This is a genomic window from Limnothrix sp. CMB-01, from assembly GCF_055193175.1.
Genome location: NZ_CM143720.1, coordinates 115,343 through 230,685, shown reverse-complemented (window position 1 = coordinate 230,685; position 115,343 = coordinate 115,343). Strand labels below are relative to the sequence as shown.

The following is a 115,343-nucleotide window of genomic DNA, read 5'->3' as shown; positions in this document are numbered from 1 at the left end:
CGGGCCCGAAAATGCCCAATTCCCGCTGGGAAGATTGGTATCAGGCGGCGGAGACGGCGTTCGATCGCCTGGCTCAGTCCCATGCTCAGGTGGTGGTGGTCGGATTTTCCACGGGCTGTCCCTTGGCGTTGCGGCTAGCCCTCCAGCGATCGATCGGGGGGTTGGTGCTGCTGAGTCCGTTTATGGCAATTGTTCGCCCTGCGGCCTGGTTGCCCTCGGCGGAACAGTTGTTGCCTTGGGTTTATCCGCTGCTGAAGGAAGTGCCCCGATCGGCCTTGGCCATTGCGGATCCGGAAGGACGGGCGGCGGCCGATCGAGTAGCGCCCTATCGCTCCTTCCACCTGGGTGCTGTGCAGAGTGCGTTGGCACTGATTCAACAAGTGCGGCCCCGGTTAGGGGAAATTACGGTTCCGACGCTGATTGTGCAACCGAAGCGCGATCGGGTGGTGAATCCTCAAGGCGCACTGTATCTTTTTCAATCCCTGGGTTCCTCGTCCAAGCGTCTCTGCTGGCTGGAAAAATCAGACCATATCCTGACGCTGGACTATGATCGCGATCAGGCATTTCAAGAAATTGCCACTTTCTTTGAGCAGCTTCCTGCCTAAATTTCCTGTGCTTCAAGGGCGATCGGGTTGGGAATTTGCTGAGCTTGTGCTGCATGGGGCTGAATTTGTGCCGTATCCTATGGCCCCGTTTGGAGCAGTTGTGAGCGAGGCTGTGGTGGCCCGTTGGCTGCCCGTTGAAAGCTGAAAGTTGAAAAGGCAAATCGGCCCAAAGACTGAGGCCAGGCTATTAAGAGATGGCTCGCCCTTGACCGTGCCAAAATTAACCATTCAAATTGCTTTTATGGAATTTCATGGAATTTATAATATTGTCTTTGTTGATGCCATTGATTGATTTTTCTGATATTAAATCCAATATGAAATTCCGTGATTACAATCGAAAAAACTCGATCTCAGGACTTTGCTCAGGATTTTGACTCTTGAAAAATGAGCAATGAAGCAAGCCTGAAGCGAGTGCTGATTCAAAAATTTCTGAAATAAAATTCAAATTTAAGGCCAATGGGATAATCAAAACTTCAGGAAACAATTGTTAACTGGACTACCAAATATTGAAATCACGACCAAAATTTTGAGCTGTAAGAACGGTCAGCGCCAGTATTTTTGATTGGGCAATTTAAGGAATGTGTTGTTTTTCGTCACGTTCTGTCATAATAATTTTAAAAGATTCTTAACAAAGACCGCTGAATCCAAGTAATCAACCCCAAGTGGTCTGCGAATCGGGCAGGAAACTGAAAAATGCCATGGGTGATGCGTGGTTGATGGCAGTTCCCCGGTGCAAGATCCCAACGACTGATCGCTGGCTGAAATGATGTTTGGATCGATAACTAGGTTTTCGAGTATGCCAAGTGCCGACTGGGGCGAACAGTTGCTGAGTGTTGTGGCTACTCAGGTCATCCGCCACCTGTTCACCGCGAGCGATCGGGTGGAGGTGCGGGTGGAATGTACACCTCAGATCAAGTTGCTGCAAGGCCAGGTCGATCGCTTCCAGATGTCCGGCTCGGGGCTGGTGATTCGCCATGCCTTCCGCACAGAGGCCATGGAATTCGAGACCGATGCGGTGTCGATCGACTTTGCGGGCCTGTTGCAGGGGCGGTTGTTGCTGCGTCAACCCACCCAGGCGATCGCGAAGGTGGTGTTGCTGGAAGAGGATATCAACCGGGCTTTCACGGCTCCCTTGGTGGTTCAACATTTGGAAAATTTGCCGCTCCAGGATTGGCAGGACTTGCCCGGGAGCGGGCTGACCAAGGCTGAAAGCGTTTCGTTCCAATCGATTCAGGTGCGCTTGTTGGCCAGCAATCGAATTGCCCTCAGCGCCCAGGCTTGTTTTGGGGCCGATCAACCGGTGCCGATCGCCCTGCAAGCGACCTTGGGCATTGAGCGCCGTCGGCGGTTGCGGTTTTTGAATTGCCAATTTGATCCCGATGGTTTGCCCGATCGCGCGGCTCTGGGCGAAGCAGCGATCGCCCTGGCGGCCTCAGCCAGTGAGCGGCTAGGCAAAATTTTGGATCAGTTGGTGGATCTCGATCGCTTCAATCTGGATGGGGTGACCCTGCGCATCAACACGATCGAAACCCGCGGCCAACAATTGGTATTTAGCGGTTGGGCCCAGGTGAACCATGTGCCGGAAACGACAACTCCGGGGTTGGTGGCCTAGTGGCCTAGGAGCTTTAGCCGAAGGGGTAACCCTAGGGGGCTTGGGAGTTCACCGGATAATCCGAATAATCCTCTGCAAAATCGTCTCTGTAGTCTTCACAGTCTTCGCAGTTTTCTGAATAATCTTGCCGGTAGTCGCCATAGTCCGGGTAATCTGGGGCCGCGCCAAGGCGGGAAATGGGGGGCGCGGCGATTCCTTCAACGAGGTTGAACCGATGATTCAGCAAGCTGGCCACTCCGGAACCGCTGACCGGCGGCGAAAACCAATAGCCTTGGCCATATTGGCAACCCAAGGCGCGTAGCTCACGGGCTTGGGCGGAAGTTTCAATGCCCTCGGCCACCACGTTCATATTCAGGCTCTCTGCCAGGGCCAAAATGGTGCGGGCGATCGCCACGTTGCGCCCATCGGACTCGATCGGGGCCACAAAGGCGCGATCGATCTTCAGCGTATCGATCGGCAGTTGATGCAAACGACTCAGGGACGAATAGCCTGTGCCAAAGTCATCAATGCTGAGTCGAAAGCCCAATTCCCGAAACTCGGCCAAGGTGGCGGCGATCGTATCTTCGCGATCGAGCATCATGCTTTCGGTAATCTCAAACCCAATCCAACTGGGATCAATTTCCTCTCGGACACAGATCGATCGCATGTGCTGAGCCAGGTTGGGTTGGGCCAACTGTTGCACCGACAGGTTCACCGCCACGGTGATCGGTCGCCCGGCCCGCAAGCCCGAATTCCAGTAGCGCAGGTGGCGACAGGTCATTTCCAGCACCCATTCCCCAATTTGGCTGATCACCCCGCTTTCTTCCGCGATCGGCACAAATTCCGCCGGAGAAATCAGGCCCCGTTGCGGGTGATGCCACCGAATCAGCGCCTCAAAGGCCTTCACTTCCCCGGTTGCCAAGCAAATGATCGGTTGATAGTAGGGTTCCAGTTCCCCCCGCTCGATCGCCCGCCAAAGTTGATTTTCCAGTTGCAAGCGCGCCACCGCCCGATCGCGCATACTGGGATCAAACACCACCGATTGGCTCTGGCGTAGGGTCTTTGCCCGATACATCGCAATATCCGCATCGCGCAGCAGTTCCTCCGCGTGGCGATAGGCCGGTTTGCCCGGCCCCGTGCGGCTAAACACCACCCCCACACTGGCGCTGGCAAAGATCTCCATCTCATCGATCGTGAATGGATCACTGAGCGCCGCATGAACCCGCTGGGTCACGGCCTCGGCTGTTTCCAACTGCCGTACCTGCTCCACCAGCACCACAAACTCATCCCCGCCCAACCGGGCCACCATCCCCTGCTGAGGCAAGGCCGAAACCAGCCGCCGAGCAATCATTTGCAACAGGCGATCGCCCGTGCCGTGGCCATGGCTGCTGTTCACCAGCTTGAAGCGATCCACATCCAGCAACAACAGCGCAAAATCCAATTGCTCTCGATCGAGCAATGACTGCACCCGCTCCGCCAAGGCCCGCCGATTGGGCAGCGCCGTCAATGGGTCATAAAGCGCGTGATATCGCAGCCAGCTTTCCGCCTGCTCATGGGCCGTGATGTCGTGGCAGTTCACCACCACCCCCCGCACCGACGGATCATCCAACAAATTGGTCGTGACCGCCTCCAGCAAATTCCAGTCCCCATTGCGGTGGCGCACACGGTAGCGAACGGGGGGCTGACTCAACCCCGGTTCCGCCAGGGAACGCAACAGGGTTTGCAACACCACCTGCACATCATCCTCATGGACGAAGGTGCTGAGGTGATGGTTAACTGCCTCCTGGGGGGAATATCCTAAAATCCGCTCGGCCGAAGGGCTAACGTAGCAAAACGTCCCTTGCTGATCAAGGATGACGATGATGTCACTGGCATTGGCCAGCAAAGACTCAAACCGATGGTTATTTCCTGGAGACACAGAACCATAGGAAGGTTGAAGGGAGTCAGCCACGCGAGAGCGCCCTCAGAATTTGCCACGTCAGTCGTTGTACCAAGAGCAGATGGGGATTAAAGATTAATCGCAACCCACCCAGTGAGTCCTCTGGATAATTTAGAGGTTACCGGTCGTCTATGGGGCACCGGTCGTTGCTGGTGTCGTGACCATCCGGCTGCACTCATTTCCCCACAACCGCCCCCTGGGCCCGGGTAAACCACCACAGAGAATTCCCGGGGCGATCGCCCAAGGTTTGCATTGTTAACAGCGAGTTAACAGCGAATGAATGAGAGTTCCATGAACTGGAGGCCAAGGGATGGAACTGACGCTGATTGAGCGGGAGCGATAACAGCTCCACGGCAGCACCCGATTCTGGAAACTCAGGCTAGCAGGTATGCGGGTTGTCCAGCTCACTAAGTGAATTATTCATCAGCATTTCTTAGCCAGCCTATGACAATCGGCATACCTGCTAGCCGCTGAGATACCAAACATTGCACGAACATCAAAAGACTGACACCCTGACAGTCAAACTCTAACGCAGATTCGCGCTGATTGGAAGCAGCCTCCGAGGGCTTCCGATAAGTGACCAGGGGGGCGCAAGAGCGCGATCAAGCGTCGGTAATGCGGACAGTTGCGACGATTTGGAGTGCTTTGGATCACCACGGGGTCACGATGAAGTCACTCAAAAATGGTACTGGGATCATTGCTAAATGCCCACTCATTCAGGACAAAACAGCCCCGAGATCAGCCGCCAATGGGTCTGTGATCAACCCACGATCGACTATGGGATCACTGCACGATGCTGACCTGGGCCCGATGCAGCAAACGGCCCTGATGACGAAAACCGGGCATGGTTACTTTGACGCGATCGCCCGGTTGAGCATGACCCCAGGCTAATTGATGCCATTGGGGGTCATAGACCACTTCTTCCCCGATCGGGGCAATTTGTTCAACGGCCCAATGTTCCAGCAACTGATCCAGCGGCCGCAACAGGGGCAAGAGATTGGTGGCGGGAATGTGGGGATTGTGCTGGGCGGCGGCAACGGCCTTATACCAATTCAGCAGCCAAGGTTCCAGAATTTGCAAGCTCGATCGTTGGAATTCCGCCAACAGTTGCTCTCGTTCGCTTTCCAGGCGAGTTTTCAGCCGGTGATATTCCTGCTGAAGCTGCACTAACTCGGCCGCATGAACATCAGGAGCCAACCGCTGGGCCGGGGATTGGTCGGAGGCGGGCTTGGTGTTGTCGGCATTGTTCGCCATGCCCAACAGATCGATCGGGGTGACGTTTAAGGCCTTGGCAATCCGCCCGATCGCATCGAGGCGCAAGCGATCCAAATTGCCTTGCCGCAACAATCGCACCTGATACATAGAAACCTGTGCGGCATCTGCCAAGGCTCGCCAACTGCGCACCTTGGCCGTCACCATCCAACGTTTCAGCAACCGCTCCCGATCGCTCATTAACTTCTCGTACTTTTGCTTGAGTCCTTTACTTGGGCCCCGATGGGCCGCCAATTGCTCCAAACAAGGGCCCTGTCCCTTTCGCTCTTCCCTGGCGCTGGCCCTAGCCAATGGGCTAGCTGCAAGCTCAGGAGCGGATTTCACCCATATCCTACCAGAATGAGCGAAAGCACCCCCGAAAGCCGCTGAACCACCCAACGCAAAGCGCCATCCTTTACATTGCAACTTGCAACATTGCAGCTTTCAACATTTCAGCGTTCAAATATTTCAACTTGCAATATTTCAGCTTTCAACCGGCTAGCGGCCTGAGCCGGAGATCCTCGATCGCTGGCTGCCCATCCTCAGCCCGTCCCCACGCCAAGACCGGGGATAAGCGGCTGCTCATCCTAAACCGATGCAATCCGATTCAGGCCGATTCAAACGGATTCAGCCAACGCAGCAATTCTTGGCTGAGGCGATTTAGATCGCGATAAAAAATTTCTTGCTTGGCCCATTGCCCGATCGCGTCGAGGGGGCTGAATGCGCCGCCGGTTTGCCACTGAATATCCTGGCCCAAAGGGGTGAGGTGATTTCCCGGTAACTCCTGCAAGGCTAACCAGCCGGGAAAGCGTCGTTGCAAAATGGGAGCCAATCGGCTCGACTGATCCAGATCATCAGTGGCAAAACGAATGAGCAAATTGCGACGAATCCCGTATTGGGCGGCGATCAATTGCTCCGTTTCCGTAGGCGAGGGGGTGAATTCCGCATTCAGCCGCTTATCAAACACATCAGCCGGAACAGCCCCAGGCACAGCGCGGTTAATCGACTCCAGAACGGGGCCGAAGCGATCGAACAGGGGAATTGCCCGTTGCGCCGAATAGTTATTAAAGGCCATCAGCGCATTGCCGGCCCGCTCCACCTCAAAGATGCTGCCGATTAATAGATGCAGCTTGCAGCCCATGCTGTGGCCCAGACCATAGACCGGGATCGATCGCCGCCGCAGTTGACCATGCCGATAAAGCCAATCGATGGCGCGATCGAACCGAATCAGCGTATCCTCCGCGATCGCCTCATGGTCAAACCCAGAATTGACAAAGGGCGTGGCGATCGTTCCGTAACCGCGATTGGCCAGCCGCTCCAGCAACCAGCGGTAGGTGAACTGGGGAGCTGCGCCCACAAAGGCCCCGCCCAAGAAATGAATCACCCCTAGCGGATTAGCCGGGATCAGCACCCAAGCTCCGTTTAATTCACGCCACTGTGCTGCCTGTCCCGCCATCGATCGCCCACGTTCGTTCTGTTGATCAAACCCTTGGCATTGTAGCGCTTTGCTTATGGAGCGGGGTTTCGGCGGGATTTTCTGCCCCCGATCGCCAGAAGATCCCGCCAGGGCCGTAGGCTGGTTAGACACCAAAATTCTTGGGATTTTCGCAACCCCCAGGGGCAAACCATGGCCAGAATTAACGACAACTACCTGAAGCTAAAAGCCGGTTATCTGTTTCCCGAAATCGCCCGCCGGGTGAATGCCTTCGCCGCCGAGCATCCCGATGCGCCGATTATCCGCTTGGGCATTGGCGACGTGACCGAGCCGCTGCCGGAAGCCTGCCGCACCGCCATGATCAACGCGGTGAACGATATGGGCGATCGGGGCAGCTTCAAGGGCTACGGCCCCGAGCAGGGCTACGCTTGGTTGCGCGAGGCGATCGCCCAGCACGACTTCCAAGCCCGTGGTTGTGATATTGATGCCTCGGAAATCTTCATCTCCGACGGTTCCAAGTGTGATTGCGGCAACATTCTGGACATCTTCGGTCACGACAACACGATCGCCGTCACCGATCCCGTCTATCCCGTCTATGTGGACACCAACGTGATGGCGGGTCACACGGGCGACGCGAACGATCGGGGCGAATATGGCGGCTTGGTTTACCTGCCGATTTCCGCCGAAAACGACTTCACCGCCCAAATCCCCAGCGAAAAAGTCGATCTGATCTATCTCTGTTTCCCCAACAACCCCACGGGAGCCGTCGCCACCCGCGAACACCTGCAAGCCTGGGTGGATTACGCCCGCAGCCACGGCTCGATCATCTTCTTCGATGCCGCCTACGAAGCCTTCATCACCGATCCGGCGATTCCCCACTCGATTTTTGAAATTGAAGGGGCCCGCGACTGTGCGATCGAGTTCCGTTCCTTCTCCAAAAACGCCGGCTTCACCGGAACCCGTTGCGCCTTGACCGTTGTGCCCAAAACCCTCAAGGGCCAAACCGCTGACGGCACGAGTGTGGATCTCTGGAGCCTCTGGAACCGTCGCCAATCCACCAAGTTCAACGGCGTGTCCTACATTGTCCAGCGCGGGGCCGAGGCGGTCTACTCACCCGAGGGGCAAGCCCAAACCAAAGCCCTGGTGAGCTTCTATCTGGAAAACGCCCAAATCATCCGCGAGAAGCTGACCGAGGCGGGTTTGGCGGTCTATGGCGGCATCAACGCGCCCTACGTGTGGGTGCAAACGCCGAACGGCCTGTCGAGCTGGGATTTCTTCGATAAGTTGCTGCACACCTGCAACGTGGTGGGCACGCCGGGTTCGGGCTTCGGCGCGGCGGGCGAAGGCTATTTCCGCATTTCGGCGTTCAACAGCCGGGCCAACGTGGAAGAAGCCACACGCCGGATCGTGGAAACCTTCAAGGCGTAATCGCTAAACCTGATCAGGGGCGCGGGGAAAATCGGTCTCCCGCGTACCCTGCAAAGGATTACGAATTAAGCCGCATGAGACGTGGCGGGGGTGATGGGCAACGGTGAACCGTCGGGCAGTAGAACGGGTTGTTCAAGAGCTGCTTGAAGCGATCGCGCCAAGGCTTGAAGTTCATCCAGGCTATTGGCTTTGGGTTGAATCACCGCAGTGGTATCGATCTGAAGGTTGCCCATGCCATCGTCAAAAGCTGGGCAGATTTGATAGCGATTGTCTTGGAAGACAACGCGATAGCTGTTGGTGGTGGTTGGTGACGTTGCGCTTGTTTTTTGACCGATTTGGTACAGGAATTCCGGGGCAAAATCTGCACCATTGGGCCAGGCGATCGTGTGGGTTTCTGGGTCGATTGCCACTTGCTGAAAAGCAGCCAGGGATTTGAGGGGTTCAAAAATTTCCCCGTAAAGTTCAGCTTCTAGGTCAACCCGTACCATTTCTTGATTATTGAAAATCAGTTCTAATTCATAGCCTTGCAAGTGGCGAACTTTTGTAATTGCTAGAGATTGAGGTGCTGTCAACATGGCTAGAACACTTAATGCCAGAGAAATTTTTAGGACTCGATAAACAAGAGCGGTTTGCGATCGCGGGCCCGCTGCCAATTGTCTCGAAGTTCTGCATCATGCTGATCTGCCCACTCCAGTACCATCCGCAGAGCTTGTTTATTCATTTTCCCTTGGACTAAACCGCTGTCTAGCTCAATTAAAACTTCTTGGTCTTGATAGCGGGCGTGGAAGTGGGGTGGTTGGTGATCGTTGTAGTTGATATAGATAATGATGCCTTGAAAACGGGCAATCGTGGGCATAGTCTTTTAGATCGAAATAAGACGGGATAACCCCAATTTAGTTGTGTCGTTTGGGTTGAGTCTTGCGAAACCCAACGCAATCAATGCAGCAATTACTGTTATTGGGTTTCTATCCCACAAGTTCTCCGCCGCATTCACAGCGGGAGTTGCCGTTATCGTGAACTCCGAAGGGGCGAGTGCAGCGATAACAGGTCAAGCACTTGCATTGGGTGCAAACGCTGAGGTTTTCAAGGCGATAGGTTTCAGAGCATTCCAAGCAACGTTCTCGTTGTCTGAGCATTAAATCCCATCCCTCTGCCCCGCCACCGTTATCCCTGCTGGCTTGCAGGTAGGCTGCCAAGTCCGCATTGTTATTGGTACTTTCTGTTCCGCCAATGCTTCCTGACCAGCAGAGAACCCGAAACAACTCAAGGCCTTGGGGCAGCAGGTTGGGGTCTTGTCCTGCTTCTCTCCAGGCCTGTGCTTTTGCTTCGAGTTGTAGTTGCATCGATTGATGATTCGTCATGACAGCTTTCTCATAGATTAGGACGCGATCGCAAAACCAGTGTGGGGACGAACTTTGGGGTGTCGGAACCCGAGCACGATCGCCTGTTGAACAATGCCGCGATCGAGTAAATCTCGGGCTACACCGGATTCGGTTTCATCGTTTTGAATCCAAATCAAACCATCAATGATTTCGATATGGATAGGGGTGCTGTGAAAGTAGCGATCGCCCTCCCATCCGCTATCAATTAGGGCGTAGTTGTCGCGGGTTTCATCCACAAGGATGCGCGATCGATAGGGGCTATTGGCGCTGTTGCGATAGTCGGCGTGTTCTTGCAAAACGGCTTGAATAATGGTGCGGTAGTTCAGCGGGGTGTCCATTGTTTGGGCGATCATCTTTTTGCTAAATCATTTATCCCAATCAATTTGTGGTTGTGTAGGTTGGGTTGAGTCTTGCAAAACCCAACGCGATTAATGCAGCACTTGCTGTTGTTGGGTTTCGTGCCTCAACCCAACCTACTGAGGATCGATTTTAGCGAGTTGTTCGGTTGCCCATTGGCGTAAGAGATCGTCGGGGTCATTGGCAGCGCGATCGCGTAACAAGTCAATCACCAACGGATTCTCAGGCGCAATTTCTAACAATCCATCAAGGGCTGTTCGACGCGGGTTAAATTGCCATTCGTAATCTCGCTGAAGCTGAAATGGATCTTGGGTGGCAACTTCGCACAGTAAGTTGAATGTATCAGGGTCATTTCTCCAGCCCCGAGCCAACTCCTGCACCGCTGCTTGCCGCACAAGCCAGTTCTGATCGGAGCGTGCGCGGTCTTTGAGCCAGGGCAAGGTGTCGGGATGGTCTTTCCAGCCCCGAGCCAACTCCTGCACCGCTGCTTGCCGCACATATTCGTTCTCATCGGAGCGCGCGCGGTCTTGGAGCAAGGGCAAGGTGTCGGGGTCGTCTTTCCAGCCCCGAGCTAACTCCTGCACGGCTGCTTTCCGCACACGCCAGTGCTCATCGGAGCGCGCGCGGTCTTGGAGCAAGGGCAAGGTGTCGGGGTCGTCTTTCCAGCCCCGAGCCAACTCCTGCACCGCTGCTTGCCGCACAGCCCCGCTCTGATCGGATCGCGCGCGGTCTTTGAGCCAGGGCAAGGTGTTGGGGTCGTCTTTCCAGCCCCGAGCCAACTCCTGCACCGTTGCTTTCCGCACAGAACTGTCCTGATCGGATCTTGCGCGGTCTTGGAGCAAGGGCAAGGTGTCGGGGTCGTCTTTCCAGCCCCGAGCCAACTCCTGCACCGCTGCTTGCCGCACAAGTCAGTTCTGATCGGATCGCGCGCGGTCTTTGAGCCAGGGCAAGGTGTCGGGGTCGTCTTTCCAGCCCCGAGCCAACTCCTGCACCGCTGATCGCCGCACAGCCCAGTGCTCATCGGATCGCGCGCGGTCTTTGAGCCAGGGCAAGGTGTCGGGGTCGTCTTTCCAGCCCCGAGCCAACTCCTGCACCGCTCCTCGCCGCACATCCCAGTTCTGGTCAGATCGCGCGCGGTCTTTGAGTAAGGGCAAGGTGTCGGGGTCGTCTTTCCAGCCCCGAGCCAACTCCTGCACCGCTGCTTGCCGCACAGACCCGTTCTCATCGGATCGCGCGCGGTCTTTAAGCAAGGGCAAGGTGTCGGGGTCGTCTTTCCAGCCCCGAGCCAACTCCTGCACCGCTGCTTTCCGCACAGCCCAGTGCTCATCGGAGCGCGCGCGGTCTTTGAGCCAGGGCAAGGTGTCGGGGTGGTCTTTCCAGCCCTGAGCCAACTCTTCCACCGCTGCTTCCCGCACAGCCCAGTGCTCATCGGATCGCGCGCGGTCTTTGAGCCAGGGCAAGGTGTCGGGGTCGTCTTGCCAATGTTGAGCAACACAGCGCAAGGCTCGATCTCGCACCTTCCTGATGCGTTGATTGAAGTCCCAATCTTCCTGAGAATCAACCTCACGAAGCGCTCCCCATGCAGTCAACGATCGCAGCCGTTGCAACAGATCCCGATCCAACTCAGCAATTGACGATCGCTCCGGTAACTCCGCCCAACAATCCGCTGCCAAGAAGAGATTGGCAAAGTCAGCTTTTTCACTGGTTGCACGATCCAGTTGCACCAACAAGGCGATCGCCTGTTTCGCAAACCCAATGGGCAACTGACTCGCCAACAAAATCAACACTTCTCGCCAGGCATCATCATTCCAGTGCTGCCCAAAGATAGTGTGAATCAAATTATCCGTTGAAATCGCATTTTGGCTGCCTGAATCCCGTTGATTAAACCGCTCCCAAATCTCCGTCGCGCAGAAATATTCCAAAAAGGTGCGATGCACAAAAGCGTAATAGCCCGTCCCTGCTGAACAAAGCGTGAAGTTTCGCACCCGCAAAGCATCAATCAACGCTTCAGCCCACCCTTCGGGATTGGGCAGCGACAAGGTGCGTAAATAATCCGCCACGATCGCTTGCAAATCCGATTGAGCAATTAAATTACCCTTCAAGCCGCCATCGGTATTCTGCAAAAAGAACGCCACCTGCCGCACAATTTTTTGCTTTTGATTCAGGGTGAGCTGAATGTCCTGACAGCGATCGGGCAGCTTTTTGTGCTCCACATCCCAGTCCCGCAGCAACAGATCAGTGGCTTGGCGATAGAACTCCAATCGCTCATCCGGGAGCCGCGATTTGCGATTCAAAATACACATCATCGTCAGCATCAACGGATTGCCCGCTAACTCCCGAATCGTTCGACCTCGGGCGATCGCGGCGCTCATCCGATCTCGACAGCGATCGCGATCGGCTTGTTGGCCGTCTCCAAAGGTTTCCTGATGCCAGCGATCGCAAAAATCCTTGATTTGCTGATCATCGAATTCTTCGAGCAACCAATGCCGAAACCCGTGATTCGTGAGTGATCGCGCATAGTTTTGGTAGCCATAAACCCGCGATGTCACAATAATTTTGGCCGCAGGATAGTCATGCGCTAATCGGCAAATTTCCCGAATCACTTCATCTCGCCGCGCCGGTTCAAACACCTCATCCAATCCATCAAAGAGCAGCAGCACCCGCCCAGCGCTCAACCAGTCATGCAACTGGGATTTATTCAACCGATCCAAGACATTGCCTGCATGGAAATAGTCCAAAACATCCAAGGACGCTTGGCGCGATAATTTCCGTAACTCCACAAACAAGGGCAACGGCCGCAACAGCAACTGATCCGATGGCTGGGTGTGATTAGTTTTAAATAGTTCATTTTCATAGGTCGCCCAATCCAACGCCAAATATTTGAGCAACGTGGATTTTCCTGACCCCGGATCGCCCAAAATCACGAACAAGTTCATGTCCGGACTCTTAACCAATTCCACCACGGATTGCGGCGCTTGGTTGCGATAGAGATCCCGTAATCGCTCCTGCTGGTTTTCGTCGAGTTCTTCCTTCAGCAAGCCATATTGCCGCAGCAATTCCTTGGGCGCTTTGTCCAGTTGCGGCAAATATTCCCCACATTCCCGCGCCCGTTGCGGCAAAAACACTTGCCACAGCTTCACCGAATAGGCTCCCCCATCGGTGGCCAACTGGTCGAGCGGCAAAACCTCATGGTCGGTTTGGAGCGATCGCGCATAGGCCAACAGGTCAAAATCCACGATCGGCCCCAGCGAGCCGCGAACCAAATCACGGGTTTCCGCCACCCGCTCGAACTGGGCGATCGCCCGCAATTTCTCATCCGCCCCAATCAACTCGCGGGTGTATTTCTGATAGCGCTTGGCGATTTTTTGCCAATTAAATTCTGGGGGTAAGGGCTTGAGCTTCAGGGCTAACCAGCGATCGGCCCAAACCACCGGATCGACTTGCCCCTCATCCGCGAACGCACTCCCCAACGCCCCCGCCACCGCCGGATCAGCAATCAACCGTTTCAGCGATTCGGTATAAGCCTGAACCCGCTCCAGCTCATCATCACAGCAATCTTCAAGCTCTCGCTGTATCAATTCCAAAAAGCCTTTAATCGCTTTGCCCGTCGCCATTTCCAGCGAGTCGGGCCCAAAGCGATCGACTAGTCCTTGCAACCGCCCCTTAAAAAAATCCTTGACGTAATCTTTGAGCGTGTCCTTGGCCAGGTCTTCCATCACTGCGCCAAAGACAAACCCCACCGTCTGCGTCACGCCCCAGATTACTAACCAGTCCACCATCGGAGTCTCACAAAGGATGATTGGCTACATCAATTATGCGCGATCGCCCTGCGAGGAAACAGATGCGCGCCGCAGCCGATCAACCGTCAGGCCAAAAGGTTGGGGGATGGGTGGGTTTTGCAAGATTTTTGGACAGGGCAACATCAGCCCGATCGTTCCCAGCGGAACTTGCGATCGGCCTCGGCGATCGGCACATCGTTAATGCTGGCCTCCCGGCGCTGCATCAAGCCGTTGGGTGCAAATTCCCATTGCTCGTTGCCATAGGCGCGATACCACTGCCCCGAGTCCGTGTGGTATTCATACTCGAACTTCACGGAGATTCGGTTATCGGTGAAGCTCCAGAGTTCCTTCTTGAGGCGATAGTCCAGCTCATGACTCCACTTGCGGGTCAGGAACTCGCGGATTTTGTCCCGTCCCGCAAAGAATTCCGATCGATTGCGCCAAACCGAATCTTCCGTGTAAGCCAGCGATACGCGCTCCGGGTCGCGGGTGTTCCAAGCATCTTCGGCGGCTTGCACCTTGGCGATCGCGGTTTCGCGGGTAAACGGCGGCAGGGGCGGACGACTTTCCATGGCTGGAACCCTTATGTGGTCACTTCGTAACGACAGTGGGAGCGGGTGGCGGCTCAAAAAATTCCCAAAAAAAATGCAGAGATCCGGCAGACGAATCTGCCAGGTCTCCGCAGCGGTGACACATCTCTCCACTACTCTTGCTTATATTGTTGCCTTGAAAGGGGAAAAAGTTCCAGCTTTTCTAAAAAATTTTTTTGCCCTGTCGAATTGCCCTGCCGAATTGCTCTGCCCGATCGCGCTGTGCATCACCCTTGATAGCCACTGAGAACGATTGTGCTTGGTATGATTTGCTTCATTGAGCAATCAAGCGCTTTTGACTGCTGATGCGGGAAAATGTTGTTTTAGCTTGAATTTTCCGTATTTTAGAGATTCTTTGCTGCTTCAAGCGATATGTATCTCTTGTTACTTGTGCCAGCAAAACACATTGATTGTTGCCGGATTTTTAACCGTCACATTTCCGGAATCAGAATTGAAAAATCACGCTAACGCCCTATTTCTCAGTGGAGGTTTCAGCGCAATTCTCCATGGGGTTGTTGCTAGCTGGGTGGGGCAAGATGGAGATGGGGATGAGAATTGGCCAGAATTTTGATCAAGATTGGCTCTAGCTGGTTTCCGGCCCTACGCTACGATTTGGGATCCCGGAATGGATTGCGACAGATGGGGGGGGAGCAACCATCGGGGAGCGATCGGGTGGCTTCGTTTGCAGGTTGGGTCATTTTTGGGCAACTTTAAGCGGATCGAATCCCGGATTGCTTGCAGTCTTGATTGCTTGCGGTGAAGTTTGCGGTGAAGTTTGTGGACAAGGGAAACTCTGGATTGCTATGGACAACTCAACTCGTCGATCGGATGCGTTAGGAACCAATGGGGCGGGAACGGCTCCCCTGTCGTTGCTGGAAGCCCAAAAGGTTTTGGCGGTGTTTAACTGTTTGGAAGAAGCGCCCAGTCTCTCGGAGAGTCAGCAGGCGATTATTCGATCGGCTCTGCGGACGGTGGTTCAGGAGGCGGACTGCGTGATTTTTGGAGTTTGTGCGGATTCGATCGCTCAAGGGTTGGCGGCTGTGCGGGCCTATGGGGCTGGTTTGGATCGTGAAGTGCCGCCGGAGCCGGAACGGCGGGGGGTGGCCAATCCGGAACAGCCGATTTATATCAAGTGCAACACTAACTCTCTGTTGTTTTATGCGGAACCCTACCAGGGTGAAAATCGAGGGGTTTTGGTGTCCTGTCAGTCCCATGTGGATGAGGAATTGAATGCGATGTATGGCCACCTACCCTTAGATTTGTTTGCCTAGGGCGATGGGGCGACCAAGGGGACGGTGGTTGAGCGATCGCGCCCGGGGGCTTGGCCGGTGGCAACGGATCCGGCAACTCCCGAGAATGGTGCGGGGCGGTGGCGTTTGGGGGCTGCTGTTGGTGTTGCTGGCGATCGGGGGAATGTTGGCGCTGAAAATGCCGCCCGCTTCGGGATCCGCAGCCCTGCACCCGCTTTCCCAGTGGTCGGCCCAGTTATCCGAGGGGGATGCTATGGAGCTTTTGACGGATCCGTTTTTGCAGTTGCCGGGGTCGGACTCGGTGCATGTGGTTTGGTTCACGGAATTGCCGGGCGATCGCCATTGGGTGGATTGGGGCGATCGGCTTGATCGGCAGGCCTTGGCCCAAACCCGCCGCTTGACTCGTACCCGTGAAGATGGCCAATCGCGACTGCCGGAGCGGGTGGCGGCCCAGCGGCCCGAGGGGGTGAAGGTTTGGGAGCGGCCCATTTGGCGACATGAGGCGATCGTGTCGGGGCTGTTGCCGGGCCAGTCGGTTCCCTATCGGGTGACGAGTCAAGGGGGCGATCGCGCCGTCAGTAGCGGAGTGTTTCGCCTGTCGCCCCAACCGCTGCCGGGCCAACCGCTGCAACTGCTGTTGACTTCGGATCATCAACTGAAGCCAATGGTGGCGGCCAACTTGCAACAGGTGGTGGCCACGGTGGGCCGGGTGGATGGGGTGTTGTTTGCGGGGGACTTGGTGAATGTGCCCGATCGTGCTTCGGAATGGTTTGACGATGGGGGCGGTGGGGCGTTTTTTCCCTGTTTGCAAGGACGAGCCAATCGATCGCTCCAAGGTCACACCTACCAAGGCGGGGCTATTTTGCAGGAGGCTCCCCTGTTCGCGGCCCTAGGCAACCACGAGGTGATGGGTCGGGTGGGGCGGGCCCAAGATCTCAACCGGGAATTTTATGACACCGTGCCTCGCTGGGTCGTGCGACAGGGGGCCGCGCAACAGGGGGCTGCGCAACGGGGAGCGGGCGATCGGGTCTTAGGTCCGGCTTCCGGCGAAGTTTCAGGGGCAACGTCGGGGGAAACACCAGGGGCTGCAATCGGCCCGGCCGCCTTGGCGGATCAATCGTTCAACACGCGCACCTATGAGGAAATTTGGACGTTGCCGACTAACGATCGGGGCGAGGGCAATTACTACGCCGTCAGCTTTGGGGATCTGCGGTTGGTGGTGTTGAACGTGACCCAAGCTTGGCGATCGCCCATTTTGACGGCGAAGTTCGGCGGCCGCTTCCACGAAGGCCAGCCCCAAAGTCCGATCGATTGGGGTTGGGGTCAGCATATTTTTGAATCGATCGCCCCGGGGAGTCCGCAATTTCAGTGGCTCCAAGCGGAATTGGCCGGCGAGCCATTTCGCCAAGCCAAGTATCGCGTGGTTATGTTTCACCACCCGCCCCATACCTTGGGGGATAACAGCGTGCCGCCCTTCACGGATCCCATCCAGACGATCGAGCGGGATGACCTGGGCCAGGTGATGGCGGTGAAATATGCCTATCCGCGCGATCAAGATGTGATTGCCCAATATTTGTCCCCCCTGCTGGAATCGGCGGAGGTGGATTTGGTGTTGTATGGCCACTCGCACCTGTGGAATCGGTTCCGCCGTGGCCGCACCCATTACCTGGAAACGTCGAACGTGGGCAATAGCTATGGGGCGGCCTGGGGCGATCGGGGGCGATCGGGCATTCCGCCGGAGGGTAGCGGGTTTGAGCGATCGGACTATGTGGCGATCGGGGATCCTAATGGATTGCCCCCAATTGTGCCCTCGATCGCTCCTTTGATTGATCCCTTGGATCAAACCCCTCAGCCCTACTTGGCCAGCAACGAAATCACCGCCTTCAGTATTTTGGACACGGCTGCCGGAACGGTCACTAGCTATGTTTTTGACCCCAGAAAGCCGGAGCAACCCGCTCAACCGTTCGATCGGTTCACGATTGGGGCCCCGGCTAACGAGGGAGACCGTTGAGGAGCGAGTTGCTGCTCACGGGATCAACTTGATTCGCTCAGTCTAATCAACGCAATCTGATTAATTCAACCTGATTAATTCAGTCCGGTTAGCTCAGTTTGACTGGCTCAGTTTGGTTAGCGAGTACCAAACACCCGTTGCACACAGGTACGCGCAATTTGCATCATTTCCGGCGGCAGCTCATTGCTGTTCGATTGCTGCATCCGTTGGTAGAGATTCATGGTTTGCTGCAAGGTATAGCGCGACTGGAATTCCGCCAAGGAGCATTGGCAATATTGCGTAGCCTGCTGTTGGTTAAACTGACCCGACTGTTGAGCCGATCGGGTGCAGCTTTGCAAAAAGGCGCGCGAAAATTCTGGCGGGTAAGCATTGCGCTGGCTCAGGCTCCCGATCGACTGGCGATCGGTCTCGATCGGCTCTGCGGCTTGGGCGCTCAAACCGGACGCAAGGCCCAGGGCCACAAAGCTTCCTACGATGGTCAACGATTGCAGCGCCTGGGTCGGAAAGTTACGTTTCATAGTGTCGTGGTTGTTTGAAATCAGCAGCCCACAGCCCACACCGCCAGCCCATCTCGCAAGACACACTAGCGGGCCTGAGCAAAGCTACCCTCAGTCGATTTCAACCTTTGCATAGGTCAAGCCGAACGATCGGGAAAGTTGCGGGATCGTGATTGATCGCTCAAGCTCTCCAAATCAGTTCGGCTCATAATGGGAGCGGCGATCGCCCCCATGTGTTGATTGGCCCATGCACGGGTTGAGTTAACTGATTGAATTAAAAGACTCATCCCCGCACCCTTGGGTTGCAAGCTTTGAATGATTCAAGTCCTGGATGATGGCGAAGGCCCATCTGGAATGCAGGTTGCAATTGACATCACAAACCCGCATAACCGGCCCGCACAACCAACCCGCACTCCGAACCTGCTTTTCAATTCCAATCGGGGATGATGGTCTGTTTAATTCCTAGCTCAGTTCCTTAACGCTGGCCACCAGCTCAGACACTTTTTCTTTTGCACTGCCAAACAGCATCATCGTTTTGTCTTCATAGAAGAGCGCATTATCCAAACCGGCAAATCCGGGGTTCATGCTGCGTTTAATCACGATCGTGTGTTTGGCGCGATCGACCTCCAGAATCGGCATTCCGTAGATCGGGCTTTGGGGATTGTCCCGGGCATCCGGGTTCACCACATCATTGGCCCCAATCACCAGCGCCACATCCACCCGTTCAAAGTCCGGGTTAATGTCGTCCAGGTCGCACAGTTGGGAATAGGGCACGTTGGCTTCCGCCAGCAACACGTTCATGTGGCCCGGCATCCGACCCGCCACCGGGTGAATGGCATAGCGCACATCAACACCCAACCGTTCGAGCTGATCGGCCAATTCCCGCACGGCGTGCTGGGCTTGGGCCACCGCCATGCCATAACCGGGCACAATCGCCACCGATCGGGCATAGCCCAACATCATGGCGCATTCTTCCGGGTCGATTGATCGCACCGTGTGGGAACCCGCATCGCTGCTGCCGCCGTCGCCCGTGGCCGTGCTGACGCTGCCAAAGGCCCCAAAGAGCACATTGGTCAGCGATCGGTTCATGGCCTTGCACATGATTTGGGTCAAGATCAGCCCCGAAGCGCCCACCAGCGCCCCGGCAATTACCAGCATTTCATTGCCCAACACAAAACCCGCCGCACTGGCCGCCAGCCCGGACAGGGAGTTCAGCAGCGAAATCACGACCGGCGTATCAGCACCCCCGATCGGCAACACCACCAACACCCCCTGCACCAGGGAAATGCCCGTCAGCAGCCACAAAACCGTCAAATCGCCCGGGTGAATCAGCAAATAAGCACCGCTGGCCACAAAGCCCAGCAGCAAGCCGAAATTCACCGGTTGTTGCAGGGGGAAAGTGATGGGTGCGCCGGTCACCAGTCCTTGCAACTTGGCAAAGGCCATGAAACTGCCCGTGAGGGTCACGCCCCCAATCAGCAGCCCGGCAATGACGGTCACGGCCGTGTCGGTGGGAACCGGTGCGCCCGTGTTCACAATCCGCCAATATTCCGCCGCTGCCACCAGGGCCGAGGCCGCGCCGCCCAACCCGTTCAACAAGCCCACCATCTGGGGCATGTCGGTCATGGCAACGCGCTTGGCGGCAATCAGACCAATCACCGATCCCGCCACCAGGGTGGCCAACAGTGCGCCATAGTTCACGGCGGAGCGATCGAGCAGGGTCACCCCGATCGCCATGGCCATGCCCACGGCCGCCAGCCAGTTGCCCCGGCGAGCGGTGGCGGGCGATCCCAACATTTTGATCCCCACAATGAACAGGGCCGCCGCGGCCAAGTTGCTTAGCCGGGCGATCGTTGTCCACCATTCAGCGGGCAAAACACCCGATACAAGTCCATCGATCATTCCTTATGTCCTCGCCCTTTGGTCTCAGGATGCTTCAAAATTCCAGCCTTTCATTGAGCCAAGCGTTGAATGAAGCGTTGAACGAACATTGAGTTAAGTCTTGAATTGAACCCTGGAATTCAACCCCGGAATTCAACCTTTGGTGATCCCCTGTATCAAACCCTCAATTACATCCTGAATTTGTATCGGCTGACTTCGATTGGCCTTTGCTCCCGATCGCTTGCCCATTTTGAAGATGAAAAATAGCCATTGGGCGATGGAACAGTTGGCCAATCGAGTCAGGCGATCGGTTTAGGAAAGGGTCATTGCTAGGGAATTTAGAGGTTGCTTCTCAGGTTGTCTTCAAGCCTTTTCAAGTTCAAGCCTTTTTCAGTCCTTTTCAAGTGGCTGCTTCAAGTGGCTGTCAGGCTATTTCTTAAACATTTGCAGCATTCGATCGGTCACCCAAAAGCCACCAACCACATTCACCATGGCCAGCACAATGGCCACCAAGCCCAGAATGGTGGGGCCGCTGAGTTGTGCTGCGCCGCCGGCCAAAATTGCCCCCACCACGGCAATTCCAGAAATGGCATTCGCACCGGACATCAAAGGGGTATGGAGCGTGGGAGGCACTTTGTTGATGATTTCAAACCCCACAAAGGAGGCCAAAACAAACACCACCAAACCCGTTACCAAGGTTTCACTCATGAGGCCAACACCATTGATTCAGCCGAAGGGGTTTCTGAGAGCGTGGCGACCAAATTTCGCACCCGATCGTTGCGAATTTCACCGCCGTGGGTGATGCAAACCGCATCCAAAATGTCATCGGCAAAGTTGAACACCGGTTGCCCATCTTTGATTAACCAGTCCAACAGGGCCGAACAGTTTTTGGCGTATTGCATACTGGTGTGGGTGGTGACCGTGCTGGCCAAGTGCATCGGGGCCAAAATTTGCACCCCATTCACCACATGGTCATGGCCCGGTTGACTGCATTCACAGTTACCGCCCTGTTCTGCGGCCAAGTCCACAATCACGGAACCGGGCTTCATTTGGGCCACGGTGTCGGCGGTGACCATGATCGGGGCACGGCGGCCGGGAATTTTGGCGGTGGTGATCACCACGTCAGCCCCGATCGCCCGTTCAGCCACGGTGGCTTGAATCCGAGCTTGCAAATTATCGGAAACCGCTTTGGCATAACCGTTTTGCCCGCTGGTTTCTTCCTCGATCATCATTTCCACAAACCGGGCCCCGAGGCTTTGCACCTCGTCGCGGGTTTCCGGGCGGATGTCAAAGGCTTCCACCACGGCCCCCAATCGGCGGGCGGTGGCAATCGCCTGCAACCCGGCCACACCCACACCCAACACCAGCACCTTGGCCGGCGGAATGGTTCCCGCCGCTGTGGTCAACATGGGGAAATATTTGGGCAGGGCCGCCGCCGCCAACAGCACAGCCTTGTAGCCGGCTGCGTTGGCCTGAGACGAAAGGGCATCCGCCACCTGAGCACGGGTGCTGCGGGGCACGAATTCTAGGGAAATCGCTGTGATGCCCCGTTCTGCCAGGGTTTTGATGGACTGAGGGCGATCGAGCGGCTCCAAAAAGCCCATCAACATCGATCCCGATTTCAGCCAACCCAGTTCCTCATCGGTGGGGGGCAAAACCTTCGTCACTAAATCCGACGTTTGCCACAGTTGAGCGCGATCGCTCGTCACTGTTGCGCCCGCCGCTTCATAGGCCGAATCCGTAAATCCTGCGCGTTCTCCCGCGCCGGTTTCCACGGCAATCGCTAGCCCTTTTTTGACCCAACGAGCTACCACGTCGGGAACCAGGGCCACGCGCCGTTCATCCAGCGCCACTTCTTTCACAACCGCAACTTTCATACGCGTTCGCTTCCGCGCAACTGCTTGCATCCTAGGCCGATCCCCCGGTTGCGATCGGAATTTTCAACTTGTCTTATCGATCGCGCGATCGAGTGATGACATTTATAACAACTTGCCTAAAGGAATTTGTTGTAATTTCGTGGGCTTCCTCAAGAACGCTCATCGCCTTGAGAGATAAGCTTTTCCCTTTCTTTGAAGAAAAACAATCATCGTCAAAACCACTTCATTAGAGGAAAGGATTTTGCGGTGACTTTATTCCAGCAATTCTTAAGAACATCTTTAGGGAATTGCTAGGTAAAAATAGGGATCAAATGCCCAAGGCGTTTGATTATGCTGAAACTTGATTTTGAAAAATTTAAAATGAAGACGGAGCCTCTTTTTGATCCCATAGAAAACTTGATGAAGTTTCTGGGTTTCTTCATGAAGTTCTGCAACTGGCTTGTAACGAGCCAGGGGAAGTAACCCAGCTATCAGGGAGAGAATGGGTTGCCGTCTGGCCCCCGATCGTCTCGAATTCACCCCAATTCACTCTGCCCTGATACGACTGAAGGGGAAATTTCCCCGATCGCCCCGGGATCTGCCTTTGCGCGGTGGGAACGACCCGATCGGCTGTAAATTAAGGGGAGTCAGCGTTTAGCGCCGCCTTGCCATGACCTCCAAACCCAACCCCAAAACCAGCAAAACCACCCCCGAAACTCCCGCCAAGAAAATGCCCTCACCCCTGGATTGCCTGGGGGGTTCCGGGATTTCGGCGGCGATCGCGGTGGGAGCCGGCGCACTGACCTATAAAATTGCCCAAACCTTTGCCGCCCACCCGATCACCAGCACCAACCGCCTCACCCTCAGCATTGGCGGTGCGGTGCGTACCTTGGTGGTCGGGGTGGGAACCCTGGGAACCTTTGTCTTTAGCTTTGTGGCCCTGGGGTTGTTGGCGCTGATGGTGCAGCTTTGGGTGCAGGGAAACCGGGGCGATCGGCCCACCGATGCTTAGGAGCACTTGCTTAGGCGCACAAGCAGTAGAAATCATTGACATCCTCCCCGTCCTAAAGGAGCGGGGATTCCGGCCCTAGGCAAACAACTGAAGTTGCTCGACTAGACCACGGGTTGACGCTTCATCGGCTGCTACCAGCGAACTGGATTTACGCTGGCCTCCACGTCCGTTTTGAGTCTCGGACTGCCCGCCCGCGACTTGGATATTGATGGCGGCATTCACATCGCGATCGTGAATTGCCCCGCATTGCATACACACCCACTCGCGCACGTCAAGGGTTTTCTTGCCACCCAACTGGCCACAAGATGAACAACGCTGGCTAGTCGGTTCCCATCGACTGATCACCTGGAAATCCCGCCCGTAGCGGATCGACTTGCCCTCGATCATCTGTCGGAAGCTGTACCAGCCAGCATCAGAAATCGCCCGCGCCAACTTGCGGTTTTTGACCATACCCGACACATTCAAATCTTCCAGAACGATCGCTTGGTTCTCGCGAACGATCCGGGTCGATAACTTGTGCAGGAAGTCAGTTCGTTGATCCTTGATGCGGGCGTGAATCCGGGCCACCTTGCGTCGGGCTAGATATCGACGCTTGCTGCCCTTAACCTTGCGGCTGAGGGATTTTTGAGCACGGCGCAATCGCTTGAGGGATTTAGCCAACGGCTTGGGACTTAGTACCTTTTCACCCGTGGACAGGGTGGCGAAGGTGGTCAAGCCCAGGTCGATCCCCACTCCATCATTAATAGCCTTCAGGGCGATTGGATCTACTTCACAGACAAACGATGCAAAGTAGCGATCGGCTGCATCCTTGATGATCGTCACCGATGATGGATCCGATGGCAGTTCTCTTGACCACTTGACTCGAACACAACCGAGCTTGGCTAGGTAAACCGAGTTGGGTTTAACCGAAAAACCGTTAGTTGTGAAGCGAATAGATTGAGTTGAGTGTTTCTTTTTGAACTTCGGAAACCCAATCTTGCGGCCTTTGCGCTCACCCTTCAAGCTTTTGAAGAAATTACGAAAAGCCAGATGGGCATCTTGCAAGGATTGAACTAACGGCACAGATGCAACTTCCGATAGCCATTCACGTTCAACGGTTAGCTTGGCTTGGGTAATCACCCGTTTCTGAATTTCAGTATCGCTAACTTTCTCCCCTTGCTGATAGAGGTCTTGACGCAACCGAATTGCATCGTTGTAGACCACACGAGCACAACCGAACGTCTTCGCCAGCATTAATCTTTGCAGGCGATTGGGATAAATTCGGTAGCGAAATCGTGCTTTCATAACTAACATTATAAGTGGGGTTGATCGAACAAGCCGCCCTAGAAGGGCGGGGCTTGTACCCTTTATTTTGGTCAGAAATCGGTAGGGCGTAATGGGTGCGGAACTCCAGCAATTGAGCATCCCCATGAAAACGGGGGTGTGGATTTTGGGCGATCAACTGTGGCACGAGCAGGCGGCGTTGGTGGCCTGTGCGGGCGATCGGGCAAGGGTTCCGGTAATCGCGATCGAGTCCCTGGCCCATGTGCGCCAACGGCCCTACCATGCCCAAAAGTTGGTGTTGGTTTGGTCGGCCATGCGCCACTTTGTGCGGGAGTTGCAGGATATGGGCTGGCCCGCCACCTGGGCCGAAGCAGAAGATTTCGCCACGCCCCTCCGCGCCTGGGTCGTCAAACACCAAATCGATCGGCTGCTGGTGATGGCTCCGGTCGATCGGCCCTTTCAGCAAACCCTGAATCAGCTCGATTTGCCCTGCAAACTGGAGCAAATCCCCAATAACCAATTCCTCTGGAGCGAAGAAGAGCTAGCGGACTGGTTTGGCAGTCGCAAACGCTTCCTGATGGAAGATTTCTATCGGGAAGGGCGCAAACGATTCCAAATTTTGATGGAGGGTTCCAAGCCCGTCGGCGGCCAGTGGAATTTCGACAAGGACAACCGCCAACCCCCCAAGGGGCCGCTACATCCACCCGCGCCGCTGGAGTTTGCGCCCAACGAAATTGTGCTGACGGTGATCGAAAAGGTGCGATCGCTCGATTTGCCCACCTACGGATCGATCGACTCCTTCCGCTGGGCCACCACTCGATCGCGGGCCCTCGACGTACTCGACCACTTCATCGCCCACCGGCTCCGCACCTTTGGCCCCTACCAAGACGCGATGGTGACGGGCCAGGAAACCCTGTGGCACGCCCTGCTCTCGCCCTACCTCAACATCGGGTTGCTGCACCCGCGTGAGGTAATCTTTGCCGCCGAAAAGGCCTGGCGCGATCGGGGCCTGCCGATCGCCAGCGTCGAAGGCTTCATTCGCCAAGTGCTGGGCTGGCGGGAATATATGCGCGGCATTTATCTGCAAGTGCTGAAGGCTGACGAGGAACCGCCCTACCCCGATCGCAACTGGTTTAACCACCAACATGCTCTGCCCCAGTGGTTTTGGGACGGCAACACCGATTTGAACTGTCTGCGCCAAGTGCTGCAACAGGTCGATCGCACCGGTTATGCTCACCACATTCAGCGGCTCATGGTGCTGTCGAATTTTGCCCTGATTGCCGGTCTGAATCCCCAGGAAGTTGAGAACTGGTTCCACGCGGTTTTCATCGATGCCTACGATTGGGTGATGCAAACCAATGTGATTGGCATGGGGCTATTTGCTGATGGTGGGGTGCTAGCTTCCAAGCCCTACGCCGCCTCGGCTCACTACATCAACCGCATGAGCGACTATTGCAAAGGCTGTCGCTATAGTCCGCGCGATCGCACGGGCCCGAAAGCTTGTCCGTTTAACTTTTTCTATTGGGATTTTCTGGCACGGCACGAAAGCAAATTGCGATCGCAGGGGCGCATGAGCCTGATTTTGAAACATCTGGAAAAAATCCCCGCTGAAGAAATGGCCGCAATCCGCGCTCTCTCCGTGGCCTGGCATCGTCAACAGCAATTATTGAATGAGTAGAATATCGATATTCTCAATCTCCAGAGCCGGAAACTTGAGTTGAATAAAAGGTTAATCAGTCAACCATGACCGAACCAATATCGACCTTATCCAACGGCCCTCCCGATCGCGATCGTATCCTTGCTATGCTGCGGCAACTCGCTCCCGATCTTCATCGAAAATATGGTGTAACCCGTCTTGGTATTTTTGGTTCAGTGGCCCGCAATGAAGCCAAGCCTGATAGCGATATCGATATCGTCTTGGAATTGACCGTGCCGGATCTATTCACAATGGTGGATATCAAAGCAGATTTAGAGCAAATTTTCCAACGCTCGATCGACCTAATTCGTTATCGCCCGCGCATGAATCCCTATCTGAAACGCCGGATCGATCACGATGCAATTTATATCTGAGGCTTAGGATATCAAGGCTCCAAAATCTTGACCAAAATTCGGAGCAAGCTCTCCAAATCATCAGGCACACGATACAAAATCAGGCTTTGCTCCACTTGCTTCTGTGATCGATCTAAGCGGCCAAATTGCCAAACATCACCCGTAGACACCGCACCCAACAAATAATCTTGATCGCTATCCGTCCATTGATCCAGCGCAATTAACTCCACCGCCAACTGCGTAAACCCACGCGCTAAATCAGCATTCTTCGCCTCAATCACCAGCAGCTTTTGCGCCGCATAAAGATAATAATCAAGAGAGCCTTTCAGTTGCTCATTAACCATTAGGGGATATTCAATTCGCAGTTGCGCCCGCGTGTAATGCACCACATCCAACAACAATGGTGCAATTAACAATTCCCGCCGAGCCGCTTCACTGCTGAGGCTAATGTAAGGCAAGCTCTCTTGAATACGTGTTTTCAGATCTTCCAGGCGATCGAGCGGTGCATTGCTGTGGGGCAAGACCAGGCGCGATCGCTGCAACGTATAACCAAACTCCGCCAAAATATCGTCCGGCTCATAGGCCATCTCAAAATATTGCCGAAAGCTATAGGATTGCCCCGGACGCAGAATGCTTGGTCTAGTCATCGCAATTCATCTCCAACCACAGCACTAAAAATGAAAAAGCCTTGCTCCTTCATGCAAACAAGCTGTTACCTGGGGCGAAACACCTAAATTACGCATTCGCTCCAATGAACGGTAATTGTCATGTTGGCCGGAAGCAAAGTCCAGCGAAAATGACAACTCAATGACACGACCGTTAGGGTTAATCAAAAATTGACGAGCGCTAGACATCTCGCCAGACAAAAAAGATATATCACCCCAACCCCGATAAATTGTTGGGTCAGACATGTGCTCCAAACTATCAGCAGTTGCGCCAAGATAGCGTCGAACCGCTTCTTTCATAGATGCCGCTTGAGCCGCTGAACCCACATAAGCTTGAGGATTTTGGGGACAAGCTCGCCGCAATTGTTCCCAATTAACTGTTTGCGCTGACGTGGGAGTTGCAACCAAGGCTAATCCAACTAGAGCGATCGCCGATTGACGAAGAATGAATGATCTCAGCATAAATGAATGACTTCAAAATTATTTCTAGTGTATTTCTGGAAGCGATAGGATTGCCCCAAACGCAGGCTCTAACATTAGGCTAACTCTGATCCTATTAACCATGCTCATATAGATCGAATTTGGGATCTAGCCAAATTACATGAAACACGTCCCGAATACGGTATCCCACCATCGGCGCTTTGCCAGAGAAACGCAGGGCAATGAAGAAATCCACATCTTCAGTGATGTGGTTGGGAATAGGAGCTCTGATGCTCTCTCGGGCAATTTTTTCGGCCCCTAAACCATGGCGATCGGCTGCCCAAATGTCTCGCCAAGTCATTTGACTGCGTTTCCATAAGGCTTTGGCAAAGTCCGCTTGTTCACGCCGATCGCAAGCATCCAAATCAAACCCGGCTTGTAAGTGGCGCAGGCAGAAGATGGGGTGAGCCTGATCATAATTCAGAATCTTTTCAACAGAGGGTTCAGCAATTCTCCCCCGTCCTGGTGATGATGGGATGGTGGGTGACTGGATGCGTTTTCTCTTACCCATTACCCTGCTACAAGCTGACTTTTAAAATAGTCGCGCATGAGATCGTGGGCGATCGCGCAATCTTTTTCTGTGCTTGTCCAGGGTTTTTCCTGGTGCGTTAAATTGGCCAGCACTGTTCCTGTGTACTTACCAAAAACACTATAAACTTCATCAATCAAATCACGAGTATCACTGTCAATCTTTTCAGGATTAAAGTCCTTATTTTCAGGTAGTGAATTGCGCCCAAAATCTTTGTACTGGACGTAAATTTCTGGAATCACTGGTCCATATTGCCAAGCCCTGATTTCGTCTGTGAAAAGTGGGCGATCTAACAAGGCTAGGTGAAACCCCTGTGCGTAGTAGAGTAATTTTTGGAGTTTCATATTGGTAATGTTGCCATCCTCTTCAAGGTTGGCAAGATGAATAAAATAACTTGCAATATCGGTAGCTTTATACATATGCTTACTCCAAACTCGCAACCAATTTTATTGATTACTGTTGTCAATTACAGTATAGCAAATTCAGATTGCACTGATTGCTCGGGAATAGAGCACCACCCAAAAAAATCGGGCTAGTGGGACACACTAACCCGATCGCCCTGCCGCTCAAGTAGAGCAAGCAACTCTTAGGAAGGAAACTTAGCGGTAGTCGCGATTTTGGATATCGCGCAGGCGAGCTTCGGGGCGCTTGAAGCGATCCATTTGCGCCTCGAAGAATTTGCGGTTGGCCATCAGGTGTTCCGGGTTTTCGTCATCCAGCGGATAGAGCAACGCCGCCCGCAGCGCTTGGATGACGGCGGAGGTGACGCAATACATCGATCGCTGGAAGGTAATTCCAAGCTGGATCAACATATCGTCCTCGCCCCGGCAATGTTGGTGATAGTAATCCAACAGGTATTGCGGCAGGAAATGCAACATATCTTGCATCAACTGTGTGGGCGGAATCCCAGCGGTTCCGACGGGGAATACGTCCGCGTACAGAATGCCGTAATGGAAGTCCGCTTGCTCGCTGGGCACTTGACCCGCCTGGGCGTTGTAGGACTTGGTTCCCCGGAACGGAGCTGTGCGATAAAACACCGCTTCCACGTAGGGCAATGCGGCATCATAAAGCCACATGAAGCCCTTATCTTTAGGAACCAAATCGAACCATTCGCCGCGAATATTTACCCGGTGATAGATGGGGCGACCGGAGATCGCAAAGATGCCATTAATCAGGAAGTTCATGGCATCGGGCACACCTTTGAAGCCGCCTTCATCGTAGATGTCCGACATTTCAAAGAACACCGGAGCCATGATTTCCCAGAACAGCCCCAAGTTGCTGTAGTAGGACATCATCCGGCATTGTTCAATGAAGGCTTCGGGGAAGAGTTTATACATCCCCAACATGATCGGATTGCCTTTGAAGTAGGCTTTGATGGCGCGATCGCAGTTTTGGCGATATTCCTCGGTGTTTAGAAAGTCATCAAACCGGTTTACGCCCGCATACATTTTGCGATGCCAGAGCATGGCTTGCATACAGGCTTCTGCGAATTCCATGTTCACCCGATCGTGCCACAGGTGATGGAACAGCTTCGGCATTTTCACCGTTTCACCCTTGCTCATGAATTCGAGCAATTCCGGGTGCGCTGTGGCAATGCCGCGCCAAATTCGTAGGTCGGCGGTGTCGCCCGCGTAGTGGTTCGGCAGGTCTAAATATTTCTGGGGTAGGAAATATTTAAAGAAGGGAAACGGATTCAGGAAAACTTCTTCAGCGATGTAAAGCAAGTCCCGCCAATAGAAGTCCATCGGCACCGCATAGGCCTTGTAGATCCCGATGATTTGCATCAGGTTTTCCGGCGTGTCGGGCAACATTGCGCCGCCCGCTTCGAGGCGATGGATGACTTCCGCAAATTCGTGCTGCGATGGGGGAATTTTGGGGGCGGTGTCCGGTTTGATTGGGGTCTGAACCATGATGTTGTAGAGAAAATTCCAAGGTTTCAGAGAAGTCTGGAGAGGGGCAATTACACCCGATTGATCGCTGAACGGTGGGTCAACCTGTGGGGGGCGCACGGCTGTGCGCCCCTACCCGGATCTGTCCTTAATCGATCGCGGGGGCCTTTAGGGCTGGTTTGGTTGGGGCGATCGCCACCGGTTGGTTCACGGTGGGAATCGCGGCGATCATCGCGTCCGTCGTCGGCTCGATCCACTTCACCAGCCAGGTGGGTTGAATCCCCAGCCAGACGATCAGCCCGGTCAAAATCAGACCCGGCAGGTGCTCATCAAACCGCACCGCCGGATAGTAGGCGGTGGCGTTGTCCAGGCGGCCAAAGCAGGTGCGATTCAGCAAAATCACGAAGTACACCGCCGTCAGCCCGGAAGCCAGGATGCAGAGCAGCGAAATCACGGGATAGGTGGTGAAGCTGCCTTGGAACACCATGTATTCCGCCACGAAGCCGACCATGCCGGGGATACCGGCGCTGGCCATGCCCGCCAGCACCAACAGGCCGCTGGTCAGGGGCAAGCCGCGAATCGGACTCATCAACCCGTTCAGCTTGTCCAGGTCGCGGGTGCCGACTTTCTTTTCAATCACACCCACCAGGTAGAACAGAATCGCCAGGATCAAGCCGTGGCTGACCATTTGGGCCACAGAACCCAGCAGGGACAGGGGGTTGAGGGCGGCGGCGGCGACGATGATGTAGCCCATGTGCCCGATCGAGCTGTAGGCCACCATCCGTTTGATGTCCTTTTGGGCGATCGCGGTCAATGCGCCATACATCACGCTGACCACACCCACCAGCGCCAGACCCGGGGCGATCGTCCCCCAAGCATCGGGCAACAGACCCAAGCCGTAGCGTAGCAAGCCGTAGGTGCCCAGCTTAGCCAGCACACCACCCAGCAACACCGTGGTAGCGGGCGACGATTCCACGTAGGCATCGGGCAGCCAGGTGTGCAGCGGCACTAGGGGAATCTTGATGCCGAAGCCAACGACCAACAGCAGCAGGCAAATCAGTTGAGCGTTGTCAGACAGCTTTTTGATGTCGATTTGCCCAATGTCAAAGCTGGTGGAGCCACTGAGCCAGGTCAGGGCCAGGAAGCCCGCCAGCACAAGAATCCCGGAAATGGCGGTGTAAATCAGAAATTTGGTGGCGGCGTAGCTGCGTTTTTGTTCGCTGCCCCAAATCGCAATCAATAAATAGAAGGGAATCAGCTCCAGTTCGTAGAACATTACGAACAGCAGCAGGTTTTGGGCGAGGAATGCGCCGTTAATCCCGGCGATCGCCAGCAAAATCATCGAGTAGTAGAGCCGGGGTCGCTGTAAGTCCCGATCGCTGCTACAAATGGCGATCCAGGCCAGCAGGGCGGTCAAGCCCACCAACGGCAGGGACAACCCATCCACACCCAGGCTGTAGCTCAAGCCCAGTTGCGGCACCCAGGGCAAATATTCGGTCATCTGCGCCCCGATCGCATTCACATCGACCTGGGCAAATAAATACAACGTCCACAGGGCGATCGCGCTAGCAATGGCCAGGCTCACCTTTTTCAGTAGGGCGGAGTTGGGCTGACCGGGCCACAGACCCACCAGGGCCGCCCCGATCGCCGGAATTAAAATCAATGCGCTCAACATAGGCTTTTACTGTGACATTGCTGTGATTTACGGCTGTAGTCAAACGACGCGCTAACGCTGAATCACTGGGGGAGCAAGGGGCTTAAGCCCCTTGTCTGGTCTGGGTTCCGGGTAGGGGCGCACCGCCGTGCGCCCCAACAGGTTGACCCCATGGCGATCGAAGATGATCGGAACCTAGGGAACCGTCGGAGCCAGAATCGGCCAAGCGACCAGCGCCCCAAACAGCACCACCCCCAACAGAATCGACAGGGCATAGAACTGCACTTGGCCCGTGGTGTTGTAGCGCAAGCCTTGGCCACCCACCACCGTCAGCGCCCCCACCGCATTCACAAAGCCATCGACAATGAACCGATCGATCCAGAACAGCACGCCGGACACAGCGCCCACCACCAGCACGATCGTGTTGCGATAGAGCTTCGCCGTATAGAGGTCATAGGCAAAGAAATCGCGAATCGGAGCCGGAATCGAATGTACCGGCTTAGCCACCTGCGGATTCAGGTACAGCGCCGCCGCTGAACCCAAGCCCACCAGGGACGAAGTGGCCAGGGCGATCGCCTCCGTAGTGCCCAGACTCGGCAACACCTGCCATTGGATCAGTAACAGCGGCGTATGCAACACCACCCCCACCATCACCAGCGTTGAGAAACTCATGGGCCAGAGCACTTCCGGGGCCCGCTCGGTCATGGGTGACTCGGAGCCAAAGAACACCAGCCCAAAAGTCCGCATCAGGCTAAAGCCCGTCATGGCGTTGATCAGCAGCAGGGCCGCAAAAATCAACGGCTGATTGGCTTCCAGCAAGGCACCACCCAGGGCCGACAGCGACCAGAAGCAGCCCAAGGGCGGCACGGCCACCAAGCCCAGCATCCCCACCAAGAAACCCGGGCCGGCCGCGGGCCGCTTGGGCCAGAGGCCGCCCAGTTGGGTTACATCCTGGGTGACACAGTTGGAAATCACGCAGCCAGCGCTCATGGTCAACAGCACCATGGCCACCGAGTAGGTGAAGCAGAGCAACAGGGCCAAATCCAATTGGCCAAAGCCGATCGCCACGAACACCAAGCCCATGTAGGCACTGGTGGCGTAGGACAGCACGCGCTTGATGTCGATTTGGGCGATCGCGATCGCACTGCACAGCAGGGCCGTCACCAAACCCACCGACCATTCCACCGTCACCGCCACGGGCGACAGGGCAATCACCGGCTGGAATTTCACCAACACCCAAGCCCCGATCGGGACAACCACCGCATTTCGCAAAATCGATGCGGGCAGCGGCCCTTCCATGGCTTCATCCAGCCACAGGTGCAGCGGGATTTGGGCACATTTCCCGATCGGGCCAGCCACCAGGGCCAAGCCCAGCAGAGTCGCCACGGTCGGGTCAAGTTCCGCCGTCTTGGCCCACTCGGTCAAGTCCGTAAAGTTCCAAGTCCCGGCGATCGGCAGCAGGGCCACCACGCCCATCAGCAACACCAGGTCACCAACCCGCTTGGTCAGGAACGCATCGCGTGCCCCCGTCACCACCAGCGGCTGGCTGAACCACAGCCCCACCAGTAGGTAAGTGCCCAGGGTCAGGATTTCTAGAACGATGTAGCTGAAGAATGCCGAGTCGCACAGCACCAGCAGGCACATGCCGCCTTCAAACAAGCCCAGCAAGGAATAGAACCGGGCCCAACCCCAGTCCATTTCCATGTAGCCGACGGCGAACAGTTGCGCCAGGAAGGTAATCCCGGAAATCAGGGCCATCGTGCCCACGTTCACCACGGAAGCCTTGAGGTCAAGATCCACATTCAGCCCCGCCGCATCCAGCCAGTTAAAAGAAATGGTGGCTTCCGGCTGGTTCCAAATCAGGGGCAGGGCGATCGCGCTGTGTAAAAACGCTAGGCCCGTAGACAGAATGTTGAAATAGCCCGCCGGTCGCGGGCCGGTGCGCCGAATGAAGGCCGGCGACCAAAGCAGGGCCAACAGCCCGCCAAAGAGGGCGTAGGTCGGCACCAGCCAAAGGTTATCGATAATCCAGCGATCCATAGGCGTTTTCCATGGGAATCAGGGTACGAATAGCAGGTTTCGGGCGCAGAATTTTGGGCCGCAGAGTCTGAAACAGACAATGCAGCAACGCAGTCCTGTTATGCAAGTTTAAGAATGCTTTAGTTGTTTTTAAGATTACTGGGTTCAAAAGGGAAAATCTATAAGCAAATGCTTGGAAACTCCGATGAAGGGTCTAAGTGTGGCTTATTGCTAATCCCTGACATTTAGGATCCCTGTGAGGGCCGATCGCCAGGGCCAATCAAGAGTTTTGGGTCAATGATCCGGATGACGATCGCGCTGTGGGGCTGTAAAGGACTATGAGACGGACGGCAACGGGCGATCGTGACTGATCAGAACTGATCAAAATAGTTGATCAGCAATCTGACATTGCTAAGTATTTATTACTAAGTATTGATCGCTAGACCATGATCCTGGATCTGAGCCACAGATTCGATTAATGGATTTAACTGAAGGATTCGATTTGAAGATTCGATACCCCATTCCCTCAAAATTCAATCCCCTCAAATCCCAAGTGAATCCCAAGTGATTGAATAGGCATCAACTGGGCAACGAATCTCATCAGCATTGAACAAGTCGGCAAATATGGGGATCGAATCATGGTGCACCACCCACTGGCGCAATCATCGGTAAAAACTGGTTCGCAAATGAGTTCGCAGATGAATTCGCACAATCATTCCCCAACTTGGATCCAGCAGCGAATCCAACGATCGGCCCCCGGATGGTTGGGGCTATGGCTCTTGGGGGCGATCGCTGGGATGGGAATGGTTGTTGGGGTGGGGGTTTTGCCCGCTGCGGCCCAGGCTCAGGATTGCCGGGATCCGCAAGATCAAACCACCATGAACCGCTGCGCCTATGAAAGCTGGGAACGGGTCGATCGCACCTTAAATCAAACCTACCAACGGGCGATCGTCCGGCTCAGTGCCCCCCAACAGCAACAACTGGTGAGTGCCCAGCAAGCTTGGATCACTTTCCGCGATCGGCACTGTGCTTTTGCGTCTGGCGAGTTTGAAGGTGGCTCCATGCAACCGTTGATCGAATGGAGTTGCAAGGAGATCGTGACCCAGGAGCGGCTGAACGATTTGCAGGCCTATCGCCGAGGCACAACTCCTCCCGCTGGTCGCCTCAGCCAACCCGCTGCGGATGCGGCTTTAAACCGCGCCTACCAAGCCCTGTTGCAAGCCCAGTCGGGCAGCCAGCGATCGCGCCTGATTGCGGCTGAGGAGGCCTGGATTCGGTTTCGAGATCGCGCCTGTGCCTTTGAACAAAGTCTGCAATCAACGGGCGATCGCTGTGTGATTCGCTTATCCGATCAGCGCACCGTTGCCCTGGAAGAAGCCTTGAGCAACCGTTGACCCCAGGGAACTGGTCTGGGGAATGGTGATCAAACTTGAATTGATCGAACTTGAATTGACCGAACTTGAGTTGAGTGAACTAATTTGGGCAATTTCGACTGTTTTTGTAAATTTTTTTGTATCAATTCAACTTTGTAGAGTGAGCCGCCAACCAATTGCTCCCGGCGCAGGGAGTGGCGGCGGCCCCCGATTTTTCAAATTTGGTCTATCGTAATCTTGAGGAACTCTAAAGACTCTTGCGAAATTCTTGTCTGAGAAAAATTGATTTTCTCAAGACTTGCTTTGCAGAAATCGCCAAAAACAAACCGAAATTCACAATAATTTCAAAAAAATTGCGATTTCTGAGCATAATTCACACTTTTGAAAATATTTAGACAAACAATGAATGAAAAACCTTGATCAGGGTGGATTATTCTCAAAGAAATTAGCCCACAGGAACCCCGCGATCGAGTGATTGGGGTCTGAAACCTTGATTGCTGAGTCAGTTTAGATTAATCACAAATCACTAAAATGACAGGGTTCAGATAATCGATCACTCGCGGTCAGTTCCGTTGTGCAGCAAAATTCGGTCAATCGCCAGGTGGGAATAGATAGCTATCGCTAGGGGCTGTTTTATTTGTCGTGAACCGTTGCTGGGGTTGGAATGGGATCGAGGTTGAGTTTGGTCGCTGCTTGGCAAGCCTAGATGATGCCGCAACCTCAACTGAGCAGAAATTGAGCAGAAAACCTTGATCAGAAAACAGTTTTCATGATTCAGCAGTTGCGACGTTTGCCACTCCCGATCGTGTTGGTTGTGCCATTCATGGCGCAAATCTTGGTCATCGTGAGCTTGGTGGGATATTTGTCCTATGCTGGTGGCAAATCGTCCATTTTGGGTGTGTTGACGCAAATGCAGCGGGATACGGCCGATCGCGCCGATGACCTGTTGCAGGAGGTTTTGCGCGGGCTGCAAGACGCGAACCAACGAAATGCGAATAATTTGCGCCCGATCTTGGGCCAGCAGATTCAACAAACCAACACCATGCCCCAAGGGGGGCAACTCGATCGCCACCTGTGGAATCAGGTGATTACCAGTGATGATGTGGACTTGGTGGGGTTCGCAACGGCCACCGGGGAGTTCACGGGGGTTGAGCGTAACAGTCGGGGCAAGCTGCTGATTCGCAGCACCACTGATAACGGGGAACTTTGTCGCTATCTCGTGAACCATCAGGGCGATCGCCAGGCCCAGGTTGATTGTTTGTCAAGCGTTCCCAATCCAGATTTTCGACAGCAGCCTTGGTATCGAATGGCGGTTGGGACAGGGGAACCCACTTGGAGCATTATTGATCCCCCTTTTCAGAAAATCACGACTTATTTAAGTGTGACTCAACCGTTGTGGGGCGATCGGGGCCGCCCATCGGGCGTGTTGATGGCGGGGCTGCGGCTTTCGCATCTGGGGCAACGGCTGGCCACAATGCAAGCGGGAAAACCAGGGCAACTCCTGATCTTGGAACGGAGTGGCCATCTAATTGCTGCCTCCACGGGGGAAAAACCGGCGGTGCTGCCCTTGTCTGGGGGAGGTCGCCAGCGCCTGACGGCCACCAGCAGCGAAAACCCCGTGACGGCGGAGGCTGCCCGAGCCACAATGCGGTTGATTCAGGGCCAGCAACCACTTCAGGATCGCCAAGCCACGATCACGGTGAACGAGGAACAGTACGCTGTTTTCTTGCGGCCGTTCAACGATGCCAGCGGTTTGGACTGGTGGTTGGTGGTGGTGACTCCCCATCAGGTCTACAGCAGCCCCCTGGAGCAAAATCGATGGCTGATTTTGGGGTTGTGTGGCGGTGCAATGGTGCTGGCGGGGTTAACGGGTTGGGGGTTGGCCCATTGGGTGACGCGGCCGTTGATGGAGGTGCATGAGGCAGCCCAGGCGTTGGCCAGTGGCCAGTGGCAGCGACGGGTGACGGGGGACGATCGCCCCGATCGCTTGGGGGAATTAGCCCGGGCCTTTAACTTCATGGCCAATTGCGTGGAGGGGGCTTTTATTCAACTGACGGCCCAAAATCAGGAGCTACGGCGAATCGATCGGCTCAAGGATGAGTTCTTGGCCAGTACTTCCCATGCCCTGCGATCGCCCTTGGCGGGGATGATTGCCATTGTGGAGTCTCTGTTGCGGGGGACGGGCGGCCCGCTGACTTCCCTGCAAAAAACAAATTTGGAACTGTTGTTGACCAGCAATCAGCGCCTGCAAAACTTGGTGAATGATTTGCTGGATGTGGCGCGGTTGCGCTACGGGGATGTGCGTTTGGATCCGCAGGCGATCGATTTGCGATCGGCGGTGCAGGTGGCGATCACGATGTTGCAGCCCCTGGCCGATCGCCGACACCTGACCCTGGTGATGCAAATTCCTGACCAGTTGCCGCCAGTGATGGCTGACCCCGATCGGCTCCAGCAGATTTTGCTGAATCTATTGGACTATGCCATTCAACAAGCTGCGGGCCAACAGATTCTGATTGCGGCTGAGTTTTTGTCTGAACAAGATATGGTGCGGGTTTCAACGCTCGATCGGGGCCCGGAACCGGCGATCGGGTCTTGGGGGCAAGAGTCGGCCCTTGCTCAGGAGGGTTCGGTGCTGCCCCTGATCGCTGATTCTCCCTCGTCCCTAGTCCTAGAGCCAGCTCAGTTAGATTCCATTGGTGGCCTGAGTGTAACCATTACCAAGCGCCTGGTGGAATTACATGGGGGAACGTTGGCTTTGGGCGATGTCTGCGGCCATGGCTGGGGGAATCCCTTGGGGAATCAGCCGGAGAATGCCCCGGGAAATCAGGCAACGACTGCTGCTCCCACAATCCGCGAGCGCATCAGTTTCACAATCCCGATCGCCTGGACAGGGGAACCTCCCACCCTCCAGATTGCCCCCAGCGACCATTGGACAGCGCCCCAGCCCCAGCCCCCAACCACCGCCGATCCCGATTTGCTGCCGTCTCACATCCTGGTGGTGGACGATGATCCACTGATTTTGCAAGGGCTGGCCAATTGGTTGGCGCTGGAACCGGGGTTTCGGGTGTCTGTGGCCCTCAGCGGGCGATCGGCCCTGGCCCAAATTCAGCAAGGCCCGGTACCTGACTTGCTGTTGCTGGATTTGCGAATGCCCGACCTCACGGGCTACGAGGTGATTGCCCAGTTGCGCCAAACCTGGTCACCCCAGGCCTTGCCGATCGTCCTGTTAAGCGAGCGAGCCTGTCCCCAGGAAATTGTGGCCGGCTTGGCGGCGGGAGCCAACGATCACCTCACCAAGCCAGTAACGGCCAGCGAACTGATTGCCCGCACCCGGGCCCATTTGCAAGTGCGCCAACTGCAACTGCAACAACAGCGAGCGGCCGCCGAGCATGAGCGCAAAATTGCCCTGTTTCTGGATGCGTTGCCCGTGGGGGTGGCGGTCTATCAAGCGGGGGGTGACCTGCTCTACCTGAACAGCTTGGGGCGACAACTGCTGAATTTAGATCCGAACTTAGACCCAAGTTTGGACCCAAGTTTAAATTCGGCTGCGCCCTTGTCGGTGTCGCTGGCCGATCGCCTGTATCGGGCCGGAACCGATCAACCGATTGAGCTGGCCCAGATCCCGGTGCAGTTAGGCGCAACGGGCCAAGCCGCCGTGACGGAAACCATTGAACTCGATCGGGGCAGCAGGCGCATTCCCTTTGAAATGCGGGCTGTGCCCATCACCGATGAAGCGGGGCAGGTGACCTATGCGGTGGTCACCTTTCAAGACATTACCGAGCGCCAAAAAACCGCCACCATTCTGGCCAACTATTCCCGATCGCTGGAAGCGGAAGTGGCCAATCGCACCGCAGCCCTGATTGAGTCGAATCGTCAGCTCGAAATTCAAATTTTGGAGCGGCAACGGGCTGAACAGGCACTGCAACGGGCCAACCAAGAACTGACCCGCTTGGCGCAACTGGATGGGCTAACCCAAGTGGCCAATCGACGTGGTTTTGACGAGCACCTGGCGCGGGAGTGGGCCCGCTTGGCGCGATCGGGCCGTCCCCTGAGCCTGTTGCTGTTGGATGTGGACTGCTTCAAGGCCTACAACGATTGCTATGGCCATCCCTCCGGTGATGACTGCCTGATTCAAGTGGCACGGGTGTTAGCAGACATGATTTGCCGGCCGGCGGATCTGGTGGCTCGCTATGGGGGAGAGGAGTTTGCCATTATCTTGCCGGAAACCCCTTTGGAAGGGGCGATCGCCATTGCCCACCAAGTCCGCACCCGGATCCGTGGTCGTCAATTGCCCCATGAGCGATCGATCGTGGCCCCCTTTGTGACGGTTAGCATTGGCGTGTCTTGCCTCGTGCCTAGCAGTGACTGCAAACCTGCGACCCTGATTGCCATGGCCGATTCAGCGCTCTACTGTGCAAAACAGGCCGGGCGCGATCGCTATTGTGTGCGAGCCAATCACCCCTCGATCGGGCAAGCGGCGGTCTAGCCACGGTGGAAATTAGCAACTAATTCGAAACTCACTAGAAATTTTTGGAAACTTTTGGAAATTTGATGAGCACCCCGGAGTTGGCTAACCTGGTTTGGCTACCGGTTTGGCTAAAACCTCCATGTCCTCCGTGATTTCTACCATTGAGCTGTATTTAATTCGCCATGGCATCGCCGCCGAACGCGGCACTTATGTTAACGATGACGATCGCCCCCTCACCCCCGTGGGCCAAACCAAAACCCGCGCCATGGCCGATCGGCTGCGGGAACAGAAGCTGTGCTTTGACACCCTGGTCACCAGCCCCCTCGTGCGGGCCCGGGAAACCGCCGCCATTCTGCAAGGGGTGGGTTTGGCCGCCCAAGTGGAGACTTGGCCCGAACTGACACCCGATCGGGCGATCGACCCTTGGTTAGAGCGCTACGATCAGTGGCGAACCCAGCACCTGGCCCAAGCCGCCTTTCCCGCCAAGCCCTCTTCCCGGCTGCGGCTGGCCCTGGTGGGCCACGAACCCACCCTCAGCCAGTGGGCCAACCAACTAATCTGGGGCGATGGAAACCCGATCAATGATGCACGGGACACAATCGTGCTGAAAAAAGCAGGTATTATTGGTTTGATTTTGCCCCCCATGGGTTCTCCTCTTGGTTGCAGCCAGCTTTTTTGGCTGACCCCTCCCCGATTATTCCTATAGTTTTCTGCCCTTGCCCTATGGCTACACCAGCGACTTCCGATCGCGTCAACGAAAGCACTGGCGATTCAGCCAAAACGGCTGCCCCTGCCTGTGAATTCCGGCCGGGTCTCGAAGGTGTTCCCGCAACCCAATCGGCCATCAGTTATGTGGATGGCAAAAACGGCATCTTGGAATATCGAGGGATGGCGATCGAGGAGTTGGCGCAACATAGCACCTTCCTGGAAACCACCTTTCTGTTGATTTGGGGCTGTTTGCCCACCCGGGAAGAACTGGAAGAATTTGAGCATGACATTCGCTATCACCGGCGGGTGAAGTTCCGGATTCGGGACATGATGAAATGCTTCCCGGAAAGCGGCCACCCGATGGACGCGCTGCAAGCTTCGGCGGCGGCCTTGGGGCTGTTTTATTCGCGGCGGGCCCTGCCCAACCCGGCCTACATCCGCCAAGCGGCCATTCGGTTGCTGGCGAAGATTCCAACGATGGTGGCGGCCTTCCAATCGATCCGCAAGGGCAATGACCCGATTCAACCCCGGGATGATTTGGGCTATGCGGCCAACTTCCTGTACATGCTCAATGAGCGCGAGCCGGCTCCCCTGGCGGCCCGGGTGTTTGACACCTGCTTGATCCTCCATGCGGAGCACACGATCAACGCATCCACCTTCTCGGCCATGGTGACCGCTTCCACCATGACTGACCCTTACGCGGTGGTGGCTTCGGCGGTGGGCACGTTGGCGGGGCCGCTCCACGGCGGGGCCAATGAGGAAGTGATCGATATGCTGGAGGCGATCGGCTCGATCGAGAATGTGGTTCCCTACATCGATCGCTGTATCGCGGAAAAGCAAAAAATCATGGGCTTTGGCCACCGGGTTTATAAGGTCAAAGACCCAAGGGCCACGGTGCTGCAAAGCCTCGCGGAAGAACTGTTTGACAACTTGGGCCGCGACCAATATTACGACTTGGCCTTGGAAGTGGAGCGCGTCGTGTCCGATCGCCTGGGCCACAAGGGCATTTACCCCAACGTGGACTTCTACTCGGGCTTGGTTTATCGTCGCCTGGGCATCCCGACGGATCTGTTCACGCCGGTTTTTGCGATCGCCCGCGTGGCCGGGTGGTTAGCCCACTGGCGCGAACAACTGTCCACCAATCGCATCTTCCGGCCCACCCAAATCTACACGGGTGAGCATGGGGCATCGTACCAGCCGATCGAGCAGCGCCAATCTCTCGTGCGGTTTGATACGCTTGCCAACTAGCGCTGCCCTTAGGCGCTGCCGTTCATGGACTTAATGCGATCGCTCCCCTTGGGGCTGTATCTTGAACAACCGGTCACTTGGCTCCATCGCCTGGATTCTCGGGTGAAGCTGGGTTGGCTGCTGGCTTTCCTGCTGATGCCCGTTTTGGCCAGCGGGGTGGCCCGGTTGGGGTTAGTGGCCCTGTTGGTGCTGTTGACCGTGGGGGCCGGAATTCCCTGGCGAGTTTGGCGACAGCAGTTGGTTTGGTTGTTGCTGGTGGGCTTTTTTGCCACCTTGCTCACGGCCCTGTCTCCCGATGGCTATGGCCTGAAATATCAACCCCGATCGCCTGCGGACTTGAATTGGTCAAGTTTGAATTCGTCAAATAATCAAGACCCGGCCAGCGGTTCAGCCCCAGCGGGCCAGGCGATCGCCCCTGAAGCCTTGCCCCAGCCCACCCAATATCGATACTGGTTGGTACAACAGGGCTGGTTGAAAGTGTCCCGGCGATCGCTGGGTTTGGGCGTGCGGGTTGGCAGCTTGGTCTTCATTTTGATTTACAGCACCACGCTGTTTTTGTTGACCACGGCTCCCGAGGAAATTGCAGCGGGTTTAGAGAGCTTGATGGCTCCTTTGGGACGTTTGGGCCTGCCCGTGGCAGAAGTGACCCTGACGTTGACCCTTTCCCTGCGGTTCATTCCGCTGGTGTTGGAAGAGGTGCAAAATCTGGTGCGATCGATTCGTACCCGTGCCATCAACTGGCGGCGGCTGGGCTGGCGCGGCACGATCAAGATTTGGCTGATTTTGGCAGAACGCTTGCTGGAAAATCTGCTGATGCGGGCGGAACAGATGGCCACTGCCATGCAAGTACGCGGGTTCACCAGTCCCGATCGTCATTCTTTGCCCCTGTCTGTGCCTCGGCTGCGGGCCCGGGATGGGGTGGCGATCGGGGTGCTGTTGTTGATTGTTGGGGCGCGGCTCTGGTGGGGGTGGCAACCTTAAAATCAGGGGGCAAATTAGGGAGCGACCCATCATTAATCCCGTCATCAAAACGTCAGATTAGCGTTTTGGGGATTGCACTCCAGAAAAAATTGCACTCCAGAAAATTGTATGCGTTACTGAGAAAGCCACCCTTTTTTGGGACGCTTGCGAAACGGCCCGAGCAGCGACTATGGATTTAACGCCCCCTTGCCCTGATTCTGACCAAGACTGGACGACGGTTAATTTTCCGGGAGCACTGTCTTTGGAAGCATTGGTTGAGGATGGAGCGGATGGCGGAGCGGATGTGGCCCTGGATCACCTGGCCGATCGGGGCGATCGCATGGAAGCGGGGGCGAACCCGGGTTCGGAGGTGAGCAACTCCCCAATCACCCATCCGACCAGCACCAACCCAGCAGCAACGGGGCCGGCGCGATCGGGCACGGACGTTTTGCAGCCCTATTGGTCAGGCAATCGGCCAGCCCGATCGCCTGCGGAGTTACCATTCCAGCGCGAGGAACCCAACCACGGTGGCTCTCGGTTGAGGGGGTCTCGGCCCAATGATGCCGCTTTGAATGGTTCCCGATTGGGTGACTCTCGACTGCGGGGCGATCGATCCTCAGGCGGTTTGCCCGCCGGGCCCACGGATGTGGCCCAGTTGGTGGCGGTGGCGGAGTCCCTGAACCAAGAAAACGAACAATTGCGACAACAGGTGACCCGGCTGGAAACGGCGGTGGCGGAATGCCGGGCCACGCTTGATTTGCAACAAATGCGGGCCCAAACCCAACAGGCCCTCTACGACGCGCGATCGCGAGATTTTGAGAGCACCAAACAGGAAGCGACGCGCTTGGCCGAAGCCTTGGCAGCGGCCCAAACCCAGTTGGCCCAACAGGATCAGGAGCGGGCGGAATGGGTGCAGCAGGAAGCCTGCGATCGGGGACGCATTGCCCAACTGGAACGGGCCTGTGCATTGCTGCAAGAGCAGTGCTTGAAGCAAGCCGATGAGCTGATGCAACTGCAAGGGCGGCAACAGGACTTGCAGGAACGACTCAAGCGCCAACAACGGCAAACCCTGCAACTGCGAACCGCCTTGGAACAATGCCTGGAGCAGGAATATGGGCGATCGGTGTTGCCGCCCCTGAACGAAACGGAACCCCGATCACTGGCGCATCCGTTGGCCCTGGCGCAATCTGAGCCGTCTTCCTTGGGCAGTGATGCTTTGACTGATGATCAAGGTGACTTGACTGATAATCAAGAGGATCAATGGGTTGATCAGGACTGGACTGATCAGGACTGGGCTGATCAAGATTGGGCAGTAGCGGTAACCCCGCCCCAAACACCGGAGCCACCTGCGGAACAGCCGGCCGACCCGATCGATGCCATTCGGACTGAAGAAATTTTGGCCTTGCTGAATTGGGACCTAGAGCAAACCGCTCCCAATTTGTCCTATCAAATTCGGCAGCGAGCGCAATTGGCAGCGATCGATCAAGCAACAGCCGATCACGCACTAACTAATCAGGCACAAGACATTACGCCCAAGGCTTTGCCCCCGATCGAGTTCGATGGGGCGGCCTCCGAGTGGGAATCCCTGCCGGACGCGGTTACAACCGATGACCTTGCTGGCCTGGATCGCGATGGCCTCGATGATCTAGCCGATGCCCTGTGGTTGAGTGATTGGCCCCGCCCCCTCAGTCCTACGGAACAAAGCGATGTGTTGGCCCGGTTGATGGCCTTGGCGGAAACAGAGGAAGCGGATTTGCCCAGCCCTCTTTCCTCCACGCCGGCCCCCGCTCCGAGGCGATCGATCCAACTACCCTTGACCGAATCGCACCACAGCAGCTCGCCCCGATCGCTGGCGAATTTAGGGATGATCGAAGCCGAATCGGCCCAGCTCGATCGCCCGGCCCGCCCTTTGATTGACTTGTATCCCATTGACTCCCATTCGCCGGACTTCGATCCGCTGTCGGAGCCTGATCGATCGGATCGGAGCGATCGATCTCGGCAACCGGATTCGATTGAACCCATTGATCTTGAACCCATTGATGGGGAAGATTTAGCAACACCTTTGGCAGAAGTGCTGTCCTTAGAAGCGGAGTTGATGGATTGGCCGGCGCGATCGACTCCGGTGGCGACCTCGGAACCGTTGCCCCAATGGCCCGCGCCCACCTTGGCCAAACCTCGCAAGCGGCGCGATTCGCTGGCCGCCGTTGAGTTGCCCAAGTTCTAGGCAATAGTCCTAGGGTGCTCGGTGATAGTTCTAGGCGATTCCACTCCTTGAGGTGTAGGGGGAACGGTAAGGGTGGCAGAACCCTGGAGTGATCAACATGCCCGCTTTCATCAGTCCCTACGATCGCGCGGCTTACTCCCGATCGGAACCAGGGTGCTGGTGGCGGTTTCTGGCGGCCAAGATTCGATCGGCCTGTTGCGGTTGTTGGTGGATTTACGCCGCCTTTGGCACTGGGAATTGGTGGTGGGGCACTGCAACCACGGTTGGCGCTCCGATGCGGCCGCCAATGGGGACTTCGTGATTCAATTAGCCAACGATTGGGGGTTGCCTGCCGTCCTGGCCATTTGGGACGCACCCCAAGCCAACGAGGCGGCCGCCCGCGCCTGGCGGTACGATGCCTTGAGCAGCTTGGCCCAACAGCATCGTTGCAGCACGATCGTGACGGGACACACGGCCAGCGATCGGGCAGAAACCTTGTTGCATCACCTAATTCGCGGCAGTGGGGGCGATGGGTTGGGGTCTTTGGATTGGCAACGATCGCTCGGGTCGCTGCAATTGGTGCGCCCGCTGCTGGATTGGACCAGGGCAGAAACGGCGGAATTTTGCCAAACTTGGCAGTTACCCCGCTGGGAAGACAGCACGAATCAGGATCAGCGTTATTTTCGGAACCGGTTGCGATCGCAGGTGTTGCCCCTGTTGCGAGCAGCGTTTAACCCCCAGGTGGAACGCCACTTGGCCCAAACGGCGGAACTGTTGGCTGATGAGGCCCAATGGTTGGAACAGCTCACTGCCCAATGGCTGGAGACCCATGGGCACGATCGCGCTGGGCCCGGTCGGGGCAATGGGGGCGATCGGCTCGATCGCGCTCAACTGCAACGGGAGCCGATCGCCCTTCAGCGGCGGGTGTTGCGTCGCTGGTTAACCCAACAAACCGCCCGATCGCCCACCTATGCCCAAGTGGCGGCGGTGTTGGCTTTGGTGAACGCCCCCCAGGGCAGCCAAACCCGTTCCCTGCCTCAGGGGGCTGTGGTGCGGGTGCTTGATCGTTGGCTGATTTGGTTGCCGGCCGAGTCTTCCAGCGGTCAAACTGAGCAGGGCGATCGGTCACTGGGCTGACACTGGGCTGATCAGTTGATCAAAAGAGCAATCTTGATCGAAGGAGCGATCGAGGAGCCGATCAAAAACTGATCGAGAACCGATCAAGGGCTGGGGAAAGTTCTGCGCTCCTGAACCCGTTAGCTGCCACCCGATCGCTCGCCGTCTTCGCCAACGAATGCTAAAAACGAATGGACGCAAGAGCAGCTTGCCGCCAAACGACCTCGCCAAGAACGAATTTCCACCCAAATTTCAGCCAGCATTTCAACCATATTTCCCTGCCATGTCCGCGATCGAATCCCACTTCCGCAATCGTTCCCTGGCCATTGCTGCCGTTTCCGCCGTTGGCCGCTGGGGGTTAGCTGGCTCGATCGTCGCCCTGGCCATGGGATTTGCCACTCCCGCCCAGGCCAGCGACTTTAACCAAACCACCTTCAACCGGCGCAACTTGGTGCAAAGCAACCAATGCCCCAGTTGCAACCTTCAGGGCAATGATTTGAATGGGTTGGATCTGCGAGGGGCCAACCTGCGAGGGGCCAACCTGCGCGAAACGCTGATCATTCGGGCTAACTTGCGGGGAGCCGACCTGAGCGGCGCGGATCTGCGGGGCGCTTACCTGTGGGGCACGGATTTAACCGGAGCACGCCTCGATGGGGCGAACCTTTGCGGGGCGATCGTTCCCAGTGGTGCGCGATCGAACGTGGGCTGTGTGGACTTTTCCAGCTCTGATTTTCGGCCCTCGCCCCCAACGGCCAGTGGCCCGCAAGTGCTGTCTTTGAATGCAGCCGGGACGGCCGGCCTGGTCACCGGCACGGTCACGAGCGATCGCAGTGATGTGTGGTTGGTGAATGGGCGGCCCGGGCGAATGCAGGTGCTGATTTCCTCCCGCAATAGCAATGCTCGCTTTGATGTGTTGGGGCCCGATGGGTCTCGGTTGGCCACCAATACGGGCGAAGCATTCATTGAAATTCCCAGCGAAGGGCAATACCAAGTGGTGGTCAGCAGTTTACGTGGCCCGGAAACCTATGAACTGTCGGTGGAACTGTCCCCGATCGAGCAGCGGGCCCAAGCTACCAACCGCGACGAGAGCAATCCTTGGGAGCGCGAGGTGGTGACTCGTCCTTTTCAGGCGGGCCCCACCCTGGCCAATCGCTCCAACACCTACGCCCTGTCGATCGACCCCCTCAGCCGCTACGGTACGGCCCAAGGAGAGGTGACCAGTGGCGAGCAAGATATCTGGCAGGTGGATTTACCGGCCGGGTCGGTTGAAATCCGGCTTGATTCTTACAATGGCCGCGCCAGGTTCGACTTAACCAACGATGACGGCCGCGTCCTGGCCCGCCAGGTCAGCAAAACGCGCTTCCGGGCCCTGGAAGACGCTCGCTATGACATTTCCGTGGGCACGATGGGCGGCTTTACCAATTACCGACTCTGGGTCAGCTTCGATCAATAATTCGATCAATAACTTGATCAATCAGCTCCACCAGATCCGCAGGAAAATCCATAGGTGCAAGATGCACAAATTGGCTCCTTGAGGCACATTGAAAGAGGCACGTTGACAGGCTGTTGACAGGATTCAGTTTCAGTGATCGATATTCGGTTCGGTATCGATATCGATCGATAGTGCTTGTCGGTATTGATCATTCGGTATTGATCATTGGGACTCATCATCATGACCGATCGCCACTGATCAGCAACGCAGTTGTTTCCTCAGGGCCGAAATTCCCCGTGAGGCTGGGAAAACTATACAAAACAAGCTCTAATTGCCCGAGCTAATTGCCCGAGCTAATTGCTGCCCGCCACCATAGCCCTGAATTGCTAAACAATTGCCCATGGAGCCTCTGCTGAGTCCCGTTTTTGGGATGTATGACTGGTCGTTGGTTAGTGCTTCGCTGGCGATCGCGATCGTCGCATCCTACACGGCCCTCGATGTGGCGGGCCGGTTGCGCCTGGCCCAAACCGTGCGCCAACAGACGCTGTGGTTGGTCAGTGGCAGCCTGGCCATGGGGGTGGGCATTTGGTCCATGCACTTTGTGGGCATGTTGGCCTTTCAGTTGCCCATGGCCGTTCACTACGACCTCAACACCACGTTGCTGTCCTTGTTTTGGGCCCTGATCGCCTCGGGGATTGGCCTGTATGTCATGAGCCGCAGCACAGTGCGTTTTTCACTGTTGGTGGGGGGGCTATGCATGGGGCTGGCGATCGTGGCGATGCACTATACCGGCATGGCAGCGATGCAGTTGCCTGGCGAGGTTCACTATTCCTGGCTGGGGGTTGGTGCTTCTGTGGTGATTGCCCTGGTGTCTGCCTATGGGGCGGCTTGGCTGTCGCTGCGGTTGGGGCGATCGGGCGTGGAAGCGGCTGGCAGTGGCGTTCCCTTTACCTGGCAGTCCCTCAGCAGCGCCATCATTATGGGTTGCGGAATTGGGGGGATGCACTACACCGCCATGACCAGCACGCAGTTTTGGATGGTGAATCACTCGGTTTTTGGGTTTTCGGAACAGACCCCGGATTTCCCGATCGGGAGTGGGGGTCTCAGTCAGCCTTCCAACTTACCCAGCATCACTTCAGCGGGGTTGGCGGTGGATGTGGCCTTGGGGGCGATCGTCATTTTGGTGATTGCTCTGGCCATTTCAACGTTTGAGCGGATGCTCGATCGACAGCGAGTGCGGGAGCAAACCCTCAGCGAAAGTGAGATGCGGTTTCGACTGCTGATCGATCGCCTGCCAACGGGGGTGTTGCTGGTGGACGCGGGTGGGCGCATTTTGTCTTGCAATCCCATGGCGGCCAAGTTGTTGGGCACTTCTGTAGAGGCCCTTCAGGGGCAAATTTTCCATGCGGGGTTGCCCACCCTCAATCCGAATGACTTCACCCTTGGCCAAGATCTGATGCCACTTCAGCAGATTTTGGCGTTGGGGGAGCCGGATGCCACCGTGCCCGATCGCCCGATGGTGAACCGAGGCGTGGGCAACCTGCTGAAAGCCAATTTCACCGGCTTCAGTTCCAGCTTCAGCGCCAGCTTGGGTTGGGATGGGGGAGAAACTGGCAGCGGTGGGGCCACCAATCGATCGGCGGGGCAATCTTGGACAACCGATCGCACCACCAATCCCCAATGGCGCTTGGCCAACACCATCTTGAGCTTGAACGAAGGTGAACAGCGGCGCTGGTTGTTGGTAAATGCGGATCCAATTCTGAATGAAGATCAGCAGGTGGAGCGGGTGGTTTGTTCCCTGACGGACATTACCGATCGCCGGCTGGCTGAGTTAGCCCTCCAAAAAACTGCCCGCCGCGAAACCACCATCGCCCGCGTGATTCAGCGAATGCGGCGCACCCTGGAGCTGCAAACCATCCTGGACACCACCACCAGCGAGCTTCAGCAAATTATTGAGTGCGATCGCGTTTTGGTCTACCGCTTTGAGCCGAACTGGAGCGGGCGAGTGGTTTCGGAGGCCGTGGTTCCCGGTTGGACACCGGTTTATAACAACACCACCATTGAGCGAATTGCGGTCGATCGCCCGGAATGCATTATCAAAACGATCGATAGCCAAAACCTGTTGATTCAAGACACCTACCTCCAGGACACCCAAGGGGGCAGCTACCAAACCACCCGCAGTTGTCGCTGTGTCAGTGATATTTATGCCTACGGTTTCGATGATTGCTATCTCCGATTGTTAGAGGCCTTGGAGGCCAGGGCCTATATCATCGTGCCGATTTTCTGCCGGGAACAGTTGTGGGGCCTGTTGGCTTGCTACCAAAATGGCCAGCCGCGCAGTTGGACGGAGGTGGAAGTGGCCAGCGTGGTGCGGATTGCTGAGCAATTTGGCGTGGCCGTGCAACAGGCCGAACTGCTCGCCAAAACCCAACAGCAAACGACCGAACTGTTGGCCGCCAAGGAAGAGGCCGATCGAGCCAACCGGGCCAAAAGTCACTTTTTAGCCCAAATGAGCCACGAACTCCGCACCCCCTTGAATGCGATTTTGGGCTTTACCCAACTGATGGCGCGTGATCCGTCCCTTTCCCTGACCCACCGCCAGCAGACCAATATTGTGAACCGCAGCGGCGAGCATCTCCTGGGCCTGATCAATAGCATTTTGGATATGTCCAAAATCGAAGCGGCCCAAATGACGCTGCAACTGGAACGGTTTGATCTGCACCGGTTGCTAGACACCTTGCAAGACCTGTTGACCGTGAAGGCGGAAAGCAAGGGGCTGGTGTTGCTTTTTGAGCGATCGGCCACCCTGCCGCAATTTGTGATCACAGATCAGAACCGATTGCGGCAAATTTTGCTGAATCTGTTGGGTAATGCGTTGAAATTTACCGATCGGGGGCGGGTGATTTTGACGGCGCGGGAACTGTCAACCACCCCGATCGGGGAGCGATCGCCACTGATCGCCGAGACCCCGCCCACCCGCGAGACCGACCCCGCCGCCATTGGCCTGGAGTTCAACATCAGCGACACGGGGCCGGGCCTATCTGCCGAAGAAATTGCCCAATTGTTTCGGCCCTTTGAGCAAACAGCCGTTGGCCAGCGATCGGGTCAGGGAACCGGGTTGGGCCTGTCCATTTCTCGGGAATTTGCCCGCTTGTTGGGCGGCGACATCTCAGTTTATAGTCAACCGCAAACGGGAGCCACCTTCACGGTCACGATCCAAGCCCAGCGGGCAGAAATCAGCGGCACGATCGACTCCGCTTCCCAGCAACCCATCCTGCGGCTGGCTCCGGGGCAACCGGCCTATGTGATTTTGGTGGCCGATGACCATGCGGACAGCCGCGCCCTGCTCACGGACTTGCTGAATCAAGTGGGCTTTCAGACCATCACCGCCATCAATGGTCAAATGGCTGTCGAACTGTGGCAACAGCACCACCCCCAGGCCATCTTTATGGATATGAAAATGCCTGGTTTGGATGGTTACGCGGCTAGCCGCCTGATCAAATCCCAGCCTGGCGGCCACCAAACTCTGATCATTGCCTTAACGGCCAGTGCTTTTGACCAAGATCGAGCGGCAATTTTGGCGGCCGGCTGTGATGATTTGATTTGTAAGCCTTTTAACTTCACCGATCTGCTGGAGTTGCTGGGTCAAAAATTAGGAGTGCAATACCTCTACCAAGCGCCTGCGGAACCGGAACCCAACACCGCCCCGATCGATGCGGATCCCCATACCTTGCTGACCCAACTGGCAAGCTTGCCCGATCCTTGGCAACAACAATTCCGAGCGGCCGTCACCCGAGGCAGTGATAGCCAAGCCTTACAGCTTTTGGAGGCGCTGCCGGACAGTGCCAACGCCTTGCGGCAAGTCTTCAGCCAATGGATTGACGGTTTGCGGTTCGATCGGGTGTTGGAATTACTGGATGAAGCGCAATCCGCCCCCTAGATCAGTCCGTTTGTCTCAACATGCCGCTTGAGTTGTTGCCCGCCATGTCACATCCCCCATCTGACCAGCCACCACCGGACTCGCCTGCCGCCACTCACACACCGCTTGCGGGGCACTTGCCCAGGGGCGTGAGTGAATTCCAGGAGCCTGGCCTGGATCGATCGAGCGGCTGGCCCCACGCCGACCAACCGCTCGATCGACCCGCGGCCGCTGCGGTGATCGCTCCCGATCGGGCTGCGACCTCTGCAATGGCTGGCATTAATGCTGACATTAACGCTGACACCCATATCGAGCCAGCTAGTTTTCAACAGGTGGATCTCCAGCCGGCCGATATCTTGATTGTGGATGATACCCCCGAAAACCTGAAGCTCTTGGCAGCCCTCTTAGCCAGTGAGCACTATCAAATCCGCAAGGCGATCAACGGTTCCATGGCCTTGCGGGCCGTGGCCGCCGACCCGCCAGATTTGATCCTGCTCGATATCATGATGCCGGACATGGACGGCTACAGCGTTTGCCAGGCCCTGAAGGCGGATCCCAGCACGGCCGACATTCCCGTCATTTTTCTCAGTGGCCTCAGTGATGCCTTCGACAAAGTGCGGGCCTTTGAAACGGGTGGCTCAGACTACATCACCAAACCCTTCCATGGCCAGGAAGTGCTGGCCCGGGTACGTACCCACTTACAGGCGCGATCGGCTCAGCAGCGAATGGCCGAGCTGAACTTGGACTTGGAACGGCGTGTGCGGGAGCGCACTTGGGCCCTGGAGCAGGCGAATGCGGCCCTGCATACGGAAATTCAAGAGCGCCAACGGCTACAAGAACAACTGATGGATCTGGTGCTGCGGGATGACCTTACGGGGTTGCCCAACCGGACTGCTTTTACGCGGGAGTTGGCGGAACGGTTTCAAGCCGCTCGCCAAGCCCAAGCCGATCGGGTAGCAGTGTTGTTTGTTGACTGCGATCGCTTCAAAGTGGTGAACGATTCCTTGGGGCACTTTGTGGGCGATCAACTGCTAATTAGCCTGGCTCAACGGCTTCAGGGCTTACTGGAGCCGCCCCACCTCATGGCGCGATTCGGAGGCGATGAATTCACCCTACTGCTACAGGGGCCCGATCCCCTCGCCTTGGCCCAAACCTATGCCGATCGGGTCATGGAAGCCTTGCAGCGATCGTTTAAGCTCCAGGGCCATGAAATTTTCACCAACGCCAGCATTGGCATTGCCGTAGACTCCGACAACTACAGCCATCCGGAACACTTGCTGCGGGATGCCGATGCGGCCATGTACCAAGCCAAAACCATGGGCCGGGGTCAATACCAACAGTTCAACAAAGCCATGCATCGCTACGCCCTCCAGACCCTGGAGATGGAAACCGAGCTGCGCCATGCCCTCCAAAACCAGGCGCTGCAAGTGGCCTATCAACCCATTGTTTGCGTGGCCACGGGGGAGTTGGCCGGTTGCGAAGCCCTAGTGCGCTGGCCCCATCCCGTTCATGGTTATGTGCCCCCTTCGATGTTTATTCCCGTCGCAGAAGAGACAGGATTAATTGTGGCGATTGGGGAATTTGTGTTAACCGAAGCGCTGAAACAGATCCAACAGTGGAATCGCGATCGACCCCGCGATCGACCTTTATTTGTGAGCGTGAATCTTTCGGTTCGCCAAATTAACCAACAGGATTTTTTGGAAAAATTCAATCAAATTGTTCAAAATTTGGCCGCAGATCTCTCCTGTCTCAAGCTAGAAATTACCGAAGGGGTATTTATGGGTCATACCCCTCAAAACATTGCTGTTTTGAATAATTTGCGCGATCGACAAATTCAAATTTGTGTCGATGATTTTGGAACGGGCTACTCATCCCTGAGTTATTTACAGAAACTGCCCGTGGATATTCTCAAGATCGATCGCTCCTTCATCACGCCCCTGGATGAGTCCCACGAACGGGGCGAACTCGTGGCCGCCATTATCCACATTGCCCAAACCATGCAAAAACAGATTGTGGCGGAAGGCGTTGAAACGATCGCTCAACTCCAAAAATTACAAGAATTTAAATGTGACTTCATTCAAGGCTATTGGGTGGCTAAACCCCTCACGGTTGCCGAAATGGAGAATTTTTTGAGCGACTATCCCATTAAATCCTGGTCTCGTCAGGGTTGATATTTATTTCCTGAGTTTTGCCGATGAATGCCACGGTTGCACCCGCGATGTCTACCCAATCGGACACAAAAGAGGACATTCTGATTGTTGACGACACGATCGCCAACATCCAGTTCCTATCGTCCCTCTTAGTAGAACAGGGTTACTTGGTTCGCAAGGCCCTCAATGGTCCGATGGCTTTGCAATCAATCCATGCCGATCCGCCTAGCCTGATTCTGTTGGATATCAACATGCCGGGTATGAATGGCTATGAAGTTTGTCGAGTCCTCAAGGAAAATGATCAGCTTAAAAAGATTCCAATTATTTTCTTGAGCGCCCTGGATAGTGCCCAGGATAAAGTGCAAGCCTTTCAAATGGGCGGCGCTGACTACATCACCAAGCCTTTTCAGTTAGAAGAAGTCATTGCCCGCATTGAAAATCAGCTTGCTCTGAAGCGGGCCCAGGAGAGTCTTCTTGCCCAAAACTTAACCCTGCAAAGGGTTTTGGAAGAATTGCGCCAAACCCATTTGCGACTACTGCAGCAGGAAAAAATGGCCAGCATTGGTCAGTTGGCTGCGGGAATGGCCCATGAAATTAATAATCCCCTGAGTTTTATTGCGGGTAATTTGTCGCCTGCAAGGGAGTATTTGGCCACGCTGTTTGAGTTGCTGGACCAGTATCAAGCGGCTTGTCCTAATCCGCCGGAGTCGGTGCAAAGGATTCTGAAAGAAATTGATTTAGAGTTCATTGCCCGTGACTTTAAATCACTGGTGGATGCGATGCAAAATGGGGTCGATCGCATTCAGTCAATTATTCTGGCTTTGCGCATTTTTTCGCGATTAGGAGAAGCCGAAATTAAGTCGGTGAACTTGCATGATGGGCTGGATAGCACTTTGCTGTTGCTGAATCAACCCTTAGCCGATTTAAAAATTCGCGTGATTAAAACCTATGGAGATTTGCCGCCTGTGAAGTGCCATGCGGGCCAGGTGAATCAGGTTTTTTTGAATATTCTGAATAATGCGATCGAGGCGTTGAGTTCTGCGGTGCAAAAACAGCAACTTCAAGAAGATCCAACGATTTGGATTTGTACCGAACGCACCAGCCCCACCACCATTCAGGTGCGAATTCGGGACAACGGGGTGGGAATTTCCCCAGAAGTTCAGCGCCAATTGTTTGACCCCTTCTTCACCACAAAACCGATCGGGCAAGGGGTGGGCTTAAATTTGGCCAGTAGCTATCAAATCATCGTGAATCATCACCACGGTCAATTAACTGTTGAGTCAGCCAAGGGAGTGGGGGCTGAATTCTGCATTGAGTTGCCGATCGCCCTGCGTGCCGAGGCCGTTTAAACCAATAAACTGTGGTTTGGCTAGCAAGGCGATCGGTTACTGACGAGTATCGATGATCAACATCAATTCTGCATTTTCTGCATTTAGTTAATTTTTAACATCCAACTCTTCATCGTCGAACTCGTCTTCAAATTCGTCGTCCAGTTCATCATCGAATTCATCATCTAGGTCGTCATCTAGTTCATCATCAACTAAGGCTGCATCGGCCCCATTTTGGTGATCCGTCTCCAAGTCTAGGGGATGTTCTTTGCGGTGTTGTTCAAGCTGTTCCAAAAGACTGAGAACGCGGCTGCCCCGCTCGATCGAACTATCTTCGATAAAAATCACTTCCGGGGTTCGTCGCAGCCGCACCCGCTGCCCCAACTCACTGCGCACATAGCCAGTAGCCGATCGCAAACCGGCCATGGCGGCTTCGCGAGCTTCCGTCGTGCCATAGACACTGACAAAAATCTTGGCATGTTGCAAATCGCCGGACACATCCACATCGGTGACGCTGACCATCCCCAGCCCCACCCGATCGTCCTTGATATCATTCATCAGCATCTGGCTGACTTCGCGCCGAATCATTTCCGCCACCCGCGCGACTCGCCGGTTTGTAGCCATTGCTCAATTCTCCAAAAATGCAGTCGAAATGCCGCGAAAACGCTGGCCGTTAAATTTTGCCGCTGAATTTTGCCGTTGAATTTTATTGAACTTCCGCCAAGCCCAACATGGCCCGCAGCGTGAAGAACACAAATCCCAAGGCAGAGGCAAATAAGCAGCCCACGGCAATGGCCGATCGCCGATCTTTCATTAATCCCGTAAAGGGCGAGAGCAGCGTGAGCACCACGCCCAGGCTGAAGCTAATTAGAAAGCGGGGATAGCGTAAAACGTTATTCAAAAAGTCTTGCATGGGAATTTCAACGGTGATTTCAACCGGCGAGGGAAAGGCGATCGCCTGGGCAAGGGGCGTTGAGTTGGGAAACGCCGTCCCTGGAAGCCATGAGCCAATCCTTATTTTACGGGCAATTTGGCGAGTGCTTGGCGGGGCGATCGGTTGGCTTGTGGGACTTGGAATGAGTTGGGGCTGAACTGGGGCTGAGTTAGAGATTCACGGGCCGCTGGCTCAGAGTAGCTCGTCTTCAAATTCTTGCTTGAGGTCGCGATCGATCAAGGCGCGCACGGCCTGCTGGGGCGTGATTTGGCCATGCAGCAGGCGATGGACTTGACGGGCGATCGGGACGGGAATTTGTTGCTCGCGGGCAATGGCCACCAACACCTCCACGGTGTTGATTCCCTCCACGGTGCTGTGAATTTCCGCCAGGACGCGATCGAGGGGTTTCCCTTGGGCCAGCCCATAGCCCACCTGGTAATTACGCGAGAGCGCACTGTTGCAGGTGGCCAGCAAGTCGCCCAAGCCCGCCAGCCCAAAGAATGTTTCCGCTTGGGCCCCCAAATGCGTGCCAATCCGAATCATTTCTGGTAGGGCCCGGGTCAGGAGGGCCGCCTTGGCGTTGGTTCCCAATTGCAAACCGTCGCAAACGCCCGCCGCGATCGCCATTACGTTCTTGAGGGTTCCGCCCAATTCCGTCCCGATCGGGTCGAGGTTGGCATAAACCCGCAACACATTAGAGGCAAAAAGCCGCTGGGCTGCTTCGGCCGCCCCTTGGTCATAGCTGGCCACCACCGTTGCGGCCGGCAACCCATGTTCAATTTCCTGGGAGAGATTGGGCCCCGACAACACCACGATCGGGTTCTGGGGAAAAGCCGAATGCCACATTTGGGAAGGTGTTTGGTGGCTTTGGGCATCCAGCCCCTTGGTGGCGGTGATCAACACCGTGGAGGGGGGCATCTCCGTGGCCGCTAACCGGGCGATCGAGTCGCTTACCCCCTTCATCGACACCGCCGACAGGACAAAGTTGGCTCCCCCGATCGCCTCCGCCAGACTCTCGGGACTTCGCCGCGACCACAGCCGCACGATCGCCTGGGGATTTTGCCGCGCCAGCCGGGCCAAGGCCGCTCCCCAAACGCCCGCACCAATGATGGCGATCGTGACGGGAGCCATGTCCACCCGATCGCCCCTTGCCGTGTTGATCATCACTCCTCCTCCCGCTCCTGTGCCGATCCCTCGCTGGATCGATCGCGCCGTTGGTTCTTCAAGGGAACAAGCCGCGCCGTTTGCGAGCCTCCATGGCCCGTTCCAACATGCCCAGCAGGCCGGGGGCCTCTTCCTGGAGGGCCAATAACAGCCGCTCCCCAGCCTCCTCATCGTTTGGGTCCAGCCCTGTTTCCATAACGGCCATCAGGCGCGGCATGGCGAAATCATCAACAATTTGAATCAGCCCCACCAAACAGCGGTTAAATTGTTTTTCCGTGAGGGGAGCATCTTCCAGGGGAAATTCAATGATGGCTCGAATTTCTCCATCGGAGGGGTCATATTCCCACTGGAGCATTTTGGTTTCCCAGGAAATGCTCAGCATGGTTTGCAAAATGGCGGCTTTGTGGGGGTGGTTTTGAATGCCGCTGATGACCTGGGGCGCAAACAGCTTGAAAAAACGCCCTTCTTCTTCGAGCTGCACCACCAATTGAAAGTCATCGAGGTTGTCGGCCTGAACGGCGGTGACAATCCACGATCGCTCGTGGTCAATGTCGTAGGTCCAACCCCGGTGATCGAGGTAGCTGGCAATTTGTTCTAAAGTCGCGCCCATTGAGGAACGTTGGAGATTGCATTTCGGTGCAAAGCCAGCCTAGCAAACGGTGCTCCCCAAACGAGCTTTTGGGGGAATCTTTCTGGGGCGGTGGTCAATTGCTCCGTTGATTAGCCCTCGGATTCGCCCTCAAAAACTGCTGCGCTTCTAGGGTGGCCTATCCCCGATCGCGATTCTTGGGCTGCTGACCTGCCGGCCTCAGCCTTGGCCGCGATCTTTGCTTAGCCGCGATTTTTGATGGTCATGGCGGTGATCAACAACTCAGCAGTTTGGGGGGAAATGGCGAGGGCGCTGGCCAATTCCGTGAGAAATTCTTGCTCGGAAGCGTCCAAGGTTCCGTCGGTGAGGGTCATGTCGGCGGCTACGGCGTAGGCGGTTTCGCGCAGGTCTTCGGGCAAGGCCACTTGGGCCCCTTGAAACAGTGCATCGGGCCCTCGGGATTGCATGATGCCCAAGAGTTTGTCGATCATTTTGGCCATGTGCTCTTCGTCAAAGCGCTTGAACAGTTGCATTCGATAGAGACTGTCGCGAAGGGTGCGCACTTCTTCATCGGTGGCGTAACCGTCGGCGGCCATGGCAATCACCAAAATCGCCGCAAACGCCTCGGGCGAAGACAGGGTGATCGTCCCGTCGGGAGTTGCTTTCCGAAACACGCTGTCGAGTAGGCCCATAGTGAATCCGTCCTTAAAAAGTCAAAACCCTAAAAATCAAAACCCTAGCGAGCGCGGGGTTTGGGGCGCGGTTTGCGGTGGCGCGATTTCGCGATCTACGGTGGCGCGGTTTGCAGTGCGCGTTGCCTCGTATTGTGGCTTGGTTTCTGTGGGTTGGGGGCGATCGTTAAGGTTGATTTTTGAACAAACCGTGACGGGATTTGGGGCCCCACGGCCGGAGTTAGGCGCGATCGGGCGCAACCTTGGCGGTACAATAAACCCCGCTGAGCCAACCTTGATTCAACTTCCACAACGAATTCCACAACAAACCGATGGCAGAAACGATTTTCTTCAACGCCCTTCGTGAAGCAACCGACGAAGAAATGGCCCGTGACCCTCGGGTGTTGGTGATGGGAGAAGATGTGGGTCACTATGGCGGCTCCTACAAGGTCACCAAGGATTTGTATAAGAAATACGGCGATCTGCGGTTGCTGGATACCCCGATCGCGGAAAACAGCTTTACGGGGATGGCTGTGGGTGCGGCCATGACGGGTCTTCGCCCGATCGTGGAAGGCATGAACATGGGCTTCTTGTTGCTGGCCTTTAACCAAATTTCCAACAACGCTGGGATGCTGCGCTACACCTCCGGCGGTAATTTCACGATTCCGATGGTGATCCGGGGGCCCGGCGGGGTGGGTCGCCAGTTGGGGGCAGAACATTCCCAGCGCCTAGAGGCCTATTTCCAGGCGGTTCCGGGGTTGAAGATTGTGGCTTGCTCCACGCCCTACAACGCTAAGGGTCTGTTGAAGTCGGCAATTCGTGACAACAACCCGGTGCTGTTCTTTGAGCATGTGCTGCTCTACAACCTGAAGGAAGATCTGCCGGACGAAGAATATCTGTTGCCGCTGGACAAGGCGGAAATGGTGCGATCGGGCGAAGACATCACGATCGTCACCTACTCCCGGATGCGCCACCACGTGATGCAGGCGGTGAAAACCCTGGAGAAGGAAGGGATCGATCCGGAAGTGATTGACCTGATTTCCTTGAAGCCGTTGGATATGGCCACGATCGCCGCTTCGGTGCGCAAGACCCATCGGGTGCTGATTGTGGAGGAATGCATGAAGACGGGCGGCATTGCGGCAGAATTGACGGCCCAAATCATTGAACAATGCTTTGATGATTTGGATGCGCCGCCGGTACGGTTGTCTTCGCAGGATATTCCCACGCCCTATAACGGGATGCTGGAGAATCTGACGATCGTGCAGCCGGCCCAAATTGTGGAAGCCACGAAGAAACTGTTGGACAACCGCATTTAGTAGGAACGCTGCGCTTAGTAGCACTGGTCGCACGACGGTTATTCGGGTTACTCACGACCGGTTCTTGGGGTGGGTTAACCCGAGAGTGCTATCGGTGTAACGAGATCGTTGGGGGCGAGGCGTTGAGGGCTGGTCGTTCAATCGCCCAAAACCCTGATGCCACCGTGGCGATCTTGTGGACTACATGTTGGGGGTATTAAACACCCCATCCCAATATTCCGGGGGCGGGCAATCCAGATACTGGGTTGCCCGTTCTATATGGAGTTTCACGGAATGATCATGGGGCCGCAGTTGTTGGGCGGCGGCAAAATGCACCATGGCTTTGTGGAAATGGAAGCGGTTAAAGGCTTCTTTGCCCAGTTCGTACTGCTCCAGGAAGGTTTCATCTTCAAAGGAGAGGGGACGGGCGCGATCGCCAATCAGTTCAAAGATGCGAATTGGTTTGGTGCGGCCTTTCACCCGTACCCGATCGAGTTCTCGCACCCAGAGCCGATCGGCACAGCGCTCGTAGGTGGCTTCGCTGAGGATGATGTCACAGCCATATTCTTTGGTTAGCCCTTCCAGGCGGGAGCTGACGTTTACGGCATCCCCGATCGCGGTGTAGTCCATGCGCCGCCGGGAACCGATGTTGCCCACAATCACTTCGCCGGAGCTGATGCCGATGCCAACCCGAAGGGGCGGTCGATCGGTAGCCACCAAGGCTCGGTTAAACACTTTCAGGCGATCGCGCATATCCAAAGCTGTCAGTACCGCTAGCCAGGCGTGATCCTCTTCGAGGGGCAACGGCGCACCAAAGACCGCCATCAGCGCATCGCCAATGAACTTATCGAGCGTTCCCTTGCGATCAAAAATGGCCTCCACCATGGTTTCAAAATATTGATTCAGCAGGGCCACCACCTCCGTGGCATCCAGGGCCTCGGCCAAGCTGGTGTAGCCCCGAATATCGCAAAACAGGATCGTCACATCCTTGCGCTCACCAGTCAGCATGTCTGCCCCCAGTTCCACGGCCCGTTCGGCCACTTCAGGGGTCATGTAGCGAGACATGGTGGCTTTGAGTCGTTGTTCGCGGCTGATGTCTTCTAACACCACCAAACCGCCCCGCACTTTGCCATCCAAATCCGTCAGGGGATTCACGGCTAGGTTGACGTTGCGATCGAACAGTTGCATATCATCGGGATTCAGATACTCCAGCGGGCGGGCCGGATCGTTCCACAGCCGCACTTGATTGTTGCCCTGGGGCACAACCCAGACGGTTCCCTCTTGGGGGCTGAAGTAGCGCCCGACCCGCAGGGCCTGCTCAGGAACCCGATGGCGTGCGCCAGTGCTGAGGCTGTCTTTCAAGCGTGTTTCCAAGGACTCGATCGGGATAATTTCCCACACGGGCCGTTTCAGGAGTTGCTGTTCCCAAATGGTTTGGATGCTGCGGCGGCCCGCCATCCCATCCCGCCGCACCGGACAACCCAGCAGTTCCAAGGCGGCTTCGTTGATTGTCACCACTCGCCCTTGCAGGTCGGTGGAAATTACGCCATTGGATAGGCTGCGCAGGATGTCTTTTTGGTACTGCTGTTCCGTGAGTACGCTGTCAAAGAGACGGGCGTTTTCCAGGGCAATGCCGGCCTGGGTGTTGAAGGCCCGCATGAAGGCTTCATCGGAAGCGGTGAAGTTGCCCTGTTTGCGGTTGAGCAGTTGACTCACGCCAATCAGTTGCCCCGAGGGGTCGAAGATCGGCAAGCAGAGGGCATTGCGAGTGTTCAGGCCATGGGGGCGATCGAGCAGGGCATCAAAATCTTCATGGGAGGGGGCATGGCTCAGGTTCAGGGGCTGTCCCTTGCGCACCACATGGCCCACCAAACCCCGATCGCTCGACACCTCCAACGATCGCCCGTCTTCAAAGGTGGTGCGCAGCCGGCCCGTGTCCCGATCGAGCCGGTACAGCGTGCCATATTCCGCCTGCATAAAGTCGCGGGCTTCCGCCATCACCGCCTGCAAAACCCGATCCAACTCCAGGCCCGTTTGGGCAAACAGGGTGGTGACCTTCAGCAGCGCCGCCACCCCGCGTTGGTTGCGAGCCGCCTGATAAAAAGACTGGCAACTTTCCAGAATGATCCCGATCGATTCTGCAAATTCCCGAAAGCGGGCCTCATCTTCGCGGTCAAAGGCCGGCGCAGTGGTTTTGTTCAGCAGTTGCACCACGGCCACCACGGCCCCATCGGTGCTGCGAATGGGCATACAGAGCAAGGCCTCCGTGGGGCGATCGCCCAGGCCATCAAAGGCCAGCTCAAACCCCGCCGCCTGCTGCACATTGGCCATGTTCACCACTTCACCCGTGGCAGCCGATCGGCCCGTAATGCCCACGTTCAGCGGAATCCGAATTTCATCGGACTCAGGCACTTGATCGCCATTGGGCCGGGCCCAGAGTTCCGCGCGATCGGGATCCAGCAGAAAAATGGTGGTGCGTTCCGCCTGCAAAATCAGCCCAATTTTGAGGGTCAAGGCATCGAGAATTTGCTCCAAGATGCTTTCGAGCGCCGCATTATTGACCAAATCAAAGGCGCGCAAAAACTGCTGAAACTCCGCTGTGATGAAGTCCAGGAGGCAAACAAATTCCGCAACCGGAAGATCCTGAACCCGTTGGGTGAGCAAGCCCACCCGATCGGGTCGCGTTAACGATGCCAAAAAACTGCCAGTGCCAGCAAAAGTCATGACGATGGCGCAACCCAAAGGAGCAGAGGCGCAAACACAAAACGGAACCAATCAAATCAAGAATTCAGCCTAACCGCAAAGGGCCAGCTCCCCACCCAACGCCCCTTTGCAACCCACTTTATTGTTAGACCGAGGAGGAATAATTCGCCACCGATGGGTTGCAATTGCCCCACCGCTGGTTTTCCGTCAGTCAAAGCAATTCAGTCAAAGCAATTTAGTTAATTTAGCTAATTCGGTGAATTCAGCCAATCAAGCGCAAGGGATCCAACCCTAGCGCAACCGGAACGGAGCTTTGATCGTGCTTGGGGGCATCCACCCAACCGGTCTTTTCCCATGGGAGAGATTGATTGGTTATACAAACATTTGCGATCGTACCCCGGAGAGTTCTCTCTAGTCCCTGAGGTTTCACCCTCTAGGGGCTTGGCCAAGGGATGGTTTTCTGCTGGGCGATCGCATCTGTTAGGGCCTGGGCCCCGTAGCGATTAAGGTGGCTTGGATCCGAAAATCGATCATACTTATTCACCCAAAGCCGCGAAAGATTGAGGTACAACAACGGCTGTGAGTTCATGAATTGGTGAAACTTTTGCTCATAGGCCGATCGGGGTGGATCTAAATAATCATCCGTCAAGGGCACATTCACAAAAGCTACCTTTACTCCTCGCTGTTGGGCATATTGCAGAATTCCCGCCAGCGCATCAAACTGCTCGCCCCCCAAGGAAAAACTACGGTAATCGCTATCAAAATCCCCCGGAACCCGTGGGTAAGTTTGATAGTACGTAGCAGGATCAAACTTGACAGACAGGGGTAAGAAGCCGTGTAAATCCACTACCCCATCACGCCCTGCACCGGCCGTGGCTGCCACTTTCCCCAAGTGGGCCCGGGCCCCCTGCACCAAATCGGGCAGGGCAGGACTGAGACCCCGACGGAGGGTCTCGCGAGCACCCAATAACGCAAATAGATCCCACCCTTGCCACCGATCGCGCAGGGTGGCCTTGAGACTATCACGGCGGCTATGCACCTGGGATAGTCCCGTGGTGCGCTCCTGCAACCAAGCTTCCACATCTTCGGGGGTGGGGATGGTTTCGACGGTGGAGCCTAACCAAGATTGACGCAGCAGGGCCGGAGCTTCGCGGGTGCTGGTGAGGCTACCGGGGCGATCGGGCGGTTCCGGTGGTAGGGGTGTGGCTCCGCTCGGAGCACTGACCAGCGGGCTGACAGGGCGCGGAAATTTCCCCTGCTGAAGGGCCCGGTAAGCGGGTGAGGCGGCCATGGCTTGGTAGGTGGCATCGGCCCGCCCGCTGTTAAAGGCGCGAGTGCCATCGGCCCAGAGAATGAGCTTGGGCAATTGCTCCGGCGGCAAAATTCCCTGCACGATCGCCTGCACCACCTTGGCCGTGGCCCCATTGATCCCAAAGTTGAAGATTTTGAGCTTGGGATGGCCATGGCGAGCCAACTGATCGCGCAGACGGGCGGGGTCGATGCCACGCAGGGCCCGGGAACTGCCCACCACCAAGACATCGGGCACGCCTTCCCGCAGCACAAACTGCTGATAGAGCAGAAGTTGCCGATCGAACTGGGGGCTATTGAAACTGGGAAACTGGGGCGGTTCCGGGAGCACCTCCGCCGCTTCGGCCGGGCCGCTGGAGAGGTTCAGCAGGGCCGAGGCGGAACGGCGGGCTTGGGCGGCCGAAGACAGGGCCCATTCGGGCCGGGCTGCGATCCAATCCAATCCCACAACGAGGCTGCACCCGATCGCCCCGGCACTGAGGAGGGGGAGCCATGGGGCCGGTTCCGGGCGATCGGAATACCAAACCCGAGTGCGGGTGCTGGGATGGGTGGTGGCTGATTCGGCCGGTTCCGCGTCCGTGGTCCAAATGCCCGTGGCCGTGAGGGTCGATCGCGCTTCCAACCAAGCCCGTTCCCGAAACTGAGACCAAGACCAGCCTGATCGCCCCGCACCAGGCAACGACAGGGGTTGCAACGATCCCCGCTCAATGGGCTGATCCAGCTCTGGATCGAACGCTGGGGAATCCGCTGGGGAACGGGCCCGATCGGAGCCTTGGGGGGAATGGGATTCGGTGGCGGAGGCTTCGGCCGCTCGGGCCACAGCTGCCTCCGCGCCCACAAAATCCGGAACCGCATCATGGGAGCTGAGACGGCCAGAGCGAGCGGTGAAATCTTCGGCAAATTGCCATTGGGGCTGTTTGCTGCCGGCGGCCCGGCCATAGATCCGCACCCCAGATAGGCCCGGCACTTGCAGATCATGGATCAGCTTGGCCACGGCGGTCGTTACGGCGGCCTGCTCGGGGCAACGGGGCCCATCCAACATCACATGCAGCAAATCACCCCGCCGACAGAGCTGCACCCGCAGCCCGCCGGAAGCCATCCATTGATCCAAATGCGGATTAATCAGCCGCTCCAGCAAGAACACCTGGGCTGCATGATCATCGCTTTGGGCCAGGGTGAGGGTGGACTCGGCCAAGTCCGATCGGCTGGCCGCTGGCAAATCCATCCATTCCACCCACTGGGGCGTGGCCTCCGGGCGATCGGGACAGCCATAGAGCACCAAGGAATGGATGCCCTGCGGGGCGATCGCCCGCACCAGGGTGGAAACGGTGCTAATCACCTCCAAGGGCGTGGCCAGGGCCGATTCCTGAAGTTTCGCGAACACATGGAGCGTGGACTCTTCCAACACCGCCGACACGGATTGGGCCAAACGACTGCCCAAGGTGCGATCGAGCAAGTGCGAGAGGGCCTGCACATCCCCCCAGCGGGCCCAATCAAACAACATTTGGCGAGGAGCCGTCAGGTTCACCCGCAAAATCCAATTCGGTTCCGGTTCCGCAACGGCCTGGCCCAACACATAGCCATCCCGGAAGCCGTCTAGGTTCAGTTCCCGCAAGGCCAGGGCCATGGCCGGCCCCTGGGCAACCCAATCCACCGGTTCCGCCACTTGGCAAATGGCCCAAAGGCGATGGCCCGTAGCCCCGTTCGGCTCTCCCTGAATCACCCGGGGGCTGGGGGTGATTTTGACCGTCACCTTGGCTTGAATGCCCGATCGCTTCAGGGTTTCACCCACCTGCTGGGCGGCCCGCTGGGCCAAACCGGCCCAAGCGGCCTGGATGGGCGGCGCGTCGGGTGCTGAGGTCGCTGGCAACGGCAGGGCCGCAAATTCCTCCGAAGCATCCGCCGCCTGCATCACATCGGCAACCGTCGGCATTGGGGCTGCGGTGGGAGCGGTGGCCATCATGGAAGGCTCCAGCACCACGTAGCGCGTCCAGGCCGGCTTGGTTTGGCCCAGTTGCCGACCATAGAGCAACACCAGCCGGGGCAAGGTTTCCCAAGACAACTGATGCAGGGGCGATCGGGTCAAGCCTTGGCGAAACCGGGCTTCCAAAATTGCCGCATCGGGACAGGTCAACCCTTCGCAAAGCACGTGCAAATGGGTTCCCGCTAGGCGCACTTGCACTTGCAGGCCTGGCCAGTTCAAAACCCGCATCACCCAACTATCGAGGGCCTCCGGTGCAAGATTTAACGGTGGCGAGTCCACGGGTCCCATTACATCTCCCATACTTGTCGCAAAGGCTAGCATACGAGTGCCGTTTGCCCATAGCGAATCCGGAAGCCTTGAATTAACAGAATATCCCCGAAACGGGCATCAACGGCTACGCTGTCTAGACTTACGCTGTCTAGACTATTGAAAAGCGAAATGCAGGGTTTTGTTGTCCAAGGTCGATCGCCTGATTGATAACCGATGGCTCGCCTGAATCGTCTGATCGATCGTCGATTGACCAGTCACTTGACTAGCCCAAATCTTGAATAGCCCAAATAACGCCTAGCTGTTCTGAATCCTCGGGAATGATCGTGATCATCTTGCGAGGCTCGATCGAGATTGGGCCGGCGTTGAAGGCAATTGTGCTGAAACCATCAAACCAGAACCGTTCAACCTCCCTTTGTCCGTTCCGTCCAGACCCCAAAAAGCCGTCAGTTCGCAAAATAATGTGGTATCGATTGATTGTTGTTGTTAGACCGCGAGGGTGGCAGTTGTGCTGATCCCCCTAGACTATTACCGAATCTTGGGCTTGCCGATCCAGGCCACCACCCCGCAACTGCAACAGGCCTATCGCCAGCGGAGTGACCAACTGCCGCGCCCGGAATATTCCCAGGCCGCCATTACCCTGCGGCAGCAGTTGATCGATGAGGCCTATCGCCAACTGAGTCAGGCCGCCAGTCGGCAGGCTTATGATGAAACCTTTTTGGCCGGTGGGGGTGGTTCGGCTCCGCCGCTGCTGGATGCTCAAGGCCGTCGCCGGGCGAAGCCGCCGGCCGATCGCGCCGAAACCCCCATGCTGGATCTTGATGAGCGCCAGTTTGTAGGGGCACTGCTGCTGCTTCAGGAGCTGGGGGAATATGAATTGGTGCTGGAGCTGGGCTATCCCCACCTGAGCAATCCGGGCACGATCGAGGCGGGCCGATTTGGCGAACCGCAATTGGCCTTAGCAGACATTCTGCTGACCGTGGTGCTGGCCTACCTAGAACTGGGCCGCGAACAGTGGCACCAAGGCCAGGCGGAACCGGCCGCCACCTCCCTCAAGATTGCCCAAGAGTTGCTGTTGCACCATGGGCTGTTTGCCAGCTTGCGGGGCGAAATTCAGGCGGATTTGTACAAACTGCGGCCCTATCGCATTTTGGAGCTGTTGGCCCATCCGGACGAGAACAGCGTGCAACATCGCCAGGGCTTGCAGTTGTTGCGCAGCATGTTGAAAGAACGCGAAGGCATTGATGGTCAAGGGGATGACCGATCGGGCTTGGGCGTTGAGGACTTTCTGCGTTTTGTGCAACAACTGCGGGTGTATTTGACCACGGAAGAACAGCTCGCCCTGTTTGAAGCGGAGGCCAAGCGCCCCTCAGCGGTGGCCACCTTCCTGACGGCCTATGCGGCGATCGCCCGGGGATTTGGGCAACGACAGCCGGCCTTTGTGCGGCAAGCGAGCTTGCTGTTGCGCCGGTTGGGCAATCGTCAGGACGTGTTCTTGGAGCAGGCGGTTTGTGCATTGCTATTGGGACGGCCCGAAGAAGCCACGCGCTACTTGAGCCAAAGCCAAGAACAGGAAGCGATCGCCCTGATTCGTCAGCAGTCGGCCGGTGCGCCGGATTTGTTGCCGGGCCTCTGTGCCTATACGGAACATTGGTTACGCCATGAGGTGTTTCCCCATTTCCGAGATTTGGTGCAAGGGGGTGTTTCCCTCAAGGAATATTTCGCGGATGCTTCGGTGCAAAGCTATCTGGAAGCCCTTCCGGAGGGGGAACCACCGGAGAATGAATGGACGGTGGTTCCCGATCGCGCTTCCGTGAAAGCGGCCACACCGATGACAGCAAACCGGGGATCGAACCGCACCTTGGCAGCCCTGGCCGAATTGGGCGATCGCCGGTCGATCGACATGCCCCAGTTTCCCTGGCAACGCCCTACCCCTGTGCCATCGGCTGCCAACCCGATCGAACCCACTGCCAGCACCATTCGACCGCTGCCCTTGCCGCAACAGTTGGGAACCCAAGCCACCCAACATGATCCAACGGCCCAGGACTCCGGCGCGGTTGCCCGGGCCTTTTCGGACTTTGCGGCTCCGGGTTCCGTGCCGCCGCCCAACAACGTGATTCCCCTCAGCCGGGCCACGGGAGCCAGCACAGGAACCAGCAACATGGGCAGCAGCGGGCGATCGACCGTGGGAGCCGCGCCTCCGTTACCCCCTGGTGGGGCCGATCGCCCCAGTCGCAGCCGTCAGCGCCCCGATCGCCCCGCCCGGACTCGGGGTGGAGGCGGCGATCGACTCCCGATCGCGATCGGGGTCGGGATTATGGTGATTGGTCTTGGTTCGTTCCTCATTTGGCGCGTGTTCCAAGCTTTGGGCGAAACCTTCCAAGGGGGGCCCAACCTGGAGGGAGAACAACCGATCGTCCAGCTCGATCGGCCCGTGATTGAAATTCCGCCGCCGCCCGCAGTTCCCAACCCGGAAACTGCCCTCACGGCCCCTGGCCTCAACCCGGAAACCGCCCAACAACTGGTGCAAACCTGGCTGAGCGCCAAAGCTGCCGCCATGGGCCGCGAGCACCAGGGAGAACGCCTCACGGAAATTTTGGCAGATCCGATGTTGCGCACCTGGCGGGCCCGATCGCGCGATGCCCTCAACCAAAAACTGCACTGGGAATACGAACATCAGGTGAAGCTGGAGGATGTGAAAGCCACGCCAGACCAGCCCGATCGCGGTCAAATTACCGCTGAGGTGCGGGAAGTGGCCAAACTGTTCAAAAATGGCAAGCCCGATCGCGCCGGTTCCTACAACGAAGTGCTGCGAGTGCGCTACGAAGCTCAACGCAAGGACGGGCGCTGGTATCTACGTGATGTTAAAGTGATCCGATGATTGGGTTAACCCATGGTTAAACGCCAGCTTGCTGAGCGGGTCGATCGGCCTTGGGCCCTAAACCCAAATCACCGTCCCTGCACCGGGCTGGCCTACGGCGATCGCGCAGTCCCGTATGGCCGAAGTACTGCTACATGCCTACACACCACTGTTGATTTGGACAGGGTTGGGACTTTTGTTGGGGCCCTGGTTACCCCGTTCTTGGCCACGACTGGTCGGGCGATCGCTCTATTGGGTCGGTGTGCCCCTCGAAGTCTTTTCCCTCGCCCGCCACACCAACTTTTCAGGCCAAATGGGTCTGGCTCCGGCCGGCGCGGCTCTCGCGGTGGTGTTGGGAGCCTTGCTGAGCCTGGCTTCGCTGCATTACCTGATGAGGCGCGATCTGCGTGTTGACATGCCGCCCGATCGCCCGACGGGGGGCCTTTGGGGGCGGCATGGCTCTGGGAAATTCGCAACGGCGATCGCCCTCAGCACCTCGCCCGCCCTGGCCCCGATGGTGACGAATTTGGAGACAAATCTCGGGGCAGATTGTGGGGCAGACCTCGCGATCGATGCGATCGATCCGGCCAAGGCTCTGGAAGCAGCCCCTTGGTGGACAGAACCCGCCGCCCGAGGGAGCTATATCCTCTCCGCCATGCTGGGGAACACGGGTTTTGTGGGCTTGGCGATCGCCCCTTTGTTTTTGGATGCCAGCTCAGCGGGATTTCCAGCGTTTTACGCAGTGTCCCAAAACGTGATGGGAACCTATGGCCTCGGGGTGTGGGTGGCCAGCACCTTTGGCAACACCGGGGGCGATCGCAGCCTTTGGGGCCAAGTCAAAACCATGGCCGCCGTGCCCTCTCTTTGGGGATTTGGGTTTGGGGTGGCCAGCCAACCGATCGCCCTGCCCTCCTGGATCGAAACCCTGTCCCATGGCTCCGTGGGGCTGGTGATTCCCACGGCGTTTGTGTTGATGGGTATTCGGCTCAGTCAACTGAAAGGGTGGGACTGTTTGCGGGTGGCGGCCGTGCCGGCCCTGCTCAAAACCATCGCCGTGCCGGCCCTGTTGGGACTGGGGGCGATCGTGGTTGGGATTGATCCGCAATTACGCTTGGGGCTGGTGTTGATGTCCGGAATGCCCACGGCCTTTGCTTGCCTGATTTTGGCAGAAGAATACGACCTCGATCGCTCCATGATTGCCACCAGCATCGCCCTCACCACCGTGCTGGTTTTGCTGGCCATCCCGATGTGGCTCAAATTGTTCGGTTAATGACCATAGGGGGAAAAATTCAGCATTGACATAAATCGCTTCCGATCACTTCAGGATTGGAGAGCGCAGGTGCAACAAGATTCGATCGGGATCAGGCCGCTCCCGAGGCCGCGCTAAAATGGCGAGCGATTTTGCAAGCCTCGGTTCATCCACCGCAAGCCTGCCTACCCCCTTCCGGATTGGGTCAAATTTGGTGTTAGGAACGCATGATGCACACTCGATCTACTCTGCCTTGGGCTTGGCAATTGGTGCAACGACGCACCCGTCGAGGATTGGCCTTGGGCCTGGCGATGGCCGCCTCCTGGGCAAGCGCTGGGCCGCTGCCGGTTTTGGCCAATCCTGTTCCGTCAACCATCGCTGCTGAGGGCCATGGGCTGAACGACTCGATCGGGCGGGCCCCGGAAGCCGCCTCACCTGCTCCAACGGTGGTTCCCGCCAACATCCCCACCGACTCAGCCAACCCGAACGCAACTCCCGGCTCAACTCCGGCTCAACCCCCAGCCCCAGCCCCCAATTTGTCCCCCAGCCCCACAGCAGCGCCAGCGGAACTGCCCGTGAAACTGGTGTTGCGACTGCGGGAACGGCGGGTTTATGTCTATCGGGGCGATCGGGTAGAAGTCAGCTACCCGGTGGCGATCGGGAAACCTTCCACCCCCACCCCCACCGGCACCTATCGCGTGTTCCAAATGGTGAAAAATCCCATCTGGCGCAATCCCTGGACAGGCCAGGTCACCAACCCCGGCCCCAACAGCGCCCTGGGGTTACGCTGGATTGGGTTTATGGAGCGCTCCAACGGCATCATTGGGTTTCATGGCACGCCCACGGTTAACTCGATCGGGCGGGCCGCCTCCAATGGCTGTGTGCGGATGCGCAACGAGCATGTTGTAGAACTATTTGAAAAAGTGCAAATGGGAACCACCGTTGTGGTTGAACCCTAGGCCCCTCTGCCTTGAATCCACACCCAACCTATGCAGTTCCAGCAACCGCCGCATTTTGGGGCCTCTTCTCCCCCCTTGACCCTTCTGGCGATCCTGGGTCTGGGCTTCCTGTCCGGGAGCCCGGCCTGGGCAGAGGGGCCCCAACCGTCCCCCAATCCGCAACCCCGCCCCGTCCAGGCTGTTAACCCAGCCGCCAATGAGTCGCCCCTGAAGCGGCCAGGCCTGTGGCCCCCGATCGTACAAACAGCCCAACCGCCGTTGCCCGGTTTGGGTCAATACCAAGCCCATGTCCCAGTCGTTTCCAGTGCCCTGGTGTTACGGCTTGGGGAACGGCGGGTTTATCTCTATCGCGGTACGGTGATGGTGCGCAGCTATCCCGTGGCGATCGGGCGGGATGGTTGGGAAACGCCCACGGGCCATTTTCAGGTCATTCAAAAAACAGTGGATCCCGTTTGGCAGCATCCCTTCAACGGCACGATCGTCCCGGCGGGAAAAGATAATCCCTTGGGGGTTCGTTGGATTGGGTTTTGGACCAATGGTGACAACTCGATCGGCTTCCATGGCACACCTAATCCGGAGCTGATTGGTCAAGCGGTTTCCCACGGTTGTGTGCGGATGCGCAACGAAGACATTGTGGATTTATTCGATCGGGTCACGGAGGGGATGCCCGTGCGCGTGGAGCCATGACGCAACGGACTAAAGCCGGACTGGCACGGGACTGAATCGGACTTGGGCCGGCTCACTGGCCCACCTGGGCCCATCCCCGATCGCCCTCCCGGGAACTGGTAATCTAAACAGGCTGGGTACAGGCGATCGACCGCTCCGTGATTTTGTGGAGCTTGCTTGCAACCACGGTTGAGCGGCTCCTGTTGGGCCCGTTGCCAACGGCCCTGCTTCTTCCGCAACCCCCAGCAACCTCGTCTCGTTGAATTTGCCCCATTCACTAGCCAACCATGTCTAAACTCGACAAGCCCTTTGACACGTCGGATTTGATGTATCGTGCTGCCTCGCTGATTTCCGAATCGTCCAATCGCTACAAAATCACGGTGCAGGTGGCCAACCGGGCGAAGCGTCGCCGCTACGAAGAATTTGACACGGGCGAAGAATCTGCCATGAAGCCGGTGATTCGCGCCATCATTGAAATGTCCGATGAGCTGACCCAGCCGGACATCATTGTTTCTTAGTTCGTTTTGTTTCTTAGTTTGTTTCTCAGTTTCGTCAGTCTCCTAATGGCGCTTCTGAACGTTGGTTCTGTTCGGAACGTTATTTTTGAGCGTTAATTGAGGGTTCGGCCCGCCCGTCCGGAGCGCGGTCATCTCGACCGCCCGGATCAACCAAGATTCAGAATCCATGAAGCGAGCACGGCAGTTTATGACTCTGTTGAGCGGAAACGGGCGGCGATCAGGGCGTTGGCCTGGTCTGTGGGGCGTTTGGGTGGCCTTGGGTTTGGCGATCGCCCTGATGCTTCGGGGCCCCGCGATCGCCCAACTGCCTCCTTCCACCAATGATGTTTGGCGGCAGGTTTATCAAGTGCTGCCGGATATTCCCCGGGAAGATCACTACATCAACCGTGAGTCCCGAGAGGTCGATCGCGGCAGCAGTTTATTAGCCCGCATGATTCGCTACCACGTTTACCAAGTGGGGCGATCGCCCTTTTCGCGATTGGATTGGAAACTGACCCTCGCGGACTATTTGGGCCTGCATCAATACATTCCCGAAACCAGCTATCCCGGCAATGAACGCCTCACGGAAAATCCCTTGGATGGGGACCAGGCGGCCGTTCGACGCTTGAACCGGGCCCAGCGCGATCGGTTGGTGAACACCCTGGTGATTTTGTTTGACCCCAACGGCAATCGGGGTGAGCTGCCCACCGCTACCCCCGGCCCCACCAATACCCCGCGTCCCACTCCGGTGCAGCCTCGACCCGGTAGCGGTGCGGATTTGTTGCGCCTGTAATTTGTCCCCATTGAATTTGTCCCCATTGACCATGGCCGACAATGATTACGAATTCGGCAGTTTCTTTAGCCTGTTTGCTGCCGATGGATTACCGGATACTCGCTTGATTCGCGATCCGCTGTCGCCCGATGATGGAACCCGACCGCGTTTTTTTGATCTGAGTGCCAATGGGCAACAGGGCGATCGGGTGCGGATTCCGTCCCTGCTGACGGCCTATCCAGGGGGTGTGCGGGCCCTGAATGGTGATGATTTGGTGCAGGGCAGCGAGGCCGCAGACATCATCTATGGCAACGGGGGCGGCGACTACCTGGAAGGCAACGGCGGGGCCGATCGCCTGATCGGTGGGCGAGGGATGGATTACCTCAGCGGCGGGGCCGGCAACGACACCCTATTTGGCAATTTACAAGCCGACTATCTCTATGGCGGTGAAGGGGATGATCTGCTGCTGGGTGGTCAGGGGGCCGATATCCTGACCGGTGAGGCCGGCAACGATACTCTCGCGGGAGACTTGGGGCGCGATCGGCTCTGGGGAGGTCGCGGCGCGGATACCTTCATCCTCCGGCCGGGCGATGCCCCAGCTAACAGCGTGATCGGCAGTGAGCAACCCCGTGCCACCGACCCAATTTTCAACGTGGATGAGCTGGTGGTGGATATCATCCTGGACTACAACGCGGCCGAGGGCGATCGCATCCAGTTGGCGGATGGTGTGTTGCCGGCCAATGTGCGCCTCAGCCAGCGCTACTTGGTGATTGGCGATTCGCGCGACCATGCGCCTGAGGGGCCGTTTCCGCCAGGATCGATGATTCGGACGGCGGATTTTCGGGTGGAGGCGATCGCGGCCACGCTGATTACGGATAGCAGCACTGGCCTGGCTCTGGGGCTAGTGCGCGGTGCCAGTCCCGATCAGATCAGGATTGTGGGTCTGAATGCCGGAGGGGTGACCACCTAGGCTTGAATCGCTCCGGCCCCTGCTCAGGGGTTTTGGGGATCCAATTCCTGGGGATCAAGGCGTTCGGCGGCGTAGTTTAGGGTGCGATCGATGGTGTCGATCAGGGCGCGGTTGGTGGCCGGAGCCGATCGCTCCTGGGGCGATCGAACAATGGTTAACCGCGGCCGGGGCGGTCGCACACGCCTTTGCCAATTCGTCATCCAAGCTTCCAAGGTGCGGGGGGTGCTGGCTGGACAGAAAAAGAACCCTTGCACTTGCCGACAGCCCAACCCCTGCAAGGTGCTGATGCTGGAGATGGTTTCGGCTCCTTCGGCGGTAACGGTTAACTCTAACTGCTCGGCCAGGTTCAAAATGGCAGCCACGATCGCCCGAGGTCGTTCTTGGCGATCGAGGTTATGGATAAATGACTGATCAATTTTCAGCCCCGACAGTGGCAATTGGTGCAAATAGCTGAGGGACGAGTAGCCCGTGCCAAAGTCATCAATTACCCAGCGCACCCCCAGGATCGCCAGACGATCGAGCGTGGCCCGCAACTCCGGGGAGAGGTGCATCAACAGGCTTTCCGTAATTTCCAAAGCCAGAAGATTGGGGGGCAGCCCCGTTTCTTGCAAAATGGCCTCCACTTGCCCCACAAAGTCCGCCCCCGTCAGTTGACGAATGGAGCAGTTGACGGAAATGGGCAACTCTTGACACCAGGGATAGGCCGATCGCCAATGCTGTAGTTGCTGGCAGGCTTCCCGCAGGGCCCACAGCCCCAACTCCACAATGATGCCGGTTTCTTCCGCGATCGGGATGAACTCCGTGGGGGCGATCGACCCACGTTGGGGATGGTGCCAGCGCATCAGGGCCTCAAATCCCTGGATCGCTTGGGTCTCCAACGCCACCACCGGTTGGTAGTGCAGCACCAGTTCTCGCCGAGGCAGCGCCCACTGCAAATCCGAAGCCATCTGGAACCGACTGAGCACCTGGGCATGCATTTCCCGCCGGAAGACGACGCAAGTGCCTTTGCCCCGCTGTTTAGCCGCATAAAGGGCAATTTCTGCCTGACGCAGCAGGGTTTCCGCATCCAACTGAGGATTCACCCAGGTGATGCCGATGCTGACGCGCGCAAAAATTTCCAAACTCCCCAGGTCAAAGGGTTGGGCAATGAGGGTTTGCAGTTGAATGGCGCGATCGATCCCTTGGTCATAGCTGGCCAATCCTTCCAAAAACAGCGTAAATTCATCGCCCCCAAACCGAGCCAGCACCTCATTAGGTTGCAAATGGGCTTGCAGCCGCTGGGCCAATAGGGTCAGCAACTGATCGCCCACCCAATGGCCCAAGGAATCGTTCACCAGCTTGAAATCATCCAAGTCCAAATGCAGGATGGCGCTATAGTGACCGGGCCCGGCATCAATTAACCCTGGCCAGGGCTGAGGGTTGAGGCCGGTTGCCAAGGGCGGTTCCCCCGGTGGGCCCATGGGGTGGATCATGCTTTGGGCCATATTTTGCGCCATTTGCTGTTCTATTTGCTGCTCCATTTGCTCTAGGCGATGGTCAATGGCTTGCAGCAGGGTGTGGCGATTGGGCAAATCCGTAAGCGGATCGTGGGCGGCTTGGTGGGCCAGGGTTTGAAAAGATTGGGCGAGCTGCTCCGTCATGGCGTTGAAGGTGCTCGCCAGGCGATCGATTTCGGCAATGGGCGATCGGGGTGCGCGATCGAGCCAGTTCCCCTTGGCCAAACCCTCCGCTGCCAAGACCAGGTGCTGAAGCGGCCGAGTTAGCCATTGGGTCAGCCATCCCCCCACCGCCGCTACCACCAGCAACATCACCAAACAAGCCACCACGGTTGTTTGTAACTGAGCGGCGATCGGGGCGTAAAAATCACTTTCCGGCACCACAATCACCACCCACCATTGCAGACCGATCGCGTTTTGGAACCGAGTGGCCTGGCCCAAATAGGCGCGATGGTTCACGGTCAGGGTAAAGGATTGGGGATTGGCAGCGGCGGGGGATGGAACTCCGGCTGGCGGGTCTGCGGAATTCGTTGGGGCGGTGATGATCCGATCGGCTGCTAGATGTTGGGCCGTGGCTCGAATCACCGGATGCAGGGATTGATTGGCCTTGATGCGGCTGGGTTGGGGTTGGTTGGGCCAAACCAACGGCGTGTCGATGGAGGTGGCGATGAGCTGCCCATCGGTTTCCATCACAAAAGCCAAGCCCGATCGCCCGATCGGCAGGTTTTTCAGAAACCGGCTCACCGCCGACAGATACAGCCGCGACGTGACCACCCCAATGACTCGCCCATTGCGATCGCGCACGGGCTGGCTCACCGGCAGCGCCAAAATTTGCGGGTTGCTGTGGAGCTGAAAAACCGAATTCCAAACCAAACGCTCGGCTTTGAAGGTGTTGCTGTACCAACTCCGGCGGCGCGGGTCAAACACTTGGGCCACGGAGGTCAGCTTGCGGTTTTGGTCTAAATCAAACCCCAGCATTTTGCCGTTCGTGGCTCGCCCGGCCACCTGCAATTGGCGAGCGCTGCGATCGTCGGTGAACTGCACGGCGGCAAACTCCCCATCCTGGCCGCCATAGGCCACGTTGTCCACCGTGCCCTTGAAGATTTGGAAATATTCAATCAGGCGCTGTTCCCGATCGCTCGGATTCAAAAAATTCACCCGCCCCGTTTCCGAATCCTGGGCCATCAGTTGCACCACCTGGACTGGGGCTTGCAAACTGCCCTGCAAAAATTGCCCAATCCGCAGGCTGGTTTCCTGGCGCAGGCGGGTGCTGTTGGCGGTTAGCAGGTGGTTGGCATGTCGCCAGGCGAGCCAACTGGTTAGCCCAATCGCCCCCACCAACTGGATCGCCACGGGCATCACCAGCAGCCACCGCAGGGGAACCGATCGCGCTCGAAGTCCGAATGTTGAGATCGCCTTGGGGTTAATCAACCGTGGTTAATTTGCTGTGGTTTACTGACATTTTTGCAAACAGGCGAGCCAACCCCGATCGTTCGGTGGTTGAATCAATTCTGCATTTCTGCATTTCTGCATTTTGAAGTTGCACTATTTGGCGCAGGAGTTGGCCGCCGGTTCTGCCGCTGGCCGATCGGGCACGTTTAAAGCGGCCTTGGGATAGGCAATTCGTTTGTGGTTAAACTGCTGCCAAACCGTAACGAACACTTCCGCAATCACCCGCAGGTCTTCCCGACTCAGGCCCGAGCAAACGAGCTGATTGTCTTGCCAGCGGGCCCGCAACATTCGATTCACCAGCGCCAAGGCTTCCTCATAGGTGGCATTTTCCAGCGATCGCAGGGCCGCTTCGCAGGAGTCCGCCAGCATGACAATTCCTGTTTCCCGCGATTGGGGAATGGGGCCCGGATACCGAAAATGGCTTTCCAGCACCGGACGTTGATCTAAATTGCAAGCTTGGTAGGGCGATCGCCCTTGGGGGGCCTTGTCCTGTTGGGTTGTTTCGAGGGTGGTTGTGGCGCGATCGGGTTGGTGGGCTGGATTTGCTTGACCTGCTCGATCGGCTTGGTCTAAGCGATCTACGCGATCGAATCGGCTCGATCGCTCCACAGGAGTTTGCTCTAACCCGAAATGGGCTGTCTTGGCCCGCTGCTCTCGCTGTTCCTGTTGTTGCTTGGCTTGGTAATAGAAATAGGCAATCAGCATCGTGCCTTGGTGTTCTGGAATAAAAGCTTGGATGGCCTTGGGCAACCGGGCCCGCCGCGCCATCACCAAGCCTTCGCTCACATGCTTGCGGACAATTTCCGTACTCAGCCAAGGATCCGCCAGCTGATCGTGCAGATTGGGACCGCCCATTTGGTTTTCGATGAAGGCGCGGGGGTTATGGAGCTTGCCGATGTCGTGATAGAGCGTGCCGGCTCGCACCAGTTCCACATTGCAGCCGAGCGATCGAGCCGCCGCCTCCGCCAAACTCGCCACAAACAAGGTGTGCTGAAACGTGCCCGGCGCTTCCGCCGCCAGTTGCTTCAGCAAGGGGCGGTTGGGATTCGCCAACTCCGCCAGGCGAATGGGGGTGACCAAATCAAACAGATGTTCCAGGTAGGGACTGAGGCCAATGGCGATGATCACCCAAATCAGCCCCGCAAACCCGCATAGGGCCGCTGAACCAAGAACCGTCAGCCAAACAAATTCGGCAGCGGCACTGTTGATTAGGTTCATGACCAGGTATAGCCCTCCTTGGGCGATCGCCACGCCCCCGCCCAACAGGGCCAAGTCTTCGCGCGATCGGGCCCGGCCGGCCCAGGCCGCAGCCACCAAGCCCCCCGCCGCCACGATCAAGGCATCAACCCAACTCACCTCCAAACCGGGGGGCAACAGCAGCGCCAACAGCCCCACCAAAGACATGCCCACCAGGGAGCCGTAAAAACTGCCACTGAGCAGGCCAATGGCAGACAAATTGGCCAGCATGGTGGGGCTGGCCCAAGGCCAGGTGGCTCCCATGCTGATCAACAGGGGGGTGCTGGTGGCCAGCAGCAGCAACAGGAAGCAGTCTCGCTGGCGCAGTCGGTGATAAACCCGGCGCTCAATTTGCCAAAAGGCCACGATCGCCCCCGAGACCAACAGGAACAGCCGCAGAATTGCCCCCCAGTTCACATTCCGAGAGCTGAGACCATAGCGATCGAGCAGGGCAAATTGGCCCGCATCAATGCGTTCACCCTGACGAACAATGGTTTCGCCCATGCGCCGCGACACGATCGAAAGGGGCACATCTTCCGCCGCCTGTTCAGCCAAGCGGCGGGTGCGGTCTGGATCTTCCGTGAGGGTGGGGCGATCGATCGTGCCCAGCAAAAGCTGTTGAGCCAGGGCCCGACCTTCCAGGGGAACCACCAACGCCACATGGAGTTGCACCGCCCGTTCAACAAGTTCCGGCGGTAAACCGGGCGCGAGGCCCTGCACCAACAGGTTTTCGAGGGCCACCAAGGTTTTAGCGCGGGTGGCCTGCCATTGGGCATCGGTCAGGGTGAACAGATCCACCGTGTAGTCCTGTTGCCCAAAGTCTTGCATCACGGCTTGGGCCATGGCATAGCGCTCGCGGGCCTTTTCAATGGCACTGATCACTTGCCGCAGCGCCGTTTCACCGGCCTGAATGCGGTAGGTTTTGAGGGCAACCACCAGGGGGTGTTCTGCTGAAATAGGCAGAACTTTGCCGGAGGCCAGGGAGGGCTTGAAGGGGTCAAACCCATCCGATCGCCCCGTGGGTCGGGGAGTGGGGTGGGGGGACGCTTGCCCCAGGGCCTGGAGCACTTGTTGCCAGTCCGCTTCATTGAGCGATCGCGCAATTTGTTGCAGGTCAGTGGACAGGTTTGCCGACGGCCAATAGGGAAACTGACCAGCTACCTGACGCAGTTCATCACTCCGTTCCAGCCGACGTTGCAACTCGGCCGCCAACTGTTGGGTGGCATCGGAGTCCATTTTCAGGGCGGGCACAATGCCGTTGCGGGCTGCCTCTCGACGGCTGCGCGTGGTGACTTGATCCACCACTTGGGCATCGTAGGGGGCAACGATATCCTGGGGGGCGATCGAACCAATGCCGTAGCGCGGTTGATTTAACCAAGGCTGGCTCATGGTGGCCGTCAGAATAACCGCCCCCAAAATCCCTAGCAGGATGGTTTGCACCCGCTGACGGATCGATCGGGCCCGCCGCACATAGGGTTGGCCCATGGTTTGGCAACAGAGACTATGGCAAGCGCCGCGAATCACCCCAACTCCTCCGTTGATCGTCACTCGTTGAACCAGTGAACTCAGCCGACGGTTCAGCCAGCAAAGTCGCTCGGGCCAAAGCTGCCCAAATCCGTGCCGGGTCGATGGGCTGGGGGGCAATGGCGGCAATGGCGGTACTGAACCAGGCGGGGAAATGCTGCAAGAATTGGGCCCCAAGGGCGATCGGCCGGGGGATGGGTCGCGAAATGGCTCGGGCGATCGGCCGCCCACTGGCTCCACCGGATCCTCCGCATCTTCTAGGGAACCCTGGCGTAGGGAACCCTGGCGAGGTGGCGGTTCCTGCGCACTGGCTTCGGAGTCGGTGTGGGATGGGGCAGGCTGTTGCCCATCACGCCCCATCGGATTGGCGGGGGTCAACATCTGGGAGGCTCTCATTTTGCCCCTAACACCCTGCGCCGATTGCGCCAGTAGCCATTGCAATCCAAGTCACCATAATCAGTTCCACCCAATTGATTTGACCCAAAGAATGGGCTGAAAAATGCCATTCTGAAGAACCATCGGAGGTCATCCCAAAAGGGTCTCGTCTCCATGTTCATCTTGCAGGGACTCTGTCGGTACTTCAACCGGTTGGCTGAATTGGCCATGATCCCATGGGATTCATTCATCACTCTGGCCAACCGGTTGCTGGACAATTTCAACAGTCGTAGCGCTCTCGCAAAGATTGCGCAATGGGTTAACACCGGCCCCATGGCAAGATGGGGCCAGCCACCACCCGATCGCCCCATGGCGGGATTGGGGTGGCATCTTGGCAGTATCTCAGTTGATTGAAGCGTAGGGCATTTTATCGGTAATTTTGGCTGAATCGTCCCCAGTTGCGGATTTTGCGGGGTGCAATTGCTCAGCGTTCAACTCAGCGTCCCACCCTGAAATGGGTAATCAGGCGATCGCCCTCCGCGATCGAGTCGGTTAGGGGATATTGGGGCAAGCGACCCGACCAGCGATCGATCAACATCTGCGATCCCTGAATGGCCCGGGTCAGCAGCCGATCGGGCACAATTGCCCCCACATCGGCCGGAATGGCCGCGCAGCCCCCCACCGCACCCACCAACACCCCCGACCACACAACTGCACTGGCCGACTGCTGTTGGCAGCGGGCCAAACTGCTGGCCCAGCGGCCACCGCTCGATCGCAGGCTATGGAGTGCCACCAAAATAGGCAAGGTTTCCGGCGTGGCCGCCCGCAGCCGTTGGGGCCAATCCAGGGCCAATCGATCCAACGTTTGCCAATCGCTGAGAATGTTGACCACCGACGGCCACAGGGTATTGGAGAGGGCATTGGAGAGAGCAGTGGAATGGGTCGCATGGGGCGCAGGATCGAACTCGGTTTCCTCTCGATCACCCTGGGAGAATTCCAGCGTGGCAGCATTGGGATGCACCAACACCCAAGCCAACACCTCCGCCCCCAAAATTACCGCTTCGGGCAAAGGCTGATCCATCGCCTGAGTCCACAGTTGGCGCAACACCAAAGGGCGATCGAACCAGCGCAACAGCAAAGGCAACAGGGCCAAGCCCAACTGATCGCCCGGCCCCGCCATCAGCGGCTCCAGTGAGGCCAAGGCCAACAGCCCCGGATCCGGGCCCGCCTGTGCGCCAACGATCTCTGACAATTGGAGGGCCCCTTGCAAAGCCGCGTCCAAATTGCGTCGATCGCGCTCCCAGGTTCGATCGAGCTGGTGAAGTGCCACCAAACCTCCCACAAGGGCCCCCTCAAATCGACCGTGTAAACTGACGGGCCAATCGCCAAAACTCATGATTTGCCAAATCCAGCGCGATCGCGCGACGAGCGAATCTCTAATCTAAGGGATCTCCAATTCAAGATGGATGGCAAAAAACCGTCCAAGCTTGACCCTTGATTCCCGATGCTCCGCTGTGCGGCCGAGAATTCGTTCTTGAACCATTGCCTAACTGTTAATTAGCCCTATGGCTTGGAACCGCCTCCTTTCCATTCTCGAACATTTCAATTGTCCCAGGCTGGCCATGGCTCCAAATCCTGCATCGGCCCGAAAAGCAATTGCCTTCACCCGGCTGGGAATGCTCCTGAGCCTGGGGGCGATCGGCCTAGGCATCAGTCTCAGCCTGGGCATGGGGCCCGCTTGGGCCAACTGCCCGCCGCGTCGGGAACCCCTGCCCAACTTGGGCCCCGGTGACAGTGGCAGCGATGTGCGCCGACTTCAGGGCATTTTGGCGCTCCTGGGGTTCTATCAAGGCCCCGCAGACGGAACCTACGACACCGCCTTAGCCAACGCTGTTCGTCTTTTTCAGGAAACCCAAAAACTGGATCCCAGTGGTGAAGTGACCGCCGAAACTTGGGATGCTCTGCTGCCCAATCCCAACTGCCGGCCCCCTGCCCGCCCCGATCGCTAGGGCCTTGGGGCGATCGACCGCAGAAGCTTAAGAGTTAGGTGCTTCCCGAGATCCCAAATTCCCCCAATTTTTCCCAGAGTCTCCACAATCAAAGTCCAAGACTCCAAACTGAAGACTCAAAACCCAGGGGAAGAAAGCATCCAAGGGTTAAGTAGCAGGCGTTAATCAACAAACGTTAACCTTGATCAATTCTTAAGAATTAATAAATTCCAAAAGCGATCGCGCCCGCAAGGGGAATTCCTGCCAAAAGCTGCATAGCAAAAAATTAGGAAATAGCCACAAACTGCAACGGAACTTTAAAGAGTTCAAAGTGCTTTGTAACCAAAGTATTAAGCGATCGCCACGGGATCGATCCCATTGCTTACACTGTCAGCAGAGATGGCTAAAACCATCACCACTCAACGCTTTGAGTAACGCACCCACTAACGCTTTGCCAAGTCGCGATCGCACCTAGCGACGCAAGACTTCCTATGAACTTTCCCTGGCTGACGACCTCCATTCTCCTCCCCATCGTCGCCGCCCTGATCGTGCCCCTGTTGCCCGACAAAGACGGCAAAACCGTACGCTGGTTTTCGTTGGGAGTAGGACTCATTGACTTCATCCTGTTGGTGTATGCCTTTTGTACCCAGTACGACTTCGGCAACCCCGAACTGCAACTGGTGGAAAGCTACACCTGGGTTCCCGAACTCGGCCTGAAATGGTCAGTGGGCGCAGACGGCCTCTCCATGCCCCTGATCCTGCTGACGGGCTTCATCACCACCTTGGCCATCTTGGCCTCCTGGCCCGTCACCCTCAAGCCCAAACTGTTCTACTTCCTGCTGCTGGCCATGTATGGCGGTCAAATCGCCGTCTTTGCCGTTCAGGACTTGCTTTTGTTCTTCCTGGTCTGGGAACTGGAATTGATTCCGGTGTACCTGCTGCTGTCGATTTGGGGTGGCAAAAAACGCCTCTACGCCGCCACCAAATTCATCCTCTACACCGCTGGTGGCTCGCTGTTTATCTTGGTTGCCGCCCTGGCCATGGCCTTCTACGGCGATACGGTCACCTTTGATATGCGGGAGCTGGCCCTCAAACCCTACGGCCACACGCTGCAACTGTTGCTCTACGGCGGATTTTTGATTGCCTACGCCGTCAAACTACCCATTTTCCCGCTGCATACCTGGTTGCCCGATGCCCACGGGGAGGCCACGGCTCCAGTCCACATGCTGCTGGCGGGCATCCTGCTGAAAATGGGTGGCTATGCCCTGGTGCGGATGAATGCCGGAATGTTGCCGGAAGCGCACGCCACCTTTGCGCCCGTGTTGGTGATTTTGGGGGTGGTGAACATTGTCTATGCGGCACTCACCTCCTTTGCCCAGCGGAACCTGAAACGCAAAATTGCCTATTCCTCGATTTCCCACATGGGCTTTGTGCTGATTGGCTTGGGTTCCTTCACGGACTTGGGCATCAGCGGCGCGATGATGCAAATGGTGTCCCACGGGTTGATTGGGGCGAGCCTGTTCTTCCTGGTGGGGGCCACGTACGATCGCACCCACACCCTAATGCTGGATGAAATGGGCGGCGTGGGCCAAAAGATGCCCAAGATTTTCTCGATGTTCACGGCTTGCTCGCTGGCATCGCTGGCCTTGCCGGGGATGAGCGGCTTTGTGGCAGAACTAACGGTGTTCCTGGGTTTTGCCAACAGTGATGCCTATTCGTTGCCCTTTAAGGTGATTGTGGTCTTCCTGGCAGCGGTGGGGGTGATTCTCACGCCGGTTTATCTGCTGTCGATGCTGCGGGAAATCTTCTACGGCCCGGAAAATCAGGAATTGGTGTCCCACGAGGTGCTGATCGATGCGGAACCGCGCGAGGTGTTCATCATCGCCTGTCTGCTGATTCCGATCATTGGCATTGGCTTCTATCCCAAGCTGTTGACCCAGATCTATGACTCAACAACGGTGCAACTAACGGCACGGCTGCGAGACGCGGTGCCAACCTTGGTGAGTCGGGAGTCACAGTCGATCGGGCTGATGCCGGGCGCAAAACCGTTGGTGGCTCCGGCGATCGCCCTGGAACCCTAGGGGGGAACTCCTGAGATACAGGACGCTCCCAACAGGACGCTCTCAATAGATTTAGAGCCGGGCCACCGTGTGGCCCGGCTCTTGTCAGTTTTAACGATTCTCATTGCAGGTTCGCTGCTGGGGATTCGAGGCGGGAAAAGCTCCGCAGCCATTATTTACAGGGTGCTGCTGAAGAGTAGACCCCACAGGGCCCCTGCGGCCGCCAAGGCGAAGAGAATGTTGGTGAAAAAGCGTCCGGTTTCGGCATTGAAACCCAGGGCCTTATCTTCGCGACCCGCTGTGAAAAACAGAGACCAAGCTTGATTGAGGTTGATGGTTTCGCCCGTTGAGTTGAAGTCGGGGCGGAAGACGACGGAATCCAACAGGTAACGATTCGAGAAGTCTAGATCGGTCTTCATAACAGTCCTTGAGGGGGGGGTAGAGATGGGGGAGAACAGCGCGGTGGGGGCCGGTTGGGCGCTGCGTTGTTGTTAATAACAATAACATTTCGTAAAAAATATTTACAATCAGTTGACTTTGAAAATCCTTCGTGTTTTCCAAACCTGGTCGGTGTAGCTTCCCGATCGCCCCTCAACGAGTTTGGGCACGGATTTGGGACAAGAACTGAGGTCGGCCCGTAGGGCAGGTGGCACAGGGGATGGATCGATCGACTCGAGAAATGCCAGATTGGATGCCATCGGGGCGATCGGGCTGGGAACATTGACCCATCGGGGATTGCCAGCCCTTGAACCCTAAGTTTCATCAACCGTTTGTTGCTAAGAATTGTCCCACTGTCCTCGGTCATGGTTGTTGAATCATGCCCCCCGGACAGGCCGGGAGACTGTCGATCGCGTTGGCCCGCAATTAGGGGAGGATTGACCGCGTGATTACCGAGCGCTTTCGTTATCAGTTGCGCCAGGAGGCCCGCCAGTGGGTGACCGATGGCTTGCTGCAACCGGAACAGTTCGATCGCCTAGCCGATCGCTATCAGTTCCGAACCCTCGATCAGGGGGCCCGTAACCGCTTCGTGACCATCCTGTTGTGTTTGGGAGGAGTGCTGTTGGGGTTGGGGGTGATCACCTTTGTGGCCGCCAACTGGCAGCAATGGCCCCGGGCGTTTCGGGTGGGGGTGTTGTTGAGTGCCCTGTTGGGCGTTCAAGCTTTGGGGTTTTATTTGTGGCGATCGCCCGCTCCTCGGTTGGCTGGGCAACGCCGCTTGGGCCAAGCCCTGCTGTTGTTGGGTGGGCTGCTGTTGGGGGCGAATTTGGCCTTGACGGCTCAGATGTTTCACCAGGGCGGCCCCTTATCGAGCCTCTACTTCATTTGGGGCGGCGGTGTGTTGACCATGGCGATCGGGCTGCGGTTGATGCCTTTGGGGTTGCTGGCGTTGATTTTGACGATCGTGGGCTACTGGTCGGGTCTCTATGACTGGTGGGAGCCGGAACCCAGTTGGCAGCGAGCGTTGGCGGAGCATATGCCCTTGGTGAGTGCCCTGGCTTTTTTGCCCCTGGCCCATGTGACGCGATCGCGCTTTTTGTTTGGCTTGGCTTGGTTGTTCACGTTGGGAACCTTGCAAACCAACTTTTGGTGGAGCTTGATGCACCCTTGGGTTGCCAGTGTGTTGTCTTTGGCGCTGCCCTTCGCTTTGGGTTGGGGATATCGCGATCGACTTTGGCCGGCCGTGCAACGTTGGTGGCTGCGGTTGCCGCTGCCCCGGACTTTGCGCCATTGGCTCGTGCCCGGTGGGGCGATCGACCCAAGGCCACTGAATTTTCAAAACATCACCCAAAATTTGACCATCCTGTGGCTGATGGGCACGTTTTACTTCACCAGCTTCTGGTTTTTCTGGGAAGGTTCCGGTCGCCAAAGCGGTTCCTCCACCGATGGCAATATCTATGACCCAGCGCAATTCGTCCCCTGGCTGGCGGTGGATGTGGCCGTGGCGGCCGTGGCAGCGGTGCTGATGTGGGCGCGGCGGGGTCGCGGCACGGCCATGGGGGCCGATCAATGGCTCACCGACGCGGTGCTTTGGGCCCTGGTGTTGTCGTTGGGGTTGACCTTGGGTTGGCACTACAACGTGGCGGCTCTGCCCAATTTGGGAACCTTCCTGGCTAATGTATGCCTGTTCCTGTTGGGGGTGGGTCTGGTGCGCGAGGGGCTATCGGACGGGCGGCGCTTGGCCTTTTGGAGCGGTCTGTTGCTGTTGGTGCTGGATATTTGGACGCGGATGCTGGAGTACAACACAGATTTGCTGCTGAAGGCGCTGGTGTTTGTGCTCTGTGGTGTTGGGGTAATTGCGGCGGGCTTGTGGTTTGAGCGATCGGTGCAAACGCTGAATGGGTCGAATTCTTCCCCCACGGCGCGATCGTGAGCGATCGGGACTTGCGATCGCTAGTGATGCACCCCGATCGCCCTGCCAAATCAGCGCTCATCACAACCCCGTTCCCGTGAATTCCCTGCCCTTCATCAATTCCCTGTCATTTATTTTGGAAGCCTGAACCATGACCCAAGACCTGATTTCCCCGATCGCCCCAGACAGTCCCCCTCCGAAGGCAGCCGGCTGGCGATTTTGGATCCCGATGTTGTTGCAGTTGGGCCTGGCGATCGGGGTTCCAGCTCAATCGGCCATGACCTACTACTGGGGGCGATCTGTGGTGTTGCAAACCCGCCCGGTGGATCCCTACGACTGGATGCGGGGCTATTCCCAAACCCTCAGCTATGACATTAGCCAGGTGAGCGTTTTGGAAAAGCTGCCCGGCTGGGAAACCATCGCCACCGATCGAGATCAAAAACAAAAACCGCAACTACCCTATGAACGGCGGGAGTTTTACCTGATTTTGCAACAACCGACCAACACCGCCACCGAAGACCCCAATCAACCGCCCGATCGACCCAAGCCCTGGCAACCGGTGGCCATTCGTCCCGATCGCCCGGGCCAACTGCCCGTCAACCAAGTGGCCCTGCGGGGTGAAATTATGGCCGCCATGCCCCGCTACAACCTGGAAACCTATTACATGGACGAATCCAAGCGGGATCAAATCAATGACCAAATCAATGGTGTGAACCGCATGAATTGGGCACGTCCCCGCACCAATCGCCCCTTGCCGTTTGTGGTGGAAATTCGCGTGGGTGCTGATGGGCAGGCCGTGGCCCACAGCCTTTGGATTGAGCAGGATCGCTATCAGTTTTAAAGATGGTTGCGAAGTAGTAGCCTGTAGGGTGGGCAATGCCCACCAACCCATAACTTCATGGCATCTGCGACCTCATGGATCCATTGCGCTAGGTCAAGGCTGTATCAATTTCGATGCCCAGATTTGCAGTGCCGATCGTGCCATTAATTCGCATAATCGAATGAATTTCTGAACCAATTTCTGAATGAATTTATGAAAATCAACCTCGACTCGTCCGATCAAGAAATTCGCATTGAGATCGTGCCGCTGATCGATGTGATTTTCTGCATTCTGACCTTTTTTATCCTGGCGGCGATCGGGCTGACGCGCCAACAGGGCATTGGGGTAGACCTGCCCCAAGCCAGCACAGGCCAGCCCCAGATGCGCAAGTTGGCGATGGTGGCCCTCAGCCCCGCCGGTCAGTTGTATTTTCAGCAAGCCCCGGTGACCAAAGAGGCGCTGCTGACCCAACTGCAAGCCTTTAAGCAAGCCCAACCCGACGGGACAATCGTCCTCTATGCCTCCCAGTCGGCTTTCTATAGCGATGTGGTGGCGGTGTTGGACTTGCTGCGATCGGTTGGGGGCGATCGGGTGGCTCTGGCCACCTTGCCCAGCGGCCAAAACCCAGCCCAGCGACCGGCTGACAACTTCGACCCGTTCGGCAATCAGCCCCTCGTGCCCAACGATCCGAGTCAGGGGGGCGATTTTGGGAATCCGGGTTTCAATAGCCCTGGCTTTAATAATTCCAATCCCAGCAATTCCAGTCCCAATAATTCCAATCCCAGCAGCCCGAATAACCCCGGCTTGGGCGGCAATGGTTTGAATCAGCCGTATTTGTTACCCAACCAGTCACCGGCTCCGGCGCAACCGGGCGATCGACTGCCGATTCAGCCCTAACGGACGGCGCAAGGGCGGGCAGATCATCCGGTTGGGTTAATCGAGGCGCTTGATGGGCCCTTGGGTTGGGCGATCGGGCGGAACTCGATCGGCCCCGCAGCGGGGAAGCGATGGAAAGTTGCTATGATTTGTCCTGCCATTTGGCGGCCGGTTGGCGCTGCAACATTGCGCCCGAGGGCCAATGGTTTGCCCAATCCTCACCCCCTCACAGCAGCGATTCTATGGCCACCGATCTTGAAGCTTTGCGCCGTGCCGTTCCAGTTGATCGCATCGCCTACAACGAACAAGGATTAGTCGCGGCGATCGCCCAAGACTACCTGGATGGCACAGTGTTGATGATGGCTTGGATGAATGCGGAATCCTTGCAAAAAACCCTGGAAACTGGCGAGGCTTGGTACTGGAGCCGATCGCGCCAAGAACTGTGGCACAAGGGCGCAACTTCCGGACATATTCAAAAGCTCAAAAGCATTCGCTATGACTGCGATAGCGATGCCCTTTTAATGACCATTGAACAGATTGGGGATGTGGCTTGCCACACGGGGGCCCGCAGTTGTTTCCATCAAGTGGATGGGCAAGTGGTTCCGCCGCCTGCTGATACGTTGTCGCAGGTTTTTCAGGTGATTGAATCGCGCAAGGCCAACCCGAATCCTGAGTCCTATACCTGCAAATTGTTGGCCGGTGGGGATAACAAAATCCTCAAAAAAATTGGTGAAGAAGCGGCCGAAGTGGTGATGGCTTGTAAGGATGATGATCCGGAGTCGATCGCCTCAGAAGTGGCGGATTTGTTTTATCACACCCTGGTGGCGATCGCCCATCATCAGGTGGATTTAAAAGCGGTTTATCGCAAGCTTCAGGAACGACGCGGTTAAAGGCTCGCTGCTTTTTGGGTGATTACTTTTTGGGTAATTGCTTTGTAAGTAATGGCTTTTTGGGTGGTTACTTTTTAGGTGATTGCTGTTTCGAGCTTGGGATTCATTTCCCGTTGTGGATTTCCTGTTGTGGATTTTTTTGTTGATCTCCCATGTTTTCCATGATGGACGCTGCAATCAATCGCTCAGGGTCGGAGTCGGTGATGATCTTGGGCTGTGGCTATGTGGGCCGGCCAATGGCGCAATATTGGCGATCGCAAGGATTGACCGTCACCGGCACGACCACCACACCCGATCGCTTGGCGGAGCTGGCGGATTGTTGCGATCGGGCCCTTTGCTTGCGGGGGGACGATGAAGCGGGGTTGCGGTCGGCCCTGGCTGGGCAAACCACGCTGTTGGTTTGTTTGGGGCCCCGGCGATCGGGCATTTATCGGGAAACCTATTTGCACAGCGCCCAAACCCTGGCGCAACTGTTGCCTGAATTGCCCCAACTGCGCCAGGTGATCTACACCAGCAGCTATGGGGTTTATGGCGATCGGGGTGGGGCTTGGGTGGATGAAACCACGCCGCCCCAGCCCACCACGGACAATGGCCAAATCTTGCTGGAAACCGAGCAGGTGTTGTTGGGGGCGGCGCGGGACGGTTTGGCTGTTTGTGTGTTTCGGCTGGGGGGCATTTGTGGGCCCGGTCGCGAGGTGGCGGATATTTTTCGATCGGCCAGTGGCCAAGGGCGGCCCGGCAGTGGCCAAGATTGGAGTAATTGGATCCATTTGGATGACATTGTGGGGGCGATCGCCTTTGCCCGAGCGGCGCGGTTGTCGGGGCTATATAACCTGGTGCATGACGAACCCTTGACCCAAGCGGAATTGCTCGATCGGGCCTTTCGCCGCCGAGGGTGGCCGGGGGTGACTTGGAATCCGGCGGAATCGGCCCAGCGTCCTTACAATGCGCGGGTTTCCAATCAAAAACTCAAAACAGCGGGTTACCAGTTTCGATCGGTCACGATTCCGCTGTAGGGCCCTGATCAGGAGCTGGGCGATCGGGCTGTGGCGATCGGGCCGGTTGGTGGCAGTTGGGGGGAGGGGACGGCGATGATGGGGATGGGCCCGCCGCTGGCCCGCTGCCCCCTGACTCGGTATCTTCACTGTGACTGAATCTGGCTCTGCACCTGAATTTGCCCGATCGCCCCGTTGGCCCCTGAGCAAATTAATTGTCCTGGTCACGACCTTGCAAGCGTTGGTGGCCGTGGGGCTAACGGGGCAAGTGGTGCTCGTTCAAGGACAACGGGCCGTGGATGCGCTGATGAATCGTCTTGGCTCCGAGGTCGATCGGCAAATTCAAACCTACGTGCATCAATACCTGAGCGAGCCGTTGCGCCTCAATCAGCTCCATGTGCAGGCTTTTGCGGCTGATCAGGTGAAGTTGACAGATTTTTCAGCGCTGGAAACCTATTTCCACGGAAAGTTGCAACTGTTTCCCCTGGTCACCACCACGGAATTTGGAACAGCGGTTGGTGGCTCCTTGGAAGTTCGGGAATTGCCCAGCAGCACCCTAATTAAACGGAGCGATCGATTGGGATCGGGCTTGCGGCGAACCATCGAGGTCGATCGCCAAGGGCGGCGCGTCCTCAAAGACAGCCAGCTCTATGATGTGCGCAATCGCCCCTGGTTCAAAACGGCCCTTGCCGCCCGCAGACCCCAATGGACTTCGGTGTTTGCCTTTTCGGGAACGGGGGAATTGGGCATTTCAGCGGTGCAACCCCTGTACGATCGCACCGGACAACTGGTGGGGGTGTTTGCCTCTGACCTGGCCTTGGAAGGAATCAGCACTTTTTTGCGGGCCCAAAATATTGGCCACAGCGGGGTGGCGGCCATTGTGGAGCGATCGGGCCAGGTGATTGCCACCTCCACCAACGACCCAATCTCCCCGGAAGGAAAACGAATTCGGGCCAAAGACCTCAAAAATTCAATTTTGCAAGCGGCCGTTACCACCATTGAACAGCGCTTTGGCACTTGGGCCGCCATTCCGCCCAACACCCCAACCACCCAACTCACAACCAAATTCATTGGCCCCACCCAGCAAACCCGGTTGCTGGTGCAAGTGTCGCCCCTGCGCGATCGCAACGGTTTGGACTGGTTGTTGGTGACGGCGATTCCGGAAGCCGACTTTGCGGAGCCGGTGATGGCCGCGCGTCGAGACATCCTCACCATCATGTTGCTGGCCTTGGCTGTGGCGATCGGGCTGGGTTGGTGGATTGGGCGGCAGGTGTCGCGGCCCTTGGTGAAACTCTGTGCGGCCACCGATGCCGTGGCCGCCAATCAGCTCGATCAGGTGGTGATGACGGAAGGAACCGCCGAAACGGATCAACTGGCTCGGGCCTTCAACACCATGACCCAGCAGTTACGACAGTCCTTTCAGGAATTGGCCGCCAGCAACCAAGCCCTGGAAGAACGGGTGGCCGAGCGCACAGCCTCCCTGCAAACCAGCGAAGCCCGTCTGCGCAGCATTGCCCAAAATATTCCGGGAGCCATTTTTCAGTTCAGCAATCACGAGGGCCAATGGACGATCGACTACATGAGCGATCGCGTCAGCGAGCTAACGGGATTCAGCGCCGAAGAATTCATGGCCGACCTGGGCCGGTTTATTAGTGCCATCCACCCGGACGATCGGGACGGCTACATCGAATCTGTGAGCCGCGTGGTGGACAACCCCACGGAATGGGCCTATGAGGCTCGGTTGATTCGTCCCGATGGTTCCCTCCGTTGGTGGCAAGGCGCTTCCACCCCCCGGCGCACCGATGACGGCACGGTTGTGTTTAGCGGCGTGTTGTTTGATATCACCGCCCGCAAACAGGCGGAACTAGCCCTGGCGGAAGCCAAGGAAGCGGCGGAAGTGGCCAATTTGGCCAAGAGTGAATTTTTGGCCAACATGAGCCACGAGTTGCGCACCCCCTTGAACGGCATTTTGGGTTATGCCCAGGTGTTGCAGCGATCGAGCAATTTGCACGAAGAGCAACTGGCCAAAATTGGCGTGATTCACCAATGTGGCACTCATCTGCTGACCCTGATCAACGATGTGCTGGATTTGGCCAAAATCGAAGCCCGCAAAATGGAACTGCACCCCACGGAATTTCACTTTCGGGCCTTTCTGCGTGGCGTAACGGAAATGTGCCGTCTGCGAGCGGAACTGAAGGGGTTGCAATTCGCGGAAGAAATCGCCGATGACTTACCGGAAGGCATCCGCACCGATGAAAAGCGTCTCCGCCAAGTGTTGCTCAACTTGCTGGGCAATGCGATCAAGTTCACGGACAGCGGCACGGTCACCCTGCGTGTGTTGGCCATGGGGGGCGATCGGGTGCAATTTGAAGTACAAGACACGGGCGTTGGCCTAGAAGCAGATCAACTCAGCAGCATTTTTCTGCCCTTTGAGCAGGTGGGCGAGACCAAGCGCCAAACGGAGGGCACGGGTCTGGGGCTGGCGATCTCCCAACAAATTGTGGAGCTGATGGGCGGCCAAATTACCGTCGCGAGCCAACCCCAAGTCGGCAGCAGCTTTCGGTTTGAAGTGTCCTTGCCGGTGGCGGCCGAGTGGAGCCGCCATTCCCGCATGACACAACAGGGGCAAATTGTTGGCATTCAAGGGGATGCGCCCCAAGTGCTGGTGGTGGATGACAAGTGGGAAAACCGGGCCGTGCTGCGGGAGATGCTGGAGCCGATCGGGTTTGTGATTCAGGAAGCAGAAGATGGGGCTATGGCTTGGCAGTTTTTGGAGCACCATCGCCCACAGGTGGTGATTACGGATTTGTTAATGCCCAACTTGGATGGCTACACCCTGATTGATCTGATTCGTCGCCATCCTGAGTTGCAGCAATTGCCGATTATTGTGTCCTCTGCCAGTGTTTTTGAGAGCGATCGACAACAAAGCTTGGACGCGGGTGGCAGCGACTTTCTGCCCAAACCGGTGCAAACCCACGAGCTATTGCACCTGCTGCAAAAACACTTGCAATTGGTTTGGGTTTATGAAGCCAGTGCAATCGCCCCGTCACCCTTGGCGCAGTCGGCGGCGGAACCCGACCTGCCCCCGGATGCACTCATTTACCCGATTGACTACCCGATCGACCCCGAGTTGTTGGAGCAGCTCGAAACCCTGGCCCGCAAAGGCAACTTCAACGCCCTGAAGCGCCAAGCCAAAGCCCTGGCAGAGCAGGATCCAACCCTTGCTCCCTTTGCCCAACAGCTCAAGAGCCTGGCCCAGGCGTTTAACGATCAGGGGATTTTGGAACTTTTAAGTCAAGCGCCGGGGCGATCGAGCGCGAATTAACGGGGAAGGAAGCGTTAGACCAAACAGAAACGGGTGATCGGGATCTCCGGTCAATTAATTGGCTGAAAAATTGCTGAAAATAGCTTTTTTCGAGAGAATAGAGACCATCAAAGGTCTTCAATAACTTTCTGAAACTTTCTGAGGATCATGAAGTTGAGCGCAATAACCGTTCAAATCATCAAGCATTTATGATCCCCGGGATCATAATTCATCACAAAAACCGGCAAGACCAGCCATTCAGAATCTTCCCAGGAAAAGTCTTGCTTGTTCTTAATGATTAGTTCATGATTGTTGATGCCTTAACCTGATTTTCAGCACTTTCGATCCAGCGCTTCATGGGCCCAGTCATTTCATTGGCCAAGCAATTGGTCAAGTGATTGGTGATCCTTAAATGGCGATTCTTAAATGGCGATCCTTCAATTCTCCCAGCACCCTTTTTACTGCAAAACCTTCCATCCTTGAGCCATGTCCCTCGATGCCGCTGAAAATCGTCCCACGATTCTGATTGTGGACGATATGCCAGCTAACCTTAGTTTGCTGTCTGATTTATTAGATGATGCGGGGTTTGAAGTTTGGATCGCCCAATCTGGAGAAGTGGCGCTCGATCGGGTCAATTTTGCAACCCCAGATTTGATTTTGCTGGATGTGATGATGCCAGGAATTGACGGGTTTGAAACCTGTCGCCGCTTGAAGGCCAATAGCCAAACATCCGCCATTCCCATCATTTTCATGACCGCCCTCTCGGAAGTGGATGATAAGGTGCGTGGTCTCAATTTAGGGGCTGTGGACTATATCACCAAGCCCTTTCAGCAAGATGAAGTCCTCGCGCGGGTGCGCTTACATTTGCGTTTGCAATCCCTCACCAAAGCCTTAGCCGATCGCAATCAAGAATTGGAAATTCGGGTGGCTGAGCGCACAGCGGCCCTGGAAAAAGCCTTGGCGGATTTGCAAGACACCCACCTTAGTTTGGTGCGGGCAGAAAAACTATCCAGTCTGGGACAATTGCTATCGGGAGTGGCCCATGAAATTAACAATCCTGTGAATTTTATTCATGGCAATCTGGTTCATGCTTGTAATTATGCAGAAGACTTGATGAATGTCTTGCAGCTCTATCAAATATTCTATCCAGAGCCGCCAGCGGATTTGGCAACCCAAACCCAGGATTTGGACTTGCCTTTTATGATGGAGGATTTTCCAAAGATTTTGGAATCCATGCGTTTGGGAACCGATCGAATCCGCGATTTGGTCGCAAGTTTGCGCAATTTTTCGCGAATGGGCAATCAACAGCTCGCCCCAGCGGACTTGCATGAAGGGTTGGAAAATACCCTCATCATTTTGCGCCATCGATTAAAGTCCAAGGGCAGCCGATCGGAATTTAAAATCATTCGAGATTATGGGGAATTACCCCTCGTTGAATGTTCGATCGGGGAAATGAGCCAGGTTTTCATGAACTTGATTGCTAACGCGATCGATGCCTTGGATGACTTGGACTGGGAGCACATGAGCGGTTTGGAACCGGAAATTAAAATTCAAACCCGATCCCTGAATCAAAAATGGGTGCAAATTATCGTTTCTGATAATGGGCCAGGGATTGAACCGGAGGTGCAGCAGAAGTTGTTTGAAGCATTTTTCACCACGAAACCCACGGGTATTGGCACAGGATTAGGGCTGGCGATCGCCCGTTCAATCGTGGTCGATCGCCACGGTGGTCGGCTCGATTGTGAATCTCAGATGGGTCACGGCGCTAAGTTCATTCTCGAAATTCCTGTTACTCAGCCCTAACCAGAAACTTCATCAGAAACCTAATCAGAAACCTAATCAGCGGCCATTGATCAGCGGCCATTGATCAATCGAGATAGGTTCAGGAGCGATCGGGCGATGCGATCGCCCGTTTCTGGATCTTTCCAATAGCCATTGTGAGAAAGCGGATTCCAGCTTTCCCAAACTTCTCCCGCGTTCACGTTCAAATCTTCCTTCACTGCCCGTTGAAAAGCTGAATTAATGGGTCGTAATGGATAAGCAATCACATCATCAGAATCGTAAACATTCACCCATTCGGTGGCTGAGTTCAGTTGAGGATAATGTTCTGTCAGGCGGGGGGCCGGAAACTGAATCGGCAAGCCCCCATCGCGATCGCGCAGTGTCCAAAGGGCCAAGGGACTGCCCAAGGTGTAGTACAAACTGAGGGTTTCACCCCGTTCCAAGGGGCTATTGCCCACTTGACGCAACACCGATTCTCGAAAGAGCGATTCTGCTTCGGTGTTGTTCCCAAATTCCGCTTGCAAATCCAGAAGATAGTTATAGGAAACGATCGAACCAAGGCTATGGCCAATCACGCAGAGGGGGGCTTTGGGGCCAGCTTTTTGGGCCAGGGTGTGCAAAGTTTGGGCACAAAATCGATGAATGGCGTGATAGGAATGGCGACCGCGCGGACTAACCTGATAGGCAATGGCATCGGAAACAAAGGACACCATAAACTCTCGGATTCGATCCCAATTCATGGCACTTTGGCGCTGGAATCGGGCCCACAAGTCCTGTTGGTTTCCTTCCAAAACCGTTGCCCAATACACTGGAGCCATCACGAACCGCTGATGATATTCCTTGTCAGAAATGCCTAGTTTACTGAAGCGATCGATTAGATTATTTTGCAAGCTGCGAATAAATTCCGGTTGGTCAGCTTTGCCGCTGTTGTAGTCAGGATCACCGGCTCCAATGCCATGAACCACGGCGATCGCCACCTTTTGCCAAGCAGCACCGGCAGCATCACTCTCAGGACTTTGGGATGTGGGGAAAAAGTTGGGGATCATGGGTTTCTCCAGTCCAGGTTTCGTAAAAATTTCGTCAAAATAGATAGGCTGGGGCGCAATTGGTCACCGCTGCCGGCCAGGGATCGGAGTCTTTGGGCGATGGCAATTGCGTTTCGATTGAACGACAGGGCCCCAGGGAAACAGCCCAGCGAAAAGTCAGGTGATGCTAGCTTAACAAGTGGCTCCGCCTGGCTCCCAAGGGGCGATCGACCTCAGTTCTGGTCAAGTTCTGGTCAAGTTCCGGTCAAGGGCCGGTTCAGTTTTGATCAAGCTTCGATCGGGTTCCGATCAATGTCTGGTTGGTTTTCGATGAACTTTTGGTTGGTTTTTGATCGATTGCCGATCAATTACTGATTGATTGCCGATCGATTACTGATCGATTGCCAATCTCCTGCGTTAAATTCCGCTCGCACTACCCTCCATCACCATGAAGCGCATTGTTCTCATTGCTGGGTTCGAGACTTTTAACGCCGATTTGTACCGAAAAGCTGCCCACCGGGCGATCGAGCGTTGTCCTCAATTGCAAGTGACCACTTTTACCGATCGTGACATTACGGAACAACCCGATCGGGTGGCCGCAGCTTTAGCAGAAGCCGATGTATTTTTTGCCAGCCTAATTTTTGACTATGAGCAGGTGCTTTGGTTGCGCGATCGAGTGCAACATATCCCTATTCGTTTGGTCTTTGAGTCGGCTTTGGAATTAATTTCCCTCACTCAGATTGGGGCGTTCAAAATTGGTGACAAGCCTTCGGGAATGCCAAAGCCTGTGAAGTTTATTCTCAGTAAATTTTCCAGCGGCCGAGAAGAAGATCGACTGGCTGGTTATCTCAGCTTTTTAAAAACCGGGCCCAAGCTGCTGAAATTTGTGCCGATTCAAAAGGTACAAGATCTGCGCAATTGGCTAATTATCTATGGCTATTGGAATGCTGGTGGCTTGGAAAATGTGGCCGCCATGCTCTGGATTTTGGCTGAAAAATATTTGGATCTCTCGATCGGGGAAATTGCCCCACCCATTGAAACGCCCAATATGGGGTTATTGCACCCTGAATATGCGGGCTATTTTTTGAATCCTCAAGATTATTTGAACTGGTATCGTCAACAACGATCGCCCCAGTTGTCGGAGCCTCCAATTAATCATCCTGATCATCTTGATCATTCGGGGCAATCGACAATGGAAGCCTCCAAAATTGCTCACGATCGCCCGGTAGTAGCCATTTTGCTCTACCGAAAACATGTGGTGACGCAACAGGCTTATATTCCTCAACTGATTCGCCATTTTGAAGCGGCTGGTTTGCTACCCCTGCCCATTTTTATTAATGGCGTGGAAGCCCATGTGATTGTCCGAGATTGGCTGACCACCAGCCATGAACAGCAACAACGGGCCCAGGGCGATCGGGAATTAAAATCCCTGGCGGCTGATGCGGTGTTGGTGGATGCAATTGTTTCCACAATTGGGTTTCCGCTGGTGGGCGGCCCCGCTGGCTCCATGGAAGCTGGGCGACAGGTGGCGGTGGCTCAGCGGATTTTAGCGGCTAAAAATGTGCCCTATTTAGTCGCCGCTCCTTTGCTCATTCAAGACCTAAAATCCTGGACAAGACAGGGAATTGGTGGTCTCCAAAGTGTGGTGCTGTATGCCCTGCCGGAGTTAGACGGGGCAATTGATACTGTGCCCTTGGGTGGCTTGGTTGGAGATGATATTTACCTGATTCCGGAGCGTGTTCAACGGTTAACCAGTCGCGTCAAAAACTGGATTCAACTCCGCAAAGCTCCACCACGTGATCGCAAGTTAGCGATCATTTTATATGGCTTTCCACCGGGGTATGGCGCAACGGGAACAGCGGCCCTGTTGAATGTTCCCCGATCGCTCTTGAAACTGCTGGAGTCTTTGCAAGCTCAAGGCTATGATGTGGGTGAATTGCCCACCGATGGTGAGGCGATTATTCAACAGGTGAAAGCTGCCGATGATCGTTGGTCTTTGGGCCATCCTTCCCGATCGCACCCACACCAGGCTCCCTTGAATGATGGCTGGGTTCCGGCTCAAATCCTTGATCAATGGTTAGGATATCTCGGCAGTTCTCGGATTCAAAAACAGTGGGGTGGTCTCACGGAATCGGGTATTAAAACCTTTGGGGATGAGTTGCACATTGGGGGCGTTTACTTTGGAAACGTTTGGATTGGGGTGCAGCCGCCTTTGGGTTTGCAAGGCGATCCCATGCGCTTGATGTTTGAGCGAGACTTGACCCCCCATCCCCAATACGCTGCGTTCTATCAATGGTTGCAGCGGGTTTGGCAACCCCACGCGATCGTCCATTTTGGAATGCATGGAACGGTGGAATGGTTGCCGGGATCTCCCTTGGGCAATACGGGCTATTCTTGGTCAGATATTTTGTTGGGAAATCTGCCCCATTTGTACATCTATGCGGCGAATAATCCTTCGGAGTCGATCTTGGCAAAACGCCGGGGCTATGGGGTGTTAATTTCCCACAATGTGCCTCTCTATGGGCGAGCAGGTTTGTATAAGGAATTGGTGAATCTGCGTGATTTAATTGCGGAATATCGCGAGGATCCGCAGGCGAATACGGCCCTGCGGGATGCGATCGCCCAACGGTTAATTGACACGGGACTCGATCGGGATTGTCCGCTGCCGGAAGCACAACAATTGGGGGTGGAGTTGAGTGCGGAAACCCTGAAGCTGTTTGGCCCCGATTTGCTCGATCGCTACTTTGCAAGGGTTTATCAATACCTGCGAGAACTAGAACAACGCCTTTTTTCTAGTGGGTTGCATGTGTTGGGAGCTGCACCCAATGCCGAGCAACTATTGTCCTATTTGGAAGCCTATTTTGAGGCGAATTTACCCCGATCGGTCTTGGAAGCGATCGCCCAAGGATCCGACCTCGATCGCCCCCTGAATGCCTATCGATACTGGTTCCAGCAGGAATATCCCAATCGATCGTTTGAGTTGGATCCCAAGGTCTCAGAACGGATTCAAGAAGCCATTCGTTTGCGGGATTTGCTCAACCAAAATACCGATGAGTTAACGAATTTATTGCGGGGCTTGAATGGGGAATATATTCCGCCCGCACCGGGGGGAGACCTGTTGCGGGACGGGCCCGGCGCATTGCCCACGGGCCGCAATATTCACGCCCTTGATCCTTACCGAATGCCCTCCCCAGGAGCCTACGAACGGGGCAAGGCGATCGCCCAGCAATTGATTGCCCAACACCAACAGGAACATGGCCAGGAACCGGACAGCTATCCCGAAACCATTGCCGTGATGCTTTGGGGTTTGGATGCCATTAAAACCAAGGGTGAATCCTTGGGCATTTTGTTGGAATTAGTGGGCGCGGAACCAATTAAGGAAGGCACGGGCCGAATTGTTCGCTATGAGTTAATTCCTCTGGCTCAATTGGGTCGTCCTCGAATTGATGTGTTGGCTAATTTATCGGGCATTTTTCGAGACAGTTTCGCCAATATTTTGGAACTTTTGGATGATCTGTTTGTGCGGGCAGCGGCGGCCGATGAACCGATCGAACAAAACTTCATTCGTAAACATGCCCTGGAGCTTCAGGCCCAAGGGGTTGAAAATCCCAGTGCTCGGCTCTTCTCAAACCCGGCGGGGGATTTTGGCTCCCTTGTGAACGATCGCGTCAATGATGGAAATTGGGAGTCTGGTGATGAGCTAGCCCAAACCTGGCGATCGCGCAATGCCTTTAGCTACGGTCGGCGCGATCGGGGGCAAGCCCGCCCAGAAGTGCTCGATCGGCTCTTGGCCACCACTGGGCGCATTGTCCAGGAAATCGACTCCGTGGAATATGGCTTGACGGATATCCAGGAGTACTACGCCAACACCGGAGCCTTGAAGCGTGCCGCCGAACAACAGCAACAGCGCCCCGTCACCGCAAGTTTTGTGGAAAGTTTCGGCAAAAACACCCAACCCCGCGACTTAAACAGCCTCTTGCGGTTGGAATATCGCACCAAATTGCTGAATCCCAAGTGGGCCGAAGCCATGGCCGCCCAGGGTTCTGGCGGGGCCTTTGAAATTTCCCAACGGATGACGGCCCTGTTGGGTTGGAGCGGCACCACGGATTTTGCCGATCGCTGGGTCTATGACGGAGCCGCCGAAACCTACGCCCTCGATCGAGCCATGGCCGATCGCCTGCGCCGCGCCAATCCGGAAGCCTTCCGCAACATTGTTGGTCGTTTGCTGGAAGCCAATGGCCGTGGGTTTTGGGCCGCCGATGAGGCTGTGGTCGGCCAACTACAAGCCCTCTACGACGAAACCGATGCGGCTTTGGAGGGAGTAACCAATCCGTAAGCCGCTCAATATCAGCCACTCAATTGGCCACTCAATTTAAATGCCCCCAACCGGAACCCCCGTTCAACCAGGGCCGCGATCGCGCGATCGGGAACGACAACGCCGCCGTCAGCGTCCCCAGCCCTAACCCGGATCCGACAAGACCGCCACTAATGGCACGATCTCTGGGGGGGAAACTTCTCAGGGCGATCGTGCTGATTTGCCCGCCAATGCCAGTCATTATTCAAGACTGGACTTTACGGGTTGAAATCTGAAATTCAAGGCCGGAATTCAAGGCTGAGTTCAGCGGGAGCACAAATCGTGCTCAAGTTTCTGGAGGAACTGGTTGCACACCATGAACGAACTAGCCCCCACAGCGGTCTAATCCAAGGCTCAACGGCTAAACAGTCCCTAGGCTAACCAGTTCCGGAACTATTCATCGATTAGGAGTTTGTAATCATGGCTATTGGCCCTAACCCCCCGTTTTACGATCTCGACGATACCAATAACTTTTTCTCCACTAGCTCGCTGTCGGCGGAAGTGCTCCGCACCACCCCGGCAGGCGTACGGGGTTTGGGGGGCGATGACCAAATCACCGGCAGTGCCCAAGCGGACATCATCTACGGCAACCTGGGCAACGACAGCCTCTATGGTTTGGGGGGCAATGACACCTTCTATGGTGGTCAGGGTGACGATCTGTTGGTGGGTGATGGCCTCAATTCCACCGGGGATGACGTACTCAGCGGCAACAAGGGCAATGACCTGATTTTGGGTGGCGTGGGTAACGACATCCTGCGGGGTGGTCAGGACAACGATTTCCTGAATGGCGAAGAGGGCAATGACACCCTGGTGGGCGATCTGGGCCAAGATACCCTGGCCGGCGGGGCTGGCGATGATCTGTTGGTGTTGCGGCGGGACACGGCGGCAGTGGCCGATGCCAGCGGGGCGATCGCCGCAGATTTCATCGTGGATTTTGGCACTGGAAACGATCGCATCGGCCTAACCGGCGGCTTGCAGGAAAGTCAATTGCAACTGCTGGCGATCACTTTGACGGATTCCGGCGGCGGCTCCACACCCAGCACGGCGATTACGTTCAACGACAATGGGGTGTTCAAAACCTTGGGTCTGGTGTTGGGCAAAACGCCCACCGAGCTGGCCGGTAAGTTCGTGAATACGGACTTTTAAGCCGACTAGGCCGACCTTGCGGCCGACTGTCTAACTAACCTTTCAGCCGGTTGTTTAGGCTAAGGGTTCCGCTGACGGGATTAATGCCTGATGGGATCAATACCTGATGGAGTTAACACCCAGTGGGATCAATACCTAATGGCACTAACACCAAATGGGATCAACACCAAATGGGATCAACGCCCAACCGGTGGCATCAGTGGCCAATGGCGGGTAAAGGGTAAATTGCGGGCAAGGGGCTTCAGCCCCTTGTCTTCAGGATTCACTCAGTAGCTCTCGGGCCCAGGCTTCTTCTTCGGGCAGCTCGTCCAAGGAGGGCCGGGTTTCCCGCAGTTCGATCGCGGCGGGAGTTGCGATCGATCGGGGGCTGGTGCGGCTTTTGGGGCGCAGTGCGCGTTCGGCCTCTTCAGCGCTGGCACGGGCTTGGTGCAAGAGCTTATTGCAGCGCTCCCAAGGGTTCGATCCATTCAGGGCCTCAAGCTGGCTGCTGCGTTCGTTGGCCACGGTGGCCAGGGCACGCAACACGGCAGAAAATTGGATGCCTTCGCGATCGAGGGTATCCAGCATGGGGCGTAACAATTCGCACAACAGGGTGTTGCGGTGTTCAGCAATCAACGCGCCGAGTTCGCTGGTGTTAATTGCGTCGCTAATGCTTTCGGGTAAATGTTGCATAGCTTTGTGGGCAATAGCGGAGCTGTCAAGTTTCATGCGATTTTCATGCGATTTTCAAAAATTCCTCATGAATCGCCGGCTGATGCACCCTCGAAACGCGGTTAACGCCACCTTGCGTTTGCGCTCAAAACCGATCACGGGCGATCGAGCACGATCGGGAACGATCGGTGAGCGATCAGTTAGAGACCCATTAGCGATCAACTCCACGATCGGCTACTTAACCCTTACGGTTGCCCCGTATGCTGCCAGGAATGGAGCAGCGGGTTGGTGATCCCAAACAAAGCAGCCTTGAGCTGGCAATGGCAGGCTACCGGGAGTTGCACCAGTCTTGTCCGTATAGTTGGGACAAATTGAGGCGATCGTCGATACAGAGACTGCCTATCTCTTCCTCTAAGGTACAGTGCCGATCGGGAAAATTCCGTGCAGATCAGCCAGAAGGAGAATTCCGCACAAGGGGCGATGGCGGATTGGTGGCTCCGGGCGATCGGCCCCGTTGCTCAACTCCAATTTCGCCAGCCCAAGCCCCCTCAAGCCCCAGGCATTTCCGTATCCGTCTCCCATGTATCACCCCATACATCACCCCGCGCATCACCCCAGTCATACCATTCCCCACCCGCCAGAAATCTGATCAAAATCCCTGGGATCGATTGGACGCGCAATTTGGGCTGATATGGTGAATAATTGTGGATTCGACTCTGCTAACACCCCTTAACCCCTCGCTTCAACGGCACTGCAACTGCAAGCTATGGCTGGAAAACCCACGATCGCCGTTACTCACCTCGGTTGCGAAAAAAATCGCATTGACACCGAGCATATGATGGGCCTGCTAGCCCAGGCAGGCTATGACGTGAGTGCCAACGACGATGCGGCAGACTACGCGATCGTCAACACCTGTAGCTTCATTCAAGAGGCGCGGGAAGAATCGGTGCGCACCTTGGTTTCCCTGGCGGAAGCGGGCAAACGAATTGTGATCACGGGCTGCATGGCTCAACACTTCCGGGACACCCTTTTGGATGAAATTCCGGAAGCCGTGGCCGTGGTGGGCACGGGCGACTATCACAAAATTGTGGATGTGGTGCAGCGAACGGAAGCGGGCGAGCGCGTTCAGGAAATTTCGGAAGAACCAACCTACATTGCCGATGAGACCGTCCCTCGCTACCGCACCACGGCCGAAGGCACGGCCTACCTGCGGGTGGCGGAGGGGTGTGACTACCGCTGTGCGTTCTGCATCATTCCCCACTTGCGGGGCGACCAGCGATCGCGCTCGATCGAGTCGATTGTGGCCGAAGCCCACAAGCTGGCCGATGAAGGGGTGCAAGAGCTAATCTTGATTTCCCAAATCACCACCAACTACGGCCTAGACCGCTATGGCAAGCCCAAGCTGGCAGAGCTGTTGCGGGCCCTCGGTGAGGTGGACATTCCTTGGGTGCGAATCCACTATGCCTATCCCACGGGGCTGACAGAATCGGTGATTGCGGCCATTCGGGAAACGCCGAATATCTTGCCCTATATTGATTTGCCGCTCCAGCATTCCCACCCGGAAGTGCTGCGATCGATGAATCGCCCTTGGCAGGCCAATGTGAACGATCGGCTCTTGGCTCAAATTCGCGAGCAATTGCCCAATGCCGTCATGCGCACCACGTTCATCGTGGGCTTCCCCGGCGAAACGGAGGAGCACTTTGAGCATTTGTGCGACTTTGTGCAGCGCCACGAATTTGACCATGTGGGGGTGTTCACCTTCTCGCCCGAGGAGGGAACTGCCGCGTTTAATTTGCCCAACCAACTCCCGCAGGAAGTGATGGATGGTCGGCGCGATCGACTGATGGCCCTGCAACAGCCCATTTCCCTGAAGCGAAATCAGGCCTACGTGGGCCAAACGGTGGATGTGCTGATTGAGCAGGTGAACCCGAAAACGGGACAATTCTTGGGTCGATCGGCTCGGTATTCTCCCGATGTGGATGGTTTGGTCTATGTCACTGGGCCGGCTCGCCTGGGGGCGATCGTCCCGGTCACGATCACCGCAGCCGAACCCTACGATCTATTTGGCGAGGTTGCCGTCTCCGCCTAAAGAATTTGCCCCGCCAGCTCTACTCAAATCCGAGAGCGATCGCTCAGAATTGAAAAGCGCGCGGGCTGGCTTTCCCAAGGAGCCATTTCCGAAGAGGCCAGCTCTCGCCGCTTCAGCCCATCCACCGCCGATCGGACTCCCGCCGCGACTGCCCGATCGAATCGTGGGTGGATCAACCGGGGTGTGTCCCCAAGGATGAGGAATTGTGGTTTCTTTTCTGATCGTGGCCGTCGTCATTGCCGTCGGCCTGATTCTGCTAACCTATTTGCCGTTTGGCGTGGAAGTCGATAGCCCTTGGAAGGCCTTGATCGCCGGTATTATTTTGGGCATTTTTCAGGGGTTGGCGCGGGCCGTTCCCGGCTGGCTCACCTTCTTACCCAAGTTGCTCACGCTGGGCTTGTTTTCTTTAATTGTTAGCACCTTGCTGTTTGGTCTAGCTGCTTGGTTGGTGGAAGGTTTCCGCCTCAAAAATGGCATTTGGAGTGCCTTGCTGGGGGCAGTTTTTATTAGCATTTTCCAATCGTTGGTGCTGGGAGTTCTGGGAAATTTCCTGCCCGTTCTCAACCAATAAGATAGCTAAAGCGATCGGTCAATGGCAGCAATTTCTCAAGTACTAAACTTCTGATTCTTTTGCTGCAAAGCCATGGAGGACAAGGGGCTTAAGCCCCTTGTCTGTGCTGTTTTTCTGCCGTTAATTTTTCGTTTCAATCCTGATCGGAGCTGGGATATTGATTAGGCAAGTCATCGCTAGCCAACACCCAAGTATTACGACCAAGGGACTTGGCTTGGTAAAGGGCCCGATCGGCCGCTTGCACCAAATCTTGGCAGGGGCGATCGAGCTGAGGCACTTGGCTGGCAATTCCCAAACTCACAGTTACATGATGGGTAATTCCTTGGTGTTCTGAGTGGAAAATTTGCAGATTCAAAACGGTTTTGCGAATCAATTCTGCAATTTGGGTTGCACCACCAGAATCGGTGTGGGGCAACACCACCACAAATTCCTCACCGCCATACCGAGCCACCAAGTCTGTGTTGCGCTGAAGTAATCCATCAATCGATCGCGCAATGCTAATTAGGCACTGATCACCGGCTGGGTGTCCATGTAAATCGTTATATTTTTTGAAGAAATCCACATCAAATAAAATCAGCGATAGCGGTTCTTGAATTCGCTGACACCGTTGCCATTCCTGTTGCAAAACCACATCAAAACAGCGGCGGTTGGCAATTTGCGTGAGTCCATCGCGGTTACTCAAATCATTGAGCTTAATGTTAATTTCTTCCAAAAAATGGTTAGCCTGTTGGAGTTGCTCCGCTTGCGATCGAAACTGTTCCAATAGTTCAGAATGTTGAATGGCGATCGCCAACTGATCCGCCACCTGTTGCAACAATTCGGCTTCATCTCCTTGCCAAGAACGGGCATTAGCACAGGCCTGCACAATCAAAAGTCCCCAAACATGCGATTCACCATGGGGCAAAGTGCCCACAATGGCAGCCATCACTTGAGATTGTGCTCCCGTGGCTTCCATCAACCGTGCCAAGTGTATTTGAGGGCGATCGATCGGAATTTCTTGAATAATTTGTGTCCGAGGCGCAGATTCTGCCCTAGACCGTGACCAGAGGGCGTTGGTTTTGGGCCACTGTCGATCGCGCACGGAAGGATAGTCTGTTTTCACCACCTCTTGAATAATTGATCCTGAATAATCCCCATGGAAACGCAGGATAAAGGTGCGATCGGCTTGCAGGGTTCGATGCACTTCCGTCACCGCAATATCCAAAATTTCGCTCAAATCAAGACTGCTTTGAATATGTTGGGTAATGGAACGCAAGGTTCGTTCCCGATCGGCCTGTTGGCGAAGGGCAATTTGCGCTCGCTTGAGATGGGTAATATCCCGCGCCACAACTAGTAACGATTCGACTGCCGTTGAACCAACCATCACATTCGATGACTGGGATTCCGCTGTTGCAGAATTGCCCAGTGGGGCTGTGTTCAGTGCCGAACTGGCCATGAAGTTTTGCAGATGTTCCAAACTCGTCCAACGGGGTGTGGTCATCAATGCGCTGGGGTGCTCTCGATCAAAAATTGGCGTTTGCATCACCTCCGGAACCACCCAAGACTGAAAAATATGGCCACCGTCCGGCAACAGCATTTCATATTCTAAAAAAGCCTTCTGACCGGTTTCCAAAACCGTTGCCATCCCCTCATGCCACATCTGAACTAGGTCTTCTGGAAATCCTAACTCTCTGCTGGTTTTACCAATAAAATCCTGTTCAGCAATTCTGCAAAGTTGCAAAACCGTGCGGTTGACATAGAGAAAGCGCCCTTCCCGATCGCACCGCATAATGCAATCCGGTGAATTTTCTGCCAAATTGCGAAATTCCTGCTCCCGTTGATTGAGGGCCGCCTCTGCAAATTTACGATCGCTGATATCCTCGATCGTCCCTACCATCCGGACTGGTTCCCCTTGCCCATTCCAAACCGCTTGCCCACGAATTCGCGCCCAAATGTAATGACCTTGGGCATGTTGAAATCGTACTTCAATGTCATAGCGTTCATAGCTCTGAAGATGGGCCATTAAAGCTTTTTCCCACCGCTCTTGATCCTCAGGATGGATTTTTTGGGAAAAAGCAGCTTCAGCAAAGAGTTGTGGTGATTGAATTCCTCGTCGCTCTTCGCCCAACAGCTCTAAATAGCGTTCCGATACCAAAATGGAATCATCCAAAATATTCCAATCCCAAACGCCTTCACCAATACTCTGAATGGCGAGATTATATAAATCGTTAATGATTTTCAGATCATCAGCCAAGCGTTTTTGATTGGTAATGTTGATGTGAAATTTCGTGACGCGCCAACCATTGATTTCAGAATCCCATTGCGATGTGCCGGTTACCATCGCCCAGCGCCATTCTCCACTTCGATGACGAAATCGGTAACTGAACTGAAATGTTTCTTCTGCCAAAATACTTTCAAAATTGGGCAAAACAATCTTTTGAAGATCTTCAGGATGAACAATCGATAACCACAATTGATGATTGGCTAAAAACTCCGAAGGATGATAGCCAAATAAATCTTCACATCCAGCCGAGCAGTAATCATAGCGATGGCTGTCATCGGAAAAAACATAGGCGCTCATAATGGCCGCAGCCGTGTTGCTTAAAACGGCATTGAGTTTAATTTCCGATTCACGCAGTGCTCGTTCTAAATGGACTCGTTCTGTCACGTCCCAAAAGATGCCTTGAATGCCAATAATCTGGCCATCGCTATCACGAACAGGAGTCTTCACCACCTGCACAAGACTTAATTCAGAACCCTCTTGAGAGCCGCTCAGTGTTGGATGGGGTTCAATGACATCTAAAATATGACCAGTTTCCAAAACCCAGCGCGTTTCTTGGTTGTAGCGAGCTGCTAAATCATTGGGATAGAGGTCATAAACCGTTTTGCCAAAAATTTCTGAATCTGACAAATTCAGCAAGTTTAAAAATGCCTGATTGGCAAAGGTGCAACGCCCCTGACAGTCTTCACGAAAAAGGGATTGCGGTAATACATTGGCTAAGGATTGATAGTGGGCGTTGCTGCGGCGTAGGGCTTCTTCTGTGGCTTTGCGATCGGTGATGTCAATGTAAGCAATGGCGACACCATAGGGGTCTAGTGGAATGGGGGCTGCACTGGTCATAATCCAGCGCAAAGTGCCATCGGGCCGCACAATGCCTTGCTCGATATTTTGAATCGGACAACCTTCACGTAAGGCCCGAATTGAGGGATATTCTTCGGCGGGCATGGGGCTGCCGTCCGATCGCAAAATTTCCCACACCGGGGAATCGCAGGTGCGCTGAGTATGTTCTTCTTTGGAAACGCCTAAAATTCGTTTGGATTCTGGATTGGCTTCCAAAATCTGACCGCTGGCGTTAGCGATGGAAACCCCAACGGGCAAAATTTCAAAGAGCGTTCGATATTTTTGCTGACTTTCCTGGAGGGCATGTTCTAGTTGGAAGTGCTCTGTGAAGTCAACAATCATGGCGTAATAACCATGAACGCTTTGATCGATCGCTTGGTCGGGAATCAGGGTGGCTCGAATATAGCGCTGGCCTCCTTGGGCGTAGGGAACAACACTTTCATAGGTCACAATTTCCCCTTTTAAGACCCGATCGATGTGGGGTTTAACTAATTGATAAGCTTGTTGACCGATTACCTCAGCGACTCGCTTTCCACAAATCTCTTGAGGACAGAGACCAAACCAATCCTCATAACTTTGGTTAACGTAGCGATAATATAAATCCTGATCGCAATAGGCAATACAAACGGGCAGGAGATCCATAATCTGCTGCCACTTCAAGGGATTATTCAAAAATATTGATGGGGATTTTGGGACTGGGCTGGGCTGACGAGGCTTGGACTCCTCCAGTTTGGCTTGCAGGGCTTTTAGCTGCGCTTGGGCTTCGGCCAAGGCAGTTTGGGATTGTGCAAGCTGTTGTCGTAGATGCTGAACTTCAGGATCAGGCTGGAGGAAGTCAGTCATAGCTAGCGGGGCAGACGTAGAAACAAGTGGTGAATCATGGTTATACCTTGCGATCGGGGCCAATTCTCTGGATTCATCTTCTTATTTATTTTTATGATTGGCCGCATTTGACTGTGTTGCTGGGATCATTAACTTGGGCAAGGATGATCGATCAGTGATGGAAAATCAATCTTGTTATGCACAAATTGTGTTCAAAACCAGTTTTAAAAATAAAGCGCTGGAGATCAGATTTTGAAAATGCAGCCTTAGAGATTAACGCTTGGGAATGAAGCTTTGGGAATTCAGAACTGAGAAGATATCTGAGAAATAACTTGGGGTACTGGCAAAGCGCTAGTGGTCATGGGGGCAAGGGGCTTAAGTCCCTTGTCTTCGTCGATCAACGGGGTAAGCAGAGTATCAATTTTGACTGTTTAAACATTTTCTGCGAGGGCGATCGAGTTTGGGCCGACATCGTTAATCTTTGCGGGGTTGATCACCCTTAAACCGGATGATTAGTAAGTGAGCTTGGTCACAGATTTCAAGCAATGCTACGGGTTTTCAAAAACCGGGGGATGGGTCAACAGACCGCTTTCCGAATCGGGCTTTGGGGGGATGAATTGCAAAGAGACAGAACTGTTCTTGATCGCGGTGTGATGGTCAGCGCCACTCAAAACCCGATCGGGTCGCTTGTCCGGTTTTGGGCGCGATCGAGCCGTAAGGGCTGTCAGGGTTGCCCTGCCCTTGGGGGCGATCCGGCGGTGACCGAGGGCGATCGATTGCCTGCCCCGATTCCCCCATGCACTGTGCTGGTTCCGCCGACTACACTGAGGACAGCCCCACCCAAGCAAGCTATGGGACTGCCATTCTAATTTCGCCCCGTTCATCCCCATGAAACGTTTGCTGCAACCTTTTCAGGCTCGTTTGTCGCGAACGGTGGCCTTGGGGGTGTTGTTTAGTATTGTGACCATTGAGGCGGTGATTCTCATTCCCTCCTATTGGCGAAGGGAACGTGAGCTAATTGACTACATGCAACGGATTTCCACCGCTAAGGTGGTGACCCTGGCGCGTTGGTCGCAGGCTGCACCGGAGTTTCAGGATCCCGTGCGGTTGGCCCAGCGGTTGGCCAATCAGACAGATGACCCGATTTCCCTGTGGAAGGGGCTGGCATTCTATGACCAATCGGGGCGTTTGGTGGCCACGGTGGGCGAAAAGCCTGAGTTGACCATCACGGCGGTGGCCGCGGGTCGCCGTGAACAACTGAGCCGCGATCAACAACGGCTCGATTTGGCTTGGCCGCCCGATGCCAGACGCAACTACACCCTGGTGGTTCGCCACGACATGAACCCGGTTTATGCGGAATTGCGGGCTTTTATTTTCCGCATTCTGGGATTGGTGGTGCTGATTTCGGTGTTTGCAACGGGGGTGACGATGGTGGTGTTGTCGCGGGTGGCGATCGTGCCGATTTTGCAAATGCGCGATGACCTGCGGCGAGCGGCGGACTTAATCAGTCGTGAGGATACCTCTGGGGAGATGTTGTATGCCTGCCAGGTCGATCGCCCCGATGAGTTGGGGGAGGTGATTACGGCCTTCCGGCATATGTATAACCGGATTCACCAGGAAATTTTGGAGCGGCGACGGGCAGAGCGGGAATCGGAAAGCCTGCTGCTGAATATTTTGCCCCCCGCGATCGCGGAACGATTGAAACGGGGCGAACACCCGATCGCAGAACGGTTTGAACAGGCAACGGTGCTGTTTGCGGATTTGGTGGATTTCACTGGACTCGCAGCCCACATCACCCCGGGCGAGTTGGTGCAACAGCTCAATCACATTTTTTCCACCTTTGACGCGCTGGCCGATACCTATGGCCTCGAAAAAATCAAGACGATCGGGGATGCCTACATGGTCGTGGGGGGTGTTCCGGATCCGCACCCGGACTGTGTGACGGCGGTGGCGGAAATGGCGCTGGCCATGCAACGGGCGATCGTGGCCTACCAGCCCGCCGCCGACTCCACCCAGCACCCCTTTTCGATCCGGATCGGGATCCATACGGGGCCGGTGGTGGGCGGTGTGATTGGCATCCGCAAGTTTATTTACGACCTGTGGGGCGACACGGTGAACACGGCCAGCCGAATGGAGTCCCATGGAATGCCGGGCCAAATCCAGGTGACCGAAGCGGTTTACCAAACCCTGCGCGATCGCTTCCAATTTGAGCGGCGGGGCGAAATTGCCATCAAGGGCAAGGGCACAATGACCACCTATTGGTTGCTCGATCGATTGGCAACCAACGGCCCCATGAATGGCGCAGCCGCAAACCCGGCGGCCCACCCCCCGATTGCCTCTGGATTGTCGGGAAATCGCCAGCCCTCCTAGGCCTTGGGTGGCGTTACGCCCATCCGAATTTCGGAGCAGAAGGAGGCAAAGGTGGGGCCGCCCGATCGGGTCGTGGTACTCGATCGAAACCGGAGATTATCGCTAGCAAACCAAATTCGCTCCTCAATCCAGCCACCCTCCACCGGCAGGGTAATCCACAGGGCCCCATCGCTGCCAAAACTGTAGCGACCGGGTTGGGGTTGGCCGTTGCTGCCCGGCGTGGCCAACAGCGGCCCCGCTCCCGACGGATCCGGAGCCAAAGCCAACAGCACCGAGGATCCCAATTCCTTATTCGGAGAAGCCGTGATCGCTTCCCAACGCATTTTCAGCCCCGCTGCGATCACCTGCGGATCGGCCCCATATTTCTGACAAAGGGCGATCGCCTCCGGTGCGTCGGCCGTTAGGGTCTCCATCCAAAGATCCCCTTTGCCCAAAACAGATTTGCGATCGGTCAAATTGTGGCCCGTCCGTTGGGAAAACCACTTACCCACACATTTTTCTAAAAACTCAGCGATCGTGCTCATGATGAAACAAAGAATTGATGGTTGATTAGGGTTTTGCCGTAAAAAAATACTCAAAAAAGGTCAGGGCTGAAATGGATTTGGCCCTGGGAAGCCGAAAATTTGTTGCGATCGCCTGGCCGGGTCACAGTTTGGATCTGAGCCAGGCCAAGCAACTCAAACTCCCCATGAATCTAGGTTATGAATCCAGGTTATGAATCCAGGGGCTGATCGGCCACAGGATTCGACGGTTGGTCGAGCTGATCAAGCTGTTGCAATCCATAGTGTGCCGCTTCGGCCACCTGGGGATGGCTATCTTTAGCAAGATATTTCAGGGCCGATCGGCTCTTCTCACTGGGCAACTTACCCAGCGATTCCGCCAAGCGTTGCCGCACCAGCCAATCATCCGACTGCACAAAGGTCAACATCCGCTCAACGGCTTCCACGGCTCCCACCTCGCCCAGCGCCGCGATCGCCGCCTGCTGCACAATCACCTCCGCACTATCCAGCGCATCAATCAGGGTTTTGCGGGCGCGTGGATCGCCCAAGTTCCCTAACGAAACGGCCGCACTGAAGCGCACCAACCAATCCGTATCCTCATAGAACAGGCGGATCAGGGGTTCAACGGCGCGGGTGTCGTGCAAATAGCCCAACGCTCCGGCTGCATTGGCGCGGATGCTGTAGTCTTTGTCCGCCAACAGGCCCATCAGCAGGTCAAAACATTCTTCTGTGGGCTTCAGTCCTAGGGCAAAAACGGCCATGGTGCGCACTTGCAAATGGTCGTCGTTGAGAACTTTTTTAATCAGTGGTACGGCATCAACCGGCGACACATCCCGCAGAGCCGTGAGGCCCAGGAGCCGATCGCGCGAATTGGGGCTTTCGAGTTGGTCGGCGATGCGATCAAGATTGGGGTCGGACATGGGGTGAGGCTACCAAAACGGATCGACGAATTGGCCGAGCATTTCACCATCATACCAAGGGCCAACTCTCCCCAGACATGACCGGGGATCACGGGGCCAGCCGCGGCCGCAACCAACCCAAATATTCCTCATTGCGTCGTCGATCGATGGAGTGAGCCGATTGTTGCAGTTCTTGGATCACGAACTGTGGCTCAAAGAGTTGCTGAATTTCGGCAATGCTAGTGCCAAAGGGCGGGCCACCGGGGCGATCGTGGGTGAAAAACACCGCCACCAAGGAGCCTTGATCCTTCAGGAGCGATCGCACGGCCTGCACATAGGCCGGCCGCAGACTGGGATCGATCGCACAAAAGCAGGTGTGCTCAATGACCCAATCAAATTGCCCAGCCCAATTGGCCGCCAAATTGAAAATATCCGCCTGCACAAATTCCGCCGCCACACCCCGATCGCGGGCTGCCCGGTCAGCTTCGGCAATGGCAGAAGGGGCCAAATCAAACCCCACGACCTGAAAGCCCCGATCGGCCAAAAACACCGCGTCGTGGCCCCGGCCGCAACCCACCACGGCCATGCGTCCTCCCGGTGTCACATCGGGGCGATCGGCCCAGGCCACCAAAACGGGTGATGGCTGTCCCAAGTCCCAACCGGTTTTGCCCGTTTGGTAGGCCGTTTCCCAAAAATCGATCGTTGGTTGTTCCTCGCTCAGAACCATGTTGAGGTGTTTGCCGTTAGTTGATGAATTGGTGAATCAGTTCTTTGACCATTATTCTTTGGTCATTATTTAGGTACGGTCTGACGGTGCTTTTTCCTGCCCAAGATTTCCATCTCGTCCCATTTCACACCCCCATTTCACGACCTCTGAATTATGCAATCGATCGCCCTTCCTCAGGATTCGTTCAATCAACAGTGGCTAGCGGCGATCGCCCCGGAAGATTGGGTGAATCCGCAACCGGCGGATTGCTATGACTTGGTGGTGGTGGGCGGCGGGCCGGCGGGTTTGGTGGCGGCGGCCGGCGCAGCGGGCTTGGGCTTGGGGCTAAAGGTGGCCCTCATTGAGCGCCGCTGGTTGGGTGGGGACTGCTTGAATGTGGGCTGTGTTCCTTCCAAGAGCTTGATTGCGGCGGCCAAAGCGGCCCGATCGCCCGTGGAACCGGAAACCTTTGCGGCGGCCATGGCCCAACTGCGGGCCGTGCGATCGCGCTTGGCGGTGCATGACTCAGCCCAGCGGTTTCAGGGGCTGGGGGTCGATGTGTTTTTGGGCGAAGGGCGCTTTCAAGATCCTCGGGCGATCGCGGTGGAGTCCCAAACGCTGCGGTTCAAAAAAGCCGTGATTGCCACCGGAACCCGCCCACACGTGCCGCCAATTCCGGGTTTGGCCGCGGCCGGCTTTGTCACCAACGAGACTCTTTTTAACTGGGTGCAGCGGCCCGATCGCCTGGCCATTTTGGGCGGCGGCCCGATCGGCTGTGAACTGGCCCAGGCCTTTGCTCGACTGGGAACCCACGTGACCCTGATTCAACGGCGATCGCGCCTGTTGCCGCGCGAAAGTGCTGCTGCTGCTGCCATTGTGCAACGGGCCCTGGAACGGGAGGGGATCACGGTGTTGACGGGGCAAACGGTGACCCAAGTGGATCGATCGCCCTTGGGTTGTGAAATTCAGATGGCCCAACATCCTGCGATTGTTGTGGATGAAATTCTGGTGGCCACCGGCCGATCGCCCAATGTTGAAACCCTGAACCTGGAAGTGGCCCAAGTGGCCCAAGTGGCCCTTGGCCCCCAAGGCATCGCCGTCAATGATTTTCTGCAAACCAGCAATCCTCGCATCTTTGCGGCGGGCGACGTATGCCAGGGCGATCGATTCACCCATGCGGCCGATGCGGCGGCCCGTCTTGTTTTGCAAAATGCGCTGTTTACGCCCTTTGGCCTGGGCAAGGGCCGCTGGAGCAAGGTCACCATTCCCCGGGTCACCTACACCGATCCGGAAGTGGCCAGCGTGGGCTGGATTGATCCCGGAGAGGGAATTAGCTCAATTATCCCGGGGCGGGCCCCTCGGTTGATTGAAGTACCCTTAAGCCAAGTCGATCGGGCCCAGACTGATCGGGTGGCCGAAGGGTGCTTGCAAGTGTGGCTAGCCCCCGATCGAGACCAAATTTTGGGGGCCACGCTCATTGCTCCCCACGCGGGCGAAACCATTGGCGAAATTACCTTGGCCATGGCCGCCGGTTGGGGGCTGGGCCGGCTCGCCAAAGTGGTGCATCCCTACCCCACCCAGGCTGAATGCATCAAAAAAGCGGCGGATGCCTATCGCAAAACCCAACTGTCCGATCGCACCCGCCAGTTACTGGCCTGGTTGCATCGTTGGAGCTAGGCCGCCTCTCGATCGCAGACGGCGGGCCCCAAGCAAGCCGCCTGGTTTGGTTGGCTTAGCCACCTGCCTACCCCAGACACCGCTTCTGACCCTTCCCTCTTCTTCCCTCTCCACTGAACGACTGCTATGAAACGACGGGATTTGCTGTATGGCCTAAGCGCTGCCGGTAGCGCGATCGTCCTCAACAATTGCACCTTCGCGCCCAGCACGCCCCAACGCAGCCGCCGAGCTGCGTTGTTCAAGGTGGCGATGCTGTTGCCTCGGGGCGCAGACAGTGACGATTGGTGCCGAGAAGGGATGACCGGCCTCGGGCGCATTGAGCGGGAATTAAACGCAGAAATTGCCTACACCGATGACATCAATAAGGGGTTACCTGCCAGCTTGCCGCAAGCGCTCGATCGCTACGCCAAAGAAGGTTTCGGCTTCATCATTGGCCACAGCGGAACCTTCCGCGACGATATGGTCAAGGCGGCGGTGCGCTACCCCCGTACCCGTTTTGCCATAGTGGCTAGTGACAGTGGCAACAACCGGAATTTCGGAGCCTTGGGCTATCGCAATGCTGAATTGGGCTATCTATTGGGGGCAACCTTGGCCTTGCAGCCCAAATTGCAACATATTGGCCTCGTCACCAGCCTGCCCACCCCGCCCATTAAGCAATTCAACTTAGCCTTTCAAAATGCCCTGCGCCGCTTTGCCCCCGATCGCAAGCTTTCGATCGAATGGGTGGGGAGTTTTGATGATGAACCCAAGGCGATCGCCCTCACCCAAAAGCTGATCGGCGCGGGAATTGATGGCTTGGCCATGAACTGTTGGACGAATAATCCTGCCATTGTTAACGTAGCGGTCGATCGCCAATTGCCCATGGTGGTGTTGGGCCCCGATTCTCGCAAATTGGCCCCCAACTTAATTTTGGCCAGTGGCCTCATCCACGTGCCAGAGCTAATTTTGCATGGGGCCAGACTGGCCCAACGGGGACGTTGGGAAGGTCGCCAATACCTCTTTGGGCTATCAGAACGGGTGCTGGAATTTATTCCCACCACTGGTAACCTGAACCCTGAGAGTCAAAAGGAAATTGCGGAT

89 protein-coding genes (2 of these 89 running past the window's edge) are annotated in these 115,343 nt (G+C 56.2%); 47 read left to right on the top strand and 42 right to left on the bottom strand.

Features of this window, described 5'->3' with window-relative positions; translation table 11 throughout:
- Both ACZA91_RS00950 and ACZA91_RS00945 read left to right on the top strand, forming a co-directional pair.
- Positions 1-605, top strand: partial view of an alpha/beta hydrolase gene (locus tag ACZA91_RS00950; RefSeq protein ID WP_347278317.1) — the 3' portion only. Its footprint begins 145 nt before the window's first position; only the last 605 of its 750 coding nucleotides appear in the window; its start codon lies off the left edge, out of view; the stop codon is at positions 603-605.
- 796 nt (positions 606-1,401) lie between these two features.
- Positions 1,402-2,217, top strand: a complete 816-nt coding sequence (locus ACZA91_RS00945) for an LmeA family phospholipid-binding protein (protein WP_463184251.1) — start codon at positions 1,402-1,404, stop codon at positions 2,215-2,217.
- 31 nt (positions 2,218-2,248) lie between these two features.
- Here ACZA91_RS00945 and ACZA91_RS00940 read toward each other — a convergent pair whose 3' ends face one another.
- The 3 genes from ACZA91_RS00940 to ACZA91_RS00930 all read right to left on the bottom strand — a co-directional run bounded on the left by ACZA91_RS00940 (position 2,249) and on the right by ACZA91_RS00930 (position 6,842).
- Complete coding sequence (locus tag ACZA91_RS00940; protein ID WP_463184250.1) at positions 2,249-4,147, bottom strand: putative bifunctional diguanylate cyclase/phosphodiesterase; 1,899 nt, start codon at positions 4,145-4,147, stop codon at positions 2,249-2,251.
- 771 nt (positions 4,148-4,918) lie between these two features.
- On the bottom strand, positions 4,919-5,587 hold the full coding sequence (grpE, locus tag ACZA91_RS00935; protein ID WP_099534424.1) for a nucleotide exchange factor GrpE: 669 nt from the start codon (positions 5,585-5,587) through the stop codon (positions 4,919-4,921).
- 406 nt (positions 5,588-5,993) lie between these two features.
- Entirely contained in the window at positions 5,994-6,842 is an 849-nt protein-coding gene (locus tag ACZA91_RS00930; RefSeq protein ID WP_463186484.1) for a DUF1350 family protein, read from the bottom strand.
- Positions 6,843-7,013: 171 nt separating this feature from the next.
- Between ACZA91_RS00930 and ACZA91_RS00925 the strand changes: the two genes are divergently transcribed.
- A complete protein-coding gene (locus tag ACZA91_RS00925) occupies positions 7,014-8,249 on the top strand; it encodes an LL-diaminopimelate aminotransferase (protein ID WP_463184247.1) in 1,236 nt (411 codons plus the stop codon).
- 65 nt (positions 8,250-8,314) lie between these two features.
- Here the strand turns inward: ACZA91_RS00925 and ACZA91_RS00920 are convergent, their stop codons facing one another.
- The 7 genes from ACZA91_RS00920 to ACZA91_RS00890 form a co-directional block, all read right to left on the bottom strand.
- Positions 8,315-8,824, bottom strand: coding sequence for a DUF2442 domain-containing protein (locus ACZA91_RS00920; protein WP_463184246.1), 510 nt, complete (start codon positions 8,822-8,824; stop codon positions 8,315-8,317).
- A 29-nt stretch (positions 8,825-8,853) separates the two neighbouring features.
- Positions 8,854-9,105, bottom strand: coding sequence for a DUF4160 domain-containing protein (locus tag ACZA91_RS00915; protein ID WP_190527694.1), 252 nt, complete (start codon positions 9,103-9,105; stop codon positions 8,854-8,856).
- A 109-nt stretch (positions 9,106-9,214) separates the two neighbouring features.
- Complete coding sequence (locus tag ACZA91_RS00910; RefSeq protein ID WP_393013406.1) at positions 9,215-9,610, bottom strand: hypothetical protein; 396 nt, start codon at positions 9,608-9,610, stop codon at positions 9,215-9,217.
- 17 nt (positions 9,611-9,627) lie between these two features.
- Entirely contained in the window at positions 9,628-9,984 is a 357-nt protein-coding gene (locus ACZA91_RS00905) for an element excision factor XisI family protein (protein ID WP_463184244.1), read from the bottom strand.
- 120 nt (positions 9,985-10,104) lie between these two features.
- On the bottom strand, positions 10,105-10,893 hold the full coding sequence (locus ACZA91_RS00900; RefSeq protein WP_463184243.1) for a HEAT repeat domain-containing protein: 789 nt from the start codon (positions 10,891-10,893) through the stop codon (positions 10,105-10,107).
- A 3-nt stretch (positions 10,894-10,896) separates the two neighbouring features.
- Positions 10,897-13,767 (bottom strand): NACHT domain-containing protein, encoded by a 2,871-nt coding sequence (locus ACZA91_RS00895; protein WP_463184241.1) that lies wholly within the window; start codon positions 13,765-13,767, stop codon positions 10,897-10,899.
- A gap of 143 nt (positions 13,768-13,910) precedes the next feature.
- Complete coding sequence (locus tag ACZA91_RS00890) at positions 13,911-14,339, bottom strand: nuclear transport factor 2 family protein (protein ID WP_099535104.1); 429 nt, start codon at positions 14,337-14,339, stop codon at positions 13,911-13,913.
- On the opposite strand from ACZA91_RS00890, the gene ACZA91_RS00885 reads away from it, so the two are divergent.
- The 4 genes from ACZA91_RS00885 (at position 14,338) to ACZA91_RS00870 (ending at position 17,618) form a co-directional block, all read left to right on the top strand.
- Entirely contained in the window at positions 14,338-14,604 is a 267-nt protein-coding gene (locus ACZA91_RS00885) for a hypothetical protein (protein ID WP_190354862.1), read from the top strand. The genes ACZA91_RS00890 and ACZA91_RS00885 overlap by 2 nt on opposite strands.
- Positions 14,605-14,634: 30 nt before the next feature.
- The gene (locus tag ACZA91_RS00880; protein WP_463184239.1) at positions 14,635-14,928 is read left to right on the top strand and encodes a hypothetical protein; all 294 of its coding nucleotides are present in this window, start codon (positions 14,635-14,637) and stop codon (positions 14,926-14,928) included.
- A gap of 232 nt (positions 14,929-15,160) precedes the next feature.
- Complete coding sequence (locus tag ACZA91_RS00875; protein ID WP_099535102.1) at positions 15,161-15,628, top strand: DUF1824 family protein; 468 nt, start codon at positions 15,161-15,163, stop codon at positions 15,626-15,628.
- Between the two features lie 4 nt (positions 15,629-15,632).
- Positions 15,633-17,618, top strand: a complete 1,986-nt coding sequence (locus ACZA91_RS00870; protein WP_242030805.1) for a metallophosphoesterase family protein — start codon at positions 15,633-15,635, stop codon at positions 17,616-17,618.
- Positions 17,619-17,734: 116 nt separating this feature from the next.
- Here the strand turns inward: ACZA91_RS00870 and ACZA91_RS00865 are convergent, their stop codons facing one another.
- From ACZA91_RS00865 to ACZA91_RS00850, 4 genes are all read right to left on the bottom strand, one after another.
- Positions 17,735-18,136 carry a hypothetical protein gene (locus ACZA91_RS00865; RefSeq protein WP_463184237.1) on the bottom strand — a complete coding sequence of 134 codons (402 nt, stop codon included), beginning with the start codon at positions 18,134-18,136 and terminating at the stop codon, positions 17,735-17,737.
- A 441-nt stretch (positions 18,137-18,577) separates the two neighbouring features.
- Positions 18,578-20,017 carry an NAD(P)(+) transhydrogenase (Re/Si-specific) subunit beta gene (locus tag ACZA91_RS00860; protein WP_099535098.1) on the bottom strand — a complete coding sequence of 480 codons (1,440 nt, stop codon included), beginning with the start codon at positions 20,015-20,017 and terminating at the stop codon, positions 18,578-18,580.
- Between the two features lie 408 nt (positions 20,018-20,425).
- The gene (locus ACZA91_RS00855; protein ID WP_099535096.1) at positions 20,426-20,704 is read right to left on the bottom strand and encodes an NAD(P) transhydrogenase subunit alpha part 2; all 279 of its coding nucleotides are present in this window, start codon (positions 20,702-20,704) and stop codon (positions 20,426-20,428) included.
- Positions 20,701-21,873, bottom strand: coding sequence for a Re/Si-specific NAD(P)(+) transhydrogenase subunit alpha (locus ACZA91_RS00850; protein WP_099535094.1), 1,173 nt, complete (start codon positions 21,871-21,873; stop codon positions 20,701-20,703). The genes ACZA91_RS00855 and ACZA91_RS00850 overlap by 4 nt, the downstream gene beginning before the upstream one ends.
- A gap of 486 nt (positions 21,874-22,359) precedes the next feature.
- Here ACZA91_RS00850 and ACZA91_RS00845 point away from each other — a divergent pair, with 486 nt between their 5' ends.
- The gene (locus ACZA91_RS00845) at positions 22,360-22,488 is read left to right on the top strand and encodes a hypothetical protein (RefSeq protein ID WP_255512348.1); all 129 of its coding nucleotides are present in this window, start codon (positions 22,360-22,362) and stop codon (positions 22,486-22,488) included.
- Between the two features lie 34 nt (positions 22,489-22,522).
- Entirely contained in the window at positions 22,523-22,864 is a 342-nt protein-coding gene (locus ACZA91_RS00840; protein WP_190354865.1) for a DUF3082 domain-containing protein, read from the top strand.
- A gap of 75 nt (positions 22,865-22,939) precedes the next feature.
- Here the strand turns inward: ACZA91_RS00840 and ACZA91_RS00835 are convergent, their stop codons facing one another.
- Positions 22,940-24,148 carry an RNA-guided endonuclease InsQ/TnpB family protein gene (locus tag ACZA91_RS00835; protein WP_463184235.1) on the bottom strand — a complete coding sequence of 403 codons (1,209 nt, stop codon included), beginning with the start codon at positions 24,146-24,148 and terminating at the stop codon, positions 22,940-22,942.
- Between the two features lie 124 nt (positions 24,149-24,272).
- On the opposite strand from ACZA91_RS00835, the gene ACZA91_RS00830 reads away from it, so the two are divergent.
- The gene (locus ACZA91_RS00830; protein ID WP_463186483.1) at positions 24,273-25,805 is read left to right on the top strand and encodes a cryptochrome/photolyase family protein; all 1,533 of its coding nucleotides are present in this window, start codon (positions 24,273-24,275) and stop codon (positions 25,803-25,805) included.
- A 65-nt stretch (positions 25,806-25,870) separates the two neighbouring features.
- A complete protein-coding gene (locus ACZA91_RS00825; RefSeq protein WP_463184233.1) occupies positions 25,871-26,197 on the top strand; it encodes a nucleotidyltransferase family protein in 327 nt (108 codons plus the stop codon).
- Positions 26,198-26,208: 11 nt separating this feature from the next.
- Here the strand turns inward: ACZA91_RS00825 and ACZA91_RS00820 are convergent, their stop codons facing one another.
- The 7 genes from ACZA91_RS00820 to ACZA91_RS00790 form a co-directional block, all read right to left on the bottom strand.
- Entirely contained in the window at positions 26,209-26,823 is a 615-nt protein-coding gene (locus tag ACZA91_RS00820) for a hypothetical protein (protein WP_463184231.1), read from the bottom strand.
- A gap of 24 nt (positions 26,824-26,847) precedes the next feature.
- Entirely contained in the window at positions 26,848-27,249 is a 402-nt protein-coding gene (locus ACZA91_RS00815; protein ID WP_190535536.1) for a hypothetical protein, read from the bottom strand.
- A 148-nt stretch (positions 27,250-27,397) separates the two neighbouring features.
- Complete coding sequence (locus ACZA91_RS00810; RefSeq protein WP_190530034.1) at positions 27,398-27,832, bottom strand: hypothetical protein; 435 nt, start codon at positions 27,830-27,832, stop codon at positions 27,398-27,400.
- A complete protein-coding gene (locus ACZA91_RS00805; protein WP_463184230.1) occupies positions 27,832-28,269 on the bottom strand; it encodes a Panacea domain-containing protein in 438 nt (145 codons plus the stop codon). The genes ACZA91_RS00810 and ACZA91_RS00805 overlap by 1 nt, the downstream gene beginning before the upstream one ends.
- A gap of 180 nt (positions 28,270-28,449) precedes the next feature.
- Positions 28,450-29,760: a CO2 hydration protein gene (locus tag ACZA91_RS00800; RefSeq protein ID WP_099535082.1), complete on the bottom strand. Its 1,311-nt coding sequence runs from the start codon at positions 29,758-29,760 to the stop codon at positions 28,450-28,452.
- Between the two features lie 127 nt (positions 29,761-29,887).
- Positions 29,888-31,414, bottom strand: coding sequence for an NADH-quinone oxidoreductase subunit M (locus ACZA91_RS00795; protein ID WP_463184227.1), 1,527 nt, complete (start codon positions 31,412-31,414; stop codon positions 29,888-29,890).
- A 174-nt stretch (positions 31,415-31,588) separates the two neighbouring features.
- Positions 31,589-33,433 carry an NAD(P)H-quinone oxidoreductase subunit F gene (locus ACZA91_RS00790; protein WP_463184225.1) on the bottom strand — a complete coding sequence of 615 codons (1,845 nt, stop codon included), beginning with the start codon at positions 33,431-33,433 and terminating at the stop codon, positions 31,589-31,591.
- 677 nt (positions 33,434-34,110) lie between these two features.
- On the opposite strand from ACZA91_RS00790, the gene ACZA91_RS00785 reads away from it, so the two are divergent.
- The 11 genes from ACZA91_RS00785 (at position 34,111) to ACZA91_RS00735 (ending at position 54,338) form a co-directional block, all read left to right on the top strand.
- Positions 34,111-34,806, top strand: coding sequence for a lysozyme inhibitor LprI family protein (locus ACZA91_RS00785; RefSeq protein ID WP_158234541.1), 696 nt, complete (start codon positions 34,111-34,113; stop codon positions 34,804-34,806).
- A gap of 748 nt (positions 34,807-35,554) precedes the next feature.
- A complete protein-coding gene (locus ACZA91_RS00780) occupies positions 35,555-39,271 on the top strand; it encodes a diguanylate cyclase domain-containing protein (RefSeq protein WP_463184223.1) in 3,717 nt (1,238 codons plus the stop codon).
- A gap of 106 nt (positions 39,272-39,377) precedes the next feature.
- Positions 39,378-39,959 carry a phosphohistidine phosphatase SixA gene (gene sixA / locus ACZA91_RS00775; RefSeq protein WP_463184222.1) on the top strand — a complete coding sequence of 194 codons (582 nt, stop codon included), beginning with the start codon at positions 39,378-39,380 and terminating at the stop codon, positions 39,957-39,959.
- A gap of 17 nt (positions 39,960-39,976) precedes the next feature.
- The gene (locus ACZA91_RS00770; RefSeq protein WP_190530020.1) at positions 39,977-41,209 is read left to right on the top strand and encodes a citrate synthase; all 1,233 of its coding nucleotides are present in this window, start codon (positions 39,977-39,979) and stop codon (positions 41,207-41,209) included.
- A gap of 24 nt (positions 41,210-41,233) precedes the next feature.
- Positions 41,234-42,190: an energy-coupling factor transporter transmembrane component T family protein gene (locus ACZA91_RS00765; protein ID WP_463184219.1), complete on the top strand. Its 957-nt coding sequence runs from the start codon at positions 41,234-41,236 to the stop codon at positions 42,188-42,190.
- A 169-nt stretch (positions 42,191-42,359) separates the two neighbouring features.
- The gene (locus ACZA91_RS00760; RefSeq protein WP_463184218.1) at positions 42,360-44,393 is read left to right on the top strand and encodes a hypothetical protein; all 2,034 of its coding nucleotides are present in this window, start codon (positions 42,360-42,362) and stop codon (positions 44,391-44,393) included.
- Between the two features lie 72 nt (positions 44,394-44,465).
- Positions 44,466-45,509 carry a tRNA lysidine(34) synthetase TilS gene (gene tilS, locus ACZA91_RS00755; RefSeq protein ID WP_463184217.1) on the top strand — a complete coding sequence of 348 codons (1,044 nt, stop codon included), beginning with the start codon at positions 44,466-44,468 and terminating at the stop codon, positions 45,507-45,509.
- Between the two features lie 262 nt (positions 45,510-45,771).
- Positions 45,772-46,941, top strand: a complete 1,170-nt coding sequence (locus ACZA91_RS00750; RefSeq protein ID WP_463184215.1) for a pentapeptide repeat-containing protein — start codon at positions 45,772-45,774, stop codon at positions 46,939-46,941.
- Between the two features lie 379 nt (positions 46,942-47,320).
- Positions 47,321-50,860, top strand: a complete 3,540-nt coding sequence (locus ACZA91_RS00745) for an MHYT domain-containing protein (RefSeq protein ID WP_463184213.1) — start codon at positions 47,321-47,323, stop codon at positions 50,858-50,860.
- Positions 50,861-50,904: 44 nt separating this feature from the next.
- Positions 50,905-53,010 carry a putative bifunctional diguanylate cyclase/phosphodiesterase gene (locus ACZA91_RS00740; protein WP_463184212.1) on the top strand — a complete coding sequence of 702 codons (2,106 nt, stop codon included), beginning with the start codon at positions 50,905-50,907 and terminating at the stop codon, positions 53,008-53,010.
- Between the two features lie 23 nt (positions 53,011-53,033).
- Positions 53,034-54,338: a hybrid sensor histidine kinase/response regulator gene (locus ACZA91_RS00735; RefSeq protein WP_199291530.1), complete on the top strand. Its 1,305-nt coding sequence runs from the start codon at positions 53,034-53,036 to the stop codon at positions 54,336-54,338.
- An 87-nt stretch (positions 54,339-54,425) separates the two neighbouring features.
- Here the strand turns inward: ACZA91_RS00735 and rbfA are convergent, their stop codons facing one another.
- The 5 genes from rbfA to ACZA91_RS00710 form a co-directional block, all read right to left on the bottom strand.
- Positions 54,426-54,941 (bottom strand): 30S ribosome-binding factor RbfA, encoded by a 516-nt coding sequence (gene rbfA / locus ACZA91_RS00730; RefSeq protein ID WP_463184210.1) that lies wholly within the window; start codon positions 54,939-54,941, stop codon positions 54,426-54,428.
- Positions 54,942-55,023: 82 nt separating this feature from the next.
- Positions 55,024-55,230, bottom strand: coding sequence for a DUF751 family protein (locus tag ACZA91_RS00725; protein ID WP_099531454.1), 207 nt, complete (start codon positions 55,228-55,230; stop codon positions 55,024-55,026).
- Between the two features lie 213 nt (positions 55,231-55,443).
- Entirely contained in the window at positions 55,444-56,415 is a 972-nt protein-coding gene (locus tag ACZA91_RS00720; protein WP_234406415.1) for an NAD(P)H-dependent glycerol-3-phosphate dehydrogenase, read from the bottom strand.
- 58 nt (positions 56,416-56,473) lie between these two features.
- Complete coding sequence (locus tag ACZA91_RS00715; RefSeq protein WP_099531453.1) at positions 56,474-57,025, bottom strand: hypothetical protein; 552 nt, start codon at positions 57,023-57,025, stop codon at positions 56,474-56,476.
- 221 nt (positions 57,026-57,246) lie between these two features.
- A complete protein-coding gene (locus ACZA91_RS00710) occupies positions 57,247-57,696 on the bottom strand; it encodes a tellurite resistance TerB family protein (RefSeq protein ID WP_190534924.1) in 450 nt (149 codons plus the stop codon).
- A gap of 311 nt (positions 57,697-58,007) precedes the next feature.
- Between ACZA91_RS00710 and ACZA91_RS00705 the strand changes: the two genes are divergently transcribed.
- Complete coding sequence (locus tag ACZA91_RS00705) at positions 58,008-58,991, top strand: alpha-ketoacid dehydrogenase subunit beta (protein ID WP_099531451.1); 984 nt, start codon at positions 58,008-58,010, stop codon at positions 58,989-58,991.
- 180 nt (positions 58,992-59,171) lie between these two features.
- Here ACZA91_RS00705 and ACZA91_RS00700 read toward each other — a convergent pair whose 3' ends face one another.
- Positions 59,172-61,694, bottom strand: a complete 2,523-nt coding sequence (locus ACZA91_RS00700; RefSeq protein ID WP_190534927.1) for a GAF domain-containing protein — start codon at positions 61,692-61,694, stop codon at positions 59,172-59,174.
- A gap of 412 nt (positions 61,695-62,106) precedes the next feature.
- Complete coding sequence (locus ACZA91_RS00695; protein WP_463184207.1) at positions 62,107-65,244, bottom strand: hypothetical protein; 3,138 nt, start codon at positions 65,242-65,244, stop codon at positions 62,107-62,109.
- Between the two features lie 496 nt (positions 65,245-65,740).
- Here ACZA91_RS00695 and ACZA91_RS00690 point away from each other — a divergent pair, with 496 nt between their 5' ends.
- The 7 genes from ACZA91_RS00690 to ACZA91_RS00660 all read left to right on the top strand — a co-directional run bounded on the left by ACZA91_RS00690 (position 65,741) and on the right by ACZA91_RS00660 (position 73,205).
- A complete protein-coding gene (locus ACZA91_RS00690) occupies positions 65,741-68,113 on the top strand; it encodes an IMS domain-containing protein (protein ID WP_463184206.1) in 2,373 nt (790 codons plus the stop codon).
- Between the two features lie 115 nt (positions 68,114-68,228).
- Entirely contained in the window at positions 68,229-69,362 is a 1,134-nt protein-coding gene (locus ACZA91_RS00685; protein WP_463184204.1) for an AEC family transporter, read from the top strand.
- Between the two features lie 206 nt (positions 69,363-69,568).
- On the top strand, positions 69,569-70,300 hold the full coding sequence (locus ACZA91_RS00680; protein ID WP_463184202.1) for a L,D-transpeptidase: 732 nt from the start codon (positions 69,569-69,571) through the stop codon (positions 70,298-70,300).
- 30 nt (positions 70,301-70,330) lie between these two features.
- A complete protein-coding gene (locus tag ACZA91_RS00675) occupies positions 70,331-70,987 on the top strand; it encodes a L,D-transpeptidase (RefSeq protein WP_463184201.1) in 657 nt (218 codons plus the stop codon).
- 266 nt (positions 70,988-71,253) lie between these two features.
- Complete coding sequence (locus tag ACZA91_RS00670; RefSeq protein WP_099534409.1) at positions 71,254-71,484, top strand: DNA-directed RNA polymerase subunit omega; 231 nt, start codon at positions 71,254-71,256, stop codon at positions 71,482-71,484.
- Positions 71,485-71,650: 166 nt separating this feature from the next.
- On the top strand, positions 71,651-72,256 hold the full coding sequence (locus ACZA91_RS00665; protein WP_143473119.1) for a hypothetical protein: 606 nt from the start codon (positions 71,651-71,653) through the stop codon (positions 72,254-72,256).
- A gap of 31 nt (positions 72,257-72,287) precedes the next feature.
- Positions 72,288-73,205 carry a calcium-binding protein gene (locus ACZA91_RS00660; protein ID WP_463184199.1) on the top strand — a complete coding sequence of 306 codons (918 nt, stop codon included), beginning with the start codon at positions 72,288-72,290 and terminating at the stop codon, positions 73,203-73,205.
- Positions 73,206-73,228: 23 nt separating this feature from the next.
- Here ACZA91_RS00660 and ACZA91_RS00655 read toward each other — a convergent pair whose 3' ends face one another.
- From ACZA91_RS00655 to ACZA91_RS00645, 3 genes are all read right to left on the bottom strand, one after another.
- Positions 73,229-76,132, bottom strand: a complete 2,904-nt coding sequence (locus ACZA91_RS00655; RefSeq protein WP_463184197.1) for a bifunctional diguanylate cyclase/phosphodiesterase — start codon at positions 76,130-76,132, stop codon at positions 73,229-73,231.
- A 114-nt stretch (positions 76,133-76,246) separates the two neighbouring features.
- Positions 76,247-79,294, bottom strand: a complete 3,048-nt coding sequence (locus tag ACZA91_RS00650) for an HD family phosphohydrolase (protein ID WP_463184195.1) — start codon at positions 79,292-79,294, stop codon at positions 76,247-76,249.
- A gap of 490 nt (positions 79,295-79,784) precedes the next feature.
- Complete coding sequence (locus ACZA91_RS00645) at positions 79,785-80,684, bottom strand: hypothetical protein (protein WP_463184194.1); 900 nt, start codon at positions 80,682-80,684, stop codon at positions 79,785-79,787.
- Positions 80,685-80,910: 226 nt separating this feature from the next.
- Between ACZA91_RS00645 and ACZA91_RS00640 the strand changes: the two genes are divergently transcribed.
- On the top strand, positions 80,911-81,297 hold the full coding sequence (locus ACZA91_RS00640; protein ID WP_158234495.1) for a peptidoglycan-binding domain-containing protein: 387 nt from the start codon (positions 80,911-80,913) through the stop codon (positions 81,295-81,297).
- Between the two features lie 470 nt (positions 81,298-81,767).
- Positions 81,768-83,357: an NAD(P)H-quinone oxidoreductase subunit 4 gene (locus ACZA91_RS00635; RefSeq protein ID WP_099534417.1), complete on the top strand. Its 1,590-nt coding sequence runs from the start codon at positions 81,768-81,770 to the stop codon at positions 83,355-83,357.
- A gap of 155 nt (positions 83,358-83,512) precedes the next feature.
- Here the strand turns inward: ACZA91_RS00635 and ACZA91_RS00630 are convergent, their stop codons facing one another.
- Positions 83,513-83,755 (bottom strand): hypothetical protein, encoded by a 243-nt coding sequence (locus ACZA91_RS00630; protein ID WP_190354973.1) that lies wholly within the window; start codon positions 83,753-83,755, stop codon positions 83,513-83,515.
- Positions 83,756-84,219: 464 nt separating this feature from the next.
- On the opposite strand from ACZA91_RS00630, the gene ACZA91_RS00625 reads away from it, so the two are divergent.
- From ACZA91_RS00625 to ACZA91_RS00590, 8 genes are all read left to right on the top strand, one after another.
- Positions 84,220-85,707 carry a DUF2157 domain-containing protein gene (locus ACZA91_RS00625; protein ID WP_463184192.1) on the top strand — a complete coding sequence of 496 codons (1,488 nt, stop codon included), beginning with the start codon at positions 84,220-84,222 and terminating at the stop codon, positions 85,705-85,707.
- Positions 85,673-85,834: a hypothetical protein gene (locus tag ACZA91_RS00620; protein WP_463184191.1), complete on the top strand. Its 162-nt coding sequence runs from the start codon at positions 85,673-85,675 to the stop codon at positions 85,832-85,834. Before ACZA91_RS00625 ends, ACZA91_RS00620 begins: the two co-directional genes overlap by 35 nt.
- Before the next feature lie 3 nt (positions 85,835-85,837).
- Positions 85,838-86,527: a GDYXXLXY domain-containing protein gene (locus ACZA91_RS00615; protein WP_463184189.1), complete on the top strand. Its 690-nt coding sequence runs from the start codon at positions 85,838-85,840 to the stop codon at positions 86,525-86,527.
- Between the two features lie 192 nt (positions 86,528-86,719).
- A complete protein-coding gene (locus ACZA91_RS00610) occupies positions 86,720-87,403 on the top strand; it encodes an ExbD/TolR family protein (protein ID WP_099533274.1) in 684 nt (227 codons plus the stop codon).
- 221 nt (positions 87,404-87,624) lie between these two features.
- Entirely contained in the window at positions 87,625-88,272 is a 648-nt protein-coding gene (gene hisIE, locus ACZA91_RS00605; RefSeq protein WP_099533290.1) for a bifunctional phosphoribosyl-AMP cyclohydrolase/phosphoribosyl-ATP diphosphatase HisIE, read from the top strand.
- 161 nt (positions 88,273-88,433) lie between these two features.
- Positions 88,434-89,288 carry an SDR family oxidoreductase gene (locus ACZA91_RS00600; protein ID WP_463184187.1) on the top strand — a complete coding sequence of 285 codons (855 nt, stop codon included), beginning with the start codon at positions 88,434-88,436 and terminating at the stop codon, positions 89,286-89,288.
- A gap of 130 nt (positions 89,289-89,418) precedes the next feature.
- On the top strand, positions 89,419-92,592 hold the full coding sequence (locus tag ACZA91_RS00595) for an ATP-binding protein (RefSeq protein ID WP_463184185.1): 3,174 nt from the start codon (positions 89,419-89,421) through the stop codon (positions 92,590-92,592).
- Positions 92,593-93,057: 465 nt separating this feature from the next.
- The gene (locus ACZA91_RS00590) at positions 93,058-94,374 is read left to right on the top strand and encodes a hybrid sensor histidine kinase/response regulator (protein WP_190527396.1); all 1,317 of its coding nucleotides are present in this window, start codon (positions 93,058-93,060) and stop codon (positions 94,372-94,374) included.
- Positions 94,375-94,424: 50 nt separating this feature from the next.
- On the opposite strand, the gene ACZA91_RS00585 is transcribed toward ACZA91_RS00590, so the two are convergent.
- A complete protein-coding gene (locus tag ACZA91_RS00585; protein ID WP_190354981.1) occupies positions 94,425-95,399 on the bottom strand; it encodes a hypothetical protein in 975 nt (324 codons plus the stop codon).
- A gap of 427 nt (positions 95,400-95,826) precedes the next feature.
- On the opposite strand from ACZA91_RS00585, the gene bchH reads away from it, so the two are divergent.
- Positions 95,827-99,714, top strand: a complete 3,888-nt coding sequence (bchH, locus tag ACZA91_RS00580) for a magnesium chelatase subunit H (protein WP_463184182.1) — start codon at positions 95,827-95,829, stop codon at positions 99,712-99,714.
- A 31-nt stretch (positions 99,715-99,745) separates the two neighbouring features.
- Here the strand turns inward: bchH and ACZA91_RS00575 are convergent, their stop codons facing one another.
- Positions 99,746-99,934 (bottom strand): hypothetical protein, encoded by a 189-nt coding sequence (locus ACZA91_RS00575; protein ID WP_463184181.1) that lies wholly within the window; start codon positions 99,932-99,934, stop codon positions 99,746-99,748.
- 218 nt (positions 99,935-100,152) lie between these two features.
- Between ACZA91_RS00575 and ACZA91_RS00570 the strand changes: the two genes are divergently transcribed.
- Entirely contained in the window at positions 100,153-100,878 is a 726-nt protein-coding gene (locus ACZA91_RS00570) for a calcium-binding protein (RefSeq protein WP_190527392.1), read from the top strand.
- A 255-nt stretch (positions 100,879-101,133) separates the two neighbouring features.
- Here ACZA91_RS00570 and ACZA91_RS00565 read toward each other — a convergent pair whose 3' ends face one another.
- Positions 101,134-101,550 (bottom strand): hypothetical protein, encoded by a 417-nt coding sequence (locus ACZA91_RS00565; RefSeq protein ID WP_143473013.1) that lies wholly within the window; start codon positions 101,548-101,550, stop codon positions 101,134-101,136.
- A 745-nt stretch (positions 101,551-102,295) separates the two neighbouring features.
- On the opposite strand from ACZA91_RS00565, the gene rimO reads away from it, so the two are divergent.
- Positions 102,296-103,618: a 30S ribosomal protein S12 methylthiotransferase RimO gene (gene rimO, locus ACZA91_RS00560; protein ID WP_190527391.1), complete on the top strand. Its 1,323-nt coding sequence runs from the start codon at positions 102,296-102,298 to the stop codon at positions 103,616-103,618.
- A 23-nt stretch (positions 103,619-103,641) separates the two neighbouring features.
- Here the strand turns inward: rimO and ACZA91_RS00555 are convergent, their stop codons facing one another.
- Entirely contained in the window at positions 103,642-103,794 is a 153-nt protein-coding gene (locus ACZA91_RS00555; protein ID WP_190534985.1) for a hypothetical protein, read from the bottom strand.
- 29 nt (positions 103,795-103,823) lie between these two features.
- On the opposite strand from ACZA91_RS00555, the gene ACZA91_RS00550 reads away from it, so the two are divergent.
- The gene (locus ACZA91_RS00550) at positions 103,824-104,189 is read left to right on the top strand and encodes a phage holin family protein (RefSeq protein ID WP_099533266.1); all 366 of its coding nucleotides are present in this window, start codon (positions 103,824-103,826) and stop codon (positions 104,187-104,189) included.
- A 133-nt stretch (positions 104,190-104,322) separates the two neighbouring features.
- Here ACZA91_RS00550 and ACZA91_RS00545 read toward each other — a convergent pair whose 3' ends face one another.
- Both ACZA91_RS00545 and ACZA91_RS00540 read right to left on the bottom strand, forming a co-directional pair.
- Positions 104,323-108,132, bottom strand: a complete 3,810-nt coding sequence (locus tag ACZA91_RS00545) for a PAS domain S-box protein (RefSeq protein ID WP_190534988.1) — start codon at positions 108,130-108,132, stop codon at positions 104,323-104,325.
- A 636-nt stretch (positions 108,133-108,768) separates the two neighbouring features.
- On the bottom strand, positions 108,769-108,909 hold the full coding sequence (locus ACZA91_RS00540) for a hypothetical protein (RefSeq protein WP_190527388.1): 141 nt from the start codon (positions 108,907-108,909) through the stop codon (positions 108,769-108,771).
- A 90-nt stretch (positions 108,910-108,999) separates the two neighbouring features.
- Between ACZA91_RS00540 and ACZA91_RS00535 the strand changes: the two genes are divergently transcribed.
- Complete coding sequence (locus ACZA91_RS00535) at positions 109,000-110,481, top strand: adenylate/guanylate cyclase domain-containing protein (protein ID WP_099533263.1); 1,482 nt, start codon at positions 109,000-109,002, stop codon at positions 110,479-110,481.
- Here ACZA91_RS00535 and ACZA91_RS00530 read toward each other — a convergent pair.
- From ACZA91_RS00530 to ACZA91_RS00520, 3 genes are all read right to left on the bottom strand, one after another.
- Positions 110,478-111,005, bottom strand: a complete 528-nt coding sequence (locus ACZA91_RS00530; protein WP_463184177.1) for a phycobiliprotein lyase — start codon at positions 111,003-111,005, stop codon at positions 110,478-110,480. The genes ACZA91_RS00535 and ACZA91_RS00530 overlap by 4 nt on opposite strands.
- Before the next feature lie 188 nt (positions 111,006-111,193).
- Positions 111,194-111,901: a HEAT repeat domain-containing protein gene (locus ACZA91_RS00525; RefSeq protein ID WP_463184176.1), complete on the bottom strand. Its 708-nt coding sequence runs from the start codon at positions 111,899-111,901 to the stop codon at positions 111,194-111,196.
- Positions 111,902-111,989: 88 nt separating this feature from the next.
- On the bottom strand, positions 111,990-112,607 hold the full coding sequence (locus tag ACZA91_RS00520; RefSeq protein ID WP_190535352.1) for a methyltransferase domain-containing protein: 618 nt from the start codon (positions 112,605-112,607) through the stop codon (positions 111,990-111,992).
- Between the two features lie 153 nt (positions 112,608-112,760).
- Between ACZA91_RS00520 and ACZA91_RS00515 the strand changes: the two genes are divergently transcribed.
- Together ACZA91_RS00515 and ACZA91_RS00510 are read left to right on the top strand one after the other, a co-directional pair.
- A complete protein-coding gene (locus ACZA91_RS00515; RefSeq protein ID WP_463184174.1) occupies positions 112,761-114,263 on the top strand; it encodes an FAD-containing oxidoreductase in 1,503 nt (500 codons plus the stop codon).
- A gap of 126 nt (positions 114,264-114,389) precedes the next feature.
- Positions 114,390-115,343, top strand: the 5' portion of a protein-coding gene (locus tag ACZA91_RS00510; protein WP_463184173.1) for a BMP family ABC transporter substrate-binding protein. The gene runs 51 nt beyond the window's last position; only the first 954 of its 1,005 coding nucleotides appear in the window; the start codon lies at positions 114,390-114,392; its stop codon lies beyond the right edge, outside the window.

What these genes read in the sequence shown, in the direction of transcription:
- ACZA91_RS00945 (WP_463184251.1), top strand. Translation starts at nt 1,402, where the DNA reads ATGCCAAGTGCCGACTGGGGCGAACAGTTGCTGAGTGTTGTGGCTACT.
- grpE (WP_099534424.1), bottom strand. Translation starts at nt 5,587, where the DNA reads ATGAGCGATCGGGAGCGGTTGCTGAAACGTTGGATGGTGACGGCCAAG.
- ACZA91_RS00930 (WP_463186484.1), bottom strand. Translation starts at nt 6,842, where the DNA reads ATGGCGGGACAGGCAGCACAGTGGCGTGAATTAAACGGAGCTTGGGTG.
- ACZA91_RS00925 (WP_463184247.1), top strand. Translation starts at nt 7,014, where the DNA reads ATGGCCAGAATTAACGACAACTACCTGAAGCTAAAAGCCGGTTATCTG.
- ACZA91_RS00920 (WP_463184246.1), bottom strand. Translation starts at nt 8,824, where the DNA reads ATGTTGACAGCACCTCAATCTCTAGCAATTACAAAAGTTCGCCACTTG.
- ACZA91_RS00915 (WP_190527694.1), bottom strand. Translation starts at nt 9,105, where the DNA reads ATGCCCACGATTGCCCGTTTTCAAGGCATCATTATCTATATCAACTAC.
- ACZA91_RS00910 (WP_393013406.1), bottom strand. Translation starts at nt 9,610, where the DNA reads ATGACGAATCATCAATCGATGCAACTACAACTCGAAGCAAAAGCACAG.
- ACZA91_RS00905 (WP_463184244.1), bottom strand. Translation starts at nt 9,984, where the DNA reads ATGATCGCCCAAACAATGGACACCCCGCTGAACTACCGCACCATTATT.
- ACZA91_RS00895 (WP_463184241.1), bottom strand. Translation starts at nt 13,767, where the DNA reads ATGGTGGACTGGTTAGTAATCTGGGGCGTGACGCAGACGGTGGGGTTT.
- ACZA91_RS00885 (WP_190354862.1), top strand. Translation starts at nt 14,338, where the DNA reads ATGGCTGGAACCCTTATGTGGTCACTTCGTAACGACAGTGGGAGCGGG.
- ACZA91_RS00890 (WP_099535104.1), bottom strand. Translation starts at nt 14,339, where the DNA reads ATGGAAAGTCGTCCGCCCCTGCCGCCGTTTACCCGCGAAACCGCGATC.
- ACZA91_RS00875 (WP_099535102.1), top strand. Translation starts at nt 15,161, where the DNA reads ATGGACAACTCAACTCGTCGATCGGATGCGTTAGGAACCAATGGGGCG.
- ACZA91_RS00870 (WP_242030805.1), top strand. Translation starts at nt 15,633, where the DNA reads ATGGGGCGACCAAGGGGACGGTGGTTGAGCGATCGCGCCCGGGGGCTT.
- ACZA91_RS00865 (WP_463184237.1), bottom strand. Translation starts at nt 18,136, where the DNA reads ATGAAACGTAACTTTCCGACCCAGGCGCTGCAATCGTTGACCATCGTA.
- ACZA91_RS00860 (WP_099535098.1), bottom strand. Translation starts at nt 20,017, where the DNA reads ATGATCGATGGACTTGTATCGGGTGTTTTGCCCGCTGAATGGTGGACA.
- ACZA91_RS00855 (WP_099535096.1), bottom strand. Translation starts at nt 20,704, where the DNA reads ATGAGTGAAACCTTGGTAACGGGTTTGGTGGTGTTTGTTTTGGCCTCC.
- ACZA91_RS00850 (WP_099535094.1), bottom strand. Translation starts at nt 21,873, where the DNA reads ATGAAAGTTGCGGTTGTGAAAGAAGTGGCGCTGGATGAACGGCGCGTG.
- ACZA91_RS00840 (WP_190354865.1), top strand. Translation starts at nt 22,523, where the DNA reads ATGACCTCCAAACCCAACCCCAAAACCAGCAAAACCACCCCCGAAACT.
- ACZA91_RS00835 (WP_463184235.1), bottom strand. Translation starts at nt 24,148, where the DNA reads ATGAAAGCACGATTTCGCTACCGAATTTATCCCAATCGCCTGCAAAGA.
- ACZA91_RS00830 (WP_463186483.1), top strand. Translation starts at nt 24,273, where the DNA reads ATGAAAACGGGGGTGTGGATTTTGGGCGATCAACTGTGGCACGAGCAG.
- ACZA91_RS00825 (WP_463184233.1), top strand. Translation starts at nt 25,871, where the DNA reads ATGACCGAACCAATATCGACCTTATCCAACGGCCCTCCCGATCGCGAT.
- ACZA91_RS00820 (WP_463184231.1), bottom strand. Translation starts at nt 26,823, where the DNA reads ATGACTAGACCAAGCATTCTGCGTCCGGGGCAATCCTATAGCTTTCGG.
- ACZA91_RS00810 (WP_190530034.1), bottom strand. Translation starts at nt 27,832, where the DNA reads ATGGGTAAGAGAAAACGCATCCAGTCACCCACCATCCCATCATCACCA.
- ACZA91_RS00805 (WP_463184230.1), bottom strand. Translation starts at nt 28,269, where the DNA reads ATGTATAAAGCTACCGATATTGCAAGTTATTTTATTCATCTTGCCAAC.
- ACZA91_RS00800 (WP_099535082.1), bottom strand. Translation starts at nt 29,760, where the DNA reads ATGGTTCAGACCCCAATCAAACCGGACACCGCCCCCAAAATTCCCCCA.
- ACZA91_RS00795 (WP_463184227.1), bottom strand. Translation starts at nt 31,414, where the DNA reads ATGTTGAGCGCATTGATTTTAATTCCGGCGATCGGGGCGGCCCTGGTG.
- ACZA91_RS00790 (WP_463184225.1), bottom strand. Translation starts at nt 33,433, where the DNA reads ATGGATCGCTGGATTATCGATAACCTTTGGCTGGTGCCGACCTACGCC.
- ACZA91_RS00785 (WP_158234541.1), top strand. Translation starts at nt 34,111, where the DNA reads ATGAATTCGCACAATCATTCCCCAACTTGGATCCAGCAGCGAATCCAA.
- ACZA91_RS00780 (WP_463184223.1), top strand. Translation starts at nt 35,555, where the DNA reads ATGATTCAGCAGTTGCGACGTTTGCCACTCCCGATCGTGTTGGTTGTG.
- ACZA91_RS00770 (WP_190530020.1), top strand. Translation starts at nt 39,977, where the DNA reads ATGGCTACACCAGCGACTTCCGATCGCGTCAACGAAAGCACTGGCGAT.
- ACZA91_RS00765 (WP_463184219.1), top strand. Translation starts at nt 41,234, where the DNA reads ATGGACTTAATGCGATCGCTCCCCTTGGGGCTGTATCTTGAACAACCG.
- ACZA91_RS00760 (WP_463184218.1), top strand. Translation starts at nt 42,360, where the DNA reads ATGGATTTAACGCCCCCTTGCCCTGATTCTGACCAAGACTGGACGACG.
- ACZA91_RS00750 (WP_463184215.1), top strand. Translation starts at nt 45,772, where the DNA reads ATGTCCGCGATCGAATCCCACTTCCGCAATCGTTCCCTGGCCATTGCT.
- ACZA91_RS00745 (WP_463184213.1), top strand. Translation starts at nt 47,321, where the DNA reads ATGGAGCCTCTGCTGAGTCCCGTTTTTGGGATGTATGACTGGTCGTTG.
- ACZA91_RS00740 (WP_463184212.1), top strand. Translation starts at nt 50,905, where the DNA reads ATGTCACATCCCCCATCTGACCAGCCACCACCGGACTCGCCTGCCGCC.
- ACZA91_RS00735 (WP_199291530.1), top strand. Translation starts at nt 53,034, where the DNA reads ATGAATGCCACGGTTGCACCCGCGATGTCTACCCAATCGGACACAAAA.
- rbfA (WP_463184210.1), bottom strand. Translation starts at nt 54,941, where the DNA reads ATGGCTACAAACCGGCGAGTCGCGCGGGTGGCGGAAATGATTCGGCGC.
- ACZA91_RS00725 (WP_099531454.1), bottom strand. Translation starts at nt 55,230, where the DNA reads ATGCAAGACTTTTTGAATAACGTTTTACGCTATCCCCGCTTTCTAATT.
- ACZA91_RS00720 (WP_234406415.1), bottom strand. Translation starts at nt 56,415, where the DNA reads ATGATCAACACGGCAAGGGGCGATCGGGTGGACATGGCTCCCGTCACG.
- ACZA91_RS00715 (WP_099531453.1), bottom strand. Translation starts at nt 57,025, where the DNA reads ATGGGCGCGACTTTAGAACAAATTGCCAGCTACCTCGATCACCGGGGT.
- ACZA91_RS00710 (WP_190534924.1), bottom strand. Translation starts at nt 57,696, where the DNA reads ATGGGCCTACTCGACAGCGTGTTTCGGAAAGCAACTCCCGACGGGACG.
- ACZA91_RS00705 (WP_099531451.1), top strand. Translation starts at nt 58,008, where the DNA reads ATGGCAGAAACGATTTTCTTCAACGCCCTTCGTGAAGCAACCGACGAA.
- ACZA91_RS00700 (WP_190534927.1), bottom strand. Translation starts at nt 61,694, where the DNA reads ATGACTTTTGCTGGCACTGGCAGTTTTTTGGCATCGTTAACGCGACCC.
- ACZA91_RS00685 (WP_463184204.1), top strand. Translation starts at nt 68,229, where the DNA reads ATGGCCGAAGTACTGCTACATGCCTACACACCACTGTTGATTTGGACA.
- ACZA91_RS00680 (WP_463184202.1), top strand. Translation starts at nt 69,569, where the DNA reads ATGATGCACACTCGATCTACTCTGCCTTGGGCTTGGCAATTGGTGCAA.
- ACZA91_RS00675 (WP_463184201.1), top strand. Translation starts at nt 70,331, where the DNA reads ATGCAGTTCCAGCAACCGCCGCATTTTGGGGCCTCTTCTCCCCCCTTG.
- ACZA91_RS00670 (WP_099534409.1), top strand. Translation starts at nt 71,254, where the DNA reads ATGTCTAAACTCGACAAGCCCTTTGACACGTCGGATTTGATGTATCGT.
- ACZA91_RS00665 (WP_143473119.1), top strand. Translation starts at nt 71,651, where the DNA reads ATGAAGCGAGCACGGCAGTTTATGACTCTGTTGAGCGGAAACGGGCGG.
- ACZA91_RS00660 (WP_463184199.1), top strand. Translation starts at nt 72,288, where the DNA reads ATGGCCGACAATGATTACGAATTCGGCAGTTTCTTTAGCCTGTTTGCT.
- ACZA91_RS00650 (WP_463184195.1), bottom strand. Translation starts at nt 79,294, where the DNA reads ATGTTGACCCCCGCCAATCCGATGGGGCGTGATGGGCAACAGCCTGCC.
- ACZA91_RS00645 (WP_463184194.1), bottom strand. Translation starts at nt 80,684, where the DNA reads ATGAGTTTTGGCGATTGGCCCGTCAGTTTACACGGTCGATTTGAGGGG.
- ACZA91_RS00640 (WP_158234495.1), top strand. Translation starts at nt 80,911, where the DNA reads ATGGCTCCAAATCCTGCATCGGCCCGAAAAGCAATTGCCTTCACCCGG.
- ACZA91_RS00635 (WP_099534417.1), top strand. Translation starts at nt 81,768, where the DNA reads ATGAACTTTCCCTGGCTGACGACCTCCATTCTCCTCCCCATCGTCGCC.
- ACZA91_RS00630 (WP_190354973.1), bottom strand. Translation starts at nt 83,755, where the DNA reads ATGAAGACCGATCTAGACTTCTCGAATCGTTACCTGTTGGATTCCGTC.
- ACZA91_RS00620 (WP_463184191.1), top strand. Translation starts at nt 85,673, where the DNA reads ATGGGTCGAATTCTTCCCCCACGGCGCGATCGTGAGCGATCGGGACTT.
- ACZA91_RS00615 (WP_463184189.1), top strand. Translation starts at nt 85,838, where the DNA reads ATGACCCAAGACCTGATTTCCCCGATCGCCCCAGACAGTCCCCCTCCG.
- ACZA91_RS00610 (WP_099533274.1), top strand. Translation starts at nt 86,720, where the DNA reads ATGAAAATCAACCTCGACTCGTCCGATCAAGAAATTCGCATTGAGATC.
- hisIE (WP_099533290.1), top strand. Translation starts at nt 87,625, where the DNA reads ATGGCCACCGATCTTGAAGCTTTGCGCCGTGCCGTTCCAGTTGATCGC.
- ACZA91_RS00600 (WP_463184187.1), top strand. Translation starts at nt 88,434, where the DNA reads ATGATGGACGCTGCAATCAATCGCTCAGGGTCGGAGTCGGTGATGATC.
- ACZA91_RS00590 (WP_190527396.1), top strand. Translation starts at nt 93,058, where the DNA reads ATGTCCCTCGATGCCGCTGAAAATCGTCCCACGATTCTGATTGTGGAC.
- ACZA91_RS00585 (WP_190354981.1), bottom strand. Translation starts at nt 95,399, where the DNA reads ATGATCCCCAACTTTTTCCCCACATCCCAAAGTCCTGAGAGTGATGCT.
- bchH (WP_463184182.1), top strand. Translation starts at nt 95,827, where the DNA reads ATGAAGCGCATTGTTCTCATTGCTGGGTTCGAGACTTTTAACGCCGAT.
- ACZA91_RS00575 (WP_463184181.1), bottom strand. Translation starts at nt 99,934, where the DNA reads ATGACTGGCATTGGCGGGCAAATCAGCACGATCGCCCTGAGAAGTTTC.
- ACZA91_RS00570 (WP_190527392.1), top strand. Translation starts at nt 100,153, where the DNA reads ATGGCTATTGGCCCTAACCCCCCGTTTTACGATCTCGACGATACCAAT.
- ACZA91_RS00565 (WP_143473013.1), bottom strand. Translation starts at nt 101,550, where the DNA reads ATGCAACATTTACCCGAAAGCATTAGCGACGCAATTAACACCAGCGAA.
- rimO (WP_190527391.1), top strand. Translation starts at nt 102,296, where the DNA reads ATGGCTGGAAAACCCACGATCGCCGTTACTCACCTCGGTTGCGAAAAA.
- ACZA91_RS00545 (WP_190534988.1), bottom strand. Translation starts at nt 108,132, where the DNA reads ATGACTGACTTCCTCCAGCCTGATCCTGAAGTTCAGCATCTACGACAA.
- ACZA91_RS00540 (WP_190527388.1), bottom strand. Translation starts at nt 108,909, where the DNA reads ATGGGGGAATCGGGGCAGGCAATCGATCGCCCTCGGTCACCGCCGGAT.
- ACZA91_RS00535 (WP_099533263.1), top strand. Translation starts at nt 109,000, where the DNA reads ATGAAACGTTTGCTGCAACCTTTTCAGGCTCGTTTGTCGCGAACGGTG.
- ACZA91_RS00530 (WP_463184177.1), bottom strand. Translation starts at nt 111,005, where the DNA reads ATGAGCACGATCGCTGAGTTTTTAGAAAAATGTGTGGGTAAGTGGTTT.
- ACZA91_RS00525 (WP_463184176.1), bottom strand. Translation starts at nt 111,901, where the DNA reads ATGTCCGACCCCAATCTTGATCGCATCGCCGACCAACTCGAAAGCCCC.
- ACZA91_RS00520 (WP_190535352.1), bottom strand. Translation starts at nt 112,607, where the DNA reads ATGGTTCTGAGCGAGGAACAACCAACGATCGATTTTTGGGAAACGGCC.
- ACZA91_RS00515 (WP_463184174.1), top strand. Translation starts at nt 112,761, where the DNA reads ATGCAATCGATCGCCCTTCCTCAGGATTCGTTCAATCAACAGTGGCTA.